This window comes from Brevibacillus sp. FSL L8-0520, assembly GCF_037963895.1.
Lineage (GTDB): Bacteria > Bacillota > Bacilli > Brevibacillales > Brevibacillaceae > Brevibacillus > Brevibacillus borstelensis.
Genome location: NZ_CP150171.1, coordinates 3,584,580 through 3,698,071, shown reverse-complemented (window position 1 = coordinate 3,698,071; position 113,492 = coordinate 3,584,580). Strand labels below are relative to the sequence as shown.

General features: G+C 50.9%; 114 protein-coding genes, 2 tRNA genes and 6 pseudogenes (2 of these 122 cut by a window edge). 79 read left to right on the top strand and 43 right to left on the bottom strand.

What is annotated here, in order from left to right; genetic code table 11:
* Positions 1-413 carry the 5' portion of a pyruvate carboxylase gene (pyc, locus tag NSQ24_RS18485; RefSeq protein WP_031933477.1) on the bottom strand. Its footprint begins 3,034 nt before the window's first position, so the window shows 413 of its 3,447 coding nt (coding positions 1-413); it begins with the start codon at positions 411-413; its stop codon lies off the left edge, out of view.
* Positions 414-540: 127 nt separating this feature from the next.
* On the opposite strand from pyc, the gene NSQ24_RS18480 reads away from it, so the two are divergent.
* The 4 genes from NSQ24_RS18480 to NSQ24_RS18465 all read left to right on the top strand — a co-directional run bounded on the left by NSQ24_RS18480 (position 541) and on the right by NSQ24_RS18465 (position 3,358).
* Positions 541-990 (top strand): gamma-glutamylcyclotransferase family protein, encoded by a 450-nt coding sequence (locus tag NSQ24_RS18480; RefSeq protein ID WP_003386707.1) that lies wholly within the window; start codon positions 541-543, stop codon positions 988-990.
* A 48-nt stretch (positions 991-1,038) separates the two neighbouring features.
* Complete coding sequence (locus NSQ24_RS18475; protein WP_243015032.1) at positions 1,039-1,572, top strand: hypothetical protein; 534 nt, start codon at positions 1,039-1,041, stop codon at positions 1,570-1,572.
* A gap of 91 nt (positions 1,573-1,663) precedes the next feature.
* The gene (gene tpx, locus NSQ24_RS18470; RefSeq protein ID WP_003386705.1) at positions 1,664-2,185 is read left to right on the top strand and encodes a thiol peroxidase; all 522 of its coding nucleotides are present in this window, start codon (positions 1,664-1,666) and stop codon (positions 2,183-2,185) included.
* 171 nt (positions 2,186-2,356) lie between these two features.
* Positions 2,357-3,358, top strand: a complete 1,002-nt coding sequence (locus tag NSQ24_RS18465; protein WP_031933475.1) for a S66 peptidase family protein — start codon at positions 2,357-2,359, stop codon at positions 3,356-3,358.
* Positions 3,359-3,381: 23 nt separating this feature from the next.
* Here the strand turns inward: NSQ24_RS18465 and NSQ24_RS18460 are convergent, their stop codons facing one another.
* Complete coding sequence (locus NSQ24_RS18460; RefSeq protein WP_003386702.1) at positions 3,382-3,678, bottom strand: hypothetical protein; 297 nt, start codon at positions 3,676-3,678, stop codon at positions 3,382-3,384.
* A 197-nt stretch (positions 3,679-3,875) separates the two neighbouring features.
* On the opposite strand from NSQ24_RS18460, the gene NSQ24_RS18455 reads away from it, so the two are divergent.
* From NSQ24_RS18455 to NSQ24_RS18430, 6 genes are all read left to right on the top strand, one after another.
* Positions 3,876-4,784, top strand: a complete 909-nt coding sequence (locus NSQ24_RS18455; RefSeq protein WP_003386701.1) for an RluA family pseudouridine synthase — start codon at positions 3,876-3,878, stop codon at positions 4,782-4,784.
* A gap of 334 nt (positions 4,785-5,118) precedes the next feature.
* Positions 5,119-6,054: a fumarylacetoacetate hydrolase family protein gene (locus tag NSQ24_RS18450; protein ID WP_003386700.1), complete on the top strand. Its 936-nt coding sequence runs from the start codon at positions 5,119-5,121 to the stop codon at positions 6,052-6,054.
* Positions 6,055-6,065: 11 nt separating this feature from the next.
* Positions 6,066-7,232: a homogentisate 1,2-dioxygenase gene (locus NSQ24_RS18445; RefSeq protein WP_039070873.1), complete on the top strand. Its 1,167-nt coding sequence runs from the start codon at positions 6,066-6,068 to the stop codon at positions 7,230-7,232.
* A 16-nt stretch (positions 7,233-7,248) separates the two neighbouring features.
* Positions 7,249-7,869 carry a flavin reductase family protein gene (locus NSQ24_RS18440; RefSeq protein ID WP_003386698.1) on the top strand — a complete coding sequence of 207 codons (621 nt, stop codon included), beginning with the start codon at positions 7,249-7,251 and terminating at the stop codon, positions 7,867-7,869.
* A gap of 548 nt (positions 7,870-8,417) precedes the next feature.
* Complete coding sequence (gene ltrA / locus NSQ24_RS18435) at positions 8,418-9,716, top strand: group II intron reverse transcriptase/maturase (RefSeq protein ID WP_024985477.1); 1,299 nt, start codon at positions 8,418-8,420, stop codon at positions 9,714-9,716.
* A 217-nt stretch (positions 9,717-9,933) separates the two neighbouring features.
* Positions 9,934-10,365, top strand: coding sequence for a DUF2935 domain-containing protein (locus NSQ24_RS18430; protein ID WP_003386697.1), 432 nt, complete (start codon positions 9,934-9,936; stop codon positions 10,363-10,365).
* A gap of 12 nt (positions 10,366-10,377) precedes the next feature.
* On the opposite strand, the gene NSQ24_RS18425 is transcribed toward NSQ24_RS18430, so the two are convergent.
* A complete protein-coding gene (locus NSQ24_RS18425; RefSeq protein ID WP_122958779.1) occupies positions 10,378-10,632 on the bottom strand; it encodes a hypothetical protein in 255 nt (84 codons plus the stop codon).
* A 181-nt stretch (positions 10,633-10,813) separates the two neighbouring features.
* Here NSQ24_RS18425 and NSQ24_RS18420 point away from each other — a divergent pair, with 181 nt between their 5' ends.
* Complete coding sequence (locus NSQ24_RS18420; protein WP_003386695.1) at positions 10,814-11,155, top strand: PspC domain-containing protein; 342 nt, start codon at positions 10,814-10,816, stop codon at positions 11,153-11,155.
* A 71-nt stretch (positions 11,156-11,226) separates the two neighbouring features.
* Positions 11,227-11,397: a hypothetical protein gene (locus NSQ24_RS18415; protein WP_003386694.1), complete on the top strand. Its 171-nt coding sequence runs from the start codon at positions 11,227-11,229 to the stop codon at positions 11,395-11,397.
* Between the two features lie 51 nt (positions 11,398-11,448).
* On the opposite strand, the gene map is transcribed toward NSQ24_RS18415, so the two are convergent.
* Entirely contained in the window at positions 11,449-12,195 is a 747-nt protein-coding gene (gene map / locus NSQ24_RS18410; RefSeq protein ID WP_003386693.1) for a type I methionyl aminopeptidase, read from the bottom strand.
* Between the two features lie 122 nt (positions 12,196-12,317).
* On the opposite strand from map, the gene nadE reads away from it, so the two are divergent.
* The 3 genes from nadE (at position 12,318) to NSQ24_RS18395 (ending at position 14,966) form a co-directional block, all read left to right on the top strand.
* Positions 12,318-13,070 (top strand): NAD(+) synthase, encoded by a 753-nt coding sequence (nadE, locus tag NSQ24_RS18405; RefSeq protein ID WP_122958795.1) that lies wholly within the window; start codon positions 12,318-12,320, stop codon positions 13,068-13,070.
* Between the two features lie 73 nt (positions 13,071-13,143).
* Positions 13,144-13,368 (top strand): hypothetical protein, encoded by a 225-nt coding sequence (locus NSQ24_RS18400; RefSeq protein WP_003386691.1) that lies wholly within the window; start codon positions 13,144-13,146, stop codon positions 13,366-13,368.
* 152 nt (positions 13,369-13,520) lie between these two features.
* The gene (locus NSQ24_RS18395; protein ID WP_024985259.1) at positions 13,521-14,966 is read left to right on the top strand and encodes an IS1182 family transposase; all 1,446 of its coding nucleotides are present in this window, start codon (positions 13,521-13,523) and stop codon (positions 14,964-14,966) included.
* Positions 14,967-15,056: 90 nt separating this feature from the next.
* On the opposite strand, the gene NSQ24_RS18390 is transcribed toward NSQ24_RS18395, so the two are convergent.
* The gene (locus tag NSQ24_RS18390) at positions 15,057-15,545 is read right to left on the bottom strand and encodes a DUF2062 domain-containing protein (RefSeq protein WP_003386690.1); all 489 of its coding nucleotides are present in this window, start codon (positions 15,543-15,545) and stop codon (positions 15,057-15,059) included.
* A gap of 211 nt (positions 15,546-15,756) precedes the next feature.
* Here NSQ24_RS18390 and NSQ24_RS18385 point away from each other — a divergent pair, with 211 nt between their 5' ends.
* The 7 genes and pseudogenes from NSQ24_RS18385 to NSQ24_RS18355 all read left to right on the top strand — a co-directional run.
* Positions 15,757-16,383 (top strand): DedA family protein, encoded by a 627-nt coding sequence (locus NSQ24_RS18385; RefSeq protein WP_003386689.1) that lies wholly within the window; start codon positions 15,757-15,759, stop codon positions 16,381-16,383.
* On the top strand, positions 16,380-16,910 hold the full coding sequence (locus NSQ24_RS18380; protein ID WP_003386688.1) for a DUF1232 domain-containing protein: 531 nt from the start codon (positions 16,380-16,382) through the stop codon (positions 16,908-16,910). Before NSQ24_RS18385 ends, NSQ24_RS18380 begins: the two co-directional genes overlap by 4 nt.
* A 17-nt stretch (positions 16,911-16,927) precedes the next feature.
* Positions 16,928-17,872 (top strand): HD domain-containing protein, encoded by a 945-nt coding sequence (locus tag NSQ24_RS18375; RefSeq protein WP_003386687.1) that lies wholly within the window; start codon positions 16,928-16,930, stop codon positions 17,870-17,872.
* 148 nt (positions 17,873-18,020) lie between these two features.
* Positions 18,021-19,601, top strand: a complete 1,581-nt coding sequence (locus tag NSQ24_RS18370; RefSeq protein WP_339166348.1) for a hypothetical protein — start codon at positions 18,021-18,023, stop codon at positions 19,599-19,601.
* Between the two features lie 251 nt (positions 19,602-19,852).
* Positions 19,853-20,944, top strand: a complete 1,092-nt coding sequence (locus tag NSQ24_RS18365) for a hypothetical protein (protein ID WP_003386685.1) — start codon at positions 19,853-19,855, stop codon at positions 20,942-20,944.
* Complete coding sequence (locus NSQ24_RS18360) at positions 20,941-21,213, top strand: hypothetical protein (protein ID WP_003386684.1); 273 nt, start codon at positions 20,941-20,943, stop codon at positions 21,211-21,213. Before NSQ24_RS18365 ends, NSQ24_RS18360 begins: the two co-directional genes overlap by 4 nt.
* A 49-nt stretch (positions 21,214-21,262) precedes the next feature.
* Positions 21,263-23,353: pseudogene (locus tag NSQ24_RS18355) on the top strand (SEC-C domain-containing protein); the annotation flags it as partial.
* A gap of 70 nt (positions 23,354-23,423) precedes the next feature.
* Here NSQ24_RS18355 and NSQ24_RS18350 read toward each other — a convergent pair.
* The 3 genes from NSQ24_RS18350 to NSQ24_RS18340 all read right to left on the bottom strand — a co-directional run bounded on the left by NSQ24_RS18350 (position 23,424) and on the right by NSQ24_RS18340 (position 25,943).
* A complete protein-coding gene (locus tag NSQ24_RS18350) occupies positions 23,424-24,308 on the bottom strand; it encodes an IS3 family transposase (RefSeq protein ID WP_155808033.1) in 885 nt (294 codons plus the stop codon).
* Complete coding sequence (locus NSQ24_RS18345; protein WP_024985204.1) at positions 24,248-24,574, bottom strand: helix-turn-helix domain-containing protein; 327 nt, start codon at positions 24,572-24,574, stop codon at positions 24,248-24,250. The genes NSQ24_RS18350 and NSQ24_RS18345 overlap by 61 nt, the downstream gene beginning before the upstream one ends.
* A 145-nt stretch (positions 24,575-24,719) precedes the next feature.
* On the bottom strand, positions 24,720-25,943 hold the full coding sequence (locus NSQ24_RS18340) for an MFS transporter (protein WP_003386682.1): 1,224 nt from the start codon (positions 25,941-25,943) through the stop codon (positions 24,720-24,722).
* A 154-nt stretch (positions 25,944-26,097) separates the two neighbouring features.
* On the opposite strand from NSQ24_RS18340, the gene NSQ24_RS18335 reads away from it, so the two are divergent.
* From NSQ24_RS18335 to NSQ24_RS18300, 8 genes are all read left to right on the top strand, one after another.
* Complete coding sequence (locus tag NSQ24_RS18335; protein ID WP_003386681.1) at positions 26,098-26,235, top strand: hypothetical protein; 138 nt, start codon at positions 26,098-26,100, stop codon at positions 26,233-26,235.
* Between the two features lie 211 nt (positions 26,236-26,446).
* Positions 26,447-27,898 carry an LCP family protein gene (locus tag NSQ24_RS18330; protein WP_003386680.1) on the top strand — a complete coding sequence of 484 codons (1,452 nt, stop codon included), beginning with the start codon at positions 26,447-26,449 and terminating at the stop codon, positions 27,896-27,898.
* Between the two features lie 201 nt (positions 27,899-28,099).
* Positions 28,100-28,414 carry a hypothetical protein gene (locus tag NSQ24_RS18325; protein ID WP_003386679.1) on the top strand — a complete coding sequence of 105 codons (315 nt, stop codon included), beginning with the start codon at positions 28,100-28,102 and terminating at the stop codon, positions 28,412-28,414.
* Between the two features lie 77 nt (positions 28,415-28,491).
* Entirely contained in the window at positions 28,492-28,941 is a 450-nt protein-coding gene (locus tag NSQ24_RS18320; protein WP_003386678.1) for a hypothetical protein, read from the top strand.
* Between the two features lie 107 nt (positions 28,942-29,048).
* The gene (locus NSQ24_RS18315; RefSeq protein WP_311068245.1) at positions 29,049-31,052 is read left to right on the top strand and encodes an NADPH-dependent 2,4-dienoyl-CoA reductase; all 2,004 of its coding nucleotides are present in this window, start codon (positions 29,049-29,051) and stop codon (positions 31,050-31,052) included.
* A 129-nt stretch (positions 31,053-31,181) separates the two neighbouring features.
* Positions 31,182-31,478, top strand: a complete 297-nt coding sequence (locus NSQ24_RS18310) for a hypothetical protein (RefSeq protein ID WP_039070878.1) — start codon at positions 31,182-31,184, stop codon at positions 31,476-31,478.
* A 62-nt stretch (positions 31,479-31,540) separates the two neighbouring features.
* On the top strand, positions 31,541-32,392 hold the full coding sequence (locus NSQ24_RS18305; RefSeq protein ID WP_003386673.1) for an MBL fold metallo-hydrolase: 852 nt from the start codon (positions 31,541-31,543) through the stop codon (positions 32,390-32,392).
* 237 nt (positions 32,393-32,629) lie between these two features.
* Positions 32,630-33,862 (top strand): MFS transporter, encoded by a 1,233-nt coding sequence (locus NSQ24_RS18300; protein WP_024984970.1) that lies wholly within the window; start codon positions 32,630-32,632, stop codon positions 33,860-33,862.
* An 18-nt stretch (positions 33,863-33,880) separates the two neighbouring features.
* On the opposite strand, the gene NSQ24_RS18295 is transcribed toward NSQ24_RS18300, so the two are convergent.
* Positions 33,881-34,669 carry an SGNH/GDSL hydrolase family protein gene (locus tag NSQ24_RS18295; protein ID WP_039070880.1) on the bottom strand — a complete coding sequence of 263 codons (789 nt, stop codon included), beginning with the start codon at positions 34,667-34,669 and terminating at the stop codon, positions 33,881-33,883.
* Positions 34,670-34,843: 174 nt separating this feature from the next.
* On the opposite strand from NSQ24_RS18295, the gene NSQ24_RS18290 reads away from it, so the two are divergent.
* A complete protein-coding gene (locus NSQ24_RS18290; RefSeq protein WP_227277895.1) occupies positions 34,844-35,761 on the top strand; it encodes an ABC transporter ATP-binding protein in 918 nt (305 codons plus the stop codon).
* Positions 35,739-36,722 (top strand): ABC transporter permease, encoded by a 984-nt coding sequence (locus NSQ24_RS18285; RefSeq protein ID WP_339168060.1) that lies wholly within the window; start codon positions 35,739-35,741, stop codon positions 36,720-36,722. Before NSQ24_RS18290 ends, NSQ24_RS18285 begins: the two co-directional genes overlap by 23 nt.
* Before the next feature lie 191 nt (positions 36,723-36,913).
* On the opposite strand, the gene NSQ24_RS18280 is transcribed toward NSQ24_RS18285, so the two are convergent.
* From NSQ24_RS18280 to NSQ24_RS18270, 3 genes are read right to left on the bottom strand one after another with little or no spacing between them, the layout of a single operon-like run.
* Positions 36,914-38,332: a hypothetical protein gene (locus NSQ24_RS18280; RefSeq protein WP_339166345.1), complete on the bottom strand. Its 1,419-nt coding sequence runs from the start codon at positions 38,330-38,332 to the stop codon at positions 36,914-36,916.
* Positions 38,313-38,882 (bottom strand): RNA polymerase sigma factor, encoded by a 570-nt coding sequence (locus NSQ24_RS18275; protein ID WP_003386667.1) that lies wholly within the window; start codon positions 38,880-38,882, stop codon positions 38,313-38,315. Before NSQ24_RS18275 ends, NSQ24_RS18280 begins: the two co-directional genes overlap by 20 nt.
* Positions 38,883-38,934: 52 nt before the next feature.
* A complete protein-coding gene (locus tag NSQ24_RS18270) occupies positions 38,935-40,653 on the bottom strand; it encodes a DNA repair helicase XPB (protein ID WP_311068247.1) in 1,719 nt (572 codons plus the stop codon).
* A 148-nt stretch (positions 40,654-40,801) separates the two neighbouring features.
* Between NSQ24_RS18270 and NSQ24_RS18265 the strand changes: the two genes are divergently transcribed.
* The 5 genes from NSQ24_RS18265 to NSQ24_RS18245 all read left to right on the top strand — a co-directional run bounded on the left by NSQ24_RS18265 (position 40,802) and on the right by NSQ24_RS18245 (position 46,201).
* Positions 40,802-42,145 carry a hemolysin family protein gene (locus tag NSQ24_RS18265; RefSeq protein WP_003386662.1) on the top strand — a complete coding sequence of 448 codons (1,344 nt, stop codon included), beginning with the start codon at positions 40,802-40,804 and terminating at the stop codon, positions 42,143-42,145.
* 106 nt (positions 42,146-42,251) lie between these two features.
* Positions 42,252-43,262 (top strand): ABC transporter substrate-binding protein, encoded by a 1,011-nt coding sequence (locus NSQ24_RS18260; RefSeq protein ID WP_024984975.1) that lies wholly within the window; start codon positions 42,252-42,254, stop codon positions 43,260-43,262.
* 139 nt (positions 43,263-43,401) lie between these two features.
* Entirely contained in the window at positions 43,402-44,463 is a 1,062-nt protein-coding gene (locus NSQ24_RS18255; RefSeq protein WP_024984976.1) for an ABC transporter substrate-binding protein, read from the top strand.
* Between the two features lie 15 nt (positions 44,464-44,478).
* Positions 44,479-45,411 carry an ABC transporter permease gene (locus NSQ24_RS18250; protein WP_024984977.1) on the top strand — a complete coding sequence of 311 codons (933 nt, stop codon included), beginning with the start codon at positions 44,479-44,481 and terminating at the stop codon, positions 45,409-45,411.
* Entirely contained in the window at positions 45,404-46,201 is a 798-nt protein-coding gene (locus NSQ24_RS18245) for an ATP-binding cassette domain-containing protein (protein ID WP_003386658.1), read from the top strand. The genes NSQ24_RS18250 and NSQ24_RS18245 overlap by 8 nt, the downstream gene beginning before the upstream one ends.
* Before the next feature lie 44 nt (positions 46,202-46,245).
* On the opposite strand, the gene NSQ24_RS18240 is transcribed toward NSQ24_RS18245, so the two are convergent.
* On the bottom strand, positions 46,246-47,472 hold the full coding sequence (locus NSQ24_RS18240; RefSeq protein WP_172920317.1) for an MFS transporter: 1,227 nt from the start codon (positions 47,470-47,472) through the stop codon (positions 46,246-46,248).
* A gap of 117 nt (positions 47,473-47,589) precedes the next feature.
* Between NSQ24_RS18240 and NSQ24_RS18235 the strand changes: the two genes are divergently transcribed.
* The 7 genes from NSQ24_RS18235 to NSQ24_RS18205 all read left to right on the top strand — a co-directional run bounded on the left by NSQ24_RS18235 (position 47,590) and on the right by NSQ24_RS18205 (position 54,132).
* Positions 47,590-49,398, top strand: a complete 1,809-nt coding sequence (locus tag NSQ24_RS18235) for an SgrR family transcriptional regulator (protein WP_122958785.1) — start codon at positions 47,590-47,592, stop codon at positions 49,396-49,398.
* Between the two features lie 107 nt (positions 49,399-49,505).
* A complete protein-coding gene (locus tag NSQ24_RS18230) occupies positions 49,506-49,931 on the top strand; it encodes a TerB family tellurite resistance protein (protein WP_003386654.1) in 426 nt (141 codons plus the stop codon).
* Between the two features lie 215 nt (positions 49,932-50,146).
* Positions 50,147-50,947, top strand: coding sequence for a 5'/3'-nucleotidase SurE (gene surE, locus NSQ24_RS18225; protein ID WP_003386653.1), 801 nt, complete (start codon positions 50,147-50,149; stop codon positions 50,945-50,947).
* A complete protein-coding gene (locus tag NSQ24_RS18220; protein WP_339166341.1) occupies positions 50,944-52,005 on the top strand; it encodes a hypothetical protein in 1,062 nt (353 codons plus the stop codon). The genes surE and NSQ24_RS18220 overlap by 4 nt, the downstream gene beginning before the upstream one ends.
* A 153-nt stretch (positions 52,006-52,158) precedes the next feature.
* Positions 52,159-52,647, top strand: coding sequence for a hypothetical protein (locus NSQ24_RS18215; RefSeq protein WP_003386651.1), 489 nt, complete (start codon positions 52,159-52,161; stop codon positions 52,645-52,647).
* 148 nt (positions 52,648-52,795) lie between these two features.
* Positions 52,796-53,374: an RNA 2',3'-cyclic phosphodiesterase gene (gene thpR / locus NSQ24_RS18210; RefSeq protein ID WP_024984982.1), complete on the top strand. Its 579-nt coding sequence runs from the start codon at positions 52,796-52,798 to the stop codon at positions 53,372-53,374.
* A gap of 89 nt (positions 53,375-53,463) precedes the next feature.
* Entirely contained in the window at positions 53,464-54,132 is a 669-nt protein-coding gene (locus NSQ24_RS18205; RefSeq protein ID WP_003386649.1) for a hypothetical protein, read from the top strand.
* A 107-nt stretch (positions 54,133-54,239) separates the two neighbouring features.
* Here NSQ24_RS18205 and NSQ24_RS18200 read toward each other — a convergent pair whose 3' ends face one another.
* The 6 genes from NSQ24_RS18200 to NSQ24_RS18175 form a co-directional block, all read right to left on the bottom strand.
* Positions 54,240-55,151 carry a M23 family metallopeptidase gene (locus NSQ24_RS18200; protein WP_003386648.1) on the bottom strand — a complete coding sequence of 304 codons (912 nt, stop codon included), beginning with the start codon at positions 55,149-55,151 and terminating at the stop codon, positions 54,240-54,242.
* Positions 55,139-55,615 carry a chemotaxis protein CheW gene (locus tag NSQ24_RS18195; RefSeq protein ID WP_003386646.1) on the bottom strand — a complete coding sequence of 159 codons (477 nt, stop codon included), beginning with the start codon at positions 55,613-55,615 and terminating at the stop codon, positions 55,139-55,141. The genes NSQ24_RS18200 and NSQ24_RS18195 overlap by 13 nt, the downstream gene beginning before the upstream one ends.
* Before the next feature lie 93 nt (positions 55,616-55,708).
* Positions 55,709-56,029, bottom strand: a complete 321-nt coding sequence (locus tag NSQ24_RS18190) for an AzlD domain-containing protein (RefSeq protein ID WP_003386645.1) — start codon at positions 56,027-56,029, stop codon at positions 55,709-55,711.
* Positions 56,026-56,766, bottom strand: coding sequence for an AzlC family ABC transporter permease (locus tag NSQ24_RS18185; RefSeq protein WP_003386644.1), 741 nt, complete (start codon positions 56,764-56,766; stop codon positions 56,026-56,028). Before NSQ24_RS18185 ends, NSQ24_RS18190 begins: the two co-directional genes overlap by 4 nt.
* Positions 56,763-58,181, bottom strand: coding sequence for a PLP-dependent aminotransferase family protein (locus NSQ24_RS18180; protein ID WP_024984984.1), 1,419 nt, complete (start codon positions 58,179-58,181; stop codon positions 56,763-56,765). Before NSQ24_RS18180 ends, NSQ24_RS18185 begins: the two co-directional genes overlap by 4 nt.
* Positions 58,182-58,336: 155 nt before the next feature.
* On the bottom strand, positions 58,337-58,858 hold the full coding sequence (locus tag NSQ24_RS18175) for a hypothetical protein (protein ID WP_003386642.1): 522 nt from the start codon (positions 58,856-58,858) through the stop codon (positions 58,337-58,339).
* A gap of 131 nt (positions 58,859-58,989) precedes the next feature.
* Here NSQ24_RS18175 and NSQ24_RS18170 point away from each other — a divergent pair, with 131 nt between their 5' ends.
* The gene (locus tag NSQ24_RS18170; protein WP_003386641.1) at positions 58,990-59,673 is read left to right on the top strand and encodes a TerC family protein; all 684 of its coding nucleotides are present in this window, start codon (positions 58,990-58,992) and stop codon (positions 59,671-59,673) included.
* A 149-nt stretch (positions 59,674-59,822) separates the two neighbouring features.
* On the opposite strand, the gene NSQ24_RS18165 is transcribed toward NSQ24_RS18170, so the two are convergent.
* Together NSQ24_RS18165 and NSQ24_RS18160 are read right to left on the bottom strand one after the other, a co-directional pair.
* Positions 59,823-60,911, bottom strand: coding sequence for an HD-GYP domain-containing protein (locus NSQ24_RS18165; RefSeq protein WP_003386640.1), 1,089 nt, complete (start codon positions 60,909-60,911; stop codon positions 59,823-59,825).
* Positions 60,912-61,061: 150 nt separating this feature from the next.
* Positions 61,062-61,685, bottom strand: a complete 624-nt coding sequence (locus NSQ24_RS18160; RefSeq protein WP_003386639.1) for a MerR family transcriptional regulator — start codon at positions 61,683-61,685, stop codon at positions 61,062-61,064.
* Positions 61,686-61,893: 208 nt separating this feature from the next.
* On the opposite strand from NSQ24_RS18160, the gene NSQ24_RS18155 reads away from it, so the two are divergent.
* From NSQ24_RS18155 to fabI, 3 genes are all read left to right on the top strand, one after another.
* Positions 61,894-62,631 carry a ZIP family metal transporter gene (locus NSQ24_RS18155; protein ID WP_003386637.1) on the top strand — a complete coding sequence of 246 codons (738 nt, stop codon included), beginning with the start codon at positions 61,894-61,896 and terminating at the stop codon, positions 62,629-62,631.
* Between the two features lie 75 nt (positions 62,632-62,706).
* A complete protein-coding gene (locus NSQ24_RS18150; RefSeq protein ID WP_155808021.1) occupies positions 62,707-62,874 on the top strand; it encodes a hypothetical protein in 168 nt (55 codons plus the stop codon).
* 106 nt (positions 62,875-62,980) lie between these two features.
* Positions 62,981-63,754, top strand: a complete 774-nt coding sequence (fabI, locus tag NSQ24_RS18145; protein ID WP_003386635.1) for an enoyl-ACP reductase FabI — start codon at positions 62,981-62,983, stop codon at positions 63,752-63,754.
* A 221-nt stretch (positions 63,755-63,975) separates the two neighbouring features.
* Here fabI and NSQ24_RS18140 read toward each other — a convergent pair whose 3' ends face one another.
* Entirely contained in the window at positions 63,976-64,878 is a 903-nt protein-coding gene (locus tag NSQ24_RS18140) for a LysR family transcriptional regulator (protein WP_339166338.1), read from the bottom strand.
* 124 nt (positions 64,879-65,002) lie between these two features.
* Between NSQ24_RS18140 and NSQ24_RS18135 the strand changes: the two genes are divergently transcribed.
* From NSQ24_RS18135 to NSQ24_RS18125, 3 genes are all read left to right on the top strand, one after another.
* Positions 65,003-66,268 carry an FAD-dependent oxidoreductase gene (locus NSQ24_RS18135; RefSeq protein WP_339166336.1) on the top strand — a complete coding sequence of 422 codons (1,266 nt, stop codon included), beginning with the start codon at positions 65,003-65,005 and terminating at the stop codon, positions 66,266-66,268.
* Positions 66,269-66,358: 90 nt separating this feature from the next.
* Positions 66,359-67,594: an MFS transporter gene (locus tag NSQ24_RS18130; RefSeq protein ID WP_003386630.1), complete on the top strand. Its 1,236-nt coding sequence runs from the start codon at positions 66,359-66,361 to the stop codon at positions 67,592-67,594.
* Positions 67,595-67,598: 4 nt separating this feature from the next.
* Positions 67,599-68,408: a methyl-accepting chemotaxis protein gene (locus NSQ24_RS18125; protein WP_003386628.1), complete on the top strand. Its 810-nt coding sequence runs from the start codon at positions 67,599-67,601 to the stop codon at positions 68,406-68,408.
* A gap of 184 nt (positions 68,409-68,592) precedes the next feature.
* Here NSQ24_RS18125 and NSQ24_RS18120 read toward each other — a convergent pair whose 3' ends face one another.
* The gene (locus NSQ24_RS18120) at positions 68,593-71,217 is read right to left on the bottom strand and encodes an ATP-dependent helicase (RefSeq protein ID WP_122958793.1); all 2,625 of its coding nucleotides are present in this window, start codon (positions 71,215-71,217) and stop codon (positions 68,593-68,595) included.
* Positions 71,218-71,323: 106 nt separating this feature from the next.
* Positions 71,324-72,736, bottom strand: coding sequence for a hemolysin family protein (locus NSQ24_RS18115; protein WP_003386625.1), 1,413 nt, complete (start codon positions 72,734-72,736; stop codon positions 71,324-71,326).
* A gap of 209 nt (positions 72,737-72,945) precedes the next feature.
* On the opposite strand from NSQ24_RS18115, the gene NSQ24_RS18110 reads away from it, so the two are divergent.
* Both NSQ24_RS18110 and NSQ24_RS18105 read left to right on the top strand, forming a co-directional pair.
* Complete coding sequence (locus NSQ24_RS18110; protein ID WP_003386623.1) at positions 72,946-73,581, top strand: YitT family protein; 636 nt, start codon at positions 72,946-72,948, stop codon at positions 73,579-73,581.
* A gap of 29 nt (positions 73,582-73,610) precedes the next feature.
* Entirely contained in the window at positions 73,611-74,528 is a 918-nt protein-coding gene (locus NSQ24_RS18105; RefSeq protein WP_003386622.1) for an MBL fold metallo-hydrolase, read from the top strand.
* On the opposite strand, the gene NSQ24_RS18100 is transcribed toward NSQ24_RS18105, so the two are convergent.
* Positions 74,489-74,857: a hypothetical protein gene (locus NSQ24_RS18100; RefSeq protein ID WP_024985103.1), complete on the bottom strand. Its 369-nt coding sequence runs from the start codon at positions 74,855-74,857 to the stop codon at positions 74,489-74,491. The genes NSQ24_RS18105 and NSQ24_RS18100 overlap by 40 nt on opposite strands.
* Positions 74,858-74,962: 105 nt before the next feature.
* Here NSQ24_RS18100 and NSQ24_RS18095 point away from each other — a divergent pair, with 105 nt between their 5' ends.
* On the top strand, positions 74,963-75,823 hold the full coding sequence (locus tag NSQ24_RS18095; protein ID WP_024985104.1) for a PHP domain-containing protein: 861 nt from the start codon (positions 74,963-74,965) through the stop codon (positions 75,821-75,823).
* Between the two features lie 135 nt (positions 75,824-75,958).
* On the opposite strand, the gene NSQ24_RS18090 is transcribed toward NSQ24_RS18095, so the two are convergent.
* Together NSQ24_RS18090 and NSQ24_RS18085 are read right to left on the bottom strand one after the other, a co-directional pair.
* Positions 75,959-76,360 (bottom strand): GNAT family N-acetyltransferase, encoded by a 402-nt coding sequence (locus NSQ24_RS18090; RefSeq protein WP_051567433.1) that lies wholly within the window; start codon positions 76,358-76,360, stop codon positions 75,959-75,961.
* Between the two features lie 227 nt (positions 76,361-76,587).
* A complete protein-coding gene (locus NSQ24_RS18085) occupies positions 76,588-77,097 on the bottom strand; it encodes a 2'-5' RNA ligase family protein (RefSeq protein ID WP_003386617.1) in 510 nt (169 codons plus the stop codon).
* 153 nt (positions 77,098-77,250) lie between these two features.
* Between NSQ24_RS18085 and NSQ24_RS18080 the strand changes: the two genes are divergently transcribed.
* Complete coding sequence (locus NSQ24_RS18080; protein WP_170208424.1) at positions 77,251-77,424, top strand: hypothetical protein; 174 nt, start codon at positions 77,251-77,253, stop codon at positions 77,422-77,424.
* Positions 77,425-77,426: 2 nt separating this feature from the next.
* Here NSQ24_RS18080 and NSQ24_RS18075 read toward each other — a convergent pair whose 3' ends face one another.
* Positions 77,427-78,131 carry an alpha/beta hydrolase-fold protein gene (locus NSQ24_RS18075; RefSeq protein ID WP_122959074.1) on the bottom strand — a complete coding sequence of 235 codons (705 nt, stop codon included), beginning with the start codon at positions 78,129-78,131 and terminating at the stop codon, positions 77,427-77,429.
* A 379-nt stretch (positions 78,132-78,510) separates the two neighbouring features.
* Here NSQ24_RS18075 and NSQ24_RS18070 point away from each other — a divergent pair, with 379 nt between their 5' ends.
* The 3 genes from NSQ24_RS18070 to NSQ24_RS18060 all read left to right on the top strand — a co-directional run bounded on the left by NSQ24_RS18070 (position 78,511) and on the right by NSQ24_RS18060 (position 79,450).
* Complete coding sequence (locus NSQ24_RS18070) at positions 78,511-79,080, top strand: phosphatidylglycerophosphatase A (RefSeq protein ID WP_024985106.1); 570 nt, start codon at positions 78,511-78,513, stop codon at positions 79,078-79,080.
* 177 nt (positions 79,081-79,257) lie between these two features.
* Positions 79,258-79,334: transfer RNA gene (locus NSQ24_RS18065), tRNA-Ile, on the top strand.
* Between the two features lie 40 nt (positions 79,335-79,374).
* Positions 79,375-79,450: transfer RNA gene (locus NSQ24_RS18060), tRNA-Val, on the top strand.
* A 125-nt stretch (positions 79,451-79,575) separates the two neighbouring features.
* Here the strand turns inward: NSQ24_RS18060 and NSQ24_RS18055 are convergent.
* A pseudogene (locus tag NSQ24_RS18055) lies at positions 79,576-79,863 on the bottom strand (site-specific integrase); the annotation flags it as partial.
* 175 nt (positions 79,864-80,038) lie between these two features.
* A pseudogene (locus NSQ24_RS18050) lies at positions 80,039-80,830 on the bottom strand (IS256 family transposase); the annotation flags it as partial.
* A gap of 82 nt (positions 80,831-80,912) precedes the next feature.
* On the opposite strand from NSQ24_RS18050, the gene istA reads away from it, so the two are divergent.
* Complete coding sequence (gene istA, locus NSQ24_RS18045; protein WP_024985200.1) at positions 80,913-82,154, top strand: IS21 family transposase; 1,242 nt, start codon at positions 80,913-80,915, stop codon at positions 82,152-82,154.
* A complete protein-coding gene (gene istB, locus NSQ24_RS18040; protein ID WP_024985201.1) occupies positions 82,151-82,930 on the top strand; it encodes an IS21-like element helper ATPase IstB in 780 nt (259 codons plus the stop codon). The genes istA and istB overlap by 4 nt, the downstream gene beginning before the upstream one ends.
* Before the next feature lie 54 nt (positions 82,931-82,984).
* On the opposite strand, the gene NSQ24_RS18035 is transcribed toward istB, so the two are convergent.
* Both NSQ24_RS18035 and NSQ24_RS18030 read right to left on the bottom strand, forming a co-directional pair.
* Positions 82,985-83,485 (bottom strand): transposase, encoded by a 501-nt coding sequence (locus tag NSQ24_RS18035; protein WP_339168056.1) that lies wholly within the window; start codon positions 83,483-83,485, stop codon positions 82,985-82,987.
* A gap of 1,590 nt (positions 83,486-85,075) precedes the next feature.
* Complete coding sequence (locus tag NSQ24_RS18030) at positions 85,076-85,339, bottom strand: hypothetical protein (protein WP_024985666.1); 264 nt, start codon at positions 85,337-85,339, stop codon at positions 85,076-85,078.
* 366 nt (positions 85,340-85,705) lie between these two features.
* Here NSQ24_RS18030 and NSQ24_RS18025 point away from each other — a divergent pair, with 366 nt between their 5' ends.
* The 9 genes from NSQ24_RS18025 to sigJ all read left to right on the top strand — a co-directional run bounded on the left by NSQ24_RS18025 (position 85,706) and on the right by sigJ (position 92,256).
* Positions 85,706-86,113, top strand: a complete 408-nt coding sequence (locus tag NSQ24_RS18025; RefSeq protein WP_024985665.1) for a hypothetical protein — start codon at positions 85,706-85,708, stop codon at positions 86,111-86,113.
* A 310-nt stretch (positions 86,114-86,423) separates the two neighbouring features.
* Entirely contained in the window at positions 86,424-86,900 is a 477-nt protein-coding gene (locus NSQ24_RS18020) for a MarR family transcriptional regulator (protein WP_003386479.1), read from the top strand.
* 64 nt (positions 86,901-86,964) lie between these two features.
* Complete coding sequence (locus tag NSQ24_RS18015; protein WP_003386478.1) at positions 86,965-88,158, top strand: ArsA family ATPase; 1,194 nt, start codon at positions 86,965-86,967, stop codon at positions 88,156-88,158.
* Complete coding sequence (locus NSQ24_RS18010; RefSeq protein ID WP_003386477.1) at positions 88,155-88,340, top strand: hypothetical protein; 186 nt, start codon at positions 88,155-88,157, stop codon at positions 88,338-88,340. The genes NSQ24_RS18015 and NSQ24_RS18010 overlap by 4 nt, the downstream gene beginning before the upstream one ends.
* A 22-nt stretch (positions 88,341-88,362) precedes the next feature.
* Positions 88,363-88,722 carry a DUF6463 family protein gene (locus NSQ24_RS18005; protein WP_003386476.1) on the top strand — a complete coding sequence of 120 codons (360 nt, stop codon included), beginning with the start codon at positions 88,363-88,365 and terminating at the stop codon, positions 88,720-88,722.
* Between the two features lie 48 nt (positions 88,723-88,770).
* Positions 88,771-89,451, top strand: coding sequence for a DUF3995 domain-containing protein (locus NSQ24_RS18000; RefSeq protein WP_003386473.1), 681 nt, complete (start codon positions 88,771-88,773; stop codon positions 89,449-89,451).
* A gap of 122 nt (positions 89,452-89,573) precedes the next feature.
* Positions 89,574-89,957, top strand: coding sequence for a hypothetical protein (locus NSQ24_RS17995; protein WP_003386472.1), 384 nt, complete (start codon positions 89,574-89,576; stop codon positions 89,955-89,957).
* Between the two features lie 108 nt (positions 89,958-90,065).
* Positions 90,066-91,391 (top strand): FAD-dependent oxidoreductase, encoded by a 1,326-nt coding sequence (locus tag NSQ24_RS17990; protein WP_024985663.1) that lies wholly within the window; start codon positions 90,066-90,068, stop codon positions 91,389-91,391.
* Positions 91,360-92,256 (top strand): RNA polymerase sigma factor SigJ, encoded by an 897-nt coding sequence (gene sigJ / locus NSQ24_RS17985; RefSeq protein ID WP_339168054.1) that lies wholly within the window; start codon positions 91,360-91,362, stop codon positions 92,254-92,256. Before NSQ24_RS17990 ends, sigJ begins: the two co-directional genes overlap by 32 nt.
* 956 nt (positions 92,257-93,212) lie before the next feature.
* On the opposite strand, the gene NSQ24_RS17980 is transcribed toward sigJ, so the two are convergent.
* From NSQ24_RS17980 to NSQ24_RS17955, 6 genes and pseudogenes are all read right to left on the bottom strand, one after another.
* A complete protein-coding gene (locus NSQ24_RS17980; protein ID WP_339166333.1) occupies positions 93,213-94,406 on the bottom strand; it encodes a hypothetical protein in 1,194 nt (397 codons plus the stop codon).
* 182 nt (positions 94,407-94,588) lie between these two features.
* Complete coding sequence (locus NSQ24_RS17975) at positions 94,589-95,041, bottom strand: GNAT family N-acetyltransferase (protein WP_338463379.1); 453 nt, start codon at positions 95,039-95,041, stop codon at positions 94,589-94,591.
* A 185-nt stretch (positions 95,042-95,226) separates the two neighbouring features.
* The gene (locus NSQ24_RS17970) at positions 95,227-96,072 is read right to left on the bottom strand and encodes a peptidase (RefSeq protein ID WP_231504376.1); all 846 of its coding nucleotides are present in this window, start codon (positions 96,070-96,072) and stop codon (positions 95,227-95,229) included.
* Positions 96,072-96,491: a hypothetical protein gene (locus NSQ24_RS17965; RefSeq protein ID WP_024985658.1), complete on the bottom strand. Its 420-nt coding sequence runs from the start codon at positions 96,489-96,491 to the stop codon at positions 96,072-96,074. The genes NSQ24_RS17970 and NSQ24_RS17965 overlap by 1 nt, the downstream gene beginning before the upstream one ends.
* Positions 96,492-97,187: 696 nt before the next feature.
* A pseudogene (locus NSQ24_RS17960) lies at positions 97,188-97,458 on the bottom strand (group 1 truncated hemoglobin); the annotation flags it as partial.
* 110 nt (positions 97,459-97,568) lie between these two features.
* Positions 97,569-97,824: pseudogene (locus NSQ24_RS17955) on the bottom strand (transposase); the annotation flags it as partial.
* A gap of 88 nt (positions 97,825-97,912) precedes the next feature.
* Here NSQ24_RS17955 and NSQ24_RS17950 point away from each other — a divergent pair.
* The gene (locus tag NSQ24_RS17950) at positions 97,913-99,139 is read left to right on the top strand and encodes an IS256 family transposase (protein ID WP_338463377.1); all 1,227 of its coding nucleotides are present in this window, start codon (positions 97,913-97,915) and stop codon (positions 99,137-99,139) included.
* Between the two features lies 1 nt (position 99,140).
* On the opposite strand, the pseudogene NSQ24_RS17945 reads toward NSQ24_RS17950, so the two are convergent.
* Positions 99,141-99,862 (bottom strand): annotated as a pseudogene (locus tag NSQ24_RS17945) (transposase).
* Between the two features lie 357 nt (positions 99,863-100,219).
* Between NSQ24_RS17945 and NSQ24_RS17940 the strand changes: the two are divergent.
* Positions 100,220-101,665 (top strand): IS1182 family transposase, encoded by a 1,446-nt coding sequence (locus tag NSQ24_RS17940; protein ID WP_024985259.1) that lies wholly within the window; start codon positions 100,220-100,222, stop codon positions 101,663-101,665.
* A gap of 137 nt (positions 101,666-101,802) precedes the next feature.
* The gene (locus tag NSQ24_RS17935) at positions 101,803-103,302 is read left to right on the top strand and encodes a malate:quinone oxidoreductase (RefSeq protein ID WP_003386467.1); all 1,500 of its coding nucleotides are present in this window, start codon (positions 101,803-101,805) and stop codon (positions 103,300-103,302) included.
* Positions 103,303-103,461: 159 nt separating this feature from the next.
* Here the strand turns inward: NSQ24_RS17935 and NSQ24_RS17930 are convergent, their stop codons facing one another.
* Entirely contained in the window at positions 103,462-104,100 is a 639-nt protein-coding gene (locus NSQ24_RS17930; RefSeq protein ID WP_003386466.1) for a flavin reductase family protein, read from the bottom strand.
* A gap of 192 nt (positions 104,101-104,292) precedes the next feature.
* Positions 104,293-105,174, bottom strand: coding sequence for a LysR family transcriptional regulator (locus tag NSQ24_RS17925; RefSeq protein WP_003386464.1), 882 nt, complete (start codon positions 105,172-105,174; stop codon positions 104,293-104,295).
* Between the two features lie 120 nt (positions 105,175-105,294).
* Between NSQ24_RS17925 and hutG the strand changes: the two genes are divergently transcribed.
* From hutG to mutT, 3 genes are all read left to right on the top strand, one after another.
* Positions 105,295-106,281, top strand: a complete 987-nt coding sequence (hutG, locus tag NSQ24_RS17920; protein ID WP_003386463.1) for a formimidoylglutamase — start codon at positions 105,295-105,297, stop codon at positions 106,279-106,281.
* The gene (gene gltS, locus NSQ24_RS17915; protein ID WP_171506535.1) at positions 106,265-107,452 is read left to right on the top strand and encodes a sodium/glutamate symporter; all 1,188 of its coding nucleotides are present in this window, start codon (positions 106,265-106,267) and stop codon (positions 107,450-107,452) included. Before hutG ends, gltS begins: the two co-directional genes overlap by 17 nt.
* A 285-nt stretch (positions 107,453-107,737) precedes the next feature.
* On the top strand, positions 107,738-108,124 hold the full coding sequence (gene mutT / locus NSQ24_RS17910) for an 8-oxo-dGTP diphosphatase MutT (RefSeq protein ID WP_003386461.1): 387 nt from the start codon (positions 107,738-107,740) through the stop codon (positions 108,122-108,124).
* An 86-nt stretch (positions 108,125-108,210) separates the two neighbouring features.
* Here the strand turns inward: mutT and NSQ24_RS17905 are convergent, their stop codons facing one another.
* Complete coding sequence (locus tag NSQ24_RS17905; protein WP_003386460.1) at positions 108,211-108,465, bottom strand: YciI family protein; 255 nt, start codon at positions 108,463-108,465, stop codon at positions 108,211-108,213.
* A gap of 392 nt (positions 108,466-108,857) precedes the next feature.
* On the opposite strand from NSQ24_RS17905, the gene NSQ24_RS17900 reads away from it, so the two are divergent.
* The 4 genes from NSQ24_RS17900 (at position 108,858) to NSQ24_RS17885 (ending at position 113,079) form a co-directional block, all read left to right on the top strand.
* Positions 108,858-109,511 (top strand): hypothetical protein, encoded by a 654-nt coding sequence (locus tag NSQ24_RS17900; RefSeq protein WP_003386459.1) that lies wholly within the window; start codon positions 108,858-108,860, stop codon positions 109,509-109,511.
* Positions 109,512-109,542: 31 nt separating this feature from the next.
* Positions 109,543-110,148 carry a DUF4241 domain-containing protein gene (locus NSQ24_RS17895; protein ID WP_003386458.1) on the top strand — a complete coding sequence of 202 codons (606 nt, stop codon included), beginning with the start codon at positions 109,543-109,545 and terminating at the stop codon, positions 110,146-110,148.
* A 149-nt stretch (positions 110,149-110,297) separates the two neighbouring features.
* A complete protein-coding gene (locus NSQ24_RS17890) occupies positions 110,298-110,819 on the top strand; it encodes a DinB family protein (protein ID WP_031932748.1) in 522 nt (173 codons plus the stop codon).
* Between the two features lie 685 nt (positions 110,820-111,504).
* Complete coding sequence (locus tag NSQ24_RS17885) at positions 111,505-113,079, top strand: FAD-dependent oxidoreductase (protein WP_031932749.1); 1,575 nt, start codon at positions 111,505-111,507, stop codon at positions 113,077-113,079.
* Positions 113,080-113,375: 296 nt separating this feature from the next.
* Here the strand turns inward: NSQ24_RS17885 and NSQ24_RS17880 are convergent, their stop codons facing one another.
* On the bottom strand, positions 113,376-113,492 hold the 3' portion of the coding sequence (locus NSQ24_RS17880; protein ID WP_157211771.1) for a hypothetical protein. Its footprint extends 57 nt past the window's final position; 117 of the gene's 174 nt are visible here — the last part of the coding sequence; the start codon falls outside the window, past its right edge; the stop codon is at positions 113,376-113,378.

The following is a 113,492-nucleotide window of genomic DNA, read 5'->3' as shown; positions in this document are numbered from 1 at the left end:
CCCGGAATAACGGGAATGCCTGCTTCGATGGCCATTCGGCGCGCTTCGACTTTGTCTCCAAACTTGTCGATCAAAGTGGAGGAAGGGCCAATAAAGATGATGCCTTCTTCAAGACAGCGCTGGGCAAATTCCGCATTTTCCGCGAGAAATCCATAGCCCGGGTGAATCGCATCGATATCGTTGCGCTTGGCAATTTCGATAATGCTCTCAATGTCCAGATAGGCTTCAATGGGACCTTTTCCGGCGCCTACCAGATACGACTCGTCCGCCTTGAAACGATGGATGGACACGTTGTCTTGCTCGGAATAGATCGCTACAGTGCGAATGCCCAGTTCAGTTGCTGCGCGGAAAATCCGAATGGCGATTTCCCCGCGGTTGGCGACCAGCAGCCGGTTGATTTTTCTCTTTGTCATGGTTTCTCCCCCTTTTTTACCCTAAGCACTTGTAAAGTGAATATTATATATAGAGTAAATATACAAAATTGCAGATACAGAAACACCTCTTTTTTTCTGAAATATCTTGAAGTAGGTGTAAATATTCATGACGAGAATCCTGCCCGTGTTCGTATATGGCTCTCTGCTTCCCGGTTTCGGCAACCACAATAGGTATGTCAAGCCTTACCCGCATACGCTTCAGCCTGCGATAGTACGGGGACATTTGTACCATTTTTCTGCCGGTTATCCCGGCTTGCTGCGGGGCGAATCGGGGACTGTGAAAGGAGCGCTGCTCACATTTTCCAAAGACGTCTATGAAGAAGCACTGGCCGGACTGGACGAGCTGGAGGACTATTTCGGACCAGGCGACCCTCGCAATGAGTATGAACGGGTGGAGGAAAGTGTCATGAAAATGCCTGGAGGAGAAGAAATCCGGGCATTCCTCTACAGGTATGTAAAGGAAGACTGGGCCAGACGGGAAGGGATTTACATTCCGTCGGGAGATTGGGCCGGGTTTATCAAAGACAGGCAGAGGGACAGCAGGCAGGGTGAATAGCAGCTACCGGATTTGCCCAAAATGGTAGGGAAAGGAGGGGACCCTGCCATGGACTTTTTGCAAAAGACCCCGGCCGAAATTTGGCGCATGCTGATACCGCCTGCAAACTGGATGTTTTGTGAAGAGATGCCAGAGGACGAGCTGATCTTTCATTATCGCGATTCGATTTACTTTATCAACGAGGACGGATCGGTGCTGGCTCTGCCGAAACCGGCGTGTTTTGAACAGCTCGATCTGGAAACGCTGCTGGAATGGCTGGCAACGTCGGAGGAGACTGTCGATTTCGACGATAACGGGGAATTTGATTACGGCTTTGTACTGAAGCAGATGGGATTCGTCGTGCCGACCCGCAGGCCCCGTGAAACAAGTTCGTTTCAAATTGAAATCATCAACACGGTTCTCCCGCAATCGATGTGCACGCGCTACGAGCTGAAAAAAGTAAGCTTTATATTAGCGCTGTATCACGCCCTCATGCGCTGCCATGAGCTGAACAGGCGGAGCGGCTGGGAGTACGAGCACGAAATCAAAAGCATTACCAAACTTGAACAAAATCAGATCGGCGGATTGCGACTGAATCTGTAATTTCCCTGTTTCCATAGTGAAAATCGTAGAAAAATGAGGTATGATTGAGAAGGTACATAACCTACTATCATTTTGTGAGGAGGAAGATTTGATGACATCTGCAGTAGAACGCCATGGCGCATTTACCTTCAAAGGCAACCCGGTTACCTTGCTCGGACCTGAAATAAAGGTAGGGGACACCGCTCCTAATTTTACCGTATTGGCTAACAACCTGACCCCTGTGACTCTGGATGATTCCAAAGGCACTGTACGCGTGATCTCTGTCGTTCCGTCTCTGGATACTGGCGTGTGCGACGCGCAAACCCGCCGTTTTAACGAAGAAGCTGCAAAGCTGGACGGCGTAACCATCCTGACGATCTCTGTCGACCTGCCGTTCGCGCAAAGCCGCTGGTGCGGTGCTGCCGGCATCGACAAGGTGCAAACGCTGTCTGACCACCGCGACCTCTCCTTTGGTCTGGCATACGGCGTAGCGATCAAAGAACTGCGTCTTCTGTCTCGTGCAGTCTTTGTCGTGGATGCAAACGACAAAGTCGTTTACGCAGAATACGTTCCGGTTGTCGGCGATCATCCGAACTACGAAGCTGCGATCGAAGCAGCCAAAGCGGCGAAGTAATCGATTCCCGCCAACATTTTTGCGTCTACTGTCAAAAATACCAGCCTCCTTCCACGTGAAGGAGGTTTTTTTATGGAAAATGTTGTTTGCCCCTGTATAATAAATGAACAAATCATAACGCGTCTACATTCAGGGCAGGCAAAGAACGAATAGCCGCGAGGAGTGAGGGAAATGAGGCCAGATAAATTAAAGAGAGGCGACGAAGTCCGAGTGATTGCCCCGAGCAGAAGCATGGCGATCCTGTCGCAGGACGTGAGAGAGCGGGCGCAAAAAAGATTGGAATCGATGGGCCTAACGGTAACGTATGGAAAACATGTGGAGGTTTGCGACGAGTTTGTTTCCAGTTCAGTCGAAGAGAGGCTGCAAGACCTCCATGAAGCGTTTGCCGATAAGAACGTAAAAGGTATTTTGACAGTGCTGGGCGGATTCAACAGCAATCAGCTGCTTCGCGGCATCGATTATGAGTTGATCCGAAGCAACCCCAAAATACTGTGCGGGTACTCGGACATCACGGCACTGTCCAATGCGATCTATGCCAAAACAGGATTGATTGGCTTCTCGGGCCCTCATTTCTCCACATTCGGAATGAAAAAGGGAGCCGAGTACACGATCCGCCTCTTTCAAAGCTGCTTGCTGGAGGGGGAAGCGGGGGCGGCTAGAGAAGCCGAAGCGGGACCGCTCCAAATCACGCCTGCCTCTGAATGGAGTGACGACGAATGGTATTTGGATCAGGAAAATCGCAGCTTTATCCCGAATGAGGGCTACCTTTTGATTCAGGAAGGAGAGGCGGAAGGGACACTCATCGGCGGCAATCTGTGTACGCTCAATCTGCTGCAGGGTACAGAGTACATGCCTGACTTGCAAGGAGCGATTCTGTTTATCGAGGACGACCGGGATGTGTCTCCTTCGACGTTTGACCGGGATTTGCAATCATTGATTCATCAGCCGTCCTTTTCCGGCGTGAAAGGAATCGTCATCGGCCGGTTTCAAAAAGCTTCGCAAATGACCCGGGAAAAGCTCGTCCGGATCATCCGCAGCAAACCGGAGCTGGCAGCCATGCCGGTGGTCGCCAATGCTGACTTTGGGCATACCAGTCCGATGATCACGTTTCCGATCGGCGGCAAGGCCAAAGTGACAGCGAGCAGCGGTCAGGTGTCACTTTGGATAAAGTAGGTTGCCGACAGACCGGAGCCTTGTCAGCAGTACAGATCGCGTCCCCCGCGAAGCTGCAAATACGCTTCCTTCAGCCACGGATGGATCACTCGAAGCTTGGTGCGCTGCGCCCATAAATAGTCAAGGTAAACGAAGGCGGCGTCGGCCAAGCGAGGATCGACATGGAATTGCTCAGCCAATCGAATCGCTTCTTTGGCGACTCGCTCGGTATGCTCGGCAATATGATCAAGCTGGTGGTAACGAAGCAGCGAAAGAGCGTCTTGTCGGACGTTTCCGCCAAATGGAAAGTTCTTTATCCATGTGGAAAAGCTTTTGTCCATTTTCATCGACTCCTGAAGGTTTCTCCTCTGTATAGGGATAGAAGACCCGGTCTTCTGTGCATTGTTTTCATATTGCGATACAATTGGAAAACCGTGGGGGTTTAAAAGGGCTTTCCCACATCAGTGGCCTTCGACAGGACGCGCACAGCTGTTTTTGATATACTGGCAGGAGTTGAAGCGACAGAAGGTGTGACTGCATGTTGGAAGAGCTTTTGCAAATAACAGCCGCCAAACGGCATGAAGGCATGACCATCCGCGACGTGCTGCAAAAAGACTTCGGCGTCTCCCGGCGCTTGCTGGTCAGGGCGAAGTACCAGGGGGATATTACGCGAAACGGTGTTTCCGTCTATGTGACAGAGCGGTTGAAAGAGGGAGATGTCGTTCGCGTACTCGTCCCGGCCGAAGAAGAAATGCTCGCACCCGAACCGATGGACTTGAATATTCGCTACGAGGACGAGGACATTTTGGTCATCGCCAAACCGGCGGGACTCGTCGTCCACCCGACGGGGAATCACAGCAGCCATACACTGGCAAACGGCGTGGCGCACTACTGGCAGGAGCGGGGAGAGCAGCGGAAATTCCGTCCGGTCAATCGTTTGGACAAAGACACGTCAGGACTGATGATCGTAGCCAAAAACCAGTGGGCGCACGAGCAGTTCAGCCGTCTCCAAAAGGAACGCCAGCTGCACCGATACTATATAGCCATCGTCGAGGGTGTGTGCGATGAGACAGAAGGTGTCATTGACGAGCCGATCGGTCTTCGCGACGACTCCATCATTGCGAGGGAGGTTCGAGCGGATGGCCAGCAGGCCGTAACCCGTTTCAGGGTCAGGCAGCGGGGAGCTGGCATGAGCCTGGTGGAGCTGAAGCTGGAAACGGGACGAACGCATCAGATCAGGGTCCATATGAGCCATCTGGGTTATCCGTTAGCAGGCGATGACATGTACGGGGGGAGCAGAGCCCACATCGGGCGGCAAGCGCTGCATGCAGCGAGGCTCCATTTTGCCCATCCTCGGACGGGACAGGAAATGGAGTGGACGGAGCCGCTGCCGGAGGATATGGCCTTGCTGTACAGGACGTTTTTTGCCGGCGAGGGACTGGCATGAAATAGCTGGAGTGAAAAACGTATAGATAAAACCGTTTATAGAAAAAACGCTTTTGCCTCTGGCAACCGAAAAGCGTTTCCGGTATGATAAATATACCAATGAAAAAACAGTGAGCAATGGAAATTGCTGGTCGTCTGCGGAGGAATTCCCGCAAGGTCTTCTTCGTTAGCAGACTGAGCCCAGCGTACGTCAATAAGCTTGATCGGGTGCCCGCGAAAATGGATGATACCGTTTTCGGGCTCCTTGCTTCAGCTTGTTCGTATGCTGGGCTTTTTTGCTTTCATTTGCTTGTCTGAAGCCGGGGCTGGGGCCCGTAGGAGAGGAGGGAGAGCATGTGAAGCTGGTATCGTATCGAATGCAAGAACAGCAGGCGTGGAGAGCCGGAATCTTGCGGGAGGACCGCATCGTAGACATCGCCTCCAGCCTGGCGGGGGCGCCGCCGGGGATGCTGGAGCTGCTGGATGAGTGGGAGAGGTGGATAGAGCCCTTGCAGCTTCTGTCACAACAGGCTGGGACTCCTGCCGAAGGGCAGTCTTTTCCTTTAGAAGCTGTCTTGCTTGGATCGCCGCTGCCTCGTCCCCGAAGCTTTCGGGATTTTTACTCGTTTGAAGCGCATGTCAAGACGGCTCGCGCACGCCGCGGGCTGGAGATGATTCCGCAATGGTATCATTTCCCCGTCTTCTATTTTTCCAATGCAGCCGCCTTTGTCGGCCCGAATGCTTATGTGAAAAAGCCAGCGACGACCAAATGGCTCGACTATGAATTGGAGCTTGCCTGCGTAATCGGCAAGGAGGGCGTTGACATCCCTGTCGAGCAGGCGGATCGCTACATCGCCGGTTACTGCATCCTGAACGATTGGAGCGCACGCGACCTTCAGCGGGAGGAGGTAAAGGTAGGGCTGGGCCCGGCAAAAGGCAAGGACTTTGCCACTTCCATGGGTCCGTGGCTCGTTACGCCAGACGAGCTCGCCGATGTTTGCATAGCCGGCGAGGAAGGCAATCGCTTTGCGCTGACGATGGTCGCAAGAGTGAACGGCATCGAGCTGTCCCGCGGCTATTTTCAGGACATTCACTACACGTTTGCCCAGATGATCGCCCGCGCTTCCGCTGATTGTCCGCTTTACCCCGGCGATGTCATCGGTTCGGGTACAGTCGGGACGGGGTGCATCCTCGAGCTGGGGACGGAGCGCCACCGATGGCTGGAAGCCGGTGACGTGGTGGAGCTGGAGGTCGACAGGCTCGGCGTATTACAAAACATCATTTCCGAATAGGAGGGTTCGCAATGGCATTTTACCACCGCTTGGGTGAGATTCCGAAGAAGCGGCATACGATGTTTCACAAGCCAAACGGGGAGCTGTACCGGGAACAGGTCATGGGAACAAAAGGCTTTTCCGGCATTCAATCGATTTTGTATCACCATCATCCGCCGACCCAGGTCCGCTCGACGAAAAGGGTTGCCGACGTAAAGCCGGAATATGTCGAGCAAGCCGATCTCAAGCATCAGCATTTCAAGACGTTCGATGCGCCGGCAGGAGGCGACCCTGTTTCGGGCAGAACGTATTTGTTGGGCAATAGCGACGTCGTGCTCGGCGTTTGCGTTCCTACAGACGAGATGAACTACTTTTACCGGAATGCGGACGGGGATGAACTTCTGTTCGTCCATCAGGGAGAAGGAGAGCTGCAGACGATTTTCGGAACGATTCCGTACTGCCCGGGAGATTATTTGGTGATTCCGATCGGTACCACCTACCGGATTGAAATGAAGACGCCGAGCCGATTCCTCGTCATCGAATCCCAGAACGAGATCGTTCCGCCCAAGCGCTACCGCAACGAGCACGGGCAATTGTTGGAACATTCGCCGTTTTGCGAAAGGGATATCCGCGTGCCGGAGAGGCTGGATACACATGTAGAGGAGGGCTCCTTCGAAGTTCGGGTCAAGCGTCAGTCCACCTTATACAGCTACATGTTTGATTTTCACCCTTTTGATGTGGTGGGCTGGGATGGATATCTCTATCCGTACGCGCTCAGCATTCACGATTTTGAGCCGATCACCGGAAGGATTCATCAGCCGCCGCCTGTTCATCAGACCTTCGCCGGGCAAAATTTCGTCGTCTGTTCCTTTGTGCCGAGACTGTACGACTATCATCCGCAGGCGATTCCCGCCCCTTACTTTCACAGCAATGTAGAAAGTGACGAGGTGCTGTATTACGTCGACGGCAATTTTATGAGCCGCAAAGGCATCTATGAAGGGTCCATCACGCTCCATCCAATGGGCATTCCGCACGGGCCCCACCCGGGGAAAGTGGAAGCGAGCATCGGCAAAAAGGAGACGAAGGAGCTGGCGGTCATGCTGGATACCTTCAAACCGCTGTATGTGACGAAGCAGGCATTGGAGATCGAAGACCCGGACTATATGAACAGCTGGCTTCCACCTGTGTCGCCGGAGTGAAAAGGGGTGTTTTTTCGTGGAAATCGACATCAGCGCAATCGAACGACAGGACAAATACAAGCTGCTGATCGGCTGCATCGTACCGAGGCCGATCGCCTGGGTGACCTCGATCGGCCGAGCCGGTGTCCTGAATGCGGCTCCGTTCAGCTATTTCAATGTGGCGAGCATTGAACCGATGATGGTTTCCATTGCGGTCATGCGCAAGCCAGGCAGTGTCAGAAAGGATACTGCTCGCAACATCGCGGAAACAAAAGAGTTCGTCGTCAATATGGTGGACGTCTGCAATGTTGACGTTGCCAATGAAACCTCTGCCGACTTTCCTCCAGAGATAGGGGAAGTGGATGCGCTCGGGCTGGCCACCGAGCCAAGTGCGGTCGTACGTCCGCCCCGGCTGGCCGACTCTCGCATCCACTTTGAGTGCAGGCTCCATCAAATCGTCACACTGGGCGATCCTGTCACGTCCGACCTGATTATCGGCGAAGTCGTTCACGTCCATGTGGAAGACCGTTTGTACCAGAACGGGAAAATCGACATCGAAGCCTTTGCTCCTGTCAGCCGTCTGGCAGGACAATCATATGCCAGGCTGGGTGAGCTTTTTGAACGTCCGCGGCCGGTGTACCAATCGAATAGCAAGTAAAGACCGTCTGCGGACGGTCTTTATTATTTGGAGCGTGCCCAGCAAGCCGTTAATTGCTAGTTGGTGAAAGTCCAACCGAGGCAGGAGCCAAGTCACCTCGTAGCTGACAGGCAACTGGTGGAGAAATCCTAAGGTTGAAGCCCTGTGACAAAGTAACTCGAAAGAGTGCGAGCAAATCAGCAGGCCGTAACATAAAGTGAATCCTGCAGCCTCGTTAAGAAAGACCACCGAGAGGTGGACAAAGGGAAGCCGAGCTTGTTTCATATGGGCGAAGGCCAAGGACGGTGTGGAGAACTTGGAATACAGCACCTATGAATCCCTCGGGGTATGGGGAGCGGTATGTTGAGAAAGTAGTTAACGGAACTGGGGAGACCCTACTCTGCACGCCCCGTCAGGAGCGTAAAACGGAAACCTATAACCGTAAGGGAAGTGGTGGATGGCAGAGAGGGAGTCGGAGGGGTTCATAGTACCGATGAACATAAGGACAACACAACCTTATGGAGGGAAGGAGCCCTGCTTTGTTCACGGGTCGAAGGAGGTAAGAGTGAGTGAATGCAAGTAAACTTGCTAACTACACCGATGTAAAAGCTCGACAACTTTGGACAACCCTATATCTTTGTGCCAAGGCAAACTCAAAACGGCGATTTCATGCCTTGTATGACAAAATCTACCGCCCGGATATTCTAGCGACAGCTTGGAGGAGAGTAAAAGCAAATAAAGGGAGCGGAGGAATCGACGGACAATCCATCGCACAGATTGTGGAGGAGTATGGGGAGAGCCGTTTTCTTAACGAGATCTATCTAGATTTAAAAGAAAAGCGGTATCGTCCACATCCGGTTCGTCGAACTTACATCCCTAAACCGGATGGCAAGAAACGTCCACTCGGCATCCCGACGATCAAGGATCGGGTGGTCCAAATGGCTACTAAGCTAGTCATTGAACCGATCTTTGAAGCTGATTTTCGGGACTGTTCTTATGGCTTTCGGCCAGGAAGAAATGCTCACCAGGCAATTGCACAGATACGCAAAGCAAGCAAGAGGTGTTATTGGGTCGTAGATGTTGACATTAAAGGGTATTTCGACAACATCAACCATGAGAAGTTGATGAAACTGGTCGAAATGAGAATCAGCGACAGACGTGTTCTGAAACTTATCCGACAATGGCTGCAGGCTGGGGTCATGGAAAATGATCAATTCCATGAAACAGAACTGGGAACTCCGCAAGGAGGGGTAATCTCGCCTCTTCTTTCAAACATCTATCTAAACTACATGGACACCATTTGGGAAAATCAATTCTCCCATCTTGGCACACTTATCCGCTATGCGGATGACTTCGTTATCATGTGCAGAACCAAACAAGAAGCATTGGAAAGCATTCAAGTGCTGATGGCTATTCTAAACAAGCTGGAGCTTAGTCTCAGTAAAGAGAAATCTAGACTCGTTAATATTTGGGACAATTCCACTGGGTTTGACTTTCTTGGGCTGCACCATCGCAAATTCCCCGTGTTCAACAAAGGGGGGAGCAAGGTATTTGCTATGTCTCATGTACCAGCTAAGAAAGCAATGAAGGAAATGAGACGTAAAATTAAGGAATACACTGCACCAAGGAACAAACTGTTTCTGTCTCTAGAAGAGCTAGTGAAAGGGCTAAATCGCAAGCTAAGGGGGTTCAAGAACTACTACTTCATCTCGCCCATCGCCAAACGATGGGCAAGACGGATAGACTGGTATGTGATTGAACGCCTTACAATCTTCTGCAACAAGAAAAGAAGCAAGCGGAATAAACATGCCGGAAAGCTGAAGGTCATACAAAACACGCAGGGTAGTTTATTGAAATTAGCCGGATAAAGTAAGCCGAATGCCAAAGAAAGAAGAACATCGGAAAGCCGTATGAGGGAAAACCTCACGTACGGTTTGATGAGGGGGAGCTGAAATGAGCAAGGCGACCATACGGTCGCCCGAAAGTTTCAGTTCTCTACTCTACAAATCAAGCACAACCTTGGGCTTTCGGCACATAAACTGTGGTGGACCCAAACGGGCACAGATATACAGAGGAGGAGTCTTTGTGCAATTTTATTACGATGACAAGATGCCGCTCAGGATTCTGGACGAGGGAGACTTTTGGAAGCAGCAAGAGAACGAGCATACCGTTGTGCTTCGGGAGCTTGCGCCCAATCTGGAAACGCCGTTCGTAGAGGCACTGATGGCGTGGGAGCAGGCTTTTGCTCAAACGCAAGGCATGTTCGTACGATACATCGAAGTTGTCGTGAGGTCGGGCAATCAGGTGAGCGCTGAAACGCTGCACCAAATCAGGGAGCTGGTCACATTCGCGATGCAGCAGAGTGAGCAGTTTATCCAGCTCCTTAACCAAATAGGGGAAACAAGTGCACCGTATCGCAACAATCCCGTAGCCATAACTGTGCTCAACCACATTCGCCGGGAATCGGAATACTTTATCGGCATTACGCAGGCCCTGCTTGCCAATCAGGTGATCTGACGACGAGTCGTTTTATTCGAACCCCGGGTAATGGGATACGGCGTCTTTTCGAAGGCTGCGGTCGTATTCTCCGGCTGTTCCGGAATTTGCCGGTGTTCCGTACGGTGTGGCGTTTGGTTCCATGCCAGGGGGGAGAAGGACGTTTTGCTGGTAATACATGCTTCGGTCGCTATCCAAAACAGCGTTTGTCCGCATCTGTCCGGGCGACTCATTTGCAGGCGTGCATCCTGCCAACATTGCAGCCAGAAACATGATCAGAAATGGCATCGAATTCACCTCAGTTGTAGAGTGGTCGTAGCTTTGCCATTTCATACGCCAAACGGGGTCCGACCGCGTCCTCCGTCCCGGGACGGAGGACAAATCCCCCCAGGGCCAGTTTTGATCGGCGTTCCTTTCGGGTATCTTGGAGATACAAACGGAAACGGATACAAAGAGAGGAAGGAATGTCATGATGGAAAGACGTCTATATCGATCTCGTTACGACAAGCGACTGTTTGGTGTCTGCGGGGGAGCGGCCCGTTTTCTCGGGGTAGATGCTACATTGGTGAGGATCGGTGTGGTGATCCTGACCTTGTTTACAGGTGTGCCGCTTCTGATTTATTTTCTCCTGGCCTTGCTGATGCCAAAGGAGCCGGTTTGGTCTTACAGCCATGATGGCTGCGATCCTTTTGACCCGATGTTCGGACGCGGCTACGATCTGGACAGTGAGATCGAACGGCTGGAAAAACGCGCACTGGTCCAAGAGGTGCATCGCCTGCGCGCGGAATTGGCCAAGTGGAGAGGGATTTAGACGACAACTTTTTTGCCTTTCTGCATACGATGTAAGGTAGAGTGCAGCACTTACATAGGGAGGGAAAGGCAGTGTATCTCGGCGTGTTCGACATGAATCAGCGTCTGGAGCAGACCCGCAAGGTACTGCGGGAGAAACAGCACTTGAAGAAGCTGATTGAAGAAGATATTCGCGAGCTGGAGAAAGACGTAAAGAAGCTGGAAGAGTTGACCAGCACTACTGCAAACAGCGTCCGCGCATAACGCAAAAAGTGGCTCCGCCTGATCAAAAGGGGGCCACTTTTTTTATGCCTGTTATTGCTTTGTTAAAATCAACGGACCGTCAGCTGTGATTGCAATCGTATGCTCATACTGTGCCGACAGCTTGCCGTCACGTGTACGCGCCGTCCAACCGTCCTCGTCGATTTTCACATGATACGTCCCCACGTTCAGCATCGGCTCGATCGTAATTACCATGCCTTCTTTCAAGCGCGGCCCGCGGCCTGCCGGACCGTAGTGGGGAACATACGGCTCTTCGTGCATTTTTTGCCCAATGCCATGGCCGGTAAAGTCGCGAACGACCGAGTACCCTTGCTCCTGGGCGTAGGTCTGAATCGCATGGGAAATGTCGCCGATCCGATTGCCCACGACTGCCTGCTCAATCCCCAGGTACAGGGATTTTTCCGTGACCTCCAGAAGCCGTCTCGCTTCTTCCGAAATATTGCCGACAGCGTAGGACCAGGCGGAGTCGGCGAGCCAGCCATTGCGGTTGACGACCATGTCGATCGTGACAATATCTCCATCCTTGAGGGGCTCTTTTTTAGGGAAGCCGTGGCAGATAACATCGTTGACGGAAGCGCATGTCGCATATGGATAGCCGGAATATCCCTTTTGTTCGGGAGTTACGTTATGTTTTTTCAGAAATCCCTCGACGAATTGATCGATTTCCCAAGTCGTGATGCCCGGGCGGATCAATTTGGCCAACTCCCGATGGCAGGCAGCCAGAATCTCGCCTGCTGCTCTCATCTGGTCGATTTCTTCTTGGTTTTTGAGAATGATCATCGGTTCGCTCCTTCATAAAGTAAGTCTTTCTCTCTATAGTGTAGACCTGTTTGCCGTCGATTGCCACAGTCAATTCCGCATGGTAGGATGAGGAGGAAATATTGGAGACGGGGGGACTTGACTTGGACAAGTTTGAAGCACATTTGGCGAATTACCAGGCTCATGTGAAAGAAGACATCGAGAAAAGACTGGCCTTCATCCGTGAGCAGGTGGACGGACCTGGCCTGGGCGGTGCAGTCGTCGGAATTTCCGGGGGCATCGACAGCGCGGTGACAGCAGCGCTTTGCGTCCGTGCACTTGGGCGGGACCGGGTCATCGGCGTATGGATGCCTGCCTATTCACTTCCTGTCCACGAAGAGGATTCCCGCAAATTGGCAGAGGCAATCCAGCTCGATCTGTTTACGGTGGATATCGGTCCGGCGTATGATGCCATCCTGCCTGCTATTGAAGGTGTGCTGAAGCTGGACGATAAAACCCGGGGCAATACCAAAGCGCGTTTGCGCATGACGACGCTTTATGCGATCGCCAATCAAAAGGGGTACCTGGTAGCAGACACCTGCAATCGCAGCGAGGTTCATGTCGGATACATGACCAAAGGCGGCGACGGATTGGCTGACTTTAACCCGGTTGCCAGCCTGACCAAGCACGAGATGCGGATTCTCGCCCGTGAACTGGGGGTTCCCGAATCCATCATCGTCAAGCCGCCTTCTGCAGACCTGTGGGAAGGACAGACGGACGAACAGGAAATGGGCTTTACCTACGAGGAATTGGATCGGCTGCTGATCACAGGAGAAACAAATCCGGAGGCCAAGAAGCGCATCGATTACTTGCACCGAATTTCGGAGCACAAACGCCGTCTGATGCCGGAGATCTAAACATTGATTCTTTGTCCGGTTTGTACGATAATGAAAGGTACGCGCAAATCTTTCTAGTAAAGAGGTGGAACAGATGTCGACAACTGAACTGATGCTGAAAACGTCACTGGAAGGACGCGTTCTTCGGACCTTGCAAACGCACTTCCGCCGTCCGAACATCGTCCTTGTCCGAGAAAGCCTGGGTGCTAACGGACTGTCCCCTGAACAGGTAGAGGAAACTCTTCGCTTGCTTCAAGAAGGCAACCTGACCGTTGCTGAAATCATGAGCCAATTGCGGGAAAAGGGCTTTTTTGGATAATCTATGCCGCATGAAAAAAGACCGGTCTGACGATAGAGTCAGTACCGGTCTCAGCCTGTAGACAAAGTTCCGTAAGGAACAGGGTCTGCAGGCTTTTTTGTTGAATATAGAACATGTTACGTTTTCAAAAGTTATTTTTTAGAGGTGGCATTATGCTTAATAAGCAAGAGGCCGAAGGGCGTTATCAGATATCTGCATTCTCGCTAGATGAGTTGGTGCCAGAAGATCATCTCGTAAGAAAAATTGAAAATGCAATCGACTTTTCGTTCATCTATGACTTGGTGGAAAGCCTCTACTGTCATGACAATGGCAGACCCAGTGTTGACCCTGTAGTCTTAGTTAAAATTGCTTTCATCCAATATATTTTTGGAATTCGTTCCATGCGACAAACGATTAAAGAGATCGAAACCAATGTTGCCTATCGGTGGTTTATTGGCTATGATTTCAGTCAGCCCATTCCCCATTTCACGACCCTAGGCAAGAACTATGTTCGCCGTTTTCGGGATACTCAACTCTTCGAGTCGATCTTCCTTCGAATATTGGAGGAGGCGGTTCATCATGGATTCGTGAAGCCTGATGTGCTTTTCATTGATGCTACGCATGTAAAAGCCAGTGCGAATAAGCATAAATACGTGAAAGAAATCGTTGAAGAACAAGCGAAGAAATATCAAGAGCTGCTGGACGAAGAAATCAATCAGGATCGTATTGCACATGGAAAGAAGCCCCTTGAAAAAAAGACAGAAACTTCGAAGAAGGAGGTGAAAGTCAGCACAACTGACCCGGATTGCGGATTGTTTGTAAAAGGGGAAAAGGAACGTGTATTTGCTTATAGTTTTCATACAGCATGTGATCGAAATGGATTTGTGCTTGGTGCCAAGGTAACGCCAGGCAATGTGCATGACAGTCAGGTTTTTGAGGATGTTTTGAATCAAGTGCGAAAGACGTTTGCACAGCCTCAAGCTGTGGCAGTGGACTCGGGATACAAGACGCCTTACATCAGTAAAACACTCCTTGATGACCAGATTCGCCCCGTTATGCCCTACACAAGACCACGCACCAAAGAAGGTTTTTTTAAAAAGCACGAATATGTGTATGATGAATATTTCGACTGCTACATCTGCCCGAACGAGCAAATCTTAACATATGAGACAACAAACAAGGATGGGTACCGTATCTATCGATCAAATTCTCAAGTTTGCCGAAGTTGTCCGTTCTTGAAACAATGCACGGAAAGTAAAGACTACACAAAGAGAGTGAGTCGCCACATCTGGGCTGATTACCTCGAAGAGGTAGACCACCTCCGGCATACCGAGGAAAACAAACAAATCTATAGCAAACGGAAAGAAACGATTGAACGTGTATTCGCTGATATGAAGGAAAAGCATGGCATGCGTTGGACGACCTTACGAGGACTGGAGAAGGTCACGATGCAGGCGATGCTTGTTTTCGCTGCCATGAACTTGAAAAAAATGGCGACCTGGCTATGGAAATCAGGTCGCCAAAAGGTGAACGATCAAAACACCTTCGGTATTTTCATCAAATTATTAAACAAACTCCCTCTGCTGTTCGTTCAGCGAGGGAGTTTGTCTGCAACCTGAGACCGGTCTGACGATAGAGTCAGTACCGGTCTTTTTTCATGTGAAAAACGTCCAGACGCATGTTCGGTTCTGCAGCTTGCGGGCTTTGTTTTACGGAGTGGATGGCCCCCGCGCAGGAACACGCCGCGCACGCTTGCGACGGTACCATTGCAAAGCGGAGTACACCAGGAAGTAGCTTCCGATGGCGACGATCAGCCCCATGACGGCACTTCCGGTAAAATAAGCCAATCCTTTTTCCTTCATCCAGACCAGCCAGCCCGCGACCGATTCATTGTTGTGTTCCAGATGCTCCTGAAGAGGCCTGCCCACGATCGAGTAACCCAATTGATAGTTCAAAACCATGAAGATAGGCAAGACCAGCTTGCCGATGACGAAGCCGATCAGTCCGGCAGGCAGGCTGCAACGGAACAGTTTGACCAGCGGAAAGAGCAGGAGAAATGCCAGACCAAAGGTCGGCAACGTAATGAACTCGACGAAAATACCAACGGAGAATCCGCGAGCCACAAAGGATGGGGCTCCCTTCATCCGGATGAGCTTGTAGTACTCGTACTTCATTTTTCGGAAGATTTTTTTCCACATGCCGGCTTGTCCCTCGTTTACCAGTTCAACTCATTCAACTCATTATAGCGAAAAGGGACCAAGAAAGCCACGGCTGACGTGCAGTTTTTCGTCATTTTTCTACAGCAATTTCCAAAATCAGGGAATATGGTTGGGCGAATGTTTGTGCCTGAGCTTTGTTTTTGGCATAATGAGGGAGTAGTTTATCCGGTGTTGAAATGTGGTGTCTTGCATGGAGGAAATCGTAACATCGTTTGGCGGATATATCACACACTATGGTTATGGAGCCTTGTTCGGCTTGTTTTTTCTAGGAATTCTCGGAATGCCCCTTCCGGAGGAAACACTGCTCGTCTTCTCGGGGTTTTTGGTGTCCACAGGGCAGTTAAAGCTCGTTCCCACCTTTATCGCTTGTTTCTTGGGGTCGATCTCCGCGATGACGTCAGCGTACTGGATCGGCAGAACCTTGGGCTTTTCCTTTATCGAGCGGTACGGGAAAAAGTTGGGACTGGGCTACTCCCTGTATAAAAAAACGGAAGGATGGTTTAACAAGGTAGGAAAATGGGCGTTGCCGCTCGGTTATTTTATCCCTGGTGTCAGACAGTTTACCGCGTATTTCGCCGGGATTACCCGTCTGCCGTTTCCGACCTTCATGCTGTACACCTATTCAGGTGGGCTGTTTTGGAGTGTTTTATTCGTCACACTCGGGTGGCAGTTGGGCGAACGCTGGGACGAGCTGTTCAATCTCATTGCCAGAAACCTGGCGATCTTCTTCGTAGCCGTATTTGCCCTGATCGCCGCATGGTCTTTTTGGCGCATGCGCAGGGCACAGTCAAAACCGAAAAGGGGGAATCACACTTGAGCGAAGAGCAACAAGACAACCGCGGTACGGGTGAGAACCTGCCGGCAGTTCAAAAGTCGAGAGAATTGGTTCCCATCGAGCTGCCTGAACAGCACCAGCGCTTTTACGACAAGCTGAGAGCCAAAATCGAGGCGTTCATTCGGGAGCAGAGCGGCAACGAAGCGGTGGCGAAATACATTTTGCTTGCTCCGGACCTGTTTGTTTTGCTGGCGCGGCTGCTGGTCGACAAGCGCGTCGGTCTGCAGGCCAAGGCTTTGGCCGGAGCTGCCGTCGCTTACTTCATTTCACCGATCGATTTTATCCCGGAGGCGATTACAGGCGCTTTCGGACTGCTGGACGATGTCGTGTTCGCCGTTTATGCGCTGAGAAAAATACTCGTGGATGTCGACGAGAGCATCGTGAAGGAGCACTGGAACGGAGAAGAAGACTTGCTCCGCGTCATCACCAAGGTCGTCCGTTCTGCAGATGATCTGCTGGGCAAAAAGCTGGTGAAAAAGATCGAACAGACACTGTTTCGAAAAAAATAAAACGAGAGGTCCTATCTATGAAATATTTGCTTGATTATCAAGAGGGAGAACGGGTTGTCGCGTTTTGTCTGGTGAAAAGCAAGGAAGCGGGGGTCGCCAGCAACCAGAGCGAGTACCTCAATCTGGAGCTGGGAGACCGTTCGGGCACGATCAGTGCCAAGCTGTGGGATGTCACACCCGAGCTCAAAGAAGAGATTCAGGTTAAGTCCGTCATCAAAATTGATGCCGCTGTGCAAAGCTACCGGGGGAAAAAGCAGCTGGTCATCCAGCGGGTCCGGCTGGCGACAGCATCGGATGAGGTGCAGATGGAATCTCTGGTGCCCGTCTCACCCTTCCCTGCAGACGAGCTTTGGGACAAGCTGATGAAAGCGGTCGACAGTCTGAAAAGCGATACGCTGAAGACCATCGTCACGGAAGCCTTGAGCGACCCGGAAACGGCAGAAAGACTGCGTGCTTTCCCGGCTGGCGTGAGAATGCACCATCAGTACTATCACGGGCTTCTGGAGCATATCGTCTCGCTGCTCTCCGCAGCGGAGAGGCTGCTCCCGCTCTATCCGCAGGCGGATCGGGATGTGCTGGTGGCGACCTGCATTCTCCACGATATCGGCAAGCTGTACGAGCTGTCCGATCCGATCGCTCCCGAATATACAACGCCCGGACAATTGATCGGCCATTTGGTGATGGGAGTGGAAATCGTCAGCGGCATCTGCCGCAAACACGATATTCCGCTGGGGAACGCGGAGGTGCTTCACCTGAAGCATTGCATTCTCAGTCACCACGGCGACGTGGAAAACGGCTGGGGAAGCGCCGTCTCGGGAAAAACGCCAACGGCCATCCTGTTCCACCACCTCGATATGATCGACAGCAAGATGAACGCGCTGGGTCAAACGTTGAGTGACATGGAAGACGAGGAGTGGGCCTATTCCGCGGTCGTAAAGAGGAAAATCTGGCGAGGGTATTGATGCATGACAGCCTAAAAAAGTACCGTCTGCTTACGGCAGGCGGTTTTTTGCGGAAAGGCTCCTATTTTCATAGATCGAAAGCAGTGTGACTATTTCCTTATCTGGAACGTAATACCAAATAGACGTGATCAATAAGGAGGAGCTTTCATTGAAAAACGGAAGTAAAACATTGGTGGCGCTGATTGCGTGCTCGCTGCTCGCTATGCCGGCATGGGCTGCGGAAAAACAAGAGCGGCCGTTGATGACGACACTGCTCAACAAGCTGGAAGATCTGCCATTTCAAGCCCAACTGACAATCACCGGCGTGCGTGATGATATTCCGCTGCTCAAAAATATGAGGGTAGGGACGATCTCCCATCAAGATAATACATACACCGTCACCTTGTCCAATGCGGGCAAGACGGAACGGAGCGACGAGAAGGCAACTGCTACCATCAAGGTCAAAGAGGATGGAGAATTGATCTCCTTAAAGGCGAAGGAGCCGGATGCCGCAAGCGGAAAATTGCCCGATTTGTACGGAGATAAAAAGCTGGTAAACGATTTTGTAAACTACCGTCTCTCTCCCGATTTTACGGCAAGCTCGTTTGCGGTGTTGGGCATCGAGGACGGTCAGCACGAAAACAAAGCCATCTGGTCAGTCTATCCTACGATCAACGGCGTTCCGTTACAGAAGAAAGCAGCGGAAGTGGTCGTGAACGGAGACAGGGATATTGTGTTTGTCAAACGGGAAAACGTAAAGCTTCCGAATCAGTCCTCGGTCGATGATCCGCGAAAAGCGGTTCCGGTCCAAAAAGCGAAGGACGCTATCGCAGAAAATCTGAAGCTGGAGTTGGTTTACGATGAAGAAAACGGGAGCTGGCTGTACCTGCCGCGCACGGTAGAGGCGGTCAACGCTTTGACAGGAGAGCCGGTGTCTCCCATGCGCACAGTAAAGGAGGAGCAGGTCGAGATAAACGGTCAGGCTGACCTGTCTGCTTGGCAGGATAGCTTCAAGCTGGAGCGTGTTTTGAAAGCCGAGCTTCAGCTCCCCTCCGTGCCCGTTGATATTGGAGAGGAAACAAAGACAGCCGCCGAGAAAAATGGCAGATGGGATGCCCCTGTAACAAGGGCCGGCATTCACGCAGTTTTTGATAAAGAAAAGAAAGGCTGGACGATCAGTGTCGACGACGAAGCACGGAAAGAACGCGAGGAGCCGTTATCGGATCGGGAAGCAAGCAAAATGGCTGTCAACTTTGTTCAAAACGCATTGATTTCCGGAAAAAAATCTTTTCTCGTAAAAGAAATGAGTCTTTCTGCAGAACGGCCAAAATGGGCTGAAAAGTCGAAGGACTACCGGGAGTACACATACGCTTTCCACGAGGTGTTTGCCAATGGCGCAATAGGCTTGCAGCCGCTGTATACGATTGTGGTCGATGCGGATAGAGGCGGGATTCGCTCAGTAGAACACAAGATGACCAAACGTCCGGAAACAGAAGAAAAACTGGCGAGCGTCAAAGGAAAAGCGGCAACAGACGCAATTTTGCGCGACCTGGAGGTATCCCTGTACTATATTTATCCGGAATACGGAGGGCAGACCCCTTCGCTTCCGCAATTAGTCTACCTGCCGGTTAATATGGAAACTCTGGCGCTCAACGCCCAAACCGGAGAGCCGGTAAAACGCGTGCCCAAAGAGAAGCAGACAGACCTGGAGAAAGAGAAAGGGAAAAAGAAAAAGTCAGAAGAAGAGTAGAAAGCAGCGAAAAATTGGCGGGAGAGCGGTACGATTTCGCGCTGTTTACAGTGAGGGGGAGGATAATCCCCCTCCCTTTCTTTTTGTAGGCACAAATCTGCCCGTAAAAGGCCAGCAAGATATTTTCTAATCAGTCAGATTGGACAATCGGGGCAATCCGTAGTAGGATTTTTTTTATTCGTGTCGAATACCTTTGTGATTCCCATTTGTTTGGCGGTTGTTTTGCCAAGCGAACTAGAAGGAGAAAGTATATGAAACGGCCAACCTATACCCTGTCGAGTATCGTTAAAAAGGTGTTTCGGTCAGGCGAACGCTCGCTTCCTCGCGAAGAAATCTGTGCGCGTTTGAACGAGACCGGACTGATTTCCCTTCTGGACATGGATGCAGAAGCGCTGCTGGCCAAAGTACTGCAGATGGAACAGTCGCCTGTGCGCATCGGGCGGACAGAAGCGATCGTGGAGGTAACGTACCAGCCCCATCAACTGTTTGATCTGGCGTATCGTTTTTTGCGCGATACCCAATCGCCGAAAACGCTGGAACAGATCGTAGCTGAGCTGCGTCGACAAACGCAGTTTGGATGGAATCAGATCATGCGGATGCTGCAACTGGAGCGCGATCTTCGCTTCGTCCAATATCAGGGGGATGTTCGCTGGTTTTTGGCCGATTGGACATTGGCCAACGATCAGGTGTACCAATTTTGCCGCAAAAATGGCATTGCGCAAATATCTGTTAGGTCGCTTACGCATTTTCTGGAGCTGGAAGCAGAAGTGCCGCAGGGCTCCGTTTTTTTGTCCGCTCTGGACGATCGGTTTCGCACAGATGAGGAGACGCTTCACATCATTGTCCGCGAAGACATCACCGATTCTGAGGAAGATGATGCCGATGCCGAACCAGACGGCGAGCAAGTGGAATGGGAACTGGAGAAAGCAAGCGCCGAAGCAGCTCCCACAACCGCGCAAATCGAGCAACAGTCTGTAAACCAAGCACCTTCAGAACAATCCGAAGTGCGGGAAGAAATTGCTGCATCACCTGCCAAAGCACCCGATGAGCAGCAAGAAGCGCCGCCTACACGACAACATGAACAACATGAACAACTACAATTTGAGGAGGAATTGCCAATGAACGCTGTTCAAACTCAATCTGCTTATCAGGAGGCCAAGGAAATGCTTCGCCTGGCCCTGGACCGTCTGCAGGTCCGCAATCAGGAAATGGCTCAGGAGGTTGTTGCCCATTTCCAAAAAAGCAATATGCAAGCTATAGAAGTTCTGATGAAAGAGAAACATAAAAATGAGCAACTCGCACTTGGCATTGAGCAAGTGCTGAAAGCCAACGATCAGCAATGAGTGATCTGGAGGCCAAGATCCGGTTGGAGGTTAGGTTTGCCTTGCTGCGCGACATTATCGCGAGTTATCGGATTCGCCTACAGGAGATGGAACGGAAAGTTGTGGAGCTGTTCGCCGCCAATCAGTTGGCGGCCATATCCGAATGCATGGAGGAACAGCAACGCATAGTCAGACTGATTCGCAAGCTGGAGCAATTTATCAAGGAGTGGGAATCAGTCCAAGACGCCGGCATCTCGCACGAACCAAAACGAGAACATACGAAGACCTGAAATATGCGGTAGTTATAGGGGGATTGCGCTAGATCCCTGCGCATGCCGCGACGGGATAGAAAGGAGATCCAAACCCCTTATGTCTGTAGGAAGAAACGAACTGTGTCCCTGCGGTAGCGGGAAAAAATACAAAAAATGCTGCGGTGTCGTAACACCGATTACGGAGCTCCGCAGCCGCCATGAACAAAAGCTCCAGAAGGAGTACGCCGGCTGGGTAGAGCGGCTGAATCACTTTGTCAGCGGACAGGTGAGCAGCGATGCCGTTCAGGAGCTGCGTGCCCGTTTTGCCACTGAAGTCGGTCTGTCCGGGGAGAGCGTCATGAGCCCGGAGTGGACGGCGCACTTCTTCAACTGGCTTGTACTGGACGTCAAGACGAACGGCGACACGCCGATTGAAAACTATCTCAAGCAGCACGGGCGCCGGATGGAACCTGATCTGCGCCGTGCGTTCTCCCGTCTGAATCTCGATGTTTACGAGATCGTGCAGGTAGACCGTGACGCGCTGACCGTTCAGCATCCGTTGCGCGGCGACGTCCGATACGTCATCAGAACAAATACATTGCAGGTTGAGCCGGGGCAATTGATTGCCGGCCGCCTGCTTTCGCTCGGATTGCGCGATGTGCTGTTCACCGGCAGCATCGTCCTGCAGCCTCACCTGAAGCCGGCGCTGCTGGAGTGGCTCAAAGCCCATCCCGAGATTTCCAAAGCGGCAGACGACAGCGCCGAACGCACCTACACCACTGCCTTCTATCGCTTTATCGTACAGTTTGGCGCGGAAGAAACTCCCCGGAGCGTGCAGGGCATGGTTCGGCGCGTTTATCAAGTTCCGGATATGTCCCGCCTGCAGCGGATGATTGAATCGCATCGAATGCTGGAGCTGAAAAAGCGGGAGGGCTCTCGCGAGATTTGGGTCTACGCCCCGCGGAAGGAAGAACATCTTTTTACAGCGTTAAAGGACACGCTGCTGGAATTGTATGAGGTTCAGGCGGAAGTTCTGATCCAGGACGGAACAGTCTTGTTGGAAGGGTATGCTCCCCAACTGGATGAGCTGGCAGCACTCTTGCAGCTCCCGCAAAGCTCCGGGGAGGAAGCGATCACAGCTCTGTCCTCGACGGGAGCAAAGCTGACCAAAGGAACGCTGTTCATCACAAGTCAGCCTACGCTGCCCTCCAAAGTGCTGCAATGGGCTGTCCAGACGTACTTTACGGAAAAATGGCTGTTGTCCGCGAACGACGCACTGGACGGTCTCGCACCGGTCCTGGTCGCTGCATCTGACAATGAGACGATGCAGGACAAGCTCCACAAGCTGGTGGAGCAGTTGGAAAAAGACAACAAGCTGGGTCAGGGCGTTGCCCGGTTTATCCGGGTGGAGTCGCTCAAATCGCGCCTGGCCATCGCAAACGATGATTTGCATATCGCCGGCTTGCTCTCCAGACCGTTGATCGAGGGATTGCCTGAGAGCGTCTATACGGTTCAACCGGAGCGTTTGGCTGATATCCACCAATTTGTTCAGGAGATGACCGAAGGCAAGTCTGAGGCAACGGTGAAAAAGTACGACGAGGTCATGACCAACTTCCGCTCGTTTGTACGGAGCGCCTTTGGTCCCGGATTTTCCTGGGAGCAATTCAGACGCGAGGACCTGGCATACTTCCTGGTTCACGACATCTTTACGCGTGTGGATGCTTCGACGAAGACGCTGGCAACCAATCTGCTGTCGGTTTTGACCGCTTTCTTCAAATGGCTGGACAAACAGCATCAGACAACGCTGACGCCGGTCATGCAGCCGCTTTTGGCAGAATTGAAGGATACGCTTCCTGAAGCATACCGCTACCGGACTTTGCTGGAAAAGGATGCACATCAGCGGCTGTTTGGCAGCGAAGAGAGCTTCCGCACGGTGAAGGAAGAGACAATGGTTCTGGAAGAGAAAACAGCGGAAGGCTGGTACGTCAAAAACAGCAAGGGCGATCGGGTACTGCTCACGCTTCCGGCAGAGGATGTCCTGCAGCTCGCTTCCGACTGGCTGATTTCCGGACTGGTCGGCCAAACCGGTGACGATACATGGAGCTTGATCGGAACACCCGAGCTTTATCCGCCTGTTATCGGCCAGCTTATGGGACTCAAGCAGCGAGTTCTGGTATAAATAAAACAACAACCCCGAGGCTATCCTGGTCAAGACCCCATTTAGTGGACAGTAAGAAAAAACCCGACCGTTAGACCGACAGCTGACGTCTGAATTCAACAGGCGTCAGCCTTTTTAATTTTCGTTGTGGTCGACTTTGGTTGTAGAATTGAATATATTCCTCAATTCGCCTTTGTGCCTCATCCACACTTCGGATATCATAAGGGTAGAGCCCTTCCGTTTTGAGATGCGAGAAGAAGCTCTCCATCGAGGCATTATCATAACAGTTGCCTCTCCGAGACATGCTGATTTGGGCGCCAACCTTCGGCAACATGTCGTGGTAAGCGTAGGACGTGTACTGGAATCCCTGATCGCTGTGAACGATCAGTCCAGTCACGTCTTTCGTCTTTTTAAAGGCTTTCTCAAAGGTCCGTAGGACCAACTGATTGTCGTTGCGAACTCCAATGTGGTAAGCCACAATCTCATTATTAAACAAATCCTTAATAGCAGACAGGTAGAGCCACGTATCCGCGACACGATACTGTGTGACATCGGTTACCCATTTTCGATTAGGTGCATCCGCTTTGAAATTCCGCTGCATCACATTCTCAGCGACTCGTCCACCTTCGGTTGAAGCATAGTGACCTCGATATTTGCGGCGTATTCGAGAACGGAGCTTCATTTCTTGCATCAGACGTAGTACCTTCTTATGGTTGACCCATACCCCGTGATCTCGTAAGAGAAACAGCTGGGTTTGTCGATACCCATATTTACCATCATACTTCTTATAAACTACTTTGATGAGGTCTTTCACGGGCTTGTCCCGGTCCGCTTGTTGCCGTTTCAAGTATGCATAGTATCCACTTCTTGAGACTCCAAACAGCTTGCAAAGTTCACTAGTCGTATACTCACCAGCTACTTGCTTGATCGCCTCATACTTATGGGCTGCACCTCCCGCATCCAGATTTTCAAACACTTTTTTAGCATCGAGTTCTCTCGTTTTAGCTTTTTAACATATCGATCTTGATCAACATATTCTTCACGTCTACCTCGTTGATCCATCAACCCAAATTCGCCTAACTGTTTATATTTTTTCATCCATACTTTAAGCCGGTGGCGGTCCGGAATCCCCAGATGCTCCATGATTCGACGGTATGTCCATCCTTCTTCGATATGCAGTCGTATGGCTTCCACCTTTAATTCGTGAGAATAACTTCTAAACGTTTGCCCCTTTTTCACCATAAAAAATGCACCCCTTAAATTTCATCGGATTTACCAGGGGTTTAATCCAATGTCCATTCTAAGGGGTGCACTTCAATCCGAGCCCGGGGTTGTTGTTTTTTGCTTACGCAAGTCTGCGTAAATTGTTTGCGCTGGAATCTTGCGTTTATACCGTCTTGTTCCAGCTCGTAATTTCCTTGTCGCTTGGCAAAAGAAGACCAAGTGCGCCGATCAAAGGCATGAGCGAGCACACCGTGATGACAAAGGAAATGCTCTGAAGGTCAGCCAGGTAGCCGAGTACGAGAGCTCCCATGCCGCCCATTCCAAAGGCAAGGCCGATAATCAGGCCGGAGACGGTGCCGATGCGGCCGGGCAGCAATTCCTGTGCGTACACGACGGTAACGGAAAAGCTGGAGAGCATGACAAGCCCGCTCAAGAACAGGACAGGATACGTCCAGATTCCGGATACATACGGCGTGAGCAAGGTCAATGGAAGCGAGCCGAGCGTGGAGAGCACGAGCAAGTTTCTTTTTCCAAAGCGGTCAGCGATCGGCCCTCCCATGAAGGTTCCAATCGCTCCGGCGAGCAAAAATCCGAATACGCAAAGCTGTGCGCTGGCGTACTCCATCCCTTTGACATCCATTAAAAAGAACTGGTAAAAGCTTTGATAGCCCGCGTTCATCCAGGAACGGACACTGACGATGAGCACGAGCAGGCCAAGAGCGATCATCCGTTTTTGTTTAAAGCTGTACGCTACAGCCTCCTGCACGGCTTTCCTCGCTCGCTGCTGTCCCTGGTACCAGATCGCGACGTAAACCAGGACAGCGCTGGCTGCAGCCGCAGGAACAAGGAACCACATCGCACCTGGCTGGCCAAGCGGCTGAAAAATGAGGATGGTCATCAGCGGGGCCAGAGCCTGGCCGGCGTTTCCTCCCACCTGAAAAATCGATTGGCCGAGCCCGCGTCTGGGACCGGAGGCATGATGCGCGACCCGGGACGCTTCCGGGTGAAAGACAGCAGAGCCGATACCGACGCACGCGACAGCCAACAGTACCACGTAATACTGGTCGGCCAGGGCCAGGGCAAGCATGCCCAACCCGGAAATCAACAGCGCAATCGGAGGCATATAAGGGCGGGACTTGCGGTCGGAGACATAGCCTACGACTGGCTGAAGCACGGATGAAGTAAGATTCACTACAAGTAAAATAATGCCTACCTGCGTGTACGTCAGTGCCAAATTGCTCTCCAAAATCGGCAGCAAGGCGGGAATGACGGCTTGGATACTGTCGTTCAGCAGATGAACGAGACTAATGGCAAACAACATGCGATAAACCGTCGGAGCGGCGCTGGCCGCTGGGCTGGCATTCAAACTGCCGGTCTGGGCACTCATATCTTCCTTCATCTCCGTATTTTTTTGCTATTTACTGTAGCACTGTTTTTTCCGAACGTCATTACTGTAAGGTCAGCATATAGCATGCAAAAATAGGAGGATGAGAAACAGAAGAGCGGCACACACTATTCCCTAGCCGAAAAGGAGGGGTAGCATGGAAAAGAAGTCGAATGATCTAAACGGCAAACAGGAAAGTCACACGCGCCATGGCGGAGACGCTCACCGTTCTACACAAAAAGAGCCTGAGGGCCCCGTACAGGGCTTCAGTCAAGCGCCACACGGCAAACAGTAAAAGCGGGCTCCCTCATCGACACAGATGGGGGAGTTTCGCATGATCGGAACATTTTTCTACAAAAGCGGACATGAATGTGCTACAATACCTTAGTCAGTATTTTACCAATGGAAGAAAAACTTAGTGCTTATTGTCGAAAAGCACTTTTCTTATTTTCAGAAACATTTCCATACAATACCAAGCGTTTTCGCTGACAAGGAGATTGATGCACATGCCGGATACAGTCGGAAAAACGCGTACTGTTGCTCATAAGACGAAGAAACCAGTCCGCCGCCGCAATCTGCGCAAATGGTTGATGTTCTTTACTGTTTTTTGCTTGCTCCTGATAGGGGGAGTTGCCGGGGCGATCTACTTGAAAATTGACAACGCCCTCGATACGGTGACCTCGCCGCAGGACGGCTATGTGTCGCCTGCTTCTGTAAATATTGATCCTACATACCATAATGATAAACCTCTTTCTCTCGTAATTCTGGGGAGCGATAGCCGGCCTGAAACAGGCTCGATGAATACGGACGTGATGATTGTAGCGGTTGCCAATCCGACCACCAAAAAGGTGACAATGGTTTCTCTGCCGCGCGATACACGTGTAAAGATTCCAGGATACCGCGATTACCACAAGATCAATTCGGTCTTTGCCAACGGCGAGGCTGAGCGCCGTCAAGCCGAACGAAAGAAACAAATACCGACTGAAGACGGGATTTCGTTGACCAAAAAAACGTTGACCGAGCTTTTGGGCATCCCGATTGATCACTACGTAGCAGTCGATTTTGACGGCTTTAAAGCCGTTATTGACGAACTGGGCGGAGTGGAGGTCAACGTGGACCGCAAGCTGGTCTACGACGATCCGACCGATAACACGCATATCAACCTGAACCCGGGCGTTCAAGTGTTGAACGGCGAACAGGCCCTTGGCTATGTCCGCCACCGCCACGACAACCGGGGAACGAAGTACTATTCCAGCGACTTTGACCGCAACCGCCGCCAGCAGGAAGTCATCGCCGCAGTGATCAACAAGGTAGGCTCGCTGGAAGGCTTGACCAAAATTTTCAGCATCATGGATGTCGGAGCCAAGCACATACATACCGACTTGTCCAAGGAGCAGATCAAAGGGCTGGCTTATGATTTCAAAGGCTTGAATTCCGCTTCCGTGACGACTCTGGACAACGGCGCCTACTGGCAAGGAAGCTACACGTTCCTGCCAAAGGAGAACCTGAATTCGATACGTGCCGCGCTGCAAACGGAGATGGGGCAGACGGAAAGCATCGTTGCGAAATTAAACGACTCTCCAATTCTTGCGGCCGGGGACGATTCTTATGCCAGCAGCAAGCCTCGCACGACAAAGAAAACGAGCGAGTCGGCCGCTTCATCGCAACCGGCGAAGCCAAAGAAGGAGCAGGCAGCCAGCAAGCCGAAAGAAACGCAGCCTGACACCGCAGAGGCGGATGAAACAGTCGCGCCGCCGCCTGACATTATGGCGCCTGACGACAACCAGCAGAGCGGGCAGACGACTCCGACACCGGACGCCACCACTCCAGGATCGGGTGCGACGCCAGGCAACGGATCGACGCCGCCGCCGGATATTGTTCAACCAACGCCCACTCCTGCTCCAAGTCAGGAAATGACTCCACCACCAGCAGGGGAAGGCGAGAAAACGACCTCCTGATCCATAACAAAATGACAGAGGAACACCCGAGATGTCGGGTGTTCTTTTTTCGTCGATGCCGTATTTGGAAAAAGATTCATAAAAAAACTTTTTGGATAAATCATTGCAAAGTGGTTTAAAAACACCAAAAGCATGGTAAAATAATAATATGCTGAGAAGACAGATAAATCTGATAAATGAAACGGACAGGGAGGGATTTGGATGACAATTTTTCTGGTCAACCTGTTTCTGGTGATCGCGTTCGTGTACCTGATCAGCCGCCAACAAAACGAAGAAATCATATATGATGAAGATTTTTTTCTCCAGAACCCCTCAGCCCTTGAAGAATACCAACAGATGCCCATCGACTTCCAACAGGCGTTCTTTCGCAAACATAAGGACTGGATCAAGGAAAAATACATGCGCGGCGAAAGCTACGTGCTCGCTTTTTGCCCCAACAAGGAAGTAAGGCGTGCCTGGCTGTCGGAATTCGTCAATAACAAGGACTTGAACAATACACCCACCCCTTCGCCATGAAGGGGTTTTTCGTTGATCCCCCCGGCGTGGTATACTTCGGATAGGAACGTAAGTGTGCAACAGAAGGAGTAGACAAAATGCTGCAAAGACTGATTGAACTATGGGACCAAAACATGCCGGAGAACGGTATGATCCATGATGTGATTTTGCGTTCGGAGCATTCCTTGCTGGAAGACGAAGAAACCAAGGAAGTAAAGCTGATTATTGCTCCAGCCGAAGGGGAGCAGCCGGCTGCGTCTGTTTTTCTCTACGAGCTGGAGCCGGGAAAAAGCTGTGAAGTGGAGATCGAGCTGGAATACCCGGGCCTTGACCTTTCGGAGCAGGGTGAACGCTTGTGGGAGCAGGCGAGAGAGATTGTAGCAGAGGTGTCCCTATCGGAGAAAAAGCGATTCCTGGCCCCTGGCCAGTTGGCAGAAGCCACCTTTATCCTCGACTATCATTTCGTCGTGGAATGCTCCGATGAAGAGGGGACCGAGAAGATTATCAAGCAAGCGGCCAGCGATTTGGGAAAATTGCTGGGGCTGTAGGGGGAGGTCGGACAGAATGAAGAGAAGGAAAATGAAAGGAGCGTGGAGAATTGTATTACGCAAAGAAATGAATGAGCATTCATTCGGATGGTGAGGAGTGAGCTGATATGGCGATCAGACGGGTATTTGAACCGATTCAGATCGGGCAGTTGACGCTGGACAATCGGGTCATGATGGGATCGATGCACGTCGGCCTGGAAAGGCTGGAGGGGGGCGTTCAGCGGCTGGCCGCTTTTTATGCCGAGCGAGCAAAAGGCAAAGTGGGCCTGATCGTAACAGGCGGAGTTGCAGTTCTCCCTGAGGGCGGCATGGGTGAAGCGTACTGCAATGCGTATGCCGACCATCATGTCGAGCAGCTTGGCCATCTTACGCAAGCCGTACATGCGGCAGGCGGCAAGATCGCGATGCAGCTTTTCCATGCGGGCCGCTATGCGTACAAAGAGACGACCGGCCTGGAACCGGTCGCCCCGTCCCCCCTGCAAGCGCCGATCAACCGGACGAAGCCGCGCGAGCTGAGTCCGGAAGAGATCGAACGGACGATTCAGGCGTTTGCCGATGCAGCGCTTCGGGCCAAACGGGCGGGGTTTGACGGTGTCGAGATCATGGGATCGGAAGGATATTTGATCAATCAATTTCTTTCTCCTGTCACGAACCATCGCACTGACGAATGGGGAGGAGACTTCGAGCGCAGGTCGCGATTTGGCATCGAAGTGATGAAACGGGTCAGAGGGGCAGTCGGAGAGGGCTATCCGGTCATTTTCCGCATGTCCGGTCTCGACCTCATACCCGACAGCACCACGATGGAAGAGACGCTCGAGTTCGCCAGACAGATCGAGGCTGCCGGAGCAGATGCGCTCAACGTCGGGATCGGCTGGCACGAATCAAAAGTCCCCACGATCGCCATGATGGTACCGCGCGGCGCTTATGTCTGGGTCGCCAAACAGGTCAAGGAAGCCGTCAACATTCCGGTTATCGCCAGCAATCGCATCAACGATATCAGGCAGGCAGACGCAATCCTGGAGGACCAATATGCGGATATGGTTTCGATGGCAAGACCGCTGCTGGCCGACCCGGATATCGTGAAGAAAAGCATGGAGGGCAGATTTGACGAAGTCAATACATGCATCGCCTGCAACCAGGCTTGCCTGGACCACATCTTCGAAGGCAAGACAGCGTCCTGTCTGGTCAACCCGATGGCTGGCAGGGAAGAGGAGTGGAAGCTGGCGAGTGCGCCTGTGAGAAAAAAAGTAGCTGTTGTGGGAGCGGGCCCGGCAGGTTTGGAAGCGGCACGAGTTCTCGCCGAGCGCGGCCATCAGGTCGTCGTTCTGGAAAGACAGACACAGATCGGCGGGCAGCTGACATACGCGGTTCAGGTCCCAGGCAAATCCGAATTTGCCGAAACATTGCGATATTACCGAACAAAGCTGCGCCTGCTGGGTGTAGAGGTCAGGCTTGGTGTCGAGGCAAGCGCTGATCAGCTTATCGCAGAAGGGTTCGATGAAGTAGTGATTGCTACAGGTGTCATCCCTCGCATTCCGGAGCTTCCCGGCATCGATCTGCCTCATGTAGTCAGCTATGCGCAGATCTTTGAAAAGAAGGCAAGCGTGGGGAGCAGGGTCGTGATCATCGGAGCAGGAGGAATCGCCTGCGACTTGTCCCATCTTTTGGCGGAACCCGCCCAGCTGTCCTCCGAGACGATGAAATATTTGCTGGAGTATCGGATTGTGGAGCCAAAGCAGCTGCAGCGGATGCAGACAAGTCCGAGACGAATCTCGATACTGAGGCGTGGCAAGCATGTGGGAACAGGACTGGGCAAAACGACCCGCTGGGCTGTGCTCGCCAATTTGAAAAGGCAGGGAGTGGAAATGCTGACGGAGGTGGAGTACCGCGAGATAATGCCGGAGGGCGTGCGGATCGTCCATCAGGGGGAAGAGAAGCTGCTGCCGGCAGATACAGTCGTGATCGCGGCCGGAAACACGCCAAACAATCGTCTGTATGAAGCATTGCGGGAAAAGCTGCCGGTCCATCTGATTGGCGGCGCCAGAGAGGCAGGAGAGCTGGATGCCAAACGGGCCATTTACGAGGGAGCGGCGATCGGCAGGAATATATAATCCATTCGCACCATAATAGAATATTGTCGGCTTTTAGGATCTTTTGTCGAATGACTATCATTTGTACATGTTTTTTAGCAAAATAAAAATGTGCTGTTCAAATCAATTTGAATGGGGGCTCTCGCCTTGATGAATCAAAATGGCATCTTATTGGGAAAACGTCATTTCTTGCACTCTACCGAGCGGGTTGTAAAAGTGGAGGGATGGACGTTTACAATAGCCCCGGGTTTTAAGGTGATTGCCGGCGGCAGTGCCAATCCGCTGCAAACGTTGATCAGCATTTATCACGAAACCGAGAAAATCGCACAACTTGTGCTCAGTCATAGACGCTGCGATTCGGATCTGTCTGTCCAGGCCATCTCCAGTGAAATTTGTCTGGAAATGTCGCCCGCGACTCGTACGGTCAACGTAGCAGTGAAACAATAGGGCACCCAGGCAGGGTGCTTTTTCACTATCCTGACCCTATTTTCAGACAGGAGATGAGGCAAATGAAGTTGACAGAATGGAAGCTGGGGGAGTTTTCCCTGACCTGGCTGCGAGGCGGCCTGACACAGTTGGATGGCGGTGCGATGTTTGGAGTGGTGCCAAAGCCTCTGTGGAGCAAGCGTTACCCAAACAACGAGCTGAACCAGATACCGCTCCGGGCTGATCCCATTCTCCTGCAAGCGGGCGGGAAGCGCATCCTGATCGAATCGGGAATCGGGAAAGATCGTTTGACCGAAAAGCAGAAGCGCAATTTCGGATTGCAGGAAGAATCAGAGGTGCTCGAGTCTCTGCAAGCGGTTGGACTCTCTCCGGAAGATATTGATATTGTATTAATGACCCACATGCACTATGATCACGCCAATGGACTGGTATCGGTCAAGGACGGCGGCCAGTTGTCCTCCACCTTCCCCAGGGCCGTTATTTACGTACAGGAGCTGGAGTGGGAGGAGATGAGAAACCCCAACATCCGTTCCCGCAATACATACTGGGAAGAAAACTGGCGTCCGATCGAGCAGCAGGTGCAGACCTTCGGCTCCGAGCTTTCTGTCATCCCGGGTGTCACGATGCACCATACAGGGGGACACAGCCAGGGACACAGCATTGTCAGAATGGAAAGCGGGGGCGAGCTTGCCCTGCACATGGCTGATCTGATGCCGACTCATGCACATCAAAATTCTCTGTGGGTGCTGGCTTATGACGATTACCCGATGGACTCCATTTTTGCCAAGGAAAAATGGGTCAAACAAGGCTTGAAGGATGGAGCGTGGTTTACCTTCTACCACGACGCCATCTATCATGCGGTAAAGTGGAATGAGCAGAACGAATTGATCGGTCAGATCAAAGTGGAAGCATAAAGACGTGCCATTGCGTTTCAGAGCCGGGGAGATGCCCCGGCTTTCTTGCATTTTCATCTGTCCGCCTCCGAGTTTTTCCAACCTTATCAAATAATCGAACATCCTCATCGAAATTTTCCATAATCAAAAAGCTTCAAACTTGATTGACGAATCAAGTGCCGCTCACTACAATAAAAAAAAACTTACGGAACTGTTCGGAATTGGTAGAAGAGCAGAACACCTAGAGGAGAGAGAAAAATGAGTAGGGTCAGCGCAATGTTTCGTGAGTTTCACCCGATTGTCTGGTCATTGGTGGTCGGGACGGTATTTGTACGGGCGGCCAGCTCGATGAGCATGCCCTTTCTGTTTCTGTTTTTGTCCAACCATACGGATATGGACCTCGGGATGATTGGACTGACGATTGGTGCCGGTGCGCTTGCCGGAACAATCGGAGGATTTTTCGGGGGAACCCTTTCGGACAAGTTCGGACGGCGCCGGGTCATGCTCGGTGCCCTTTATGTATGGATGCTTGTGTTCGTCGGTTTTGCATTCGGGAAAAGCCCGCTTTTGTTTCTGCTGCTCAATATTATCGGCGGGCTCTGCCGTTCTTTTTACGAGCCTGTTTCCCAAGCGCTGATGGCGGATGTCACTCCGCCGGAAAAACGCTTCCGCGTCTTCGGACTCCGCTATACGGCGATCAACGTCGGGGTCGCGGTCGGGCCGATACTGGGCGCGATGCTGGCCATGACTTCCGCCGCACTGCCGTTTCTCGTAACGGCGGCCATTTACCTGGTGTACGTAATCAGCTTGCAAATGATGCTGAACGTGTTTGGGATCAAAAAGATCGAGGGGCAGAAGAAGGAAGCCGTCAGCTTTCAGCGAGCTTTTGAAGTCGTGGTCAAGGACAAGGCCTTCCGCCTGTACATGGTGGCTGGCGTCTTCGGGGCGATCGGCTACTCGCAGATGTCCTCTACCTTGGCAAAGTACGCGGAAATGTCTGTGGTTGACGGGACGAAGCTGTTTGCGATCCTGATGAGCGTAAACGCGATTGTCGTCGTGCTGATGCAGATGCCGCTTATGCGCTGGTCGGAAAAACGGACGCCGCTCACCAGTATCGTGGTCGGAAACGTGGCCTATGCGCTGGGGGATGTAGGATTTGCTTTTGCCGGTTCGTGGAGCGTGTTCATCATCGCCATGGTCGTCTTTACATTGGGTGAAATCCTCACCTTTACCGCATCTGACGTGCTGATTGACCGCATGGCCCCGGAGGATATGCGCGGTACGTATTACGGGGCCAAGAGCTTCAGCAATCTGGGGCAGTTCATCGGTCCGTGGATGGGCGGCATTTTCCTGGCTACTTTGGGAGGCAGCGCTTTATTCTGTGTCGTCGCCGCTTTTTCCTTGACCAGTACAGCCTTCCAGTGGGCTGGACAGCGCGCGTACTTGAAGCAGAGCGGGAAAGCGCTCGATGCCGCGCGAGTCCAGGCCTAAAGGGAGCGGGGAGCGAAGTTATTCCAACGCCTGCAGGATCCGGTCGGCAATCCGCTTGTAGCCCGCTGCGTTCGGGTGAAAATGATCCGTATACAAATAAGCTTGCTCCTTGTTTACGAACAGGTCATAGGTCGGCACGACCAGCACGCGGGGATAGCGAGCGGCAATATCGGAAGCTGCGCTGTTCCAATCCAGGACAGGCTGAATCGTATCCGCTGCTGCTTCGGTGTCTCCAAACGGGTTGTACAGGGACGCATAGACAATCGTTGCATCCGGGTTTGCTTTTCTGATTTGCTTGATGATCTCTTCAAAGTTGGCCGTCAGCCGTTTTGTGGCTGCGGCCAATTTTTTTTCATCGAGTTCCTCCAGCTCTCCGGACTGCTTGAACAGATCGTTCCCGCCAATGGTAAAGAAGATGAGGTCGGAGGCTGCCAGCTGGCTTTGCACCTGCTTCTGAGACAACTGGGCTACGAGGGAGGGCGATTCTTGCCCGTTGATAGCCAGATTGGACAGCGTGATCTTGTTGCCGCTCTTTTTTTCCAGAGCTTGCCGCACAAGTCCGATGTAGCCAAGCCCGTTGGCGTCACCGACACCTCTTGTCAACGAATCACCGAGCCCAACGATTTGCCGGACTCCTTCTGCCGGGACCAGAGTAGGCGGCTTTGCCTCTTTTACAGGGCCGACTGGGCCTTCTGGAGCAAGCTGGCTCGGGTCAAGAGCGAGCACAAAACCAGCCGCCAGCAGCAGCATCGAGGCCAGCGAGAGAAGTCCAAACACGCGCCATAACCATTTGCCGGAGCTTTGCATGGGTACCTCCCGTTTCGGTATTGAATCGTGTTGCATGGTATAATGTGACAGTAAACATATATTTTGAGTGTACCACAACAGACCCTTTTTTGCCCAAGCAGGGGCAGTTGACAGGATAGGAGGTGCAGCTATTTGACGGAAACGGTATTGTCAATCAAAGGGCTACGCAAGCAAATGGGAGGAAAGCCGATCATCAAGGACATTTCCTTTGACGTATATGCGGGTGAAGTATTTGGCTTTCTCGGGCCAAACGGTGCCGGCAAGACCACGACTATCAGGATGCTGGTCGGGCTTGCGTCGGCAGATGCGGGAGAAATTCACATTGGCGGCATCTCGCTGCACAAGCATTTTCCCCAGGCAATCGCTCAAGTGGGATGCATTGTGGAAAATCCGGAGCTGTACAAGTTTATGACAGGCCGGGAAAACCTGGAGCACTTTGCCAGAATGAGCGGCGGCATCTCGCGTGAGCGGATTGAAGAGATTGTCCGTTTTGTCGATTTGCAAAGAGCGATCGACGACAAGGTAAAGACGTATTCGCTCGGGATGCGGCAGAGGCTCGGGATCGCTCAGGCCCTGCTTCACAATCCGAAGCTGCTGATCCTGGACGAGCCGACCAACGGCCTCGATCCCGCAGGAATTCGCGAGCTGCGCCAGTTTATCCGCAGACTTGCCGAAGAGGAAGGGCTGGCTGTCTTCATTTCCAGCCATTTGCTCAGCGAAATCGAGATGATGTGCGACAGGGTAGCGATCATAGGCAAGGGCAAAGTCATTTCGGTCGGACTTGTCAAAGACTTGATGGAACAGTTTGGCGATCAGGTGGAATGGAGCGTTTCTCCAGAGACGACAGAGGCGGCCAGCCGTATCTTGCGTGCTCTTCCTTTCGTCGAAGAAGCCGTGGCATCCAAGGAAGGCCGGATCATGTGCAAAATGGACACCGAGCGGATCGCAGAAGCCAATCGGACTTTGGTTCTGCAGGGCATCGCCGTCCTGGGCATCGCCGCAAAAACAGTAACGCTGGAGGACCTGTTCCTCGCGCTAACGACAGAAGAAGGGGGAGCAGAACATGGGCATGCTGGACCTGGTGCAAAATGAGACCATCAAGATACTGCGCCGTCGCCGTTTTCTCGTCATTCTGCTCATCCTGGCCATTCTGATCCCGATTTTTACCTATGCCCAATACAGATCCGTTCTCACTGCCCAAGAGCAGATGGGAACAAGCGACTGGAGAGCGCTGCTTCAACAGAAAATCGTCGACACGCAAAACCGGCTTGCCTCCAGCCGATTGCCGGAGGAATGGCGCGAGTTTCTGAAAATCACCGTGCAACAGCAGCAGTATTATCTGGATCACGACATTAATCCGATGGCTCCGGGGGCTCCGACGTTTGCCCGCGGCTTTATGGATCAGGCGATATCGCTGTTTCTGCCGATGATCATCGTAGTGCTGGCCGTCGACCTCGTATCGGCGGAATTCAGCGAGGGGACAATCAAGCTGCTGCTTACCAGGCCCGTCAGACGCTGGAAGGTGCTGACCAGCAAGTATGTGACACTTTTGCTGTTCACTTCGCTCACAGTGCTGATGACCCTGATCCTGGCTGCGCTGATTTCAGGAGTGGTGTTTGGCTATGCAGGCTGGGACATGCCGGTGCTGACAGGCTTCGAAATTGCCGGAGGAGAGCTGGAGACTGCCGGAGTCTTTGCGCTGCCGCAATGGAAGTACCTGCTGATGCAATACGGATTGGGCTGGTTTGTTTCGGTAGTAGTGGGAACGATCACCTTTATGGGTTCGGTATTGGTCCGCAGCGCGGCCGCAGGTATGGGCATTATGATGGCCGCATTGATCAGCGGGGCGATTTTGACCCAGATGGCCTCCTCATGGGAAAGCGCCAAATACTTGTTCGTCGTCAACCTGCAGTTGACCGATTACCTGGCAGGGACGCTGCCTCCGATCAAAGGCATGAGCCTGCCGTTCTCACTGACAGTGTTGACAGTATGGGGGGCGGCATCGCTCGTCGTTGCCTATGCTGTGTTTATCAAGCGGGATGTGACGTCGTAGACGGATTGGTTGGGGGGTGCTTGGGCCAATAACGAGACTGTGCTTCAATAACCCGAGCAGAGCCGTTTTGATAGAGCAGGGATTTGAGAGTGAGGGTGATGCCTCACTCCCCAAAATAAAAAATGGCCAGCCAACTTCTGCTGGCTACCCTCATATAACGAAAGACGCGGGAGCGACTACCCGCGTCTTTCTTACTGCCATGTGATTTGCTTTGACGCTTCCACAAGCTGATCCAGTGTAACCCCGTTTGCTGTGACAACGACGTACAGCGATTGATTGTCCGGTTGGGCGTTGAAGTGTACGGCGTGCTGTGCTGCGGCTTCGCCCGCGTTTGCCTGTTTGTCAAAAGTAACCGCAATGGCTTGCTCTGATTGAACGGTAAACAGTTGGGTCGCGGTGAAGGTGCCAGGGATGGACAGACTCCGTTTCCCGTGTTCATTGCGAACCACTTCTACCTTGATCCAGTCTTTGTTTCGCTTGTACTCAGATGTCAAACGAATGACCTTTTGACTGGTTTGCGATTCGTATTGAGCGGAAATCGCATGCAGAGAAAAACCTTCAGGCAGCTGTCCTGCCTGGGGTACAGGCATATCTGAGGCGTGTGCCGCCGTCTCTACATCAGAAAAGCTGGAAAGGGTAATTTCCGACTTTGCCATAGTCGAGACAGCAGGTCCAACGAGCGCAGGTGCGTGCTCCGCGGCAGGCTGTCCTGCTTCGTCGGCATTCGCGTCCAGAGCCAGTGCGCCTACAGGCTGATTGGCCAGCGCTTTGTTCTGTTCGTCCGCTGGAACGCCTGCGACCGGGTTGTGCTGCCCTGGCTGATTTGGCGCGGCTTCCGCATTGCCTTTCGCTTTTGGCTGATCTGCAGGAGGCTTTCCATTTGCATTGCGGGCAGCGATTATCGGCCGTTTGGGTTCGGGCGCTTCATTTCCTTCCGGTTTTGCAGACTCCTTGGCAGACTTCAGCTCGCCGATTTTCTCAGCAGGTACATCCATGGCAATCTGATTGCCAAAAGCCGATTGGTTTGGGCCACCTGCATTCCCATCGGGTTGTCCGGCTTTTTCCTGAGCAGGTGCTGCTTTACTTTCAGGCGGTGCTGCCTGGATTGACTCAGTTGAACTGCCGCCGAAGGCCTGAGTGCCTGATTTTGTGTCCATGGCCGCAGAAGCCGGGCTGTTTGCAGCGGGAGCGGAAACGATGGCGCCTTGCATATCGGCTGCGCTGGACTCCGCTTTCATGCTGATTTCCTGGCTGCTGTTTTGTGTTTGCTGGAAGCCGATCGCACCGACGACAAGCAGGATAGCCGCGGCACCAACCCATGCCATCGAAGAGATGTTCGGTCTGAAGCGGCGCGGCGCAGCCGGTTTGACGACAAGGGCTGCAGCGGCTTGGGGAGTAGACTCTTGTCCGGTCATCTTGTATATCGCTTGCATAATGTTGTCTTCCAATTGCGCCGACGGCTGAGGAACCTCTTTCAAGAACTGCACCTCCTCGCCGTTTGCAAATTGTGCTTCGATCCAGACCATGCACTCTTCACATGTTTCGATATGGAAAAGCGTGCTCTCATTCGTGGTGTCTTCCCAAGCTTTTCTAAATTCCTGGCAGTTCATGTACGAGCCCCCCTTCCTTGCGTGAAAGTAGTTTGGCCAGTTCCTGGCGAGCGCGCAAATATCGGACGCGGGCTGTCGACTCGGCGATGCCGAGCAGCGCAGCAATCTTTTCGAAAGGATATTCATGCGTACAGCGCAGCACGATGACCTCCCGATACGAATCAGACAACAAGGCAAAAGCCTCCTCGATTTCCCTGCGCGTTTCCTTGTTCATGAGCGACTCCTGGGGAGATTCGTCGCGCACCTGGGAAGGGACGTAGGCCAGTTGTTCGTCAGAATCATGGAACTTGCGCCGTCTGATAAAATCGATTGTCTTGTTGCGTGCGAGCGTATGCAGCCAGGAGGAGAATTGACTGTCCCCCCGAAAGGTGGAGAGTTTTTCATACGCTTTGACGAAGACCTCCTGCGTCAGGTCTTCCGCATCGGAACGATTGTTTACCATTTTGTAGATAAACACGTAAATCATGTGCTGATACCTTTGGATCAACTCCCGGTATCCTTCAATGTCGCCCTGGAGAATCCGCTGAATGATTTCGGCGTCGGATTGCATCGAATCTCCGGCCTCCTTCCCTCTATGTGACGCTGGCATATGCTGAAACGTTTCAGTCCAGCGACTCTATTTCTATCACATCGTATTTATATCCTTGTTCTACCAGAAACAACTGGCGATTCATAGCAAATTCTTGCTCTCTCGTATCCCTGGTGACCAAGGTGTAGAAATGGGCCGTGTTTTCTTTTTGTTTTGGCCGCAGTATTCTGCCCAGCCGCTGCGCTTCCTCCTGCCGCGAGCCAAACGTACCGGATATTTGAATCGCGACATTGGCATCGGGCAGGTCGACCGCAAAGTTGGCTACCTTGGAGACGATCAAGCGCGTAAGATCGCCAGCCTTGAAGCGCTGGTAGAGCGACTCCCGTTCTTTTTCCGGCACTTTTCCGGTAATGACAGGGATGTCCAGCAGCTGTGCCATTTGCTCCAACTGCTCCACGTATTGACCGATAATCAAGACCCGGTCATTTCCGTGGCGGTCGAGCAGCTTTCTGACGACATCGAGCTTGCGGGGGTTTTCTGCAGCGATCCGGAACTTTTGTCTCGCTCCGGCATGGGCGTAAGCCTCCCGCCACTTCGTCTCAAAGGGCAGACGGATTTCCTGGCATGTGGCACCGGCGATCCACCCCTGCTCTTCAAGCACTTTCCACGGCATCTCGTACTTTTTCGGGCCGATCAGCGTAAAGACGTCCTCTTCTCGTCCGTCTTCGCGGACAAGCGTAGCGGTCAGTCCGAGCCGGCGCGTCGCCTGAATGCCTGATGTGACGCGAAAAACGGGAGCGGGCAGCAGATGCACCTCATCATAGATGATCAATCCCCAATCCCGCTTGGAAAACAGCTCCATGTGCGGAAAGTCGCTTTCTGCGTCCGGTCTGTACGTCAGAATCTGGTATGTGGCTACAGTCACGGGCTTCACTTCTTTTCGCTCGCCAGTGTACTCTCCGATCATGGCGGGATCAAGGTCTGTCTTGTCCCGTAATTCGGAAATCCACTGCCTGACAGAAGTGGTATTGGTGGTCAGGATCAGGGTTGCTTTTTGAAGCTGGCACAAAGCTCCCAGCCCGATAACGGTTTTGCCCGCCCCGCAGGGGAGCACAAGCACGCCGCTGCCGCCCAAGGCCGATCCGGCGGCATGAAAAGCATCCACCGCTTCCTGCTGGTATCCTCTCAAGGAAAACGCCTTTCCGGAAGCCGTGGTCGGTAAAAGGGAAACAGGGCAATCCTCGCCGCTTGTATAGCCTGCCAGATCCTGTACGGGATACCCCAGGCGGATCAATTCCTGCTTGATCAAACCGCGTGCGTACGGCTTGACCGGATACTCATGCTCTTCCCGATGCTCCTCCAACAATGACGATATCGAGCGATAGCTCGTCAGCTCCTGCAGCAGCAGGGGATCGTCGCCGGTCAAAAGAAGTTGATCCGCTGCTTTTTCCAGACGAATAAGTCCGTAGCGCTTCATCGTCTCATGAATCTCACGGACAATCGTAGAAGGAACTCCGTATTTACTATACGTGCCAAGCACCTCGGTTACCTGCTCAGGGGCGATATGGGCCGCTGCGGCATTCCACAGGGAAAGCGGCGTAATGCGGTACGTATGGATGTACTCGGGGCTTTTGATCAATTCCGCAAAGCCTGCTAACGCCTGACGCGCCTCATTGAACAACGGGTGCTGGGCTTCCAGGAGAATGGTCCGATCGCTTTGCACAATCATCGGCAAATCGGGACGGTACGACAACTTCTTCACCTCGCCGATTGTATGTTCGTTTAGCACCATGTTATCACATCATGATATAGAAAGAAAAACCGCCTTTTCTCAGTGGAAAAATGCTCCAGTCCTTGTTGGCGCAGTGCCGCGGGGAAACTTTTGGGACTGTGTGGGTTACACTAACCCGAAGAAACCCCGATGAAGGAGGAGAGACGGCATGGACGTATGGGGGAACGTGTTCAATCTGTTCCTGATCGTAATCCTCGTCCTTCTCAACGGCTTTTTCGTCGCAACTGAATTTGCCGTGGTCAAGGTGCGGGAATCGCGCATCACGCAGCTGGTGGCAGAGGGCAACAAAAGAGCGGGGAATGTAGAGCAGGTGCTGGACAATCTGGATGCTTATCTGTCGGCCTGTCAACTGGGAATTACCCTCGCGTCATTGGGACTGGGGTGGCTTGGAGAACCTGCCATCGCCCATCTTTTGCATCCGGTCTTTCACTATTTCGGAATGAACGAGGCCCTCGTCGGCAGCATTTCCTTTATTATCGCTTTTTCCATCATTACGTTTTTGCATATCGTCCTCGGCGAGCTCGCTCCCAAATCGCTCGCCATCCAGCGGACCGAATGGGTAGCCCTCCACGTGTCCAGACCGATCCAGTTGTTTCATAAGGTCATGTACCCGTTTATCGCCTTTCTCAATTGGTCGGCTGCAAAAATTTTGAGTCTGGCCGGCATCACGATGGAGCCGCACCAGGAGGCGCACACGGAAGAAGAGATCAGGATTTTGGTCAGCGAGAGCCACAAAAGCGGACTGATCGACCAAACCGAGCTGATGCTGGTCGACAACATCTTTGATTTTTCAGAAACGATGGCCAGAGAAATTATGGTCCCGCGTACAGATATGGTCGTGCTCAATCTCGACGACTCCCTGGAGGAAAACATCAAGCTCGTCCAGCACGGCCGGTTTACCCGCTACCCGGTGGTCGACGGGGACAAGGACCACGTCGTCGGCAGCCTGCATATCAAGGACCTTTTGACCAGCCTGCTGGAAGGCAAGAGCAACAGCCTGGAATCGATCATGCGCCCGATTTTGACCGTCCCGGAGACGATCTCGATCAGCCGTCTTTTGACCATGCTGCAAAAACAGCGGGTGCAGCTCGCCATCATCATCGACGAGTACGGGGGAACGGCGGGGCTGGTTACTCTGGAGGATATTATGGAGGAGATCGTCGGCGACATCCAGGATGAATTCGACGATGAACGGCCCGAGGTGGAAAAAAAGGACGGCCAGCTTTCCTTTGACGGACGAATGCTGCTGGAAGAAGTAAACGACTATCTCGACCTGGATCTCGATGATACAGAGGTAGACACACTCGCCGGCTGGATTTACATGCAGATCGACCATCCGCCGCGAGTCGGGGATACGGTGCGGCATACCGGCTATGAATTCGTCGTCGGCGAGGTCGATCATTACCGGATTACGAGGGTGCTGGTAAAAAAAGTCGCGAAGGAAGCGCCAAAAGAGCAGGAAGGCCAGGAGGAGCCGGTTCCAAACGGCTGAGACAAAGCGTTTGCGATAGTTGCGGCAAAAAATCTTTTCATCCGAAAAAATTGTGCTATAATGGGACACAAGTTTAGCTTAGCAGAGATTAGAGGAGGAAGTTCAGATGAGAAAAGCAGTATCTTTTTTACTATCCGCATGTTTATTCGCGGGGCTGACAGCCTGTGGCAACCAGCCGGAAGCCGCAAGCACCGGTTCGGCTACGCCTGCTGCGGGTGGTGAGCAAGTCGTCAAGCTCGGGTTGACCCAGTTTGTGGAGCACCCGGCACTGGACGCGATCCGTCAGGGGATTGTCGACGGACTGAAGGAATCCGGCTATGAAGATGGAAAAAACGTGGAGCTCGATTATCAGAACGCCCACGGTGATATGAATAATACGGTCTCGATTGCGCAGAAGTATGCCGGCGACGGAAAAGATCTGGTGATAGCGATCGCTACGCCATCCGCGCAGGCAGCCGCCAAGGCGATTACGGACAAGCCGGTCGTCTTCAGTTCTGTGACCGATCCGCTGTCTGCCCAACTGGTCAGCAGTCTGGAAAAGCCTGACAAAAACGTCACAGGCACCTCCGACAAGGTATCCATGGAGCAGCAGCTGAAGCTGGTCAAAACCTTCCTGCCCGAGCTCAAAAAGCTGGGCGTTATTTACACGACTTCGGAGGTAAACTCCGAGGTACAGGTAAAGGAACTGGAAGAAGCGGCGAAAAAAGAGGGCATTGAAGTAGTCAAGGCCGGCATCTCCCAGCTCTCTGAAGTACAGCTTGCAGCACAGGGGCTTGCCGGTAAAACGGACGCCATGTTTATCCCGATCGACAACACGGTCGTATCCTCGTTTGAAGCGGTACTGGGAGCAGCGGAGCAGAACAAAATCCCGGTATTTGCCTCCGATACCGACACGGTGAAGCGGGGAGCAGTGGCTACGTACGGCATCGACTACTATCAAATCGGCAAGCAGACCGGTGAAATGGCTTCTCGCATCCTGAAAGGACAAAAAGTCGCTGACACACCGGTAGAGGTTTCCAAACAAGCTGATTTGTACATCAATGAAAAGGCCGCGGAAACATTTGGCCTGACTGTGCCCGAAGCGCTCAAATCACAGGCGAAAGAGATCGTGAAGTAAAAAGAAGAGAGCGCCAAGCTCTCTTCTTATCTTTTTTTCAAGGATTTGTATCACTTCCCCCGAAAGCACCAGATTACAGCTTTCCAACCTGTTTTAATCATGGTAAGATTAAAAAAATTTCAAATGGGGGTTTTGATACATTATGAGAAAAAGAAAGTCTATCCAATTGGTCCAGAAAATTCTGTGTCCTTTGCTGCTTTTGTCCGTTGCAGCATGTGGGCAACAAAGTACACCGGCAAACAATTCTGCCCAGCCATCTGCTCAGACGCCGGCAGAAGCACCAGCACCTTCTCAGGAAACCAAGCAGGTAAAAATCGGTATCGCCCAGTTTGTGGAGCACCCTGCGCTTGACGCGGCACGCGAAGGTTTTATCGAACAGATGACAAAGAACGGATATGAAAAAGACAAGCAAGTCGTGTACGATATCAGTTCGGCACAGGCGAGCATGGACACAGCGATCCAAATCGCCCAGAAGTTCAACTCCGACAAGGTTGATCTCATCCTGGCGATCGCGACTCCGACCGCTCAGGCTTCCGCGCAGACGACCCAGGACATTCCGATCCTGTTTACAGCGGTGACCGATCCGGTCGAAGCGGGCCTGGTAAAGGCGATGGATAAGCCGGGCGGAAATGTAACCGGTACGTCTGACATGAACCCGGTGGAAGAGCAGCTGAAGCTGGTAAAGGAACTGAAGCCTGACGCCAAGACAGTAGGTGTCATCTACAGCTCCGGCGAAGTCAACTCCAAGGTGCAGGTAGACGCAGCCAAAGCCGTTTCCGAGAAGCTCGGCCTGGCGATACAGGAAGCAGCCGTAACGAGCGCGACAGAAGTGAAGCAGGCGGCTGAATCGATGGTAGGCAAAGTAGATGCTTTCTACGTTCCAACAGACAACCTGGTCGTCTCTTCGATCTCCGCTGTTCTCGGTGTGGCCGAATCGCAAAAAATCCCGGTAGTCGCCGGCGAAGAGAACTCCGTCAAAAGCGGCGCGATCGCAACCTACGGCATCGACTACACAAAACTGGGCGCGCAAACAGCCGACATGGCCGTGAAAATTCTCAAGGGCGAAAGCAAGCCTGCCGACATGGCTGTAGAAATGCAAGCCGACATGAAGCTGGTGCTGAACAAGAAGGCAGCAGAAAAAATGGGCGTGACAATTCCGCAATCCATGCTTGATCGCGCTGGCGAAGTGATTGAGCAATAATCGTAGGAGGATATTATGAATCTGGCATTACACGGAGCAATCGAACAGGGCTTGTTGTTCGCGATCATGGCCCTGGGCGTATATTTGACCTTTCGCATCTTGAACTTTCCCGATCTGACCGTGGACGGCAGCTTTGCACTGGGCGGGGCGCTGGCAGCCAGACTAATCATCGAAGGAACGAATCCGTTTCTCGCTACCCTGATGGCCTTCGTGGCCGGAGGGGTAGCGGGCATCTTTACCGGAGTATTGCACACGAAGGGCAAAATCAACGGTCTGTTGGCCGGGATTCTGACGATGATTGCACTTTATTCCATTAATCTTCGGATCATGGGCAAGGCCAATTTGCCGCTTCTGCGCGAGGACACGCTGTATACCTTTGTGAAAGATCTTGGGGTGCCCAATCTCGCGGTGGGAGGGGTCGTCTTTTTCACCGGGGTTGCCCTCGTTTTCCTGATCGGCATCCTTTTGCTGAAGGCTATTATCGACTGGTTTTTGCAAACCGATCTTGGACTTGATATCCGCGCAACCGGAGACAACTCGAAGATGATTCGCAGCTTTGGAGCCAACACGGATACGACAACAATTATCGGGCTCGGCCTGTCCAATGCGCTGGTCGCAGTTTCCGGCGCCTGGGTCGCACAATACCAAGGCTTTGCCGACGTAGGGATGGGGATCGGGATGATCGTCATCGGTCTTGCCTCCGTGATCGTCGGGGAAGTGCTGTTTGGCAGCTCGTCGATCTTCCGCGCTACGCTCGCCGTTATCCTCGGCTCAGTCGTGTACCGTCTGGTGATCGCGCTTGCCTTGGACGCGGGGCTCAATCCGTCCGACATGAAGCTGATTACGGCGCTCATCGTAATTATCGCGCTGACCGTTCCGGCGGTTGCAAAAAGCGTCTGGAAAAGGCAGCCGTTCCGGGCGACGAAAGGAGGGAGAGGCGATGCTTAAAATTTCACGTGTACGCAAGGTGTTCAACGAGGGGACAGTCAACGAGAAAATCGCTCTGCGGGAAATCAATCTGAACGTCACTCCCGGCGAGTTCATTACGGTTATCGGCAGCAACGGAGCGGGGAAATCCACGCTGATGAACATCATCTCCGGCGGACTGATCCCGGATACCGGCAGCGTCATCATCGACGGAAAAAACGTGACAAAGCTGGGCGAGCACAAACGGGCCTCCTTTGTTGGCCGCGTGTTTCAAGACCCGATGGCGGGGACTGCGCCGAATATGACGATCGAGGAAAATCTGGCGATCGCTTATGCGCGCGGAAAGCGGCGGACACTTTCATTTGGAGTGAACAACCGGAAGCGGGAGCTGTTCCGCGAACAGTTGAGGCAGCTAGATCAGGGGCTGGAGAACCGCCTGAAGACAAAGGTAGGCTTTTTGTCGGGAGGTCAGCGACAAGCCTTGAGCCTGTTGATGGCTACCTTTACGGAGCCGAAGATCTTGCTGCTTGACGAGCATACGGCTGCGCTCGACCCAAAACGGGCTCAATTGATCGTCGATCTGACCCAAAAGGTCGTCGAGCAGTACAAACTGACCACCATTATGGTCACCCACAACATGGAGCAGGCGCTCAATATGGGGAACCGCCTGCTGATGCTGCATGACGGCGGGATCATCCTGGACATTCCTCAGGAGAAGAAGCAAACGATGAAGCCGCAGGATCTCCTGCGGGCCTTCGAACAAGCCCGCGGCGGAGAGTCCTTCAGCGAGGACCGGTATCTTTTGTCCTAGGGGTGTCATGCTGAGCCTGCATTCAAAACGAATACACGGGCTAGTTACGAACCGGAGCCTTCCCGACTAAGCGGGGAGGCTTTTTCCATGCGGCGAAGGAAAACGTTTTGGATCACAGCACCGATCAGAAGCAAGGCCGTCGCGATGGTGAACAGGACGGCTCCGTCGAAGTGCAGAAACAGAAAGCTGCCGGCAAGCGGGCCGAGCGTGCGCGATATGTCCCAGTGCAAGCCGTACACGGCAAAGTACCTGCCCCGCATCGCGGCGGGAGCCATTTTGGATACCATCGTCAGCATATGGTTCAGGCCGATGCTTTCTCCCATGACGAACACCAGTTGCATACACAGCAGCAGGATAATGCTGTCGGCATTCCCGTAAGTCCAGGAGACTGCGGCGAAGCAGATGTAGGAAAAGACCACCAGTCGGCGGGGGGAAAAGCGCTGAGTAGCTTTCACCAGCCAAAACTCAAGCATGATGGCCGAGATGCTTTTCGTCAAAGCGAGCCATGCCAGCACATCGAGATAATTGGCGAAGCCGTTCTTCAGATGAAGCTGCAGGTTCGTCTCGGTTTGGGCATAGAAGAAGCTGATCGGCAGAGCGAGGACCATCATGGAAAGCACAGCGCGATGGGCGCCCACTTTGCGAAACGAGATTTGCTCGTGTGCGCTCGCGCATTCTTTTTGCCCCTGATGCTTCGTTTCCGGCACCTTCCACCAGATGACAGCAGCATACAGAAACAGCGAAAGACCGGTGCAGACAAAGGCAAGAGCAGGTGCCGTCTGATAGACCAGAACGCCCAGAAGAGGGCCGACGGAGGCTCCGATATAGGTTGCCGTACTCAAAAGGGCAAAGGCCTCTGTCAACTGCTTGGCCGTCATGCTGTCGGCCAGCACGGCCCGGCTTGCCGGGATAAACAGAGAACGGCCGATGCCGTTTAGCACGTACAAAAGGGCAAACGCTGCGAGCGAGCCTGCCGCGGCCATTCCGAGCATGCTGAGGCCTTGCAAAAGCAGGGCGAGCAGCATGATCGGCTTACGGCCGTACCGATCGGTTACGCCTCCCGCGATCAGCGTAAAGAGAATGTCGCTTGCAGGCTGCAGCCCGATCACGAGCATAATCAAGGGGATGCTTCCCCCGATTTTTTCGTGCAGGTACAAAATGAGAAACGGCGTTATCATGCTGCGGGACAGCTCCGTCAGCAGCTCGCCGAAGAGCCGGACCCAGAGGATCACAGGGTACCTGGAAAAAAGGCGTGTCGCTTTCTCGTTCATATCTGGTATCCTTTCTGTAATGATTTTTGGGTTGTTCCCGATTGTACGGGGAAAACACCAGGACAAAAAGGGTACAGATTCGGCCCGTTTTTTTTCATGTTTTAGGGGGACTATCGCATGCTTTTGTTCGAACACTACCATCGGCTGTATTCATTTTTTCGGGAGCAAGGCGTATCCCGCCCGATTTCCATCAGTCTGGAGCAGGTCGCATCTCACTTGTGCTGTACGAAGCGAAATGCCGCGACAACGGTAAAAAAGCTGCAGCAACGGGGATGGATAGACTGGCGGCCAGGAAGGGGCAGGGGCAATCAGTCGACGCTGACCTTTCGGCTGCAGCCGGGGGATGTCGTGCTCTCCCTGGCCCAGGAAATGATTCTTCGCGGAGATATTCGCGACGGACAAGAGCTTGTAGCCCTTCACCAGGATGAATGGGAAGGACTAGGAGAGGCGTTTGGGCGTTGGATGGACAGCCAGTTCGGGCTGCATGTCCAAAAAAGCCACGGCAAGCGGCTCGATATGCTGCGGCTGTTTGCGTCAAGACCGCAGCCGATTTTGGACCCGGCCAGACTGCTGATGCGTTCAGAGGCAAATCTGGTGCGTCACGTGTTTGACGGACTCGTCCGCTTTGATCCCGCATACAAGACAATAGATCCAGGAATTTCCTTTTATTGGGAAGTGGATAATGGCGGCACAGCCTATACGTTTTATTTGCGCAAAGGCGTACGGTTTCACCATGGCCGTGCCTTGACAGCGGAGGATGTGCGCTATTCCCTGCTCAGGCTCGGTAAACAGGCCTCCCCGCATCGGTGGATTACCCGCTCGATCCGGCAGGTGGAGGTCATTGATTCATACGTCGTAAAAGTCATGCTGCATCGTCCGGATTTTCTGTTTCTTCATGCCCTCAGCAAAGAGTACGCTGCAATCGTTCCGGAGGATTACACGGAGCGTATGGGGGAGGAGTTCGGTAGGATGCCGGCAGGCACGGGTCCGTTTCGGATCGTCCGCAACGACGATTCGATGCTGGTGATGGAGGCGTTCGAGCCGTACTTTGGGGGCAGGCCGTTTCTGGATCGGATCGAGCTGTGGCAGGTGCCGGAACGCGAGACTGCGCCTGAGCTCGGGCAAGCAGACATCCCCCGAATCCTGTATGCTCCCGGCGAGGCTGGCGTTGACGGCGAGACCATGCGAGCTGACTGGCAAACCGTTTACAGGATCGAGCAGTGCTTTCAATACCTGGCTTGCAATGCAGGCAAGCCGGGGCCGCTCCAGGACGATTCACTCCGGGAGGCGCTCGATCTCATTATCGACCGTCCGGCGATGCTGGCCGAGCTGGGAGGGGACAGACAGCCGGCTGTTCATTGGAGTGGAAGTCAGGTCAAGCCTCCAGAGATTGAGCGTCCAAGGGAAGAGCGAATTCAGCAGCTCCTGCGTCAAAGCGGCTACCGGGGCGAGACGCTCAGTCTGTTCACGATGCCCGAATACGATCATGTGGAAGATGCGGAATGGCTGCAAAAGCGCCTGGGGCGATACGGCATCAAGCTGGCGATCCATTATGTCGAGCCCGAAGTGTTGGCGAGCCAACAGATGCGCGGGGCTGATCTCATCCTGGACAGCGCCAATATGGATGAGCGCGAGCACCTGTCACTCCTGGAATTTTTATTTGACGATTCGGCTGCGTTGTCTCATTTTCTCTCGCCTGGGTTTGCCGATGAGGTGATGGAACGTGTTGAGAGAGGGTGTGCCGCAGCAGATGAGGAGCAAATAACGCAAAAAATGCAGGAGCTGATGAAATGGATCGCCAGCCAGCGCCTGTTTTTGCCTTTGTACAGCAATCGGATCGAAGCTATGGCGGACTCGAGGCTTGGCGGTATCTCGCTTGGTGCATACGGTTGGCCGGATCTTTGTCGAATTGTGGTGAGAACATAAAAAAATGTCACATTTTTGTATGAAACCGCTTTCCTCTTTCATCGTATAATTAGGAAACGATATAACAACAAGAATCAGCGTCCAAGAGTTCGAGGGAGGATATAGAAGTGTATACGAAAACGGAAAAGGACAAACATATTTTGTTTGCATCCATTCGCCTCATAATCTGCGTCGGTCATGCAGATGGTTATATAGGAAACAAAGAAGTGAGCCGAATCCATGAGCTGGTCAACTCGGAGCACTTTACGCTGAGAGAAAGACAGATTCTCATGGACGATATGGATTACCCCAAGCAGCCGGAAACCATCGTCAAGGACATGGTGGACCTGTCTCTGCCGGAGAAGCTCGGTCTGCTCCGGCAGTTGTACAAAATCGCCCTGGTCGATCAAAAGCTTTCGCTTGCGGAAACGTTGGAAATTAGACGAATTTCCTGCTTGTTGGGAATCTCCGAAGAAAAGCAAAAACAGGTGGAAGAATGGATCGTGGAAGGGATTCAATGGCGCGACCGCTGGAAGGAGATCGTCGGCGAATAAGTCCGTGAGTGCTTGGAAGCAGTTTTTTCTGGTGTGAAATGGGAATAGCTATAGAGGCGTGCAAACCGGTCTGCGGTTTTTTTGCACGCCTCTTTTTTCCCGGACAAAAGGTCTTTTTGGTACAATAAGGAGAAGACAGCCTGCCAGAATCCGGACGCGGCTTGCCGGAACAAAGAAATCATGGGCAGCAGCGTCACGAAAAGGGAGGATATGATATGTTGCGAGTATTGTTGACGAATGATGACGGGATTGAGGCTTTGGGCATCCGCAAACTGGCTGAAGCGCTTCTCGCCTTGTCCGATGTAGAGATTTTTGTTGTAGCTCCCGCCGAGGAAAGAAGCGGCGTAGGACACGGCCTGACCTACCGCAGTGCGCTCTCGCCTAAGCCGCATTCCTTTTACGGACTGCCGGTGACCGCGTGGACGATCGACGGAAATCCTGCCGACTGTATCAAGGGCGCCTACCACCTGTTGTTTGAGGAAGGCAAAAAACCGGATATCGTTTTTTCCGGGATCAATGTAGGGACAAATCTGGGACGGGACATTTATTATTCGGGTACCTGCAGCGGAGCGAGAGAAGCCGTTATTTTGGGCATTCCGGGCGTGGCTCTCTCCTATGACAACTGGACCGACCAGGACAATTACGGACAGGTGGAGGAAATCATTCGCCCGCTTTTGCAGTTGTTTTGCGATCAGGCAAGAGAGGATCGACTGGCTCCCGAAGTGTTCTGGAACGTCAACATTCCGCATTTGCCGCCGGAAGAAATCCGCGGAATCGTCCCTGCCGCACTGGCGATGAACCACTACGAAGACAAATACAATCAGGAAGCAGAAGGCTACTGGCTGACTCGCGAATACCCGGACAGAAGCAATCCTACACCTGAAGAAGACTACTATCTGGTGAAACGCGGATACATCGCGGTAACCCCGGTACATATCGACGCGACAGACCGGACACTGCTCGATAAAATGCTGGAGTGGCCGATTGTAAAGCAGTCGGGCAACGAAAAAAAATGACGGTTCACGAGTCCTTTCGTCCCGCTTTGATCCCCGATCCGAAGCGGGTATCGCCGACATCCGATACCCAGGGAGAGGTGCTTGATTCCGCGGTTTATTCCGATCTGTATCATTTGGCAGAGACAGAAGGATTGCCCTACTTTGCCCGAATGTCTGCGGCTGGCGATGTTGAGCTGTTCCTCGTCTTCGAGAGCATTGACGCCTTCAGCGAATCGACACGGGACGCTGTCTCCGTCGAGTTTAAAACGTATCGCAACAAGTTCTTGGCTGTCATCTGGACGCTCACTGATCCGCTCGATCCGTTGGGCTTTCCGCTGTCGTTTGACATCAAGCGAACTGAGGACCGCGGCATGGCGTTGCGGATGCTGGAACAAGCCGAGGTTCCCCTGCACTATTTGGCCTTTGAAGAGGGACGGCTGACGCATATTTATACGGAGGGGATTACGTTTTCGCCAGAGGAAGCGAGACAAGCGCATGCGATGGTGGAAGCATTGTTTTTCGACAGGGCTGACGAGCTTCCGCATCAGGCCGAGGTACAGGAAGCAGCGGAAGCGCAAAGCGTTCCGCTCTCTTTCCTCTCGGATGCAAAGCTGGAGGAAAAGGGAACGGCCTACTTGATCGACTTTATGCGATTGCAGGACAAACACGGCGCAGATGAAGCCCAGCATTTGCTGATGAGCACCGTCCATCAAGCTGTATGGGTGATGCGGCGCCATGCCAGAAGCGAAGTCAGGGAGAGGTCTTTTACCGTGTGGGCAGCCGAACATGATGGGCTGCTGAGACTCATCGTGACACCGGAGATGTCAGACTTGTTTGAGGTGGTTCATCTGACTGAAGATGAAGCCAATCCTTTTTCACGCTTTCTCTTTACGTTGCCGGAATTTCTTTCGACAGAGGATGCGGTGCCGCTCAGACACGGAGCTTATCCTTTGATTCGCATGGAAGCGGGGCGACTCTACCATCTGGAGCTGGATGAGACGAGTGCGGAGCGGCTAGGAGCTATCTTTGACAGGCTGTATCCGGGAGAGCTGAATCCGTACGAGAACGTGTCGGAGTAGTTTTTTCGGAAGGGCACCCGCATGACGACTGACGATTGTGGAACGAGCATTCTTTCGTGGAAAAACGGGAAAAGAAGTCACCATTCAACAAAGGAAAGTTTAGACATCATTGCGAAGAGATATAGACAGATTTTCCATGGAAGGGTGAGGAGGATGTTCACAGTACAACCTGAGGGATTTGAGGCGATTTCCGACTGTGCCCGTCGGTTTCAGGAGGATGTGGAAAAGCTCGCAGAACGGTTTTCACTAGAGGTAGATGGCCGCTTTCCCGCCATGGAACTGCATGTCCATCCGCGCTTGCAGGCGACGCTGGAATACGCCCTTTGGGGGGAAGCGGGAGTGGTCGCTGTCAAAGGGAAGCTGAACGCATTGACGGACGATCTGGCCGATTGCAAAACAATTTCGGTTACGATGAAGTTTTCGCTGTCCTGTGACCCGCAGACCGATATCGAGTGGTTGAAGCAGCGAATCGAAGAAATCCTGTACGGGGAAGTGGAGCTGTTTTGGCACAGACCGCCCGCAGGACATATTGGACATATAGAGCTGACCATTGCTTTTCAGGCCGAGCCCGGTGCGAGCAGGATGAACGAATACGTACGCTGCGTTCTGGGCATCGTAACAGGAAAGATGATGGCCGCATAAAGGCTCCCCGTTCGTGCGGGCGGGCTTTTTTTGTCGACAGGAATTTATGAAAATGCACCTATCGACATAAGTGCAACGAAGGCTTCCCCATAAAGCTTGGCGAGGCCACGTTTTCAAATGCGATGTTGCCAAGAGGAGGAATATGTCGATGCGTCTTTTTGTGGCTCTGGATATTCCCGATGACGCTGTCCGCTACATTGCGGGCGTGCAAAAACAGGTGAAGAGCCTGATCAAGGCAGATCGGTGGCAGTCACTGCACAATCTCCATCTCACCCTGCATTTTCTCGGAGAGGTAGGAGAAAAGCTGGTGCCAGAAATCTGCAAGGACATGGATATTGTCAGCGAAATTATTTCGCCTTTTTCTTTGCAGGTCGGAGGCTTCGGCGCATTTCCCCACGCAGAACGTCCCCGAGTCCTCTGGCTCGGGCTTCGCGGACAGACAGACCCGCTCAGACAGCTTCATTTGCTGTTGGGCAAGCGGTTTGATCTGCATCCCGGCCTGACCTATGACAAGAAGCGATACAGCCCGCATATTACGCTGGCAAGAGGCCCCAAGGTTGGCCAGGAAGGGGTGCCTCTAGCGGAATGGAACGAACGACTCCTCTCCTCGGAGCCGCCCGCCTGGGAAGTGACCCGTTTTCACCTCTACCAGTCAGAGCTGCGGCCGGATGGGGCGGTACATACGATTATCCACACGAGCACGTTTGATAAAGAACACGGCAAATAATCGCCATCCGATGAATAAACTGGTAGCAAGAACGATGGCTCAAACCGTGCCAGACCAGGGAGAGCCTGCCAGAAAGCGGTGGGAATCGGATGGGTGAGTTCACGACAGGCATGTTGTATCCACGCAAATATGAACCAAAGGTATTAATCGCCCTGCCCAAATCGAGGCAGCCTTATTTCCATAGGAACATCAACCGGGACTGGAATGCCTTTTTCCTGCGGGATGAGTGGCTTGAGACAGCCCATACCCTGCAATTTATTCTGAACCTATCCCGTCAGTGTGTCCCGCTCCTCTGGTTCCATGACGCCGAAGACAACGGATGGGGGTATCGGCTCTTTGACGCGGGCTTCGAGGTGTCGTCGGCGACAATCAGCTATTCGCTGGATGCAGATATGGCGGAAGCGGAATTTGCCCGCCTCTACCCCCACATAAACCTGCATGAGGCCATAACCGAGAGCGAGGACGTAAGGCAGATGTACGATGACATTCTGGACAGGGTCGCAAGGTCCGACCAGTATCGAAGGGAAGTAAGCAAGGGGATTAAACGGGCTTGTCCGCAATGCTTCAACCGGATTGTCGGTCCCAAGCAGGTGCAGCAGCTTCGTTCCCTGTTTGATTTGCAGCTGCTGACGGATTTCGATGATGAGACAGGGGCGTCGCTTTTGTACGATTCAGTCGATTTGTTCAAGGAGATTTTGGGCATCGAGGAAATGGTGTGGGTCAGCTATTCCTATTTGGCGAGCGGCGGTCAGAAATAAGGGAAGGACGTAGTCATGCATGAAAAGATGACCCCGCAACTCTGACGGAGAAAGAAAAAATGTACGAACATGCAAAAACAGGCGGAGTCCGGCGCTTCGCCTGTTTTTTATTCGCTTCGCCGGTCCGGGCCCGATACCAACTGCCCCTGTACGATCCGTCGTCCGTCCTGAAAGCGGACCGGTATCGAGTGTCCGCTTAAAAGAACAGGAGAATCAGATACCTGGAAATGAAGGTGAGCCTCGCTGGAATTTCCCGAGTTGCCGCAGAGCCCGATCAAATCGCCCGGCTGCACACAATCGCCGACCTCGACGCAGACAGAGTCTTGCTTGAGATGGGCAAGCAGGCTGTATTCGCCAGCTTCGTGCTCCAGGATGACGTGGTTGCCGGCAGGCTGTGTCTCGTTTACCGTTCCGACCGGAGTGTTGTCTGGTATATGGCTTACGACTCCTACGACTTTTCCAAAGGCCGGTGCGAGGATCGGCTGCCCGAACGCGTAATAGCTCTCATTTGCCGCAGGGTCGCCCGTAAAGGTGCGGCCTTCTTTCATCACGAGGAAATCAAAGGCGTATCGTTGGTTCGGATAGGCGTAATGATAATTGACCAGCTCGTTATGGCCTCCCCAGTACGTGAGCCACTCTCCGGCAAACGGAGGAACGAACACGGTACGGGTAAGCATGCTGTCAGTCTCCGGATGTGTCTCGAGGTGCAAAATGACGAGGGAGATGATCGTGCCCTCCTCGTCAAAGGCAGCGGCCAATCCCTTTTCTCCCGATCCGTCTACCCAGACATATCGTTTCGCGTGCTCCAGAAGTATGGTAGATTGCAGCTTGTAGCGATCTACACCGCGGTGGAAGTCTTCTCCCAGCGAGCGAAGCTCAGCGGCAGAGACTCTTTTGCGAAAAGCGGGGCTTGTCTGCGCGTAAATCTGCTCGTATTCCCCCTGCAGAAAGGCGAGAGGGAGCTGTTCCGGCGTGTAGCAGAAAGACGATTTCTTCCGTGTCATTTTTACTTTTTCCATGTGGAGAAGATCTCGTCCACATCGAGCAGCATGATCAATTTATCTTGCACCCGGGCAATCCCGTTCAAAAACTTCCCATCGACTCCACTCACGATCGGAGGAGCAGGCTCAATCAGCGATGCCGGTATGTGCATGACCTCTGAGACCGCTTCGACGACAATGCCAATATCGAGCCCGTCCAGCTGCAAGTCGACAAACCGGCTCTCTTCCGTGAGCGGAAGCGGCTCCAGGCCAAACATCGTCCGCAGGTTGATGATCGGCAGGATGCGCCCGCGCAGGTCAATCACGCCTTCGACGAATGGGGGAGACTTGGGAAAACGGGTCACGGGCAAAGGCTTGATGATTTCCTTTACCAACGAAATCGGTAAGCCGTAGTACTCTTTTCCCATTTGAAAGAGAATGGAATGAACCGTGCTTCCTTCTGTGTTCCAGTCCGTTTCTCCGTGTAGTTTCACCGTTTCCATTACCTGGTCCCTCCCGAAATCCTTTTGCAATCTATACCCTTATTGTACCACGGTCAAACGGGATCGGGAGGGAATTTTTCTCAACTCCGTGCCTTACCAGGAAAACAGACCCAGCGAGACAACAACGACGAGCCCGAGGCTTACGCCAAAGCTGAGGAATACATTCTTGCTGAGGGCCATAACACCCAGACAGACGAGGCTGGCGATCAGCAGCAAGGGCTGAATGACAAAGCTGCCGGACTGCACAAACAGAGAAGGAAAAATGAGGGACGCAAAAATGCCCAAAGGAATAAAGCTGAGACCGTTTTTTAAGCGGGGTGAAAAATGCTTGCTGGGCAGGCGGAGAAACGCCCTGCGCGAAATATAGGTGAGCACGCCCATCCCCAGAAACAGCAAAAGGGTCTGTGTCGTCATGCGGATTCAACTCCTCTCGTCTCTTCGGCGGCAGTCTGATCTCCGTCTTCCTGTGTCGGCCAGAAATACCCGATGGCAAAGGCGAGGCATCCGGCGATCAAAACCGGCAAGCCATTTGGCACTACAAACGACAGGAAAACAGACGCCGCCCCGCACAGCAAAAAGGCAAAAATGCGCAGGAGCGACGATAGCTGGTAATAGGCGAGGGCGAGGAACATGGCCGTAAAGCTGAAGCCGAGTCCGAGCGAAGCCGGATCGGGTATCCAGGCGCCCGCTGCCGTTCCGATCCAAGTACCGCCGCACCAGCCTGCGTAAAGGGCAACGCTGACGCTGAGAATATATGGAACATCGCTTTCGCGGTGGCGAAAACGGTTGAGTGTGAGCGCGTACTGCTCATCCGTGAGAAAAAAGGCGAGCCCGTTTACTTGAGCAGTGGAAAAACGCTGGTAATGAGGCGAGATTGACAAGCCCATCAGAAAGTGGCGCAGGTTTAACAGACAAGTAGTCAAGATGATGGCCCAGACGCTTGCCTGTTCAGCAATGAGCGAGCTGCCGGCAAATTGGGAAGCTCCGGAGTAGACAAGCACAGACATCGCGATGCTTTCCCAAGAGGTAAGACCGGCCTGCCCGGCCAGCATTCCAAAGATGGCTCCGTAAATGATGTAGCTGGCGGTGATCGGCAAAGAGTCGATCAGGCCTTCCTTCCAACTGGACGTTGAGGGGGATGCGTTTTTCATATTTGCAGCTCCTTTCCTTGTTGCAGAACCTCTGCAATGATTTTCATGCCTCGATCAATTTTTTCCGAGCGCTCATGGGTAAAACAGAGACGGATGTATGGCTGCTCGGCCTCCCGCAAGAGAAACATGTCGCCGCAGGTAAAGGAAACGCCTCGCTCCAGGCATCTGGCCATCAGCTTGCGCGGGTTGATCTCTTCCGGCAGGGAGACCCAGAAGTAGAACCCGCCCTTGGGTCGCTCATACCGAATTCCCAGCGGGCTGAAGCGGTCCAGATGACTTTCCATGATGGCCGCCTGTTCACTGTATTGCAAGCGAGCGTTTTCCAGATGCGGCCGTAGAGCGCCGTTTCGCAGGTATGCAGCCAGAGCGAGCTGGCCCAGCGTATTTGTAGTGATAGACAGCTCCTTCATCCGGGTGAGCAGTTGGGCCAATTTGCGGTTGGCCGCCACCCATCCGATCCGCAGTCCGGGGAAGAGCAGCTTCGAGAACGTGTTCAAATATACGACATGGCCCGAATGATCCAGCGCTTTTAAGGCGGGCGGGGGTTCTTTGTCGAGATGGAGGTGACGGTAGGCATCGTCCTCCACGATGGGAAGCCCGTATTTTTCGCTCAAAGCCAGCAGTTGCTTGCGCCGGATGGCCGACATCGTCCATCCGGTCGGGTTGTGGTAGGTTGGGACGGTGTAAAGAAATCGCGGCCGGCAATGGCTCAAGATCCTTTCCAGTACATCTACCCGCAGGCCGTCCGCATCCATCGGGACCGGGACAACCTGCATCCCGAGCGATTGAAAAAGCTGCAGCGAGCCGAAGTAGGTGGGCATTTCCGTCAAGACGAGATCGCCAGGACGCGCTAAAAGCGAAGCGATCAGGTAGAGTCCTTCCTGCGAGCCGCTGGTGATGACCACCTGCTCCGGCGAGGAAATCTGTTCCATGTCCATCCAGCTCACAAGATGCTCGCGAAGTTCCGGCAGCCCCTGGACAGAGGTGAAGTAGTAGGAGTGAAGCTGCTCTGCCGTACTTTTGACGTAATCGGGGAAGCCCGACGATTCCAGGGTGTGCTTGCCGCCATCGCCATGGGCAAAGTTGATGATATCCGGGTATTTGTCCGTTACGCCCAGAAGCTCAGCCATGTGAGAGGGAGCAGGGGCGAGCGTGCCGAGCGTGTGATAATGCCAGTCGATCCTCGCGGGGGCGGGAGTAAGAGCCTCCACATAACGTCCGCTGCCCATCCTGCTGGCGATGATCCCTTCCGCCTCCAGCTCTGCATAAGCCCTGACGATCGTGTTGCGGCTGACTCCGAGCTGCATGGCCAGCTTTCTCTCGGGAGGCAAAGGGGAGCCAATTGCCAGCTCCCCGCTTAAAATTTGATAGCGCAATTGATTGTAGATCTTTGTATAAAGTGCTTTGCGCCCCATGCTGTCGCCTCTTTTTCACCAGTCTATTGCTCAATACTATACGCTCTTCCAAAAATAAATAAAAGAGCCAATTTTCAATCTATAAAAAGCCAAAAAACCGGTCAGGCCAGTGGCTGTGCCGGTTTTGTGCGCTTCGCTTTGACAGCGGACAGTCCTTACGGGTCCCGCAGTTCATGTAAAGAGATGCCTTGTTCCAACGCAAATTCAAAGTCGTCAATATCGTAAAATTGGACGGGGACGACGTATTCCAGAATGCGGTCCTGAAAATCAGGCTGGTCTGTGACAAGTGGAATTTCAAACCGCATCGCGGTAAGCAGCAGCTGTGTTTCCACCGGATCAAACAGTTCGCCCCACATCTCGTTGTCATCCACCTTTACCACATGCAGCGTGACACCGTTCGGAAATGTGAAGGGAATCGTCGACCAGGGAGCGATCAACCCTTTTTCCAGTCGTTTGCGGTTAAACGGATCGTCAAAAAACTGACTCATCTCTCGCATTACCCTTCGCACGTGAAAATCATCGTCTGGGTCCGGCATAATCGGTTCGGGACTATGAATGAACTCTTCCAGCTCGTAGATTGTCGACGAAGGGATATAATAATCTGCAGGTTGCGAAGGAGCCATCAATTCCCCGTAGATGGCCAACATGATCGCTTCGATAACGAATTGTTTCGACATTTCGACAACCCTCCTCGTTACCATCATACTGAAATAAGAGGTTGACAACAACCCTGGACAGGCATAGGATAGGGATTGTTTTTTTACCCGGCAAACGTGGCACACTACTCACCAACAGGGGGGCGCAGGCATTGTTGGATGCAGGATTTTTTTCGGCACTGTTGCTTATTATTACGATTAACATAGTATTGAGCGGGGACAATGCAGTCGTGATTGCCATCGCTTGTCGAAAGCTGACGCCGGCGCATCGGAAAAAGGCGATCTTTTGGGCGACCGGTCTGGCTATTATTGTGCGCATTTTGGCGACAGCACTTGCTGTTTACTTGTTGAAAATTCCTTATCTGTACCTGATCGGCGGGCTCATTCTCGTCTGGATCAGCTACAAGCTGCTGCTCGAGGATGACGGCGAGGAACAGATCAGCGCAAGCGACAGCCTCGTACAGGCAGTCAAGACGATCGTGATTGCAGACGTCATGATGGGACTGGACAATGTGCTGGCGATTGCGGGAGCGGCTGGCGGCGATCTGGTCCTGATCATTCTGGGTCTTGTCATCAGCATTCCCATTATGGTTTTCGGAAGCCAGCTGATCCTGAAGGCTATGGAACGGTTGCCTTGGCTCGTTTACATCGGCTCCGGCATTTTAGCCTGGGCGGCAGCCAAAATGATTTTTGAGGAAAAAGTGGTAAAGCACTGGGTAGAAGGGCTGAGCGGAGTGGAGACAGCGATCAAAATAGCGATCGTTGCGGCCGTGTTAGTGCTCGGGTTTATTCAGCGAAAGCGAAGCGGCGGCAGTAAACCGGCAGAGCAGGCCTGATGTTTGTGGCTGCAAAATAGAAAAAGCTGGGACGTGGAGCCCAGCTTTTTTGTATTTTCTTGGAATGCTGCAATATGTAATGCGTACCAGCACAGACAGTTGCACCGGCATTGTTCAAGGCGACAAAAGAGCTGTCAGTCTTTCCTTGCTCACACCGAATCGACAATCGTAATGCTCATGAAGTCTTTGCTGTACAGGTCCATCTCATAGGGCGCGGCCACGGGAGAGCCGTCTGCTTCCCGGAGAATCCGGATCGTCGGCCGGTTTACAGCCAACGGGTTCACTGCAGACACGACACCGATCTGCCCAGTATTGAGAGTGACAGTCGAGGCGATCGGATATATCGCGACATGCTGCAAAAACAGCTTGACCAATTCCAGATCGAACATGCTGTTCCCGGCAGCAAACAGCAGCTCAATCGCCTCGCTCGGAGAGTAGCTGTCCCGGTAAGGGCGCTTCGAAATCAGAGCATCGAACACATCTGCGATCGCCACTATTTGCGCGTATTCATGGATTTGCTTGTCGGCCAGTTGGCGCGGATAGCCTGTTCCGTCGTAGCGTTCATGATGCTGAAGAGCGCAGTGGGCAGACAGGAGCGAGATGTTGTACTGGTTCCGCAGCAAATTGAAACCATCCTCGGTGTGATAGCGGATCCGCTGCTTCTCCTCGTCATTCAGCCTCGTCCGCTTGTTCCATAATTCTTTTGGCAGCTGGGTCATCCCGATATCAAACAGAAGCGCGCCAATTCCCAGCTCCATCAATTGCTGCTGGTTGTACCCTTTGGCCAGCCCGATAATTCCGGCGAGCACGGACACATTGACGGCGTGATGAAAAAAGTACCCGTCCAAGACATGCAGGCTGCAAAGGTTGACCAGGATGTCGCGGCGGCTGCTCAGATCAGTCAGGATTTCGCCAAAAACCTTTTGAAAGGCAAGTCCCAAATCAGGGACAGAGGTGCGCCGCTTCAGGACGGTGTTCTCCATTAAGCCGGTCATGGTGGCGTAGACGGCATCGACTGCGTGTTTGCGCGTTTCATCTCGAATGGCGTCTTCCGGGACAATGTCATCTGTATGCTTGTCTTCGATATAGAGAATATCAATACCCATGTTGATCAGGCGCTGAATGTACCGATCCGTCAGTTGGACACCTTTTCCCAAAAGGACATTGCCATTTTCCAAAAAGATCGTTTTGGCGATGATTTCTCCCGGCTTTGCAGAGTGGATGCTTACTTTTCTCACAAATGAGGACTCCTGTCTCTTGGCTTACATACAAAAAGTTCTGAAAGAAGAACCAGTTTGAATAGTAAAAATATAGCACAAAAGACAGGGTGTTCGAAACCTGTTTGTCAGAAAAGGAGGACTTTTTATCCGTGAAAAAAGACGTGTTTTTTACTGTCCGGCTGTCAGATTGCGGTCTGAACGAGTAAACCAGCGGAAGGGATTGAGAGACCAGCGGGGTTGATGCCTGTCCAGCCGCTCCTTTCTGCGTGTCAACCGCTGCTGCATCAAGTCCATTTCAAAGGTGACCCGCCTCATTTCAAGACGCAGAGACTCCTGCATTTCCTCGATGTCGGCCATTTTTTGCAGAATGGTGGACTGTAGCTGGTTCATCGTAGAGAGCTGGGCCAGCTCCTGCTGAAATTGGACGATGGCCTCCGATACGGTCATTTCCATTTCCTGTACGGAGTGCGAAAGCGCATTTGGCCCGGAAACAGACAGAGCCTGTCCGTCAGCGGCAGCCACCTCGCTTTCCGCAGCCATGCACTCCGGAATTTTGCCTTCCTCTATCATTTGTCGCTGTATCTCGCGCAAAGAGTGGTTTCCCTCGTCTTTTCTCTGCTTCACCTCACTCAGCAGGGCAAATCCAGCCTCGCTGATCAGGTAGTGACCCTGCGGATTTTTCAGCCGCTCCTGAGCCGGAACGAACATTTCCAGCCAATTTCTCAGCGTCCGCACATGAACATCCAATCGATCTGCGACTTCTTTGGAAGCCATCCAAACTTGCACATCCATTCGAATCACTCCTTTTCCCCTTCAGGTATTCCCGGTGGCCTCATTATAGCACCATTTTTTCCCGGAAAAAGCTTGTCGACAAAGGTTCTAAAAACTAGTGCTAATTCGGCTAATTCGGACAGGCTGACGCACTTTGTCGAGACACATAATGACCCGGACAGGCGCGTAGAATGGAAGGGATACACCCGGTAGAAGGGAAGGCGGTCTCATGCAGCCAGTCATCCTTGTCGTCCTGCTGAGTGCCGCGGCGGCAAGCAGCATTGGCGGGTTTTTGCTCTGTTTGCGGTCATGGTCCGAAAAGTCGCTCTTTGCAATGATCAGCGCAGGAGCGGGCTTGCTTCTGGCGATTACCCTGCTTGATTTGCTTCCCCATACACTGCATGTGGGAAGCGGGCGGGTGATGCCGTTTGTCCTGATTGGCTTTTCCTGCTTGTTTTTGCTCGATTGGATGGGGCATGCGGGTGAAAATAACACGAGAGCGATGGGGTCAGCCCGGATCATCGGAGTTTTGTCCGGATTTTTGCTTCACTCGTATGTGGAGGGAATCTCGATTTTGGCAAGCTTCTGGATGGACGAGCGACTGGGATGGTCCGTGCTGTTTGCCATGCTTTTGCATAAAGTGCCGGATGGGGTAACCGTTGCCTCCTTGCTGCTGGCTGTCACGCGTTCGCGGAAAAAGGCTTTTTGGGGAGCGGCGGGGCTGGGGGCGGCTACTCTGGCAGGGGCCCTGAGTTTTCAGATCGCGGAGCCTTTTTTGCAAGAAGGCTGGGTCCCTGTGATGATGGCGCTGACAACAGGCGTTTTTCTCTACGTCTCGGCCAGCCATCTGGTGCCGTTTATCCTCCACGAGCGAAAAGGAGGACAGGGACTGTTCTTTTTTGCCGGGATGGTGGCTTATCTTTTGCTGATGACATTTTTTCACAGCAATGCGCACCTGCATGCATAAACACGTTTCCTGCTTGTTAGTCTAAGAACATGCTTTTTGCAGCATGTATCGATCTTCGAAAGGAGAGAAGGAAACGTGGAGAACAAACAGCCTATGTCCGATACGGAAGAGATGGCAAACATGCAGGCGGAATTCCCGGCAACCGGAACACCGCTGAATCCCGTCGAAGAGGCTTGGGCGTTTACCAATTCCGCTGCCGCCCCTGTCGATGACCTCGCTCGAGCCATGCAGCAGGGAGAGTAGCCTTTTGCTTGGCCCCTTTTGCGTGTTTTGTTCCTAAATTTGCTCGTAACCGCAGACAAGATCGGTTATAATGGCAGGGAAATACGTAGGAAGGGGCCGATACATAATGAATACCATGCTTGCAGGAAAAAATATCGTGATCATGGGTGTCGCCAACCACCGCAGCATCGCCTGGGGAATCGCCCAATCCCTGAGCAAAGCGGGAGCCAATCTGATTTTTACGTATCAGGGAGAGCGCCTGCGCGAAAACGTGGCAAAGCTGACGGAAGAGCTGGAACAAGAATCGCTCTTGATCAACTGTGACGTGACCAAGGACGATGAAGTAGAAGCCGCTTTTGCCCAAATCAAGGAAAAAGTCGGCGTCATTCACGGCTTGGCGCACTGCATCGCGTTTGCCAGAACGGAGGAGCTGGAAGGCGAATTCGTCAATACCTCCCGTGACGGCTACGCCCTTGCCCAAGACATCAGCGCATACTCGCTGGTCGCTGTCGCCCGCGCTGCTCGTCCGCTGATGACGGAGGGCGGAAGCATCGTAACGTTGACGTACCTCGGCGGCGAGCGCGTGGTGCCCAATTACAACGTCATGGGTGTGGCGAAGGCCGCGCTGGACGCTTCTGTTCGCTACCTGGCGGGCGATCTGGGCAAAGAAAACATCCGCGTCAATGCCATCTCTGCGGGTCCGATCCGCACACTCGCGGCAAAGGGCATTCGCAACTTCAACAGCGTACTGAAAGAGATCGAGGAAAGAGCGCCGCTGCGCCGCACCATCGATCAATCAGAGGTAGGGGACACGGCATTGTTCCTGATGAGCCATCTGTCCCGCGGAATCACCGGCGAAATCATTCACGTGGATGCCGGCTACAACATCATGGGCAAATAAAACACAGTTTCACCCCCCGAAACGACGGACACTTTCATCCGATATCGGGGGGTTTTTTGTCGTTTGTTTTTTGCCGTTCGTTTATTGTTGTTCGTTTATTGTTGTTCGTTTTTGCGGTTTGTTTTTCGGCATAGAGATTCTTTTGGCTGTGGTTTTTGCCTGAAGTCGCTTATGGGGTAGTTGCCATCCGTTTTGCACTTGGATCGCGGCGGCTTGTGAAATCAGTGCCACTCGTGCTCCTTTTGCCACTCCTGCAAAAAGCGGCAGAATGCATTGGCTGCCGGAGTGAGAAGGTGGTTCCGGGAAAGCGCGATTCCCGTAATTTTGGTGAAAGGCTTTTTCAGCCGGACGACGGCGATGCGGGAGCGGGGAAAGCACTTGGCGACCCGATGGGTAAATAGGGCCACGCCCATGCCCTCTTCGACGAGTCCGCAAATCGTTTCAACCTGACTGCTCTCGACAATGATGGTCGGCGTAAAGCCGGCCTCTTCGCATGCGTGCTCACAAATGTTGCGCATGAAATGGCTTGCCTTGATCGCAAGGAAGGGCTCGCCAGCAGCTTCGCTCAAATCGATTTTTTTGCGCTGGGCAAGCGGATGATAGTGGCTTGTCACCAGCACCAATTGGTCCTCAAGCAAGGGAAGGAAGTGAATGTGTTCATCCGTATCGTGATGCAGGGAAAAGGTAGTGAGGGCCAGGTCAATGTCCCCGGCATGCAGCCACTGAAGAAGATGGTCGCTGGTCGCTTCGCGTATCTCCAGATCAATTCCGGGGTAGGACTTGCGAAAACCGGCGATAGCGGGGGTCAGTCCGAGATAGCCGAGGATCGGTACGGCTCCGATCGTGACCTTCCCCCGCTCCAGTGTCCGGTGGGCTTGCATCGCTTGCTTGACACGCTCTACCTCCCCGATGATCCGCGTGGCGTATTGGACGAATTCCACGCCTGCAGGAGTAGGCTGAATGCTGCGGGTGGTTCGTTCAAAAAGGACGATTCCGAACTCCTCCTCCAGCTTTCTGATCTGTTGGGAGAGGGCAGATTGAGAGATGGAAATTGCTTCGGCGGCTCGTGAAAAATGGCGATGCTTCTCCACGGCCAGGACATATTCAAACTGGTGGAGTTCCATAGGGCAAGTCTCCTTTGATTTATTAGTCCTAGTTATTAACTGTATCGGAAAGATCGATTGAACGAATAAACAAATATTTTGTAAATTTGGGACAAATCAAATTCACTCAAAAGGAGACAGACAGATGCAAAGAAAGCTTACCTTTGATGTCGCTGTAGTGGGAGGTGGCGCGGCCGGTGTCGGGGCAGCCGTAGGGGCGGCTCAGACTGGGGCAAGGACGATCCTGATCGACCGCAACCCGTACTTTGGAGGTGCGGCGACTCACAGCTCTGTATTGACCTACTGCGGTTTTTTTACGCAGGGAGAGCCGCCTGAGCAAATTGTCGGCGGCGTTGGCCAAAACGTCCTGAACCACCTCGCCCGCTTGGGCATGTATGAAGGCCCGAGGCGAACAGCGCGTACAGGAACCGTAATCGTTCTGCTCGATCCCGAAGTGACCAAGCTGGCGCTGGACCGCTGTGTGACGGAAGCGGGGGTGGAGCCTTTGCTGCACGCTCAAGTGATTGGAGCGGAGACGAGCGGAGGGAGGATTTCCGCCATTCAATGCGTGGATCATGCCGGTATGTTCACGATTGAAGCATCCGCTTTTGTCGATGCCAGCGGGGAAGGCGATCTGGCCAGTCTGTCGGGAGGGGAAGTCATCTTTGGAAACGCGGAAGGCCATTTGCAGTCAGCCACGCTGATGATCCGGATCGGCGGAGTAGCAGCTGACGCGCATGCTCATCCTCTGCAGGTAGAGCAGGCCGTTCTGAAAGGAAAAGCGGATGGAATCGAGGGGCTGACCAAGGAGCTGGGAACGATCGTCCGCATGCCCGGAGGAAATCAGGATGTACTCGCAATCCTGTGCGATGAAGAGGTAAACGGACTGGAAGCGGGCAGCATGACCAAGGCTGAGCTGTCCGGCAGACGGCAGGCATGGGCTTATTTGGAAGCATTCAAAAGGTACCTGCCCGGTTTTGAAAGCGCCTACTTGGTGCAGACTGGCCCGCAGATCGGTATCAGGGAGACGAGACATATCGTGGGGGAATACACGCTGACCGGGGACGACGTGCTCCAGGCGAGACGGCAAGCCGATGCAATCGCCCGCGGCGGCTGGCCGGTAGAGCTGCACCCGGAACCGGGAAAGCCCAACGTCTGGCATGAGATCAAGGACAAGTCTTTTTACGATATTCCACTCCGCTCGCTCAAGGTCAAAGGCGTTGGCAATCTGTGGGCCGCAGGCCGGATCATCGATTGTGATCCGCTGGCGTTCGCTTCCGCCCGTGTCATGGGAACGGCGTTTGCAACGGGACAGGCTGCGGGTGTGGCAGCGGCGCTTCACGGACAGCAGGACGCAAGTGACTACCAGTCGGTACGCTCCGAATTGCTCCGCCAGGAAGCGATTTTATAAAAAAACATACTGTTAATGCGTTATAGTTAGGTAAGTAATAAATTTAACTCTACTAAAAAAGTTTGAGAGAATGAAATGGAGTGATACAAAATGAACGAACGAAGATGGCAGATGGGCGTTTTGCTCATCGTATGGATGGCTTTTCTCTTCTCTTTTGTGGACAGGCTGTCCTGGCCGCCGATCATGCCGCTCGCTTCCCAGGATCTGGGGCTGTCCAAGGCAGAAGCGGGCAGCTACATGACCGCCTTTTACATCGGCTACGTGATCACGCAGCTGCCTGGCGGATTGCTCACCGACCGGTTTGGCTATCGCAAAGTGCTGCTGGGCTCGTTTTTCGTTATGGGTCTGTTTACGGTTTCGATGGGATTGATCAATAGCTATCATACAGGCTTTGCTATGAGGGTCCTGGCCGGACTTGGTTCAGGGGCGGTATTTTCCGCATGTGTGCGGGCCATCTTTGACTGGTTCCCGGCAAAGGGACGGGGAACCGCGATGGGCTTTTTTATGACCGCCTCCTCCCTGGGGGTATCGGTAGTAAACATGTTTGTACCGACAGTTGCCAACAGCTATAGCTGGAAAACGGCCTTTTTCGTAGCTGGTGCTTTGCCGCTGCTGGGACTTGTTCTCGGATACTTTTTCCTGCGGGAAAAGACCTCTGCCGCCGAGCAGCGGGCACAGGCGGAATCCTCTGCTGCGTTCTGGAAAGACGTCGCCCATTTGTTTAAAAACCGCAATCTGATGGTTACCGGATTCGCCGGATTTTGCGCGATGTGGGCCACATGGGGCACGGCAACCTGGGCCAACACGTACATGAACAAAGGCTTGGGCATCTCCCTCGTAGAAGCAGGTGTAATCATGTCGATTTACGGAGTAACCGCTCTACTGTGCAAGCCGGTCATCGGGATCTTGTCGGATGTGTTGAAGGTAAAACGGAAAACCTTGCTCTTTATCGTTCTCTTCTTGTTTGGTCCGGTGCTGATGTGGTTTGCGATGACAACTAGTGCCAGCATGCTCTATGTGGTTGCGGCGATTCTCGGCGTGGCTGCCTTTGTCTACAGCCCGATCATGAACAATTACATCGGCGAATTGGTCCCGCGCCGACTTGTCGGGACCGCGACAGGCTTTGTCAACACGATCTGGCAGCTGGGCTCGCTCATCTCGCCGCTTGCCGTCGGCGCCGTACTCGATGCGACAAACAGCTATTTCTTTGCATTTTTAACGCTGGCGATCGGTCCCTTGCTAGGGGCGTTCATCATCCTGCTGGTAAAAGAAGAAGCCGCAGCCGACGGGCTTGAACCGGGACAGGCCAAACGGGCTGGTGCATAATTCCATGATCGATAAGGTTTTGGCAAGCATGCCTACATTGTCCCTGCTGTTTCCGAAGGCCACTGTGGCTCTTGCAGATTTGACGCACATCAGGTACTACAGAGAAGGAGAGATCCACCTTGGCTTGACTGTCGACCATGAAGTGAATAGGCAATCCATTACGTACAAGACCCTCGAAGGGGGGCAGTCGATCCGCCAGACAGTCCCGCGAGAGTCATCCCGATTTGGCATCGCGTTTCACGCTATAAGCGTGCCTGTCAGAGATGAGGAGGGAGTGCTGAAGGGAGCCTTGACGCTGATCCTCTCCAGTGACCGGGAAGAGAGGACAGCCGTCTTGTCCGAGGAGCTGGCTGCGTCCGTCGAGCAAATGACATCGTGGGCGCAAAATATAGCGGCTACAGCTCAACAGCTCGCCAGCTCCATTGTAGAGATCAACACCAACTGCGAGACGGTGGTCCATGCCGTCGAGGAGAATGCCAAGGTCGTGGATATCGTCCGCTCCATCGCTAATCAAAGCAATCTCCTGGGGCTGAATGCATCCATCCAGGCAGCCCATGCCGGCCAGCACGGCCGCACCTTTGGCGTCGTGGCGGGAGAGATCCGAGCGCTTGCAGAACAGTCTCGCCATTCCGCTGAGAATATTTTGCAAGGCATGAACGATATGAAGCAAAAGGTGGCGACGGTGCTGAAAAAGGTGGAGGAAGAATCGGCCGCTACGCAGGAAATGGCCGCGAGCATTGAACAGATCAATGCGGCCTTGCTGTCGCTGGAGGAAATGGCAAACAGGCTGAAAGAGCTGGCGAAATTTCAATAACGGCCTTCAATAACGGCCTATAATAAAGGCCTTCCAACAGCCTTTAATAACCTCCCGCGATGAATAAAAGGCTCCCGTCATCCGCATGCTAGAAGCAAACATGCGGAAGGGAGCCTTTGCCTTGTTTCCGATCATTACGAATATGGAAGAATTTCTGATCCACATGGGCGGCGGCATCGACCGTTTATCGGCCCATTTCGGAGATGAACCGGGAGGGCCTGGTTTTTCGTCCGAAGCGCTCGCGGGGGATTCCGACACTCAAGGAGTATCTGGCCCTTGTAATGGCGACGTACAGTAATCTCCGCTCTTCCTCAAGGGCGGCATTGTTTCCTTTTCTCACGGCGTCCAGCGCGTATTCATGAGGAAGGGAGCCTTCAACGAGATCAGGCAGAAAGACGTGGTCGAACTCCAGTCCTTTTGCCCGGTGAATGCTCAAGACGTGTACTCCTTCCCCAGGGAGTGGCTGAACCTCGCGCCACTCCTTTTCCTGTTGGACCATCCGGTCGATGTACTGGAGAAATCCGCCTACGCTATCGTGTCGTTTGGCTGCCGCAATCAGCTGCTGCAGCTCCTCGCTCCAGCGTTCCCGGCCGCCATCCCGCTCTTTTGCCCGCTTTTTCAGGTAATCCCGCAGCTTGCCGTCTTCGCATATGAGCTCCAGCGCCTGGGCCGGCGGACACGAAGCGCAGGCTGCCAGTATCTCGGTGATCGTTTTCAAAGCCTTGCGTTGAAACGGCTTCCAGTGGTTCATTCCAGGCAGCACGTGCAGGATCGGGACATCCTCCAGGATCGCTCGACTGCGAACAGCGTTCCACATCTCCTGGGAAATATAGAGCGTTGGCAGAATTTCTTTCAATGCCGCCGAATCGTCAGGGTCAAGCGACAAGCGCAAGTAAGCCAGTGCCCAGCGAACGGTTTGCCGCTGGTAGAACGATTCCTCCTCCTGCGAGTAGTGAAAGGGAATGCCGGCTTCGCTCAATCTCTCCAGAATAGGGCGGGCTGACTCATTCGTCCGGTAAAGCACCGCGCATTCTCCCACTGGTGTGCCTTCGCGGATGCGGTGGCTGATCTCGTCTACGATCCGGGCCGCTTGCTCCTCTTCGTCGTCCGGCTCGAACAGATACGTTTCGCCTTCTTCGGAGTGAAAGGAAAGGCAGTCCTTTTGCCAGCGGGCCCGATTGTGGCCGATCAGCGAAAAGCCGAGCCCGACGATAGCGGAGCGGGAACGGTAGTTCACTTCCAGTGTAATTGTTTTCGCCTGGGGAAAATCTTTTGTAAAACCGAGTATGTATTGCGGGTCGCTCCCGCGAAAGCCGTAGATCGACTGGTCGTCATCGCCGATCACGCACAGGTTGTTCTGCGGCGCTGCCAGCAGCTTGACCGTCTCGTACTGGATGCGGTTGATGTCCTGAAACTCGTCGATCATCACGTGCGTGATCCGTTCCTGATAGCGCTGCAAAATGTCGGGGTGATGGCGGAGCAGCTCGTAGCAGCCGATCAGCATGTCGTCGAAGTCAAACCAGCCCGTCCGTCTTTTCGCCTCTTCATAGTGAGGATAAAGGAGCTGGGCCAGCCGTTCGGCATCATCGTTTGCCTCCCGCAATCCGGCTTGCTGGGGCAGGAGGTATTCGTTTTTCCAGCGGCTGATGACCGCCAGCGCGTCCATCACTTCATTTTCTTTGCGCGGTCCGATTTCCGCGTGCATGTTCATTGCATTGCTTTCGCGCAGGAGCCGCCACTTTTGCCAGTCCTTTTTCAGCAGTCTTTGCTGATCCCAACGCTCCGGCTGATGAAACAGAAGCATCCGGTAAAAAATGCTGTGGAACGTACCGGCAACAAGCTCCCGGGCCTGCTGCGCAGGGAGCTGGCGGGCCAGCCTGTGCTTGATCTCTTCAGCGGCCTTTGTCGTAAACGTCACGACCATGATCTGCCGTGGAGAAAGGCCGAGCTCGCGGATGAGATGGGAGGTTCGGGCCGTCATCACACGCGTCTTGCCGCTGCCTGCACCGGCCAGAATCAAAAGCGGCCCGTCGGTCGTAAGCATGGCCTCCCGCTGATGGGGGTGAAGCGGCTCGTCGTGGCGCTCAGCCAAATGCTCGATCGCCTTTTTGGGCACCAGCCTTTTGCGAAAAAGCGCCGGTTTGGGCTGAGCCGGGGGAGGGACTGTGACCGAGCCTGCTTCATGGATGGATCGCTTCTTTGGCAGGCGAAAGGCCCCTACTGTGATCGTGTCGTCTTCCTCGTCAGTTTGGCTCGCAGGAACTGCGGCGTCGTTTTGGAGGGTGGAAGCGACATTCGCAGTGGCGGAAGCGCCGTTTGCGGTAGCGGGAGTTCCGTTGGCAAAGGCAGAAACGCCATTCCCAGCGGTGGAAGCTCCAGCAGAAGATGCAGATTCAGCAGGCTGCGAATCAGCGCGTCCACGAGTCCTCGCACCATTATTGTCTGCTCCAGAAGTGGCGGCAATATCTACAGCCCCGCCAATAGCGGCTGCCCCTGTGCCCGAATGAGACAGCGCTTCCGTTGCCGCTGCCGTTTCCAAAGAAGCCGCAAAAGCAGCCTGAATGGCAGGCGGAGCTTCTGAAACGAGCCACTCGGCTGGAGGCTCGTCCAACGCTTCCCAATCGCAGGTGCTGCCCTCCGGATGCAAAAAGTGCGGATCAAAGCTTACACCGGCATACAGCCGAAGAGGTGCGCCGCATCGCAGACAGCGCACTTTTTCGCGCCGGGCGGCCAGGCGCCAAGCAGCAATCATCGAATATGTATCGGGTTGCAACCGGATCAACCGGTCGTCTAGCTGTGCAAATTTCATCATGACACCTCGAATGGAGAGGGTGTTGCGGATCGCTTCCGCACAATGAGGGAAAGAAGAAGTGCCCCCTGCGGGCAGGGGACACTTGCCTTATGTGTGTGACAGGTCAGGACTGGGCGTGCAGCAGGTAGTTGTCTTCGCTATCATCTGCCACCAGTTCTTCCTCGCTCAGATAGGAGATCCCGACTCGCGTGATACGGTGGTTCTCCAGCTCGGAAATCGTAAAAATGTAGTTTTGGTACTGCACCGATTTGCCTTCGGCTACTTCTTCATTCAGTTGGCTGTAGAGCCAGCCGGCAATCGTGTCTACCTCATCCGAGTGAATTTCTACAGATATATAGTCGTTCAACTCCGTCAACAGCGTTTTCCCGGACACGGACAGCTCGTTATTGGAGCTTTCGATGTCAGGACGCTCATTCTCGTCGAATTCATCCTGAATGTCCCCGACGATCTCCTCGAGGATATCCTCCATCGTGATCAGTCCGGCTGTTCCGCCGTACTCGTCGATGACGATCGCCATTTGCGACCGCCGCTTTTGCATGAGCCGCAGTACATGGCTGATTTCCATGGATTCCGGCACCGTCAAGAGCGGGCGGAGGAAATCCTTTAAATCGGCCTTGCCGTTGGTCAGGGCAGACAGGTAGAAATCCGAGATGTGGACAAAGCCGATCAACCGGTCTTTGTCTTCATGCGCGACCGGGAAACGCGAGTGACGGGAATCCCGCATAATTGCCAAATTTTCAGCAAAGGTATTGTCGTCGTACAGACAGACCATATCGATGCGAGGGATCATGATTTCCCTGGCGAGACGCTCCGAAAACTCGAAGACGTTGTCCACCAAAGCCATCTCCGTCTGATCGATATGACCGCTTTTGTGGCTTTGATTGACCAAAAGGCGAATCTCTTCTTCGGTATGCGCCAAATCCGTTTCAGTCGCAGGCTCAATCCCCAAGCGGCGGATAAAAAAGTTCGCCGTTCCGTTGAGCACCAAGATCAGCGGGTAGCTGAGCTTGTAGAAAACCATCAGCGGTCCAGCCGTCCAGAGAGAGGCGGCCTCCGCCTTTTGAATGGCCAGCGACTTGGGAGCGAGTTCTCCGAAGACGATGTGCATGAAGGTGATGATTCCAAAAGCGATCGCCAGCGAAACAGGGCTGACCAAATAGTTCGGCAGACCGAGTGAAACCATTACGGGTTCGACGTATTGGGATATAGCCGGTTCGCCAACCCAGCCCAAACCGAGCGATGCCAGGGTAATCCCGAGCTGGCAAGCCGACAGGTAGGCATCCAGCTGCTTCGTTACCTTCTGCGCATAGACAGCGGATTTGTTCCCTTCGCTCACCAGTTGGGCAAGACGGGTTTGACGCACTTTTACCAGCGAGAATTCTGCTGCTACAAAAAAACCGTTGAGCAGTACCAAAAACACAACGAGCAGCAGATTCAGAAGTATCTCCCCTATCGGACTCTCCAAGAAAGTCTCCACCCTTCCGCCGATGGGCGAAAGGAGGAGATTCACCTCCATTTGTTATTCTCGTTTTGCGCTTTCCTTTCAATGTACGAAAGCAAAGAGGGAAACATTCGATTTCATTATTAAAGGATAGTATACCAATAACGAAAGCAAACAGTCAAAACCATCCGATTTTATCCTGCAGTTTTGAGCAATTCCATACATACGCGGATTTCAGGGGACATAAAGATAATCGAGTAACCCTGTCCCTGGAGGCGAGAAGAATGGAATGGGTACAGAAGGGAGCGGCGATCCTTTTGGGGAGCATCGGGATAGCAGTCGGGGTAAACCTGTTTCTCGTCCCGCACCATTTGATGGACGGGGGGATGATCGGGATTGGCCTGTTGGCGACCTATTTTTTTCAATGGCCCCCGGGCCTGGTCATGATCGCTTGCAGCATACCTGTTTATGCGATGGTGTTTGCCTATGATCGTCCGTTGTTTTTTCAGAGCTTTCACGGAATGCTGATCGAAACGTTAATGATTGACGTATTTGCCCCGCTCAGAGCGTGGAATAACTGGACGCTCCCGACATCTGCGGTAATCGGAGGAGCGCTGATCGGAGCGGGGACCGGTCTCATGCTGGCGTACCAGACCAACACAGGGGGAACCGATCTGATCGCACAATTTTTGGCGCGGAGGTCAAAGGTGCCGGTAGCGTTGTATATCTTGATGATCGACGGAGTCATTGTCTCTATTTCGCTTCCCGCAATCGGGATCGAGCGCGCTGTTTTTTCCATGTGCACCATCATCGCAGTGGCCATTTTTACCCACGGTTTTTACAACATGCGATTCAAGAAGCCTCCATATGTCGTAATCGGGCCGCTCGGCAGGGAAGCTGGGCGCAGATGGAGAAACTAAGAAAAAACAGGAAGAAACGAGGGAGACAGATGGCACAGCATACGTTGGAGATGATCACCGAAACAGTCGGATACTTTCCCGGCAGCGTCAACATCGGGTTTGTCCAGGGAAAAACAGGCGCGATCCTGATTGATTCCGGGCTGGATACCCAGACAGCCAAAAAGATAAAGAAAGGGCTGGACGCGATCGCCCAGCCGCTAAGCGCAATTGTACAGACTCACGCCCATGCCGACCATTTTGGCGGCAATGCCTATCTGTTATCCTGTTGGCCAGCGGCACAGGTATACGCTCCGCCGCTGGAGGAAGCGATCATCCGCTATCCGCTGCTGGAGCCGATCTACCTGGGCATGGGAGCGCAGCCGTTGGATGAGCTGCGCAACAAATTTTTGCTCGCCGAAGCATCGCGCGTCGACCACCTCTTGCCCACAGAAGGCCGCGTAGAAATTGATGAGACCTGCTTTGAAGTCATCCCCCTTCCTGGACACAGCTGGAATCAGGTCGGATTGGTCGTAGACAGGATATGTTTTAGCGCCGACAGTTACCTCGGCGAAGAGACATTGAAAAAGCACAAGCTGCCTTTTTTGGTCGATGCTCACGAAACCCTGCTAAGCTTAGTCAAGCTTTTGGAATCGAATTACCGCGGCTATTTGCCGGGTCACGGGCCATACACCACCTCTCCGGAAGCGGTTTTGACGCAAAACATTCATTGTCATCGCAGGCTGTACGGGATGATCGAAGAAATTTTGTCGGAAGAGCGGACGCTGGAGCAAGCGCTGGCGCTCGTCTGTGAGCGTTTACAAATTTCCATTGAGAACGCGACGAGCTACGTGCTCTACCGTACCGCGCTGATGGGCTATTTCATTGGGTTGTTAAAGGAAGAGCGGATCCGGTACCGCTTTGCCGCAAATCAGTGGCTGTGGGGGAAACATGACGGCCTCGATAGGTAGTCCCCGATTTCAGCCAGCTTGTGCTCGGCGGCTTGGCGTATTTCCTTGGGAATAACGGAATACTCTTCTTGTTCGGTATGAAAGATCAGTTTTGCCTCAAGATAGGGGTGGCCCAATTTGACGGTCATCTCACCGGTGTGGGACGGCTTGCTCACAGGATTGGCGGGAATGCGGAGAAAATAAGAACTGCTGGTAGCGGAATCGTAAATAACGACATCATAGGTGGGGGTGTCCCCGCCGGATGGGGAAAAGCCCTGCTGCCGCAGCATCTTGTCGACAAAGGAAAGCGGCTGGACGACACCGGTCAGGTTTTTGCTCTTTAACCGCATGGACATCCTCCTTGGCATATGTAGTAAAAGCGTTTTGCCTAATCATATGTAGGGGAGTTCGGATTCAGAATGACAGACAAGGGGAAAGAAGGAGAGAAAACTTCCATGAACAAACGAGCGGATTTGCATACACACACCCGGGCTTCAGACGGCACATGCGAGCCGCATGAAAACGTGCGTCTGGCCGCCGAAGCGGGATTGGCTGCCGTGGCCATTACGGATCACGACACGGTTGCCGGCATTCCGGCAGCATTGGAAGCAGCCGGGCAGTTGGGACAAGCTGTTGAAGTCATTCCCGGCGTCGAGGTGAGCTCGCTGGCGCGCGGACAGGACATCCATGTGCTGGGGTATTTTATACCGTACGAGGACCAGGCTTTTCTCCAGAGGCTGTCCGGCCTGCGCGATACAAGACATGAGCGAAACAAGCTGATGATCGCCCGCCTGCAGGAGCTGGGCATACCGATCACGCTGGAAGGAGTCTACCGGCGCAAGTCAGGCGAAGATAAAAACATCGGACGGCCGCATATCGCGGAGGAGATGATCGAGCTGGGCGTGGTTCAGTCGATCGACGAAGCCTTTGCCGTTTATCTGGGGAAAGAGGGAAAGGCGTACGTCAACCCGCCGCGGATTACCCCTCAGGAGGCGATCACGCTGATCAAGGAAGCAGGCGGCGTCGCTGTGCTGGCCCATCCCGGGCTGTACGATGACGACGAGCTTGTGCAGGAGCTGATTGCGTTCGGTCTGGATGGCATCGAGGTGTGGCACCCGGACAACAGCCAGGAGCAAAGGGAGCAGTATCAGCGCTGGGCTGAGGCGCATGGTCTGGTCATGACCGGCGGCTCGGATTTCCACGGCTGGCGCGGCGAGGAGCCGTTTCACGCGATGCTTGGTACGCATACCGCGCCATATGATGCGGTGGAAAGGCTGCGGGAGATTGCGGGTAAGCGGAAGAGGCAAGGGGAGTAGCGGCTTGTAGTGCTGACTTGAGGTACAAAGTTGTAGTACAGATTTGAAAAAAAGGAAGCCCCGCATCGGATGAGGATTCGTCCGTAAGCGGGGCTTGTTTTGTTTTGGGATCAAAGCGATTGTACGGATGCCAAGCTAGATCGCTTTTTCCATCGCGATGTGTTCAATTCCGGCTTCTTCAAACACTTCTCCTGCAGGAGTGTAGCCCAGCTTTTCGTAAAAGCGCTGCGCGTGGGTCTGTGCATTCAGCTTGAGGCGCTTGAAGCCTTGGCGGCGGGCAGTTTCCTCCATAGCGAGCATCAGCAGGCGTCCGAGCCCTGTGCCTCTCTCGCTTTGCAAAACAGCTACCCGCTCGATTTTGCCAACCTCGGGTGCGTACGGACGAAGACGGCTTGCTCCTACAGCCTGTTCTTCCTTATAAACGACAAAATGGATGGTTTCGGAGCCGATGCGGTCGTGCGAGTCAATCTCGATTTCCTCTGGAACCTGCTGCTCTTTAATGAAGACAGTGCGTCTTACTGAAAGAGCGTCTTGCATTTGCTTGTCAGTCTTGACCTCTTCGATTTGGTAGGGGCTCTTGGTTGAGGAGCTAGCCTCATGCGAGTCGTTCTTTTGGATTGGATTGTCTGTTTCGTTTGTTTGGTGGATTTTCGGTTCAGTCAATGGTTTTCTTCCTTTCATAGCGCTCGACGCGATGCAGTATCAAATCAAAAAGGAAAGGCCCTTCCGCAGCAGGGAAGGGCGCAAGGGGGAGGCCCCCATGTTTATTTTTTCAGCAGGAACGTCTGGTACACGCTCCAGATGCCGTCTTCCAGCTCGTAAATGAGATGGAAGCGGTCCACATCGGAGGTGAGGTCAAACTTGACCATGCTCAATTGTCCGGTAATGTCGCGCAGCTCATCATTGGAGAGGTCCCGGCCAATCGTGAGATGCGGTACGAATGCATACGTTTCCTTTTCTTGCACAACCTTTTCTACGATCTTGGCGTGGAGCTGTTCAAACGGCTCTTTGTTTTGGACCGCCAAGTAAATGACGTTGTTGGTCGGATGGAACGAAGAAACCCGGTGGAAATTGGCAGTAAAAGCTTCCGTGGAATTTGCAACCAGCTCCAAATGGCTTACCAAATGAGGCAGCTGAGATTCGTCGAGTTCAAATGCTTCTTTCAGGCGAATATACGGCGGGATCAAAGAGTAAGCTGGATCGTAACGTTTGCGGTATGAGTTGGCGACTTCTTGCACCTTGCTGGATGGAAATACAACGATACTGTACTTCATGTGAATCCCTCCTCTTTCGTTTCTATACAGCCCATATAGCCCATGGAAAAATCCAATAAACTTATTTTAACAGAAAATTCTCCATTTGTGTAATCTTATGCGTCAGCCTGTATATTCCTCCCCGCTCGGGACAGACTGTTAAGGAGCAGGGAGGTGCTATATTCAATCGTGAAAACAGCTATGATGATCATCTTCATTTTTCTCGTTCTTCTGTTGCTGTCCCTCCTTACCTTTTCCCTCATCACCGCAATCCGCAAAACCGAATTCGACGAGGCGTTGGTCTCCCCGGGAAAAGAAGAAGGTCCTCAGGAAGAACAGACAAGGTAAGTTTACCCGAAAAGCGCAGGAAGAATGCGCCGCAGGTTGGCTTGCCAATAGCCCCACGTGTGGTCACCCGCAAAGGTCTCATAGGCCAGGGTGACCGTTTTTGTTTGCAAAATGTCGCGCAGCGCTTCGTTGGCCTGGAGCAAATCGAGGGTGCCGCGGCTCGTCTCTACCGCCGTTTCTTCGAGTCCAACCTCAAGATAGACATGCAACGGTACGGGGAAGTCGGACTCCTGCACCCGGCGGTTGAGGGCGGCGTCCATAGCGGCGGACTGGCAGGCCACCTGGCCGAAGGTATGAGGATAGGAGAGCGCTGCAAACAGCGAGACGACGCCTCCCAAAGACTCGCCCAATAGCGTGCGGGCCATGCCCAGCGGGTGGGTGGAGTAGCGGCTGTCTACGGCGCTGACGACTTCGTCCGCGAGAAAGCGCAGGTACTTTTGGTGTTCCGCCCCGTCCGGGTGGTAGCGGGCGTAGCGGCGTTCTTTGTCTACGGGAAGGAAAACGGAGATGAGATTCGGGATTTCCTTTTCCCGGTGCATTTCCTCAAGCAGAGTGGCGAGACGTCCCATTGACAGGTAGTCGTCGCCGTCCTGGACATACAGGACCGGATAGGAATAGAGCGGGGAATATCGCTCCGGCAGGTAGACGAGGAGACGCTCCGTCGTCCCCAGGTGTTTGCTGGTGAGGATCAGTTCGTCAAGTGCCACTGCGTTGTCCTCCTTTGGGGTGTTGGTTTTACTGTAGCAGAAAGGGAAGGGGGAGGAAAATAGCTTTTTGGGTTGTGGGGGAAGAAGCGGGTGAACCTGCTGGGGGGTGGGTGTTGGAAGGTGAAATTGTTGGGGGTGGTTTTCGTATTATACAGTCGTGTGGGGGGCTGGAGAGGCTGGGGGTGTCTGGGGGAGAGGTGTTTTTTGCGGGAGTAGGGGGAGGAGGGGAGCCTATCGGCTCCTTGGTTTGGATGGAGGGTGGTGTGGGGTGGTGTGGTGTGGGTTTCGACCTTGCGGCCGAAGATTGTCGCAATTTTGTCACCTTGTGATACTATGTAACATAGGTGACTTCACTTAATGGTGGAAGGGGTTGTCTTACATGAAGAAGCAAGTACACAGCAGCGAAGTCAGAAAAGCCGCATTGGATCGTTTGGCAGAGCGCGGTGTGCGCGTAGAGGATATCGCGGAGATCGTATATTTGATGCAATCGCCCTATCATCCTGACCTGACCATGGAACCGTGCATCGAGAGCGTAAAGGCTGTTCTGGAGAAAAGGGAAATGCAGCATGCCATCCTCGTGGGCATTGAGCTGGATACATTGGCGGAAAAGGGCCTATTGTCTGAGCCGCTGCAGTCGATTATCGCCTCCGATGAAGGCTTGTTTGGCTGCGACGAAACCTTGGCGCTCGGTTCGGTGTTCGGGTACGGGAGCATTGCGGTAACGACGTTTGGACATTTGGATAAGCATAAGATTGGTGTGATCAAGCGGCTGGATACGAAGACATCCGGTGGAAAAGTGCATACGTTCCTGGATGATTTGGTCGCGAGCGTGGCGGCGAATGCCTCGAGCCGGATGGCTCATCGGTTGAGAGATGAGCAGGAGCAGGCGGAGGTGCTTGCTGCGGGGCAGATTCGAGTGGAAGGCAAGGCTGTGGATGAGGCCGGGTGACCTTTAGTTGTACCTGGTTGATAGGTGTGGTGGAGGGGCATCCCTATCGGGATGCTCCTTGATTTTGCAGGGTTTTTGATGGTGGTAAAATTTTTTAAAAGAAATTTTGTTTTTCCTCTTGAAATCGGAAAAGAAATCCTGTATATTAAAACATGTGATCGACGTCCGGTGCGATTCGGGCCCTTAGCTCAGTTGGTCAGAGCGGTCGGCTCATAACCGATTGGTCGTAGGTTCGAGTCCTACAGGGCCCACCATTGAACGTATGTGGTGAAGTCACAATAGCAAATATCCCATGATCCGGTAGCTCAGTTGGGAGAGCACCATCTTGACAGGGTGGGGGTCGCTGGTTCGAACCCAGTCCGGATCACCATACATAAGACGTCAAAACCCTTGAAAAATCAAGGGTTTTTTGATTTTTCATTTTGTGGTCGGGACAAAAAATGGGGGTGAAAACGCCTTGTGGTCACAGAATGGTCACAAGGGTTTCACCCCGTATTATTTTGTACCAAACAACATTTTACCAAAGTTTTTGGCAGTTTCCTTTTGCATGCTGGGCAGCAGATGGCTGTACGTATCCAGTGTCATCCGTGTGTCTGCGTGGCCGAGGCGTTCTGCAACGATTTTTGGATGCACACCTTGCTTTAAAAGTAAGGTAGCGTGCGTATGCCTTAAATCGTGAAATCGAATCACTGGCAAATCGGCTTTTTTTATAAGCTGCCTAAAAGTACGTGTTACATTACTTGGATCTATAGGTGTACCCAAAGGTGTACAATTTACGAGATCCTGGGGTCTGTCAAGATTTTTGTGTAAACTCAATCAACCAATATATGAAAAGGTTTCATCCCCCTAATTGGGCCATTTTTCGAAACCAATAGAGTCAAGGGCGAAAGGCGAAGCGAACCCTTGACGCGTTGGTGGAGAGAAAGATAATCCCTTCGGGGATGAAGCCTTTCATTTGTTAACGGATGTACGGCTGTACCCGATCTTCAAAGAAAACGGATAGCTGTAAGAGAATCTGGCCCCAGTTCTGAACTCGTCCCGTCCACTTTCGTAGAACATCCATGGTTACGAGATATAACATCTTCAAAAGGGCATCATCTGTGGGAAACATGGCTTTTCCTTTTGTCACCTTTCGAAGCTGTCGATGATAACTCTCGATCACGTTAGTTGTATAAATCAGCTTTCGAATCTCTGGAGGATATTTAAAGAAAGTGGCAATCTCGTCCCAGTTATTCCGCCAGGAACGAACCATCAAGGGATATCTACTGCCCCAGGTTTGTTCAAACTGATCGAGTTCTTCCAACGCGGCTTGCTCCGTTGGAGCCTTGTAGATAGGTTTTAGCTCGGACGTGATCTTTTTGAGATCCTTATAGGAAACATACTTGATGGAATTTCGGATTTGATGGATAACACATTTCTGAATCTCCGTCTTCGGATAACATGCAGAGATGGCTTCTGTAAAGCCACGAAGATTATCGACGCTTGTAATGAGAATATCCTGGACTCCACGATTTTTCAGTTCGTTGAGGACATGCAGCCAGAATTTTGCCGATTCATTCTCCCCAATCCAGATCCCAAGCACATCTTTATGACCGTCAAGGTCAATACCAATGACCATATAGGCGGCTTTATTGACGATAGCTCCGTCCTGTTTTACCTTAAAGTGAATGGCGTCAAGGAAAACAACAGCATAAACCGCTTGCAAGGGGCGATTTTACCACTCTTTGATCATCGGTACAATCTTATGTGAACGGCACTGTTAAAATCCTCAATAACGGCACTTGAAAATTCCCCACTTTCGGCAGAAAATCTCTCCCTGGAGGAGAGAAAATATGCTTAAGAATGGGGAGTTTTACTTGATCAAAGACATGAGACAAAGAGGAATGAATATCACACAAATTGCTGATTCATTAGGGAGGGATCGAAAAACAATTCGTAAGTGGCTGAAAAAGGATGAGCCTTCGAAATACCAACGATCTGTTAAAAAAACAAGCATTCTCGATCCATTTAAACCCTATATCAAAGCGAGAATGGAAGAAGGCTGCTTCAATGCTGTCGTTTTGTTTGATGAGATCAAAGCCCAAGGTTATCCAGGGCAAATTCGGCTCCTTCGCTCATTCATGGAACCATTGCGCCCGGTTGTTAAGACCAAGGCAACGCTCCGTTATGAAACGGCACCCGGAAAGCAAGCGCAAGTAGACTGGGGACATTTTAAGGTAGAGTGGAATGGTGGATATAAACGGCTGTACGCCTTTGTCATGGTTTTGGGATACTCGAGAATGTTGTATGTGGAATTTACAGAGAATGAACGGCTTGATACCCTCATCGGCTGCCACTTGCGTGCCATGCAATACTTTGGCGGCAGACCGGAAACATGCTTGTATGACAATATGAAAACCGTCATTGTCGGTTACGACGATCAAGGGCATGTATTGTGGAATGAACGATTTTCCCAGTTTGCAAGCCATCACGGTCTTACGCTGCGACGCTGCGCTCCCTACCGTGCACGAACAAAAGGGAAAGTGGAAAATGGAGTAGGATATGTTCGCAAGAACTTTTGGCCTCGGGTGCAGACGTTTACCAGCCTTCGTGACTTGAATCAGCAAGTACGTCATTGGTTGGATACGGTGGCTAATGTACGGGTACACGGCACCACGCATGAAAAACCAGTAGATCGATGGAAACACGAACAGTTGAAGCCACTTAACCCGATCCCATTCGAAGAGGTAGAACGCCATACTCGAAGAGTATCGAATGATTCACTCGTTTCTTACGGAGGAAGCCGGTATTCAGTCCCCTATGTTTATGTAGGTCATACGGTAGAAGTACAAGATCTCCAGAATGGCCATATCCGGATCTATCAGGGCAACATGATCATCGCTGAACATCCTAAAGCTACTCGTACCAAGCAAGTCATAACCAATAAAAAACACTTCGAGGGGATTCAAAACCAAATTGGCGCGAAGGCTCCCCAACCTATGCCGCGTTTGGTTCCCAATCCAAGCCCCGAAGTGGTGGAACGTGATTTGTCTGTCTATGAGCAGTTTGCTGACGAGGAGGTAATCGTACAATGATACTCCAGGCCCGTTTAGAAGAAGCCTTTGTACAGATGGGATGGGTACGAATCCCGGAAATTATTCACCACCACGCAGAAGAAGCTGCTGCTCAGAATATATCGTATTTGGAGTTCTTGGACAAGCTTTTGCAAGAAGAAATCATGGCCAAGAGGGATCGGTTTATCCGCATGAAAACGCGATTGGCTCATTTACCCTACCATAAAACGTTGGAGCAATTCGATTTCAGTTTCCAGCCCTCCATTGATGAAAGACGGATTCGTGATTTGGCAACCCTCCGGTTTGTACAACAACAAGAGAATCTCATTTTACTTGGTCCGCCAGGGGTCGGCAAGACTCACTTGTCTGTTGCTTTGGCTCTCGAAGCTATCAAACAAGGGTTGACGGTTTACTTTACAACTGCTCATGATTTGGTTCAGACGCTCCAGATTGCTCATCAAAACAATAGCATCAAACAAAAAATGCGAGCATTTATAAAACCGAATGTACTCATCATTGATGAAATTGGATATCGCAAAATGGATGAAACCGCAGCTCACTTTTTCTTTCAAATTGTATCAGAACGTTATGAATCCGGCTCAATTATCCTTACTTCGAACAAATCCTATGGTTCGTGGGGAGAGATATTTGGGGATACAGTACTTGCTACAGCCATCCTTGATCGATTATTGCATCACTCCCACACGATCAACATTAAAGGGGAAAGTTATCGCATAAAGGAGAAGAAAAAAGCAGGTTTCTTTCGACCCGAGTCAACCGAAGATAAAACAGAATAAACGGAATTTTGGTCGCCACCCGCCCCCCTCAGAGGGGGCATCATTCAGACAAACCTATTGCCTATAATGGGGAAAATTCGAGTGCAGATAATGGGGAATTTTCATTTGCAGTTGACACTTATTCGTTACATTTGATATGAGCGTTGGTGAGACTTCGATGCCATAGAGCTGCTGCAGATGGTCTTGGATATCGCGTGTGGATACGCCTTTGGCATAGAGAGCAAGAATTTGATCTTCGATCCCTGTAACATTGGATTGATGTTTCTTTACAATGTTTGGTTCAAAATCACCCTCTCGATCCCGAGGGACTTGGATGTCGACATCCCCGTACTCAGAACGGACGGTTTTCTTGCTATACCCATTGCGACTGTTGGTTGTCCGCTTGTTTTTCATGTCATGCTTGGCGTATCCAAGAGAGGACTCGATTTCAGCTTCCAGCATTTCTTGGATTGTGTCTGCGAATAGATCCTTTAACGCTGACTGTACGTCGTCCACTGACTTCATGTTTTTCTCTTTGATCCACTGCTTGATCTGCTCTTTTGACATCATAAAAATCTCCCAACCTTTCTACTCCTAATTGTAGTTTAGAGGTTGAGAGTTTACACAAAATATTTTACAGACTCAATTAGGAACATCTTTTTCCAGAGCAAACAGGGTCTAGGGTTGTAAGGCGAAACGAACCCTTGACGTGTTGGTGTAGAAAAAGATAGTTCCTTCGGGGATGAAGCCTTTCTTTTATTTATTAGCTGATGTGTGGTCATATGTGATTCCCAAAGAAAACAGATAGCTGCATGAGAATCTGTCCCCAATTCTGGACTCTTCTCGTCAATTTATATAGGGCATCCATGGTTACGAGATGTAATATTTTGAGAAGTGGATCGTCTATGGGAAAGACGGATTTCCCTTCGTTACTTTTGTCGGTGGCAACTTTCAATAACGTTAGTTGTATAGATCATCTTCGAATCTCTGGAGGATATTTGAAAAAGGTCGCAATCTCATCCCCAGTCGGTGCTCCAGGAGCGTACATTAAGGGGATATACTCGCCCAACTATTCATCTTGTATTAAATACGAAAGCTGTTGATTTTCATTTTAAGGAGGGATCATTGGAATAGAACTGTTCATCTTTTCGGCTGGCAACCTCGATTTTGTCAACGAACAGCACGGGGAGATATGGACTGTTTCGGCTGAGAGAGTGGGAACTACGTGGACCTATCGTTAGCATCCAATTACCTTCAAATCTCGACCTACTAAATACCTATTTTGAAAGCCTTTGTAAAAGCTTTTCGCCATCAGATAACCGGAGGTTCTCCTTTAAAAAGCCCTCAATCTCATACAATTTTGCGGGTCTGTATCCTGCCCCCCCACAACCGCATGAGTGATAAGCAAAGCCGTGTTTAAAAAGAATCTCAACCTTTTTCCATTGTTTTTTACCACTTTGCCGAGGGGCTTTAAAATCATGTCCCATGTTATTCATTACAGTCCTACATTGTGGACACAAGACAGAAGCGGTTTTATCAGCCTCATTTTTCAAGTCAGAAACTGGCTTCTGCTTATAAGATTTTCTACATTTGAAACATGCGTAAATAATCTTGTAGGGACCTGATATCGCGTATCTGCACAAATTAATCACCTTCCTTTGAGTTAATATAGAAAGAGCACTATCGAGTGAGACGCTAAATGCTGCTGAATCTTTTAAGAATCCAAGCGTAAATGTTCAATGAGAAAATCTCCCTGGTCTACCGTCATTACGCTCTTTTCTTTAGTGAAATCCCAACCATTTTGCAGGGCATATTTTATTAAACTGGCACATGCACTCGGTTTACAAAGGTTGGTTTTCCAGTTTGTTGACCAGGAAAATGATAGTAAGACATGCGCTGTTTTTGTTCTGTCGGGATAAATAGTAAATCTAATGATATCGTTGTTAGGTGTTTGGTCAATAACACAATGAAATAAAGAACCATTAACTTCTATCTTCTTTACTTCCTTGGCAAACGGCTTAATAGAGTATTCCCCCTTATAATCTCTAGGCAATATTTTATCATACGGGAAATTGGTGGGATTTTGTTTTGGATTAAGTTAACAAACCAATTGATGGGATAAACAAGTCGATTGAAAAGATAACAGAGACGGTTGACAAGATGGTTCTACCCTTCCATAACAGCTTCATCGAAGACTTTTCTATAATGCTGCAAATCAAATTGATCAGCTAATGCATTAACCATATTCCAAAATTCATATTCATCGAAGCCCTCAAAATCCAAGACGATAAAATGTGCGAGGTTATGGAATGCGTGAGCTATCCGAAAATTCCGGTGGAAATTTTCTTCGCTGAATTGCCCAGTGTTCTTAATATCTAGTAGAGCCTGCGAAATGAGTTTTTTATATGCCCGTTTCTTTGCTTCAGTCATAGGATCATCTCCTCTATCAGTTTAAATAATACAGTTGTATGGAAAATCCTGCAAAGAAGAGTATTCTCACAATCGAACTCATAAATTGAGAGTGATAGAAATATTGACTCCAAACAACAGATTAACTTTTCAGCCCATTACAGCTTTCAATCGGTACGATCGGCTACAATAACCCTGGTAAAGAAATCTAGGCTATATGGCGGAGCAAATCTCGTTACAACTTTTATCAATCTAGGGCTCTGTAGATGCACGTAGCAGTAGTCCCCTCCGTGTTTTTTGTTTTAAAGATGTATAAAATTATCAAACGCTTCTGGAAATCGCTTATAATAATGACATTTGATAAACCAATGATCGAGGGGGAGTATTGTGTTAAAGCGAATGGCCGGAAAAGAAGAAGAAACCATTCGAGCATTTGCAAAAGAGATTGTAGATGCAATTGCAGAAGGCAACTACGAAGAAATTGCTCGCAAAGTTGATGATATGCGGGATTGGGACGTAGAGTTATTAAAAGAGGTCATCGAAAATTTTAAGGAAGATAATGAGTTGGAACAGATCGATAAATTTGAGGTAGAGTGTACCTTCAAGCCTGTCTATAAAGATGGCAGTGTTTACAAGCAAGAATCTTTTTACCACTTTACTGATGGAAGCGGACTTTCATACGAATATGCATTGACGACAGATGGCGAACCAAATGACCTAACCCTGAGTATCGAGTTTCACTATGAGGGTGACTATATGAAAGTCATATTCGAAAGCGGGGTAACGGTACTTTGATGGTAAACGAGTTTAGAAGATCACTTAATTTGTGAATAGATCAATAAGGATAATCCATCGAGGAATAAACCTTCCCTATGATTGACCCATTGTCCTTCGAATACAGTCATATACGTGCATGTCATATACGCCTCCTGCAAAAGTACATTAAGTTGTCGCCTCACAAAAAGAATCACACAGGTAACCACATTCATGGTCTTTACAAAAAAAACCAAGCCCCTCCGCAAAAACGAGTTGACATTGCTACGAAAACGTATTAAATTGAATTCAAACACTTACTACGAATTCGTACTAAAAAGGAGCTCCCGGTATGCATAAGCTATACGATCTTTTTCTCAAGACCGGTTTGCGCCCTTTCGCATTCATGACCGACATGCTGCAGCTTGAACAGAAAGTGACTCGTTCGGATCTGGCGACGCTGCTTATTCTGCTCTTTCGGGGGGACCTGACGATGACGGAATTGGCGGCCGAGATGGGGGCGCCGCTGAGTTCGATGACCAGTATTGCCAAGCGGCTTGAGCGAAAAGGCTATATCGCCCGAGCGACATCTCCAAAAGACCAACGGGTCAAGCTCGTCATGCTGACACAAGAGGGTATCCGACTTGCGAAAGAGTGGGAGCGCATCATGCTGGGGATGCTGGGCAAGCTGGAAGCGGCGTTTACGCCGGAAGAACTGGAGCAATTTACGCTGCTTTCGTATAAGGCCATCAAAGTCTTCCAAGACGAGGAACCTGTAAAGCTTGAGGAAACAAAGAACCGTCCGGTAAAGATCAAGATCGATGAGTGACCGATTCAACCGGACTCTTCTATTTCACAATTACTACGAAATCGTACTAAAAGGGGTTATGGATATGAGAATTATCATTTACACGGGCAAGGGTGGCGTGGGCAAGACGAGTATAGCCGCGGCGACAGCGGTGAAAATGGCAAAGCAGGGGAAACGGACGCTTATTCTCAGCACGGACGCGGCACATAGTTTAGGGGATTCACTGGCCGTGCGGATCGGGCCGGAGCCAGTCCCAATCTGCGAAAACTTATGGGGGCAGGAAGTGAACAGCCTGCGGGAGACGGAGAAAAATTGGGGAATTGTCCAAGGGTGGCTGACCGCACTGCTCGACAAAGCACAGCTTACCGATATTGCTACGGAGGAAATGCTCGTGTTTCCTGGCATGGAAGAGCTGTTCAGTTTATTGCAAATCAAGGAACACGCGCAAAGCGGAAAATATGATGTGGTCGTCGTTGATTGTGCGCCGACCGGAGAGACGCTGCGGCTGCTCAGCTATCCCAATGTCTTGAATTGGTGGCTCGAAAAAATGTTTCCAAACGAACGCAGGCTGATCAAGCTCGTTCGGCCGGTCGCCAAGTTCATCAACAACGTAGAGCTTCCCTCGGATGATGTCCTTGACAGTGTTGAGCAATTGGCGCGCAGCCTGGAGGAGCTGCAGCGGATTGTTTTGGACCCGGAGATGACATCGGTGAGACTGGTGCTGAACCCCGAGAAGATGGTGCTTTCCGAAGCGAAACGATCCTTCACGTATCTGAATTTATTCGGGTTCAATACGGACGCAGTCATCGTGAACCGGGTGCTGCCGAATGAGGCAGGAGAAGGATTTTTCGCATACTGGCGGGACCTTCAAAGGAAATATGAAGAGGAAATCGTTATGAACTTCCAGCCGCTGCCGATTCTCAAAGCGCCCATGATGCCAAAGGAAGTCATCGGATTGCCTGTTCTCGAAGAGTTGGCGGATATCGTTTTTAAAGATCAGAATCCTTCCACTATTCTTTATCGAGGCAGAACAGAAAAGATCCGGGAAGAGGATGGAGGAATGGTTCTGGAGCTGTCGATTCCTTTTGTGGAGAAAACGGATTTGGATTTGACGCAGACTGGCGACGAACTGACGGTACATGCAGGTGCCTACAAGCGGAAGGTGATTTTGCCAAGACCGCTTATAGGCCGGCAGGTGACAGGTGCGAAGTTTTCAGAGGACCGGCTGCTCATCCGTTTTGGTAAGCGAAATATGGCAGAAGGGAATGAAGGGCAATGAGAAGCGACGAGCTTCAAATAGAACGGCTGTTGGAGCATCTGAAGCGACACCAGGCGGGGAAGCATGCAAGAAACACCGTCAAGGAAGGGCTGCTGGCTTCCCGTGCGGTCATCGACAGCCTCATTGACTTGTTGGAGGAGCCAAGCCGCACTCCATACGCACGCAAAATTGATATTTCATAAATCGGGAGAGGATGAGGAACAGATGGTGAGTGGGGTCAAACGTCATGTCGGGCTTACACTTGTGCTGACCGGACTGTTTCATACGGTCTTGGGGCTGATTGGATTTATGAATCACCTGCAGCCAATGGTTGCCGAGGGTCTATGGGATACGGTGGGGAGTGGGCAGTGGGAGCGGGCAACCGCATTTTGGTATCTGATGCTCGGCTTCGTGCTGATTCTTCTCGGCTATACGGTGGATTGGCTCATGAAAAAGAAAGGGATTGCCCCGCCTGTTTCTCTCGGATGGATGCTGTTTGCCATCTGCTTGATTGGGATTATCGTGATGCCGACTTCAGGTTTTTGGCTTGGTTTGCCTCAGGCGTGGCTTTTAACGCGAAAGTGAAAGGTTACGATTCACCGGTCGCCAAATCAAATTAGAGGGTGCTAAGTGGTGGAACACAAGCTTGATTCGTCGTTACGTAATGGCTGGAAAGCCTACGCCCACTTTACAAAGAGGTCAGGATGGGCGGCTTATGCGGGTTGCGTCTGGGCCCTCCTGTATGCGGTCTTTGTCCGATTCTATCAGGCTGCGGGAGGAACAATCGGTCTTTCGGCTCCGATTGTTGATCCCACCGGCGGCATATACAAAGCAAGCTATGTCGTGGGTGTCATTATCATGTTGTGTGGATTTGTCTTGTTAGGACTCGTTAAACCTTGGGGGAAGGTTGTCCCTTTATGGATGCCATGGATCGGCGGAGTCAATGTCTACCGAGGATTTCTGTTATTCCCCACCCTTCTCTGCTCTGTCTTTTTAATCGCTCATGGAGCAGCCGGAATCATTACAAGAGTCCTCTTTTTGGCTGGCTTCATAGACTTGAAAATGCCGACATTTAGCGATGAAGTGGATATGCGCATCGATGCATTATGGGACTTGTTCGTTTACCAACCATGGTTTTTCATCATGGGAGTATTGTCTGGCTTGTCGGCAGCGCATTATGCACAAGCGAGAGATGTTTCGCTTTCTGCTTTGAAACGCGGCACACTGATTTTCCTGTTTTTAACATGTCTCGTTACGGCGATTTTTGCAGCAGCCATCGTGTTTGACTTTGTGGATAAATTAAGCTTTTTTTAAGGCGTTCCTTCCCTAGGTGTTGCGTAATAGTCTTTGCTTGTGCAGACGATGACATCTAAGCTGATCGGGAACACAAATGTTTTTATGTCCTTTTATCACAAGTTCTATGGAGGTGTATGGACATGAATTGGCATGACATTGCCTTGGTAGTAGCTGGAATTATCGGAAGCGGCGTGGCGCTGGTTCACGGCATTTTGACTCAACGGCTCATGGTCAGGCCGTTGGCGAAAGCGGAGTCTTTATTTGCCGAGGCAGAAGTCAGATGGATCGTGTCGTGGCTCTTGCAGTTCAGCACGTTCAACTGGTTTCTTGGCGGGCTCGCTTTGATTGCTTCCATCTGGTTCGGGCCGGACGCAAGGCTCGTGACGGGCCTGCTCGTTGGCAGCTCCTACCTGTATGGCGCTTTCATCAACTGTAAGGCAACGCGCGGTCGTCATCCCGGCTGGATGCTCTACACGGTTGCGCTCGGTTTGATTGCCTTCGGCGTCAACGGATCGGGCGGTTGAGCCGACTTTCACAAGAACCTGAAAGAATCCCCGACCAACGCAATATTTGTCACAAATCCATCCTTTCGATTCGTCTTGTTTGTAAAAAGAATGGAAGGGAGAATGGGCATGAGAAAATATGATGCAGCGGTAATCGGCGGAGGGCTTTCCGGATTGACAAGTTCGATTTATTTGGCAAAAGCAGGTTTATCCGTCGTTCTGTTGGAAAAAGCGAATCAATTGGGCGGTCGTTCCGTTACGGTAAAAAAGAATGGGGCCATGCTGAATTTGGGTCTTCATGCGCTCTATAAAGGAGGGGCCGCCGAGGAGGTGTTAAACGAACTGGGAATCCCGGTCAAAGGGGGGATCGTGCCCGCAAAAGGCGGCATGGTGTGGAATAACAAGCTTTACCGACTACCTGGAAATCCTTTCGCGATTCTCACATCCAAATTGTTATCTGCTTCCGCCAAGTTGGAAATCGTTCAATTTGTGGCACGACTGGCAAAAATCGATCCAAAGGCTTTGCCGCCGATCAGTTTTCGGGAATGGGCGGAAAAGGAAATAAACGATCCGATGATACGGCACCTCATTTACGCTGTCTGCAGAACCAATACGTTTGTGCCATATCCTGAACTTCTCTTGGCTGCTCCCGGAGTCAGAAGGCTGCAGCTCGTTTTTAAAGGAAATCAAGTGATATATGTCGATAGAGGGTGGGGCCAGATGGTCGAAAGTCTGCGGCAGGAGGCGATCCGGGCAGGAGTTGCCATTCTGTGCGGAAAACATGTAGCCGAGATTGAGCATGACGGGAGAGTGAGGCAAATTCGCTTTCATGATGGCGAAACATTGGAAATCCCATATGTCGTTGTAACGGCAGGACCGGGCGAAACCTGCAAGCTCGTTAAAAACGCCGAGCACACATCGCTCAGGGAGTGGCGGGATCGGGCGAAACCAATTTATGCTGCATGTCTGGACGTCGCGCTCCGCAAGCTGCCCTACCCCGATGATCCAAAGCGCCATTTCACCTTCTTCCTGGATCAACCGATCTTTGTTAGCACCCCATCTGCCATTTCCGATGCAAGTGAGGACGGTTCCGCCATTATTCATGTGTGCAAGGATATCGGCTTTGGCTCTGATCATCCCAAAAACGACGAAAGTCATTTGGAGCGGGCTTTGGACTTCATTCAGCCGGGATGGCAAAAAGAACTTGTTGCAAGGCAGTTCTTGCCAAAAATCACGGTTGCCCATGATTTTGATTCCATCGATCGCTTCGGCAAACGCTACGGCCCTTCTGTCTCAGAGGTGCGCGGTTTGTACGTTTCCGGGGATTGGACGGGTCAAAGCGAAGTATTAGTCGATGCGGTTTTTGCCAGCGCGAAGCGGGCTTCCGAGGAGATTCTGCGAGAATACAACAATGCGGAGGGGCATGCAAACGGTGGAAGTGGAAGAGCTGTATAAAAGTCTGGGGCCTTCGCTGATTTCTCTTGCTTATCGTATGATGGGCAGTATGATGGATGCCGAAGATATCGTTCAAGAAACGTTCCTTTCGATAGAAAAGGTTCCCGCCGATACGGTTAGGAATGCGAAGGCTTATTTGTTCAGGAGTGTGAGCAACCGGTGCATAGACCGGTTGCGGGCGCAAAGCAAGCATCGTGAAACATATGCAGGACCTTGGCTTCCGGAACCGATTGTGAGCGGGGGAGACGGACAAACCGACCCTTTGGAAGGATATATTCGGAAAGAAACCATTTCGATGGCCTACTTGCTCTTGATTCATCAGCTTTCATGGACCGAGCGGGTTGTATTCCTGTTGCGAGAGGTCCTGCAATTCGAATATGAGGAAATAGCGGAGATCGTCGACAAAAGCAGTACGAATTGCAGGCAAATATTTCGTCGGGCCAAAAGGAGCTTGGGCAAAATTCCTCAAGTGAACGTCGGCATAGAGCGAAACACCATCCATTTGATTGAACAGTTTGCGCAAGCCCTTTTGAGTGGGGATATGAAAATACTGCTCGAAACGCTAACTGCGGACACGATCCTCTATATGGATGGTGGAGGCAAAGTGAAAGCCCCCTTGCGTCCGCTGTTTGGCCATGATCGAATCGCCCGTTTCTTTATCGCTATTCTTCCGGAGTTCCCTCCGGATTTCTCTTTTACGCTTCGCGAACTGAATGCCCAGCCCGGATTGGTGTTTTATGCAGGCGAGCAGCTCTTTGCTACGATTTCTTTCGATATTCAGAATGATCGGATCGTGAACATGTATGCTGTTTTGAATCCCGATAAGTTAAAAAGTCTCACGCGTTTTGTCAGCAATCCTATATAGGGGACCGCTAAATGATTAAATGTATCTCTGGGCTTCTATCATTAGATGACCGAGTGATATACACAGCAGAATGGAGAGTACGTTCTTAATCATTGGAGAACTCTCTGCGGACGTTCAATTTTTGGGTAAAGCCTATGTGAAACAAAAAGATCGCCCACGATGTTGCGGGACGATCTTTCTTTGTTTTTAGCGGCATCGTAAGGCTATGTGGCCCTTATACAGAACGAGTTACGGTGTTTGTTGGATTTTGATTACCTATGAAATGTTTCGGAATCCTTGAACAGAAATATGCGGATGATAACAATTTCGTCTGTAAGCAGGCAGAAAAGTTGCTTTCAAGAGTAGGTTAGTGCATTAGGGAAGAATAGAAGCACATTTTGGCAAGTGCCTAGGACAGAGAATTTTCAAAAAAATATAGTGTAATAGGCTCACATAAATTTTTTATAAAGGAAGTGGCCCTATTGCCAGGATTTGAAAATAAGATATGGGGTTTTCGATATCATGATTTTATCAGAGACCCATGTTGTTCAAGGGTTTGGGGACAATGTGTTCCTTGTCCAAAGAGAAGATACAATGACCTTTCATTCTATATTGGATTTAATCATCCAGCGGTAAACCGATCTGCACAGGCAACGATCTATTCATGTGCAGTACCTGCTGTACAGGCTGCCTATAGTATTTTAACTGGTGCATGTGCTGCTGCTGGTGGACCTTCGCCTGCTTGTGCCGCTGCAGTGATTGCTGCAATTCCAGCCGCTAACAACGCAGCAAGAACAACGTTTAGAACATGTATGGCTAATACAGATGTACCAGAAAGTTTGTATAGGCAAGTCAATATAGGAATCTATCATAGGAGAACAACTCTCTAATCCACATTAACAACACAAAACACCTCCTAATCATAGGAACCACATGCGATTAGAAGGTGTTTTCCATTTGCTTCTACTAAACAGCCGTTACTTAATATTATCCAACACACTTTTCATAACCTGCGGCGAGTCCTGGCGATCGAACAAGTTATACCGTTCCTTAACCGCTTGATATACCTGCATGAGCGCTTTCTGGCTCTTGGTTTTCCGGTATTCCTGCACGAGCTTTGCAAAGGAAGGGTGCCGAATCACATCGTTTCGCCAGTCCCACACACGCGGTTTTAGAACTTCACGCCGCACTTGTTCGACCATCCCGATCAACTTCGGGCCAAGATCGGCACTTAGCTGAGCTGCTGCTTTTTTCACTTCAGGACGATCGAGCAACATGACACCGTCGGGAAGGGAGTAAAGGGGCTTGTTATTCACATACAAGAATTCTTGAGAGCGATTGGCAACAGCCTCTGACAGACGGTCTTGTTTGACTTCGAACTGAAAGTACTCCCGCTCTGTCCCATTGAATTTGCTCGGGAAAAACAAATAAATGAAATCGAAGACGCCATGATAGTAAAACTGCTGATCCGGATAAATGTATCCTTTGGCATCGACTTGAAATCCCGGGAGGCCCGCCTCGATGGCCCAGCGAACTGCTTCGCTTTGGCTGTCCTTCGGGGCAACACTGCCCTTGTAAGGTCTCGCGTTTTTGTATATGCGATACAACGTGTCCGCAACAAATTGCTTTGTAATCGATTGACTGTTCCATTCCTCCGGCTTTACAAATCCGGCCTGAACCAGTGCTTTTATGCGCGAGTCAAGCTCAATCTGCCCCCGTTTGTTTCTGAATTCCGCATATTGTTCCCATTTTTCGGATGCTGCCAGCTTGGCGATTTGCTGTTTTATAGTCACGGGGTCGTAGCCTGCGGGGTATACAGGTTCTAACACCCCTATGTGATTAAAGAGCTCGAGCAAATATCCGTTTCTGGATAAATACATTTCATCTATCATAAACGAGCGAATGGAATCAGTGCCGTATAGATCTGCTACAATCTCGTATATATCCATCCGGTTTTTTTCTACAAGAGCAGCATCATATGGATTTTTGACCTGCAGGGAATCTTTCAGAAGGGAATAAAGCAGTTCCACTTCTTCCAGTGTGTTGATAGTGGGCATCTTGTAAGTGACACGATATGTATGCGTCCCTGATGGAGCTGCTTGAATGGCTGGCACGAATGAACCAGATAACAGCATGACGGTGATCATGGAAGCCAGAATGCTTTTTTTCATCGGTTTTGGTTCCTCCCTCTTTTATCCATTACGAAAACGCTTCATTGCATGCAAATGTTTCCTTTTTCTTCCTATTTTTCTCACGGAGCTTGCGTAAAGCGTCGATAAAGCTGTTCACTAAAAACGATTCGTTGGGTTTGAGAGGATCTGACCTCCATGATCGTGAGCAACTGCCAGACTGATCAGTTTGCTTCATCATCCTTCGAAAGACGCGCCATGATTTCGCCCCATGGAGCTTTGCCCAGAACCTTGAATCCTAATTTTTCATAAAGAGTAGCAGCTCCTTGGTTGTCAGGGTGATAGGCGACCATGATATCTGTGGTATCAGGCTTTGCTTTTATTCTGGCAATGACCTGTTTCATGGTTTCCATTCCGTAACCTTTGCCTTGGTGACGGGAATCGATCATCAGCCGATAAATCCAGTATTGCGAATCGTCAGGATCAATCCCAAACATCACAAATCCAACCATGATTTCATCTTTGTAAACGGCTAGTGTTTCGAAATTCGGTAAAAATTTTGACTGTGCCAAGGAATACAGATTTGAGGCGATAAATTGTTTTTGATCTTCACGGGGCTCTAACTCAATGCATTCTTCCCAGTTTTCAGCAGTTACTTCCTTGAGAATAAGATTCATAGCGATATCTCCTTTTGCTTCGTTTAGGAAAATTATACCATACCATTATACCCCATTTACAAAAAAAAGGTGTTCTTTAATAGCTCGAAGAACACCCTAAACCCTATAATTTAATAGCTTTAAAGCAAATGCTATCTAAGTTTGTGCTATTACTGTTGTTTAATCCTTCCCTATTCTTGAAACGACTATTCAATATCAGTTTTCAATTCATAGTGAGTTATTAACTCAAATTCACCAAGCACAGTCGATCCATCTACATCATAAAGAGGAATTGTACGGACATCACCATTATCGCCGTTTTGCTCAATTGCCTCTTCAATTGATGAAACATTTGGTGTCAAATCATCAGCTCTAACATATCCTTTAATCCCATTAGTGCCAACTGCAGAAATTAAATCGGGTTCCTCACCGATTGTATATTCGGATAGTGCAGAACCATAGGTCTCGCCGTTACTGTTTACATCATATTCTGTTTTTAACATCAAATCATCTATAACTTTTGCAATTTTGGTTGATTTACCCAACACCTGAATTGGAGATTTATAACCAGTGTATCTTGTATATCCATCTCCATTATAGAATTCAGCTCTACTCTGGGCATAATACTCTCCTGAAGTGGTTGTTCTAGGGGAGTACACATAGATTCCAGAGATCTTTGAATCATTATATGTCATAGAACTGGCACTTCTCAATTCACCAGCTGAATTAAACAAACGAGCTTGTCCGGCCATATAACCTACTGGCACATTTGTACCTATTGATTTGACGAAGGCAACTGCTTCTACGGTTGGATGAGTGTTGTCATTGCCAGGAGGATTTCTATCCCACACCATAGATTCAAAATAATACTCATAACCATGAATTTTAGGCGTTTGATAGGGATCAGAGTAAGTGGCGGCGGATGCTGGCGTTGACATCAAAAACATTGACAGTGCACCGATCATTATGAAATTCCGAGTACTTGTCTTCCTTTTCTTCATTTTTCTTTTCTCCTCCCATAATTTTAATACTGGATTATGTTTAGTTAACATTAATCCCCACCCGAATAATAAAATCTAAATTCGCCGATTTTAGTTTTGCCATCAGATTCATACAATGGGATTGATTTGTAATCGACAGATTTCATTGATTCTTGATAAATAATTGCTTCTTGAGGTGAAGAAGCGGATGAATCCAAATCGGCGGCCTTTACATATCCGACAACCCCGTTTTCTCCTATTGTCCTAATTAAGCTTGGTTCTCGTGTTGGTCCATAAGGATATGGTCCATGTCCATATGTTTGTCCCTCTGCATTGACAGGATAGTCTGGAACCTGTTCTTCAACTACAGGTATACTATTTGCAAGAGAAGTTGCCTCCACACTAGAATTTTTAGTAACTAAAGTAGGTATACCGATTATTAAAGCGATCGAAAATATAACTCCCACAAAAGACTTTATTTTCATCTTCATTTCAAATACACACCTTTCTTCGTTAGCAGTTAAAGTAAATGTTTGCACGAAGGATGAAAGTAGTAATAGCTTTAACAGCGTGTAGCACCAAATATACACAACTTAAGATTAGACCAAAGCATTGTATTGTCTTTTAGTTGTAAATAAGAGACCGCTGACACGCGAGAATCCTTAGTAAATAACGATAGAATAATCTGTAATAAATTGCAGGGGAAATCTAAATAAATCCCTTTAATGTAATATTACACCAATTCCCCTGAAAAATTGTGTCGAAATTTCTGGTTCACAGAAAGTTCGAATTTAAGTATCATTCTTCCTGTCTAAAGTTTTGTTTTTTAAGTTGCTTTGTTCCGTGGGAACAGATTTTAGTCATAAAATTAGTTAAATAGACGTCGATTAATGAGACAAAAATGACTATACTAGTACGGTCCCTTTATTTTTTGACCTAACTTGTATTGAAGAGAATCCGTCTCCGATTAATTAGTGCTATCAAGGATATAAAGCCTCCACTGGCCTTTTTTACTACAAAACCAAGATTGTTACTGGTGTCGGCATTCACTGTCTAATATAATCGGACCTTACCCTCGGTTACTATATGATTAAATAACATTAAAGGGTAACATCACAATAGAAGAAGAATTTTTTAAATCATTTCCCAGTTAATCGCTTAATAGGTCTCAGTAAATGGTAGAAAACCTATTTGTACAGAATATCTTCCCTTATGCGATTCGACTTTGCTCAACACACCGTCAAAATTTGTTGAACTTACTACAAAGTGGGTAAGGGCAGCGCTCAAATGCTTAACAAATACATCAAAGTGAACCGCTTGCAGATACCTCCCTTCATGGATCTTTGCCATCGACTGGTACTGTTACTGAATTGGCTCACCCAGGGCATAGCTGATGAACTTTGATTGATGCTTTCGTTGCTTCTCCATATCGGTGTTCTTAAAAAAGTTCACGGTATCAGCTCTTTTTCGAAAACAACAGAGTCAAGGACGTAAGGCGAAGCGAACCCTTGACGTGTTGGTGGAGAAGAAGACAATCCCCATCGGGGATGGAGCATATCTTTTATTTGTTAACGGATGTGTGGTCGTACTCGATCCTCAAAGAAAACAGATAGCTGCATGAGAATCTGGCCCCAATTATGGACTCGTCCCGTCCATTTACGTAGGACATTCATGGTTACGAGGTATAACATTTTGAGAAGAGCATCGTCTCGTCTGTGGGAAAGATGGCTTTTCCTTCGTTGCTTTACGAAGTTGTCGATGGTAACTTTCAATAATGTTCGTTGCATAGATCAGTTGAGTCCGTATAATTGTGTAAAAACGGAATCTCTTTTAAAAAATGAAGAGAGCCATTTCAAAAACCCTCGGTTAGAATGAAGTTTGCGGACACCATTCCTGGAGAGGAGTTTTTGTTATGGCTCAATATCAGATTACTGTAGATTCGCAACTTTTGCAGCAACTTTTTCTCGGAAATTCGAAGGATTCGGGGGTGGCCAAACTGTTGGAATCGGTATTGAATCAGGTGTTGCAGGCCCAAGCTACGGAACAACTGTCTGCGGAACCGTACGAACGTACAGATGAACGCCAAGGTTATCGGAACGGTACATATCCCCATCAACTGACAACGCGGGTGGGAACGATCACCCTTCGGGTGCCACGGATTCGAAATGGAAAGTTCTCGACAGAAATGTTTGCTCGCTATCAGCGAAGTGAACAAGCCTTGGTTTTAGCCCTCATGGAAATGGTGGTGAATGGGGTATCAACTCGAAAAGTTTCGCAAATCACGGAGGAACTGTGTGGAACCGAGTTCTCTAAGTCAACTGTTTCCGATCTGTGTAAACGCCTGGATCCGATTGTAACGGCTTGGAACAACCGAAATTTACGAGAGAGCTTCTATCCATTTCTCATTGTAGATGCCCTCGTTTTAAAGGTTCGTGAAGAGAGGCGTGTACGCTCTCGTGGCGTAATGTTGGCCTACGGGGTCAACACAGAAGGCTACCGAGAAGTCCTTGGACTGATGCTTGGAGATAGTGAATCAGAGGCCAGTTGGAGTGAGTTTTTTAGCTGGCTGAAAGATCGAGGCTTGCGCGGCGTAGAACTCATTGTGTCCGATCAACATGGCGGGCTCGTACGAGCCATTCGAACCCATTTTCAAGGGGTGACGTGGCAACGGTGTCAGACTCATTTTATGCGAAATATCCTCGTTGCCACGCCCAAGCAACTGCAGGAGGAATTGTATCCCCGTGTTCGTGCGATTTTGGATGCTCCTGATCTAGAGACGGCACGGTTATTGTTGCAACAAACGGTGGAAACGTATGAGGCCAAAGCTACAAAGGCAATTTCGGTTTTGGAGAATGGTTTTGATGATGCCACAGCCGTTCTTCTGCTCCCCGAAAAGTACCGTAAACGTCTTCGGACAACAAATGGCATGGAGCGACTCAACGAAGAAATTCGCCGACGAGAACGTGTCATTCGCATTTTTCCTAACCGTGAATCGGTTATTCGCCTGATCGGAGCTTTGCTTATAGAGATAGACGAAAAATGGGCAAGTGGCAAAAAGTATCTCGATATGGCAGAGTATTTGGAATGGCGAGAAACTCAGGCAACAAAAGCGGTGTCTAAAGTGACGCGCATTGGCTAAGTTATTTCTCTAATCGAGGGGAATTTACACACAAAGATGGACTTGATCCATAGATCAGCTTTCGAATCTCTGGAGGATATTTAAAAAAGGTCGCAATCTTATCCCAGTTGGTGCGCAAGGAGCTTACCATCAAGGGGGATTTACTGCCCCAGGTTTGTTCAAACTGATCGAGTTCTTCGAGTACAGCTTGCTCCGTCGTCCTGTTTTACTTTAAAGTGGATCGCGTCTAAGAAGCATAAACCGATTGCAAAGGGCGATTTTGCCACTCTTTAATCAGGGGAACGATTTTGTTCGTGACATTTGAAATGAGTGTTGGTGAGACTTCGATCCGTAAAGCTGCTGCAGATGGTCTTGAATATCACGTGTGGATACGCCTTTTGCATACATTGCGAGGATTTGATCTTCGATCCCTGTTACATTGGACCGGTGTTTCTTTAAAATGGCAGGTTCAAATTCTCCCTCACGATCACGTGGGACTTGACTGTCCACCTCGCCATACTCGGAACGGACAGTTTTTTACTGTATCCATTACGGCTATTCGTTGTTTGCTTGTTTTTCATGCCATGCTTTGCGTATCCAAGAGAGGACTCCATCTCAGCTTCGAGCATTTCTTGGATCGTTTCAGCAAACAAAATCTTTTAGAGCTGACTGTACGTCGTTCACAGACTTCATATTTTTCTCTTTGATCCACTGCTTGATCTGCTCTTTTGACATTATAAAAATCTCCCAACCTTTCTGATACTAATTGTAGTTTAGAGGTTGAGAGTCTACACAGAATATTTTAAAGACTCCACCTGGGATAAGATTGCCAACTTCTGTACATATCCTCCTAAGACTCAAAAGCAAATCTAGGGACAGCTCTCCCCTCCCTAATCGCAACTTTCTATCATTCCTCAAGTTTCCCTGCTAATTAATAGCATTTAACAATCCATTTAATAGCAAACATTTAATTCTATATATAATAGTGATACACTATTACCAGCCTGTAGACAAAGTTCCGTAAGGAACAGGGTCTGCAGGCTTTTTTGTTGAATATAGAACATGTTACGTTTTCAAAAGTTATTTTTTAGAGGTGGCATTATGCTTAATAAGCAAGAGGCCGAAGGGCGTTATCAGATATCTGCATTCTCGCTAGATGAGTTGGTGCCAGAAGATCATCTCGTAAGAAAAATTGAAAATGCAATCGACTTTTCGTTCATCTATGACTTGGTGGAAAGCCTCTACTGTCATGACAATGGCAGACCCAGTGTTGACCCTGTAGTCTTAGTTAAAATTGCTTTCATCCAATATATTTTTGGAATTCGTTCCATGCGACAAACGATTAAAGAGATCGAAACCAATGTTGCCTATCGGTGGTTTATTGGCTATGATTTCAGTCAGCCCATTCCCCATTTCACGACCCTAGGCAAGAACTATGTTCGCCGTTTTCGGGATACTCAACTCTTCGAGTCGATCTTCCTTCGAATATTGGAGGAGGCGGTTCATCATGGATTCGTGAAGCCTGATGTGCTTTTCATTGATGCTACGCATGTAAAAGCCAGTGCGAATAAGCATAAATACGTGAAAGAAATCGTTGAAGAACAAGCGAAGAAATATCAAGAGCTGCTGGACGAAGAAATCAATCAGGATCGTATTGCACATGGAAAGAAGCCCCTTGAAAAAAAGACAGAAACTTCGAAGAAGGAGGTGAAAGTCAGCACAACTGACCCGGATTGCGGATTGTTTGTAAAAGGGGAAAAGGAACGTGTATTTGCTTATAGTTTTCATACAGCATGTGATCGAAATGGATTTGTGCTTGGTGCCAAGGTAACGCCAGGCAATGTGCATGACAGTCAGGTTTTTGAGGATGTTTTGAATCAAGTGCGAAAGACGTTTGCACAGCCTCAAGCTGTGGCAGTGGACTCGGGATACAAGACGCCTTACATCAGTAAAACACTCCTTGATGACCAGATTCGCCCCGTTATGCCCTACACAAGACCACGCACCAAAGAAGGTTTTTTTAAAAAGCACGAATATGTGTATGATGAATATTTCGACTGCTACATCTGCCCGAACGAGCAAATCTTAACATATGAGACAACAAACAAGGATGGGTACCGTATCTATCGATCAAATTCTCAAGTTTGCCGAAGTTGTCCGTTCTTGAAACAATGCACGGAAAGTAAAGACTACACAAAGAGAGTGAGTCGCCACATCTGGGCTGATTACCTCGAAGAGGTAGACCACCTCCGGCATACCGAGGAAAACAAACAAATCTATAGCAAACGGAAAGAAACGATTGAACGTGTATTCGCTGATATGAAGGAAAAGCATGGCATGCGTTGGACGACCTTACGAGGACTGGAGAAGGTCACGATGCAGGCGATGCTTGTTTTCGCTGCCATGAACTTGAAAAAAATGGCGACCTGGCTATGGAAATCAGGTCGCCAAAAGGTGAACGATCAAAACACCTTCGGTATTTTCATCAAATTATTAAACAAACTCCCTCTGCTGTTCGTTCAGCGAGGGAGTTTGTCTGCAACCTGATAATAGTGATACACTATTACTTAGGTTATCATTTATGCAGAAAAGGTGTGTGAATAGGTCGCACCCTGGCTTGCTATGGAGCCTAAGCAGTAGGCCTACATCTTTTCTTCAAATATTAGCGAGGTAGGACGGTAAACATGAGCGACAGACAAACCAAAACAGACGTTATCTTAATTGGTGCCGGAATCATGAGTGCAACGTTGGGAACACTGCTGAAAGAATTGATACCGGATTGGAACATTACAGTGTTTGAAAAGCTTGCAAGCCCAGGAGAGGAAAGCTCTAACGAATGGAATAATGCAGGAACGGGGCATTCAGCGCTGTGCGAGCTGAACTACACCGTCGAGAAACCGGACGGATCCATTGATATCAGCAAAGCTGTAAAAATTAATGAACAGTTTCAGGTTTCAAGACAATTCTGGTCTTATCTTGTAAACAGCAATCTGATCCGCAATCCGCAGGACTTTATCAGGCCGTTGCCTCATTTGAGCCTGGTGCAAGGTGAAAAGAATGTATCGTTTCTCAAAAAACGTTTTGAAGCGCTGTCAAACAATCCCCTGTTCAAAGGGATGGAATACTCCGAAGACCCTCGAAAACTGATGGAATGGATTCCGCTAATTATGAATGGGCGGGTATCGAATGAACCGATTGCGGCAACAAAAATCGACTCTGGAACAGATGTCAACTTCGGTGCTTTGACACGGATGCTGTTTGACCATCTGAAAAGGAAAGACGTCGATATCCACTTCAAGCATAATGTTGATGATATTAAACGCAACCGCGACGGCCTGTGGGAATTGAAAGTGCGAAATCTCGACAGCGGCACCGTTGAACGCCATACGGCCAAATTTGTGTTTATTGGCGGCGGTGGAGGAAGCCTGCCTTTGCTGCAAAAATCCGGTATTCCTGAAGGGAAACATATCGGAGGCTTCCCGGTAAGCGGTCTGTTCATGGTTTGCAAGAATCCGGATGTGATCGAGCAGCATCATGCCAAGGTATACGGGAAAGCCAAGGTTGGCGCGCCGCCAATGTCTGTTCCGCATCTGGACACAAGATATATCGACAATAAAAAATCGCTGCTCTTTGGGCCGTTTGCCGGTTTCTCGCCGAAGTTCCTAAAAACCGGTTCGATGTTTGATTTGCTCGGTTCCGTAAAACCGGATAACGTCCTGACGATGCTGGCAGCAGGGGCAAAAAACGTTCCCTTGACCAAATACCTGATCCAGCAAGTGATGCTGTCCAAGGAACAACGCATGGAAGAGCTGCGCGAGTTTATCCCGAACGCGAAAAGCGAGGATTGGGATATTGTCGTAGCGGGCCAACGTGTGCAGGTGATCAAAGATACGCCTACTGGCGGCAAAGGAACGCTGCAATTCGGTACGGAAGTAATCTGTGCAGCGGATGGCTCGATCGCCGCGTTGCTCGGCGCTTCTCCGGGGGCTTCTACCGCTGTTTCCGTCATGCTGGACCTGATGAAAAGATGCTTCCCGCAGCATATCAATGAGTGGGAACCGAAAATAAAAGAAATGATTCCTTCTTATGGTATATCCTTATTGGAGCACCCGGAACTTATCCGTGAAATTGATTTTTCCACAGCGCAGACGCTTGGTCTGCACAGTGAACTGGCTCTCGTCTAGCAGACGGTCGAAAAATAGAAGGAAAGAAACGGCCTTTGTCCCGAATTGCATGGGGTGAAAGGCCGTTTCGTTTTGCCTGCAGTTTTCGGCAACAGGTTGAAGGGTGGCAACGGGGGTGAAGGGGTTTTGAACAGTCCCCCAGCTATCGTGCCCAAATGATTAATTCGCCTGGCTGACATTACCTGGAGAAGGTGCAAAGACCGGGGCTAATCTCGAAGGGTGCAGCTTGCGGTCAAGTCCAAAAAATTCGCAGAAATTCATAATCAGCGGGTTCCACTTCTCGGGATCGATGTAGTTCTGCTCGCCAGTCATCAGGATTCGTTCATCGATATGAACGCGGATGATTTTGACCTCAATCGCTTTTAGCGTACTGGGCATCCCGAAGTCATGGACCTGTTCTACTACGGCCTCCAATTGCACCGGGCACTCAGCCACGCGCGGCGGCCGGACGAGGTCCGAAGCTTGCGGCGTGAGCTGGGCCGCTTCGAATTTGTCCGGTTCAAATCGGTATCCCACTTGAGCCTTGCGCTCGGGTACAGGATTTCGACCGGTTAGCAGGGCCAGACGGTCTACAGCACGAACGAGCTCGGACGAGGGCAGATTCAGCACACATTCGCGCTCGCGCAACAAATTCGCAACGGTTTGGGATGAACTGCTCATTCCGAGCATGCACGATTGATTCAGCCACCACGCTGAAGACATAGGGGCAAGATTGGCGGATTGGTCCTCATTTACTGTGCTGATGAGTACAACCGGGGTTCCGAAATAAAGAATTTTTGGCTCAACGACTTTGTGCATCATCGTTCTCCTCCCGCTATGAAATGAATCACCAAGTTTTCGATGTCTCCGATCAAGAGACCTATCCCCAATTATAAACACTGCCTATTTCATTATTTTGCTGTTTCATTTCGATGGAACGCTGCACGACTTCACGTGTTGCGCAGGGGGAGGAGGGACTGAAAAAGCGCCCGCGAGAAGCCTACTCTCCATTCACCCAAACTTCCTCCGAATCCCGCCGAGAAAAGCCTGAACCGCCGGAGCCAAATAACGATTCCGCATAAACATCAAATAAACGGTCCTCTCCAATGCCGGGGAATCAATCGCCTTCCACACGATAGACGGGTCCGTCGATTCAGCCAAATAATTTTCGGGAATAATCGTGACGCCCAAATTTTCCCTCACCAAGGTCAAGGCAGTCTCAAACCGTTCAATCTCAAACTTAATGTTCGGCGTCACCTGTTCAATGGAAAAGGCTGTTACAATATCCTCCCTCGTCTGAAAACCTTCCGTGCTAATGATAAAGGGCTCACTTTCCAGCTCGTGCAAAGAAACCGTTTCTTTATGCGCCAAAGGATGATCCTTGTGCAGCACGAGCACCAATCGTTCATCGTACAACGGGATCGATTCGATATCCTCCTCATGTACATACTGGTTCGTAATGAGCAGGTGCGTATGATACTTCCGCAGCGACTCTTTCACAGCCTTTCCGCCCAGCACTTCGATCAGCTTGATGTTGATGGAAGGATAACGCCCTTGATACTCACGGATCACTTTCGGAATCCAATGCTTCACCGACTCGATGATGCCGACAATCAGCTCGCCGCTGCCGGTGAGCTTTACTTCTTCCATTTCCTTTTTCAACATATCCATTTGGGAAAGCAGCGAAATCGCTTTTTTATAGAAAATCTTCCCAGCGTCCGTCAGCTCCATTTTTCTCGTGTTTCTTTCAAGCAGGGGAGAGCCGACCTCTTGCTCCAGATTTTTGATGGCGTTGCTCAGCGAAGGCTGTGAAATATGCAGCTTTTGCGCGGCTTTGGAGTAGCTCAGTTGATCGGAGACGGTTACGAAATAATACAATTGTTTGATATCCACAATAATTTCCACCTCTATTTATAGCTTGAAACTATAAAATTATTTAAATTATATATTAGAAATAATAAGTATGTCATTATATAATCAAAAAAACACATATACTTAAAAGGTTCAGAAAGGATGAAAAGATTGCCTACGAAAGTTTCAGCTGATGTATGGACCGGCCGGACTGATCATACGGAAAGAAGAAGCAGTTTTCGCTACCACCAGGTTGTGGAATTGGTGGATCTGGATCAATGGCAGCCTTCCGCGGACAACACATGTGCGATGATTGGGTTTGAATGTGAGGAAGGAGTTCGGCGCAATCAAGGACGAGTAGGCGCAGCCAAAGCTCCGAACGCAATTCGGCAAGCGCTTGCAAGCCTTCCCTGGAAGCTGCAGGAAGGCAACCGCATCGTCGATGTCGGTAATATTCGCTGTGAAAATGAAAAGCTCGAAGAAGCCCAGGAGGAATTGGGCCAGGCAGTCTCCGATATTTTGTCCAAGTCGGCGGTGCCGATTATTTTAGGCGGCGGACATGAAACGCTGTATGGCCATTATTTGGGCGTCCGCAAACACACCGGAAAAGAAGCTTCGCTCGGAATCATTAATATCGATGCTCATTTCGATTTGCGCTCCTATGAAAGCCAGCCTTCCTCCGGGACGATGTTCCGACAAATCCTGGAGCATGACAAAAACAGCCGATATTTTGTCCTCGGGATCCAGCGTTTCGGCAATACGCAGGAGCTGTTTGACAAGGCGGACGAACTCGGTGTCCGGTACGTGTATGAAGAAGACATGACCGCTGAACAGATGGACGACATTATCTCCGAGCTAAAAGAATTCATCGAAAAACACGATCATGTCATGCTCACGCTTTGTACCGATGTGTTGAATGCGGCGTTTGCGCCGGGAGTGAGCGCTCCGTCGCCTTTCGGATTGACGCCAATGGTTGTCCGCAGCTTGATCCGCACCGTTGCCACTCATAAGAAAACGCTTTCTTTTGACATTTGCGAAGTGAATCCGGTTTTGGATGAAAACGGCAGAACGGTAAAATTAGGTGCTTATCTGACAAACGAAGCCATCATGGGATTCTTAGGGGGACACAACGATGACGTTGGCACTTAATCAAGTCAACACGATTTTTCTCGCAGTATCTCTGCTCGTATTGGGAACCTTCCTCGTAAAAAAGGCCGGATTCCTGCAAAAGTTCTGTATTCCCGCACCCGTCGTCGGAGGGCTGTTGTTTGCGATCATCGCAACGGCCTTGAAGGCGACAGGCGTTTTGGAAATTACCTTGGATACTTCCCTGCAAAGCCTGTTCATGCTCACGTTCTTCACGACAGTAGGACTGGGAGCGAGCTTCAAGCTCATCAGACTGGGCGGCAAGCTGCTCGTCATTTACTGGATTGCATGCGGATTCCTCGCTTTGATGCAAAACGTGATTGGCGTCTCCCTGGCTTCGCTGTTCGGCATTCATCCGCTGATCGGGATGATGGCAGGCGCGGTTTCCATGGAAGGCGGACACGGAGCGGCAGGTGCCTTTGGACAAACCCTCGAAGACATGGGGATCCAATCCGCACTGGCCATCGGGATTGCGGCAGCTACCTTTGGACTTGTAGCCGGAGGATTGGTAGGCGGACCGACTGTCAAGTACCTGGTCTCCAAATACAATCTGAAACCGACCGAAACAGAAGAAGGAACGGCGAAGGTAGAAGAAAAAGTCGAACCGATTACGACAAACGTCTTCTTCATTCAGGTACTGCTCATCACGTTCTGTATGGCATTGGGAACGTATTTGGGCGAGCTGTTCTCAACGGCAACCGGTTTTGTTCTTCCCGGTTATGTAGGAGCGATGTTTGTGGCGGTTATCGTGCGCAACATCGTTGACAAATTCAAACCGGCAGCTATCGACATGAAAAGCATCAATCTGATTGGCGACGTGACGCTTGGCATCTTCCTGTCTATGGCACTTATGAGTATCAAATTGTGGGAAGTGGCCAGCCTTGCGCTGCCAATGCTGGTGATCGTGCTGGTGCAAGTTGTCTTTATCGTCCTGTTCGGTGCCTTCGTTTTGTTCCGGCTGCTTGGCAAAGACTATGACGCCGCGGTAATGGTCGCAGGGTTCACAGGACATGGACTTGGAGCTACACCGAATGCGATGGCGAATATGGCCGCGGTGACCGAGCGCTTTGGGCCTTCGCGAAAAGCTTATCTGGTCGTCCCGATTGTGGGTGCCTTTCTGATCGATGTGTTCGGCATGCCGATCATTATTACGACGATCAATTTGTTCAAGTAAATTGCACGGTAAAGTCCTTCCACGCTGGAATTGTCCGGCTGGAAGGATTTTTTTGCTTGCAGCAATGCTTTGGAGAGCGGGGAGAGCCTTCTTTTGGGCCCTCCAACGTTGTATGTCCTTTTATAACCTGGATGGGGCAAGGATTTCGTTTTGAGAAAACAAGCTTGAAAGGAAAATGGAATTCGGCAAGAATGAAATACAGATAATACCATAGGAAGGGAATTTCGAGCTGCTCGCGGTTGTGCCAGCAGCAAACAAAGGCAAATGTTATAGGACGTGACGCAGATGATTGAAGTAGCCGCGGCAATTATAGGAAATGAACAAGGACAGATATTGATTGCAAAGCGCAAAAAGGGAAAGTCTCAGGAAGGAATGTGGGAATTTCCCGGCGGCAAAATCGAGGAGGGCGAAAGCGTTGAGGCTTGCCTGAAAAGGGAATTGCTGGAGGAAATGAAGATCGAAATCGATCCGTACGAGCCCTTTGCCGTGAATGACCATCGATACGGCTCCACACATATTCGTTTGATAGCATACAAGGCGCTATACGTTGGCGGTGAAATCGTTCTGACAGATCATGATGAGTTTCGCTGGGTGCATCCCAGTGAACTTCATGAGTATCCGTTTGCGCCGGCAGATCTGAAGTTTGTGCAAATGCTGCAGGAGACCGTATAATCGCTTGAAGGCCAAAATCCCTGGCTTGTTTTTTTTACTAAAGAAAAAACGCCTCCAAAACAGGCGTTTAATTAAGGAAAGCTATGCTACTTGGTCAGCCACTCTTTTACGGACAAGGTAGAAGAACCCGATTTGATCAAGGGATCGGCGTTCCCGATGGCAATGGCTTCTTCCAGCGATTCCGCCTTGATGAGGTATGCTCCGCCTGAAACATCGCTAAAAGGTCCGTATAGTTCCAGGCGGTTGTTTTGCTTTAATTGTTCCAAATGTTCGTAATGTCCCGGAATGTCGGCTGAATTGAAGCTTTCGGTTCGATTCGTTATGAGCAAATATCGGTTCATGGTTTCTCCTTGTGAAACAGTTTTTAGCGTTATTGTAACACAAGTTTCTCAGGTTTTTGCTGGAGAGCTTGAGACAATGGTTATATATTCCAATCGCCAAGCATGATGCACCTTGTAAAAAAACCGGTTCGTTAACATGTCATTGAGGTTCAGGAATCTATTGAATGTGGTAGAGTCTATCAGTCTGTTTTATTGGCTTTTCCCACTCGGATGGTATCGAGGATGGCATACTGCTGCCGTGAATCTCGGGATTACGAGATATAACCGGCACCGGTGCGGTCTATGGACAGCTTGCAGGAGCATACGATGGAATGTCAGGAGCCGCCAAGGGTGCTCCAAAAAATGGTTAAATAAGGAAATCATATCGATACTTAAGTATGGTGGTTTGAACATTGAAAATACAATACGTTCAAAAAGAAGTGTTCCTCGGCAATCAAAAGTACTTTTGTCTCACAGTTGATACGGTCAATCTGTATTCATGCGAGTTCGACAAGAATATGTACATGATTTTCGGGGATCAGCGGGCATTGCAGGAGCTTGCTTGCATTTTTCTTCTCGCCAGTCAGAATAGAGACAAAATCATTTATTTGCGCCATACGGATAAGTTTCTGCCCGAAGATTTGCATTCGTTTTCTACAAGCGACAGAAATGATGAATTGGTTTTGCTGCACCATTCTTTGCAGGCGAACACCGGACTCTGGAAGGACCTGAGGGAGCGGTTTCGCACCCAAAAAGGGAACAAGAAAAGCTATACCTGCAACCCGAGAAGGTTTGCCGATCTCGGTCATGACGATTATCAAAAGTTTGCCTTCGCAGAAAACAAAGACAAGATATTGGTCAAAAGCAAATATGAAACGCTGTTTTTGATTGGCAGCAAAAGCGTATTTGAAGTGGCTTCCGGCTTGTTTGAGCCGCTTTCCAGAGCTGGTGCAGGAGAATATCGAAGAAATGGCGGACACGCTCATGTGCATCTCGACATTTTTACAGGAAAGCACCAGGGGTTATGCGTCGATTACTACGACAAGGCATTATGGAACAAAAAATAATGGATTCAGGGAAAGGTAGGAAACCGCACAAATGTCAAATCTGTTGAACGAATTAGCCAATGCCGAAAGCAAAACGCTGCGCCCAGAGATTCTCGAACAGCTTAAAGTGATTTCCGGCAAGATTGTCGCCTGTGACCCTCTTATTTCCCGGCATACCCCATTTGAGAGGACTATTCAGCCAGGTGCGTACCCGGTCATTGCCTGGTGGCACGAGGAAGAAAACTGCATCGCAGGAGCTGAACTGAAGCTTTCCGAGTCCCGGCCGGTTCGTTGGGAAATGGCTACAGTGCCTGGGCAGAATGTAGAAGAACTGGAAGAGGGGTATATATTCGGCTACCCGGTTGATACGGGCCTCGGATGTTTTGCTGATTTAAAAGCGATCGAGAAAATGGACGAGCTGGAGGAAAAGCTGCAAAGCGAACGCGGCGAGGATTTTATCAGCTTATACGACGACCTGATCGATGACTTGATGACCGAGCATGACGATGAATGGTGCAATGCGGTTACAGACGAGGATGCGGGACTCAATGTAATTATTTTTCGCTCAGGATACGGAGACGGCTTTTACGCTACTTATTGGGGGATTGACGAAAGCGGAAAAATTGTTTCGCTCGTAACCGATTTCCAGGTCATCTAACAAGCGATTGAAATAGAGAACAAGCTCGCTTGGCTCAAACAAAATGGCTACCAAACATTGTTCCTCCATTAGTAACAGCGACAAACGACATGAGCAGTCGCGTGATGAAAGGAGAGTCTTCGACAGAAAGCAAAGAAAGGAGCAAGTCTATGAATTTTCAACTGAAGGAAGCCATTGAAATTCTTGAGCGAACGCCACAGGCTTTGGAGCATTTCTTGTCCGGTGTATCCAATGGATGGCTGCAATGCAATGAAGGCGAAGGAACCTGGAATGTCTCCGAAGTGATTGAGCATCTGATAGAAGGAGAAAAACACAATTGGATACCGAGACTGGAATTTATGCTTCAGGAAGGAGAGGGGAAACCGTTTCCCCCGTTTGACCGTTATTCGCACTTGAATGAAAAGCTTGAACGATCGATTGAACAAAAGCTGCTGGAATTTACAATGATCCGAATGCAAAATATCGCCAAACTAAAGGAGCTTGTTGAACCGGAAGCGCATCTTGAGGTGACTGGCTCTCACCCTGCATTCGGTACAGTGAAGGTCCGAGAACTGCTGTCTACGTGGGTTGTTCACGATTTGACACATATAGCGCAAATCGTACGGGTAATGGCTGAAAGGTACAGAACGGACGTGGGGCCTTGGAAAGAGTATTTGGGCATATTGAAATAGCGAATTGCCTGTAAACGTGTAAGGACTGGAAAAAGGTCGTTCCATCAGAGAAAATTAACTTTCGATAGCAGACATCCTTTTGAAGCTGGTCTAAGCTAGGCTTGCCCGTTGTAAAGTCTTCTTTTCCGTTGATGGAACGCCGTGTGCGATGAAAGTCGCCCGCACGGTGTAGGCTCGAACGAAGCTCCTCGCAAGAAGAAGGAGATAAGTCGAGAATAGCGAAGAACCAGCGCCCATTTCAAATTTGCATGTCTTTGGCGTAACAAAACGCGCAGACGGTTCCGTAGTTGTCTTTTTAACCTTTGCGGAGCCTGCCGGTGCTGCCTCGGTTGCCTTTCAGTACTCTACAGACCAGGATACATGGGTAGATGCAGAGCCAGACAGACCTGTTACGTCCACAACAAGCTACCTGAACATCCGGCTGCCCGATCGTGCTTCCGGTTTGTATTATTTCCGAATCATCGTCGAAGAGGGCAAGCGTGCTGGAGTATCCAATGTGGCGAGTGGAAATATTTAGCAAAATCAGGGAGCAGCCATCAACGGCCCTCGGGGTAGCCCGGGGGTTTTTTCGTATTTCTCGAAGAAGATAAAAAAGGAAATTTTATATTTATTGAAACATTTTTTGCCAATTAATCGTAACTATAAGTAGAGATACCCAAAAACTGGAGAAAGCGAGGGAGAGAGAATGAGAGAGCTTCATGCCGATGTTGTGATTATTGGCGGGGGAACAGGCGGATGTGCAGCAGCTCTGGCCGCAGCCAAATCAGGAAAATCAGTCATTATGACGGAGGAAACGGAATGGATTGGCGGCCAATTTACCAGTCAAGCAGTGCCGCCGGATGAGCATCCCTGGATTGAACAGTTTGGCTGTACGCGCAGCTATCGCACATTCCGCAACAGTGTCCGCGATTATTACCGCAATCACTATCCGATGACGGCCGAGGCGAGAGCAATTCCCAATCTGAATCCCGGCAATGGCTCCGTCAGCCGTCTCTGCCACGAGCCGCGGGTCGCTCTGGCTGTTTTTTATCAGATGCTCGCTCCGTATATAAACAGCGGGAGATTGACTGTTCTGACCAACCACAAGCTTCATTCCGTCTGTGTGGACGGCGATGAGGTGCTGTCCATCGTTGTAGAAGATACAAGGCATCATGAGCAGATCGAACTCGCGGCTCCCTATTTCCTGGACGCTACCGAATGCGGCGACGTGCTTCCTCTGGCAGGCGTGGAATATGTGCTCGGAGCAGAATCGGTGGAGGAGACAGGCGAGCCAAACGCCGTCGTCGGTCCGCCGCAGCCAAACGATATTCAGGCATTTACGTACTGCTTCGCCATGGATTATCTGGAGGGTGAAGACCATACGATTGAAAGGCCGGAAACCTACGGCTTCTGGAGAAGCTACAAACCGGATTTCTGGCCGGACAAGCTGCTTAGCTGGACAGGCTCCAATCCGCGAGACACCACGCAAGCTGTACGATATGAGCTGTTTCCGGGAACCGAGTATTTTCCGTTATTCACGTATCGCCGGGTAGCAGACCCCAAAAATTTCCGGGACGGCTTGTACAAAAGCGGGGTTTCCCTCGTCAACTGGCCGCAAAATGACTACTGGCTGGGCTCTATCATCGATGTACCGGAAGAAGAGCGGCAGCGCCACCTTTACATGGCTAAGCAACTGAGCATGTCGCTTCTGTACTGGATGCAGACGGAGGCTCCTCGCCCGGATGGAGGACAAGGATACCCCGGGCTGCGTCTCCGCAAGGATGTCGTCGGAACAGAGGACGGGCTTGCCATGTACCCGTATATTCGCGAATCCCGGCGGATCAAGGCTGAATTCACTGTACTTGAGCAGCATGTCAGCGCGGCATGCCGTCAAACGGGGAAGGCGGAACCATTCCATGATTCCGTCGGTGTGGGGAGCTATCGCATCGATTTGCATCCGAGTACCGCAAACCGCAATTACGTCGATGTCTCCACCTATCCATTCCAAATTCCGCTGGGCAGCCTCATCCCGGTGCGCGTGAACAACCTTTTGCCTGCAGCGAAGAACCTCGGCGTCACCCACATCACCAATGGCTGCTTCCGGCTTCATCCGGTGGAGTGGAACGTCGGCGAGGCTGCCGGATATTTGGCGGCATACTGCCTCGAATACGGCCTGACCCCTCGTGCTGTCCGCAATACGCCTGCGGAGCTGCAAAAGTTCCAGGCATTCTTGTATTCGGAAGGTGTGGAGTACTTCTGGCCGACGATGTACGCGGTGTAGACGAGGATCAGCGAGTGGTTCAGCGGTAAACGAACTGGCAACGCAAATAATCCCGATCAAGTCTTCCGAGTCCGGTATTGCGCCGGACTCGTTTTTTCATTAATAGGGAACCGGAAGGATAAAAGATAGAAGTATGAGAAACAGCCAGATGGCCTCTAGTGCCTCGGATTTTGAAACGGCTTGAAACGGTGGGACTCATTGGTCTTTTTCTGCAATGGGGGATAGAGGGAAGTGCAGTCGGATTAGAGTAGGTGCTTCAGTATTTTAATAGGAGAGGGGGAGCCGTACAAATAGCCTTACCTGTCCTTGCCATCCGTGAACATTCTTACGAGCTGCACAGATGCAATTAACGATAAAATCCAGGCAATGGCCGCCAGTCCGCTGTCCAACGAATGGCCTGTTGTAGCACTTGC

Excerpts from the sequence above, each read along its gene's own strand:
- NSQ24_RS18480 (WP_003386707.1), top strand. The coding sequence starts at position 541 with ATGACGAGAATCCTGCCCGTGTTCGTATATGGCTCTCTGCTTCCCGGT.
- NSQ24_RS18475 (WP_243015032.1), top strand. The coding sequence starts at position 1,039 with ATGGACTTTTTGCAAAAGACCCCGGCCGAAATTTGGCGCATGCTGATA.
- tpx (WP_003386705.1), top strand. The coding sequence starts at position 1,664 with ATGACATCTGCAGTAGAACGCCATGGCGCATTTACCTTCAAAGGCAAC.
- NSQ24_RS18465 (WP_031933475.1), top strand. The coding sequence starts at position 2,357 with ATGAGGCCAGATAAATTAAAGAGAGGCGACGAAGTCCGAGTGATTGCC.
- NSQ24_RS18460 (WP_003386702.1), bottom strand. The coding sequence starts at position 3,678 with ATGGACAAAAGCTTTTCCACATGGATAAAGAACTTTCCATTTGGCGGA.
- NSQ24_RS18455 (WP_003386701.1), top strand. The coding sequence starts at position 3,876 with ATGTTGGAAGAGCTTTTGCAAATAACAGCCGCCAAACGGCATGAAGGC.
- NSQ24_RS18445 (WP_039070873.1), top strand. The coding sequence starts at position 6,066 with ATGGCATTTTACCACCGCTTGGGTGAGATTCCGAAGAAGCGGCATACG.
- NSQ24_RS18425 (WP_122958779.1), bottom strand. The coding sequence starts at position 10,632 with ATGCCATTTCTGATCATGTTTCTGGCTGCAATGTTGGCAGGATGCACG.
- NSQ24_RS18420 (WP_003386695.1), top strand. The coding sequence starts at position 10,814 with ATGATGGAAAGACGTCTATATCGATCTCGTTACGACAAGCGACTGTTT.
- map (WP_003386693.1), bottom strand. The coding sequence starts at position 12,195 with ATGATCATTCTCAAAAACCAAGAAGAAATCGACCAGATGAGAGCAGCA.
- NSQ24_RS18400 (WP_003386691.1), top strand. The coding sequence starts at position 13,144 with ATGTCGACAACTGAACTGATGCTGAAAACGTCACTGGAAGGACGCGTT.
- NSQ24_RS18395 (WP_024985259.1), top strand. The coding sequence starts at position 13,521 with ATGCTTAATAAGCAAGAGGCCGAAGGGCGTTATCAGATATCTGCATTC.
- NSQ24_RS18390 (WP_003386690.1), bottom strand. The coding sequence starts at position 15,545 with ATGTGGAAAAAAATCTTCCGAAAAATGAAGTACGAGTACTACAAGCTC.
- NSQ24_RS18385 (WP_003386689.1), top strand. The coding sequence starts at position 15,757 with ATGGAGGAAATCGTAACATCGTTTGGCGGATATATCACACACTATGGT.
- NSQ24_RS18375 (WP_003386687.1), top strand. The coding sequence starts at position 16,928 with ATGAAATATTTGCTTGATTATCAAGAGGGAGAACGGGTTGTCGCGTTT.
- NSQ24_RS18365 (WP_003386685.1), top strand. The coding sequence starts at position 19,853 with ATGAAACGGCCAACCTATACCCTGTCGAGTATCGTTAAAAAGGTGTTT.
- NSQ24_RS18360 (WP_003386684.1), top strand. The coding sequence starts at position 20,941 with ATGAGTGATCTGGAGGCCAAGATCCGGTTGGAGGTTAGGTTTGCCTTG.
- NSQ24_RS18345 (WP_024985204.1), bottom strand. The coding sequence starts at position 24,574 with ATGGTGAAAAAGGGGCAAACGTTTAGAAGTTATTCTCACGAATTAAAG.
- NSQ24_RS18340 (WP_003386682.1), bottom strand. The coding sequence starts at position 25,943 with ATGAGTGCCCAGACCGGCAGTTTGAATGCCAGCCCAGCGGCCAGCGCC.
- NSQ24_RS18335 (WP_003386681.1), top strand. The coding sequence starts at position 26,098 with ATGGAAAAGAAGTCGAATGATCTAAACGGCAAACAGGAAAGTCACACG.
- NSQ24_RS18330 (WP_003386680.1), top strand. The coding sequence starts at position 26,447 with ATGCCGGATACAGTCGGAAAAACGCGTACTGTTGCTCATAAGACGAAG.
- NSQ24_RS18325 (WP_003386679.1), top strand. The coding sequence starts at position 28,100 with ATGACAATTTTTCTGGTCAACCTGTTTCTGGTGATCGCGTTCGTGTAC.
- NSQ24_RS18320 (WP_003386678.1), top strand. The coding sequence starts at position 28,492 with ATGCTGCAAAGACTGATTGAACTATGGGACCAAAACATGCCGGAGAAC.
- NSQ24_RS18315 (WP_311068245.1), top strand. The coding sequence starts at position 29,049 with ATGGCGATCAGACGGGTATTTGAACCGATTCAGATCGGGCAGTTGACG.
- NSQ24_RS18310 (WP_039070878.1), top strand. The coding sequence starts at position 31,182 with ATGAATCAAAATGGCATCTTATTGGGAAAACGTCATTTCTTGCACTCT.
- NSQ24_RS18305 (WP_003386673.1), top strand. The coding sequence starts at position 31,541 with ATGAAGTTGACAGAATGGAAGCTGGGGGAGTTTTCCCTGACCTGGCTG.
- NSQ24_RS18300 (WP_024984970.1), top strand. The coding sequence starts at position 32,630 with ATGAGTAGGGTCAGCGCAATGTTTCGTGAGTTTCACCCGATTGTCTGG.
- NSQ24_RS18295 (WP_039070880.1), bottom strand. The coding sequence starts at position 34,669 with ATGCAAAGCTCCGGCAAATGGTTATGGCGCGTGTTTGGACTTCTCTCG.
- NSQ24_RS18290 (WP_227277895.1), top strand. The coding sequence starts at position 34,844 with ATGGGAGGAAAGCCGATCATCAAGGACATTTCCTTTGACGTATATGCG.
- NSQ24_RS18285 (WP_339168060.1), top strand. The coding sequence starts at position 35,739 with ATGCTGGACCTGGTGCAAAATGAGACCATCAAGATACTGCGCCGTCGC.
- NSQ24_RS18280 (WP_339166345.1), bottom strand. The coding sequence starts at position 38,332 with ATGAACTGCCAGGAATTTAGAAAAGCTTGGGAAGACACCACGAATGAG.
- NSQ24_RS18275 (WP_003386667.1), bottom strand. The coding sequence starts at position 38,882 with ATGCAATCCGACGCCGAAATCATTCAGCGGATTCTCCAGGGCGACATT.
- NSQ24_RS18270 (WP_311068247.1), bottom strand. The coding sequence starts at position 40,653 with ATGGTGCTAAACGAACATACAATCGGCGAGGTGAAGAAGTTGTCGTAC.
- NSQ24_RS18265 (WP_003386662.1), top strand. The coding sequence starts at position 40,802 with ATGGACGTATGGGGGAACGTGTTCAATCTGTTCCTGATCGTAATCCTC.
- NSQ24_RS18260 (WP_024984975.1), top strand. The coding sequence starts at position 42,252 with ATGAGAAAAGCAGTATCTTTTTTACTATCCGCATGTTTATTCGCGGGG.
- NSQ24_RS18250 (WP_024984977.1), top strand. The coding sequence starts at position 44,479 with ATGAATCTGGCATTACACGGAGCAATCGAACAGGGCTTGTTGTTCGCG.
- NSQ24_RS18245 (WP_003386658.1), top strand. The coding sequence starts at position 45,404 with ATGCTTAAAATTTCACGTGTACGCAAGGTGTTCAACGAGGGGACAGTC.
- NSQ24_RS18240 (WP_172920317.1), bottom strand. The coding sequence starts at position 47,472 with ATGAACGAGAAAGCGACACGCCTTTTTTCCAGGTACCCTGTGATCCTC.
- NSQ24_RS18235 (WP_122958785.1), top strand. The coding sequence starts at position 47,590 with ATGCTTTTGTTCGAACACTACCATCGGCTGTATTCATTTTTTCGGGAG.
- surE (WP_003386653.1), top strand. The coding sequence starts at position 50,147 with ATGTTGCGAGTATTGTTGACGAATGATGACGGGATTGAGGCTTTGGGC.
- NSQ24_RS18220 (WP_339166341.1), top strand. The coding sequence starts at position 50,944 with ATGACGGTTCACGAGTCCTTTCGTCCCGCTTTGATCCCCGATCCGAAG.
- NSQ24_RS18215 (WP_003386651.1), top strand. The coding sequence starts at position 52,159 with ATGTTCACAGTACAACCTGAGGGATTTGAGGCGATTTCCGACTGTGCC.
- thpR (WP_024984982.1), top strand. The coding sequence starts at position 52,796 with ATGCGTCTTTTTGTGGCTCTGGATATTCCCGATGACGCTGTCCGCTAC.
- NSQ24_RS18205 (WP_003386649.1), top strand. The coding sequence starts at position 53,464 with ATGGGTGAGTTCACGACAGGCATGTTGTATCCACGCAAATATGAACCA.
- NSQ24_RS18200 (WP_003386648.1), bottom strand. The coding sequence starts at position 55,151 with ATGGAAAAAGTAAAAATGACACGGAAGAAATCGTCTTTCTGCTACACG.
- NSQ24_RS18195 (WP_003386646.1), bottom strand. The coding sequence starts at position 55,615 with ATGGAAACGGTGAAACTACACGGAGAAACGGACTGGAACACAGAAGGA.
- NSQ24_RS18190 (WP_003386645.1), bottom strand. The coding sequence starts at position 56,029 with ATGACGACACAGACCCTTTTGCTGTTTCTGGGGATGGGCGTGCTCACC.
- NSQ24_RS18185 (WP_003386644.1), bottom strand. The coding sequence starts at position 56,766 with ATGAAAAACGCATCCCCCTCAACGTCCAGTTGGAAGGAAGGCCTGATC.
- NSQ24_RS18180 (WP_024984984.1), bottom strand. The coding sequence starts at position 58,181 with ATGGGGCGCAAAGCACTTTATACAAAGATCTACAATCAATTGCGCTAT.
- NSQ24_RS18175 (WP_003386642.1), bottom strand. The coding sequence starts at position 58,858 with ATGTCGAAACAATTCGTTATCGAAGCGATCATGTTGGCCATCTACGGG.
- NSQ24_RS18160 (WP_003386639.1), bottom strand. The coding sequence starts at position 61,685 with ATGGATGTGCAAGTTTGGATGGCTTCCAAAGAAGTCGCAGATCGATTG.
- NSQ24_RS18155 (WP_003386637.1), top strand. The coding sequence starts at position 61,894 with ATGCAGCCAGTCATCCTTGTCGTCCTGCTGAGTGCCGCGGCGGCAAGC.
- fabI (WP_003386635.1), top strand. The coding sequence starts at position 62,981 with ATGAATACCATGCTTGCAGGAAAAAATATCGTGATCATGGGTGTCGCC.
- NSQ24_RS18140 (WP_339166338.1), bottom strand. The coding sequence starts at position 64,878 with ATGGAACTCCACCAGTTTGAATATGTCCTGGCCGTGGAGAAGCATCGC.
- NSQ24_RS18135 (WP_339166336.1), top strand. The coding sequence starts at position 65,003 with ATGCAAAGAAAGCTTACCTTTGATGTCGCTGTAGTGGGAGGTGGCGCG.
- NSQ24_RS18130 (WP_003386630.1), top strand. The coding sequence starts at position 66,359 with ATGAACGAACGAAGATGGCAGATGGGCGTTTTGCTCATCGTATGGATG.
- NSQ24_RS18125 (WP_003386628.1), top strand. The coding sequence starts at position 67,599 with ATGATCGATAAGGTTTTGGCAAGCATGCCTACATTGTCCCTGCTGTTT.
- NSQ24_RS18120 (WP_122958793.1), bottom strand. The coding sequence starts at position 71,217 with ATGAAATTTGCACAGCTAGACGACCGGTTGATCCGGTTGCAACCCGAT.
- NSQ24_RS18115 (WP_003386625.1), bottom strand. The coding sequence starts at position 72,736 with ATGGAGGTGAATCTCCTCCTTTCGCCCATCGGCGGAAGGGTGGAGACT.
- NSQ24_RS18110 (WP_003386623.1), top strand. The coding sequence starts at position 72,946 with ATGGAATGGGTACAGAAGGGAGCGGCGATCCTTTTGGGGAGCATCGGG.
- NSQ24_RS18105 (WP_003386622.1), top strand. The coding sequence starts at position 73,611 with ATGGCACAGCATACGTTGGAGATGATCACCGAAACAGTCGGATACTTT.
- NSQ24_RS18100 (WP_024985103.1), bottom strand. The coding sequence starts at position 74,857 with ATGCGGTTAAAGAGCAAAAACCTGACCGGTGTCGTCCAGCCGCTTTCC.
- NSQ24_RS18095 (WP_024985104.1), top strand. The coding sequence starts at position 74,963 with ATGAACAAACGAGCGGATTTGCATACACACACCCGGGCTTCAGACGGC.
- NSQ24_RS18090 (WP_051567433.1), bottom strand. The coding sequence starts at position 76,360 with ATGCAAGACGCTCTTTCAGTAAGACGCACTGTCTTCATTAAAGAGCAG.
- NSQ24_RS18085 (WP_003386617.1), bottom strand. The coding sequence starts at position 77,097 with ATGAAGTACAGTATCGTTGTATTTCCATCCAGCAAGGTGCAAGAAGTC.
- NSQ24_RS18070 (WP_024985106.1), top strand. The coding sequence starts at position 78,511 with ATGAAGAAGCAAGTACACAGCAGCGAAGTCAGAAAAGCCGCATTGGAT.
- istA (WP_024985200.1), top strand. The coding sequence starts at position 80,913 with ATGCTTAAGAATGGGGAGTTTTACTTGATCAAAGACATGAGACAAAGA.
- istB (WP_024985201.1), top strand. The coding sequence starts at position 82,151 with ATGATACTCCAGGCCCGTTTAGAAGAAGCCTTTGTACAGATGGGATGG.
- NSQ24_RS18030 (WP_024985666.1), bottom strand. The coding sequence starts at position 85,339 with ATGACTGAAGCAAAGAAACGGGCATATAAAAAACTCATTTCGCAGGCT.
- NSQ24_RS18020 (WP_003386479.1), top strand. The coding sequence starts at position 86,424 with ATGCATAAGCTATACGATCTTTTTCTCAAGACCGGTTTGCGCCCTTTC.
- NSQ24_RS18015 (WP_003386478.1), top strand. The coding sequence starts at position 86,965 with ATGAGAATTATCATTTACACGGGCAAGGGTGGCGTGGGCAAGACGAGT.
- NSQ24_RS18010 (WP_003386477.1), top strand. The coding sequence starts at position 88,155 with ATGAGAAGCGACGAGCTTCAAATAGAACGGCTGTTGGAGCATCTGAAG.
- NSQ24_RS18005 (WP_003386476.1), top strand. The coding sequence starts at position 88,363 with ATGGTGAGTGGGGTCAAACGTCATGTCGGGCTTACACTTGTGCTGACC.
- NSQ24_RS17995 (WP_003386472.1), top strand. The coding sequence starts at position 89,574 with ATGAATTGGCATGACATTGCCTTGGTAGTAGCTGGAATTATCGGAAGC.
- NSQ24_RS17990 (WP_024985663.1), top strand. The coding sequence starts at position 90,066 with ATGAGAAAATATGATGCAGCGGTAATCGGCGGAGGGCTTTCCGGATTG.
- sigJ (WP_339168054.1), top strand. The coding sequence starts at position 91,360 with ATGCAAACGGTGGAAGTGGAAGAGCTGTATAAAAGTCTGGGGCCTTCG.
- NSQ24_RS17980 (WP_339166333.1), bottom strand. The coding sequence starts at position 94,406 with ATGAAAAAAAGCATTCTGGCTTCCATGATCACCGTCATGCTGTTATCT.
- NSQ24_RS17975 (WP_338463379.1), bottom strand. The coding sequence starts at position 95,041 with ATGAATCTTATTCTCAAGGAAGTAACTGCTGAAAACTGGGAAGAATGC.
- NSQ24_RS17970 (WP_231504376.1), bottom strand. The coding sequence starts at position 96,072 with ATGTTAACTAAACATAATCCAGTATTAAAATTATGGGAGGAGAAAAGA.
- NSQ24_RS17965 (WP_024985658.1), bottom strand. The coding sequence starts at position 96,491 with ATGAAGATGAAAATAAAGTCTTTTGTGGGAGTTATATTTTCGATCGCT.
- NSQ24_RS17950 (WP_338463377.1), top strand. The coding sequence starts at position 97,913 with ATGGCTCAATATCAGATTACTGTAGATTCGCAACTTTTGCAGCAACTT.
- NSQ24_RS17940 (WP_024985259.1), top strand. The coding sequence starts at position 100,220 with ATGCTTAATAAGCAAGAGGCCGAAGGGCGTTATCAGATATCTGCATTC.
- NSQ24_RS17935 (WP_003386467.1), top strand. The coding sequence starts at position 101,803 with ATGAGCGACAGACAAACCAAAACAGACGTTATCTTAATTGGTGCCGGA.
- NSQ24_RS17930 (WP_003386466.1), bottom strand. The coding sequence starts at position 104,100 with ATGCACAAAGTCGTTGAGCCAAAAATTCTTTATTTCGGAACCCCGGTT.
- hutG (WP_003386463.1), top strand. The coding sequence starts at position 105,295 with ATGAAAAGATTGCCTACGAAAGTTTCAGCTGATGTATGGACCGGCCGG.
- gltS (WP_171506535.1), top strand. The coding sequence starts at position 106,265 with ATGACGTTGGCACTTAATCAAGTCAACACGATTTTTCTCGCAGTATCT.
- mutT (WP_003386461.1), top strand. The coding sequence starts at position 107,738 with ATGATTGAAGTAGCCGCGGCAATTATAGGAAATGAACAAGGACAGATA.
- NSQ24_RS17905 (WP_003386460.1), bottom strand. The coding sequence starts at position 108,465 with ATGAACCGATATTTGCTCATAACGAATCGAACCGAAAGCTTCAATTCA.
- NSQ24_RS17895 (WP_003386458.1), top strand. The coding sequence starts at position 109,543 with ATGTCAAATCTGTTGAACGAATTAGCCAATGCCGAAAGCAAAACGCTG.
- NSQ24_RS17890 (WP_031932748.1), top strand. The coding sequence starts at position 110,298 with ATGAATTTTCAACTGAAGGAAGCCATTGAAATTCTTGAGCGAACGCCA.
- NSQ24_RS17885 (WP_031932749.1), top strand. The coding sequence starts at position 111,505 with ATGAGAGAGCTTCATGCCGATGTTGTGATTATTGGCGGGGGAACAGGC.